General features: G+C 61.5%; 104 protein-coding genes, 7 tRNA genes and 2 pseudogenes (2 of these 113 running past the window's edge). 45 read left to right on the forward strand and 68 right to left on the reverse strand.

All coding sequences use genetic code 11. The annotated features are described in order from the left end of the window. From rplK to ACS4RS_RS21715, 9 genes are all read right to left on the reverse strand, one after another. Window positions 1–267, reverse strand: the 5' portion of a protein-coding gene (gene rplK, locus ACS4RS_RS21675; RefSeq protein WP_003547518.1) for a 50S ribosomal protein L11. It extends 165 nt beyond the left edge of the window; 267 of the gene's 432 nt are visible here — the first part of the coding sequence; it begins with the start codon at window positions 265–267; the stop codon falls past the left edge of the window. A 176-nt stretch (window positions 268–443) separates the two neighbouring features. Continuing rightward, window positions 444–974 (reverse strand): transcription termination/antitermination protein NusG, encoded by a 531-nt coding sequence (gene nusG / locus ACS4RS_RS21680; protein ID WP_003573823.1) that lies wholly within the window; start codon window positions 972–974, stop codon window positions 444–446. Window positions 975–991: 17 nt separating this feature from the next. Further along, window positions 992–1,192 carry a preprotein translocase subunit SecE gene (gene secE / locus ACS4RS_RS21685; RefSeq protein ID WP_003547514.1) on the reverse strand — a complete coding sequence of 67 codons (201 nt, stop codon included), beginning with the start codon at window positions 1,190–1,192 and terminating at the stop codon, window positions 992–994. 195 nt (window positions 1,193–1,387) lie between these two features. After that, a tRNA-Trp gene (locus ACS4RS_RS21690) sits at window positions 1,388–1,463 on the reverse strand. A gap of 168 nt (window positions 1,464–1,631) precedes the next feature. Beyond that, window positions 1,632–2,525 (reverse strand): NAD-dependent epimerase/dehydratase family protein, encoded by an 894-nt coding sequence (locus tag ACS4RS_RS21695; protein ID WP_439009327.1) that lies wholly within the window; start codon window positions 2,523–2,525, stop codon window positions 1,632–1,634. A gap of 170 nt (window positions 2,526–2,695) precedes the next feature. Continuing rightward, window positions 2,696–2,830, reverse strand: coding sequence for a hypothetical protein (locus ACS4RS_RS21700; RefSeq protein WP_439009326.1), 135 nt, complete (start codon window positions 2,828–2,830; stop codon window positions 2,696–2,698). Window positions 2,831–3,034: 204 nt separating this feature from the next. Continuing rightward, window positions 3,035–4,210: an elongation factor Tu gene (gene tuf, locus ACS4RS_RS21705; RefSeq protein ID WP_003573803.1), complete on the reverse strand. Its 1,176-nt coding sequence runs from the start codon at window positions 4,208–4,210 to the stop codon at window positions 3,035–3,037. 347 nt (window positions 4,211–4,557) lie between these two features. Continuing rightward, window positions 4,558–4,631 (reverse strand) — tRNA-Gly (locus ACS4RS_RS21710). A gap of 24 nt (window positions 4,632–4,655) precedes the next feature. Then, window positions 4,656–4,740 (reverse strand) — tRNA-Tyr (locus tag ACS4RS_RS21715). Between the two features lie 30 nt (window positions 4,741–4,770). Here ACS4RS_RS21715 and ACS4RS_RS21720 point away from each other — a divergent pair. Genes ACS4RS_RS21720 through ACS4RS_RS21730 form a run of 3 tightly spaced genes read left to right on the forward strand, consistent with a single transcriptional unit; the run spans window position 4,771 to window position 6,564 of the window. Further along, a complete protein-coding gene (locus ACS4RS_RS21720; protein WP_010069471.1) occupies window positions 4,771–4,947 on the forward strand; it encodes a hypothetical protein in 177 nt (58 codons plus the stop codon). Continuing rightward, window positions 4,944–5,834: a 23S rRNA (guanosine(2251)-2'-O)-methyltransferase RlmB gene (rlmB, locus tag ACS4RS_RS21725; RefSeq protein WP_449313815.1), complete on the forward strand. Its 891-nt coding sequence runs from the start codon at window positions 4,944–4,946 to the stop codon at window positions 5,832–5,834. The genes ACS4RS_RS21720 and rlmB overlap by 4 nt, the downstream gene beginning before the upstream one ends. A 37-nt stretch (window positions 5,835–5,871) precedes the next feature. Then, the gene (locus tag ACS4RS_RS21730) at window positions 5,872–6,564 is read left to right on the forward strand and encodes an AprI/Inh family metalloprotease inhibitor (RefSeq protein WP_439009324.1); all 693 of its coding nucleotides are present in this window, start codon (window positions 5,872–5,874) and stop codon (window positions 6,562–6,564) included. 7 nt (window positions 6,565–6,571) lie between these two features. Here ACS4RS_RS21730 and ACS4RS_RS21735 read toward each other — a convergent pair whose 3' ends face one another. After that, window positions 6,572–7,312, reverse strand: a complete 741-nt coding sequence (locus ACS4RS_RS21735; RefSeq protein ID WP_439009323.1) for a hypothetical protein — start codon at window positions 7,310–7,312, stop codon at window positions 6,572–6,574. Between the two features lie 203 nt (window positions 7,313–7,515). Here ACS4RS_RS21735 and ACS4RS_RS21740 point away from each other — a divergent pair, with 203 nt between their 5' ends. Together ACS4RS_RS21740 and ACS4RS_RS21745 are read left to right on the forward strand one after the other, a co-directional pair. Further along, on the forward strand, window positions 7,516–7,674 hold the full coding sequence (locus ACS4RS_RS21740; RefSeq protein ID WP_003578649.1) for a hypothetical protein: 159 nt from the start codon (window positions 7,516–7,518) through the stop codon (window positions 7,672–7,674). Between the two features lie 59 nt (window positions 7,675–7,733). Further along, window positions 7,734–7,871, forward strand: coding sequence for a hypothetical protein (locus ACS4RS_RS21745; RefSeq protein WP_439009322.1), 138 nt, complete (start codon window positions 7,734–7,736; stop codon window positions 7,869–7,871). A gap of 28 nt (window positions 7,872–7,899) precedes the next feature. Here the strand turns inward: ACS4RS_RS21745 and ACS4RS_RS21750 are convergent, their stop codons facing one another. Together ACS4RS_RS21750 and ACS4RS_RS21755 are read right to left on the reverse strand one after the other, a co-directional pair. After that, window positions 7,900–8,295, reverse strand: a complete 396-nt coding sequence (locus tag ACS4RS_RS21750) for a hypothetical protein (RefSeq protein ID WP_439011788.1) — start codon at window positions 8,293–8,295, stop codon at window positions 7,900–7,902. A gap of 109 nt (window positions 8,296–8,404) precedes the next feature. After that, window positions 8,405–8,480, reverse strand: a tRNA-Thr gene (locus ACS4RS_RS21755). 156 nt (window positions 8,481–8,636) lie between these two features. Here ACS4RS_RS21755 and ACS4RS_RS21760 point away from each other — a divergent pair. From ACS4RS_RS21760 to ACS4RS_RS21770, 3 genes are read left to right on the forward strand one after another with little or no spacing between them, the layout of a single operon-like run. Next, window positions 8,637–9,410: an NAD kinase gene (locus tag ACS4RS_RS21760; protein WP_439009321.1), complete on the forward strand. Its 774-nt coding sequence runs from the start codon at window positions 8,637–8,639 to the stop codon at window positions 9,408–9,410. 4 nt (window positions 9,411–9,414) lie between these two features. Then, a complete protein-coding gene (locus tag ACS4RS_RS21765) occupies window positions 9,415–9,924 on the forward strand; it encodes a hypothetical protein (protein ID WP_439009320.1) in 510 nt (169 codons plus the stop codon). A 34-nt stretch (window positions 9,925–9,958) separates the two neighbouring features. Further along, the gene (locus ACS4RS_RS21770; RefSeq protein WP_439009319.1) at window positions 9,959–10,978 is read left to right on the forward strand and encodes an alpha/beta hydrolase family protein; all 1,020 of its coding nucleotides are present in this window, start codon (window positions 9,959–9,961) and stop codon (window positions 10,976–10,978) included. A 111-nt stretch (window positions 10,979–11,089) separates the two neighbouring features. On the opposite strand, the gene prfB is transcribed toward ACS4RS_RS21770, so the two are convergent. The 3 genes from prfB to ACS4RS_RS21785 form a co-directional block, all read right to left on the reverse strand. Next, window positions 11,090–12,221 (reverse strand): peptide chain release factor 2 gene (gene prfB, locus ACS4RS_RS21775; protein WP_439009318.1). Its coding sequence is split into 2 segments (ribosomal slippage): window positions 11,090–12,151 and window positions 12,153–12,221, totalling 1,131 coding nucleotides; the frame shifts between segments, so codons are not numbered across the junction. 100 nt (window positions 12,222–12,321) lie between these two features. Further along, the gene (locus tag ACS4RS_RS21780) at window positions 12,322–14,781 is read right to left on the reverse strand and encodes a PBP1A family penicillin-binding protein (RefSeq protein WP_439009317.1); all 2,460 of its coding nucleotides are present in this window, start codon (window positions 14,779–14,781) and stop codon (window positions 12,322–12,324) included. Between the two features lie 364 nt (window positions 14,782–15,145). Further along, window positions 15,146–16,414, reverse strand: coding sequence for an N-acetylmuramoyl-L-alanine amidase (locus ACS4RS_RS21785; RefSeq protein ID WP_439009316.1), 1,269 nt, complete (start codon window positions 16,412–16,414; stop codon window positions 15,146–15,148). 624 nt (window positions 16,415–17,038) lie between these two features. Here ACS4RS_RS21785 and ACS4RS_RS21790 point away from each other — a divergent pair. The 3 genes and pseudogenes from ACS4RS_RS21790 to vapC all read left to right on the forward strand — a co-directional run bounded on the left by ACS4RS_RS21790 (window position 17,039) and on the right by vapC (window position 20,669). Then, window positions 17,039–19,929: pseudogene (locus tag ACS4RS_RS21790) on the forward strand (Rne/Rng family ribonuclease). 144 nt (window positions 19,930–20,073) lie between these two features. Beyond that, window positions 20,074–20,283, forward strand: a complete 210-nt coding sequence (locus tag ACS4RS_RS21795; protein ID WP_439009314.1) for a type II toxin-antitoxin system VapB family antitoxin — start codon at window positions 20,074–20,076, stop codon at window positions 20,281–20,283. After that, the gene (vapC, locus tag ACS4RS_RS21800) at window positions 20,280–20,669 is read left to right on the forward strand and encodes a type II toxin-antitoxin system VapC family toxin (protein ID WP_439009313.1); all 390 of its coding nucleotides are present in this window, start codon (window positions 20,280–20,282) and stop codon (window positions 20,667–20,669) included. Before ACS4RS_RS21795 ends, vapC begins: the two co-directional genes overlap by 4 nt. Before the next feature lie 30 nt (window positions 20,670–20,699). On the opposite strand, the gene ACS4RS_RS21805 is transcribed toward vapC, so the two are convergent. Beyond that, complete coding sequence (locus tag ACS4RS_RS21805) at window positions 20,700–22,358, reverse strand: acyl-CoA dehydrogenase family protein (RefSeq protein WP_439009312.1); 1,659 nt, start codon at window positions 22,356–22,358, stop codon at window positions 20,700–20,702. A 179-nt stretch (window positions 22,359–22,537) separates the two neighbouring features. On the opposite strand from ACS4RS_RS21805, the gene ACS4RS_RS21810 reads away from it, so the two are divergent. The 9 genes from ACS4RS_RS21810 to rpmG all read left to right on the forward strand — a co-directional run bounded on the left by ACS4RS_RS21810 (window position 22,538) and on the right by rpmG (window position 34,027). Beyond that, window positions 22,538–23,494, forward strand: a complete 957-nt coding sequence (locus ACS4RS_RS21810; RefSeq protein WP_439009311.1) for an aspartate carbamoyltransferase catalytic subunit — start codon at window positions 22,538–22,540, stop codon at window positions 23,492–23,494. Then, window positions 23,491–24,780, forward strand: coding sequence for a dihydroorotase (locus tag ACS4RS_RS21815; RefSeq protein ID WP_439009310.1), 1,290 nt, complete (start codon window positions 23,491–23,493; stop codon window positions 24,778–24,780). Before ACS4RS_RS21810 ends, ACS4RS_RS21815 begins: the two co-directional genes overlap by 4 nt. Before the next feature lie 61 nt (window positions 24,781–24,841). Then, a complete protein-coding gene (gene plsY / locus ACS4RS_RS21820; protein WP_003587233.1) occupies window positions 24,842–25,462 on the forward strand; it encodes a glycerol-3-phosphate 1-O-acyltransferase PlsY in 621 nt (206 codons plus the stop codon). Further along, the gene (dprA, locus tag ACS4RS_RS21825) at window positions 25,462–26,604 is read left to right on the forward strand and encodes a DNA-processing protein DprA (RefSeq protein ID WP_439009309.1); all 1,143 of its coding nucleotides are present in this window, start codon (window positions 25,462–25,464) and stop codon (window positions 26,602–26,604) included. Before plsY ends, dprA begins: the two co-directional genes overlap by 1 nt. 171 nt (window positions 26,605–26,775) lie before the next feature. Continuing rightward, a complete protein-coding gene (topA, locus tag ACS4RS_RS21830; RefSeq protein WP_449313816.1) occupies window positions 26,776–29,430 on the forward strand; it encodes a type I DNA topoisomerase in 2,655 nt (884 codons plus the stop codon). Between the two features lies 1 nt (window position 29,431). Further along, window positions 29,432–31,804: a ribonuclease R gene (gene rnr / locus ACS4RS_RS21835; protein ID WP_439009308.1), complete on the forward strand. Its 2,373-nt coding sequence runs from the start codon at window positions 29,432–29,434 to the stop codon at window positions 31,802–31,804. Between the two features lie 71 nt (window positions 31,805–31,875). Beyond that, the gene (locus ACS4RS_RS21840; RefSeq protein WP_439009307.1) at window positions 31,876–32,328 is read left to right on the forward strand and encodes a DUF983 domain-containing protein; all 453 of its coding nucleotides are present in this window, start codon (window positions 31,876–31,878) and stop codon (window positions 32,326–32,328) included. Between the two features lie 254 nt (window positions 32,329–32,582). Next, window positions 32,583–33,767, forward strand: a complete 1,185-nt coding sequence (locus ACS4RS_RS21845; RefSeq protein ID WP_054181885.1) for an MFS transporter — start codon at window positions 32,583–32,585, stop codon at window positions 33,765–33,767. Between the two features lie 92 nt (window positions 33,768–33,859). Continuing rightward, a complete protein-coding gene (gene rpmG / locus ACS4RS_RS21850; RefSeq protein WP_015915679.1) occupies window positions 33,860–34,027 on the forward strand; it encodes a 50S ribosomal protein L33 in 168 nt (55 codons plus the stop codon). On the opposite strand, the gene ACS4RS_RS21855 is transcribed toward rpmG, so the two are convergent. From ACS4RS_RS21855 to ACS4RS_RS21865, 3 genes are all read right to left on the reverse strand, one after another. Beyond that, window positions 34,020–34,187 carry a hypothetical protein gene (locus tag ACS4RS_RS21855; RefSeq protein ID WP_449313817.1) on the reverse strand — a complete coding sequence of 56 codons (168 nt, stop codon included), beginning with the start codon at window positions 34,185–34,187 and terminating at the stop codon, window positions 34,020–34,022. The genes rpmG and ACS4RS_RS21855 overlap by 8 nt on opposite strands. A gap of 586 nt (window positions 34,188–34,773) precedes the next feature. Beyond that, entirely contained in the window at window positions 34,774–36,147 is a 1,374-nt protein-coding gene (locus ACS4RS_RS21860) for a PleD family two-component system response regulator (RefSeq protein ID WP_439009306.1), read from the reverse strand. Window positions 36,148–36,165: 18 nt separating this feature from the next. Then, window positions 36,166–36,537 (reverse strand): response regulator, encoded by a 372-nt coding sequence (locus tag ACS4RS_RS21865; protein ID WP_003547430.1) that lies wholly within the window; start codon window positions 36,535–36,537, stop codon window positions 36,166–36,168. A gap of 132 nt (window positions 36,538–36,669) precedes the next feature. Between ACS4RS_RS21865 and ACS4RS_RS21870 the strand changes: the two genes are divergently transcribed. Together ACS4RS_RS21870 and ACS4RS_RS21875 are read left to right on the forward strand one after the other, a co-directional pair. Further along, window positions 36,670–36,978: a DUF3572 domain-containing protein gene (locus tag ACS4RS_RS21870; protein ID WP_012557344.1), complete on the forward strand. Its 309-nt coding sequence runs from the start codon at window positions 36,670–36,672 to the stop codon at window positions 36,976–36,978. Window positions 36,979–36,980: 2 nt separating this feature from the next. Beyond that, a complete protein-coding gene (locus tag ACS4RS_RS21875; RefSeq protein ID WP_439009305.1) occupies window positions 36,981–37,658 on the forward strand; it encodes a hypothetical protein in 678 nt (225 codons plus the stop codon). Here ACS4RS_RS21875 and ACS4RS_RS21880 read toward each other — a convergent pair. After that, window positions 37,633–38,220 carry a GNAT family N-acetyltransferase gene (locus ACS4RS_RS21880; RefSeq protein WP_439009304.1) on the reverse strand — a complete coding sequence of 196 codons (588 nt, stop codon included), beginning with the start codon at window positions 38,218–38,220 and terminating at the stop codon, window positions 37,633–37,635. The genes ACS4RS_RS21875 and ACS4RS_RS21880 overlap by 26 nt on opposite strands. Window positions 38,221–38,295: 75 nt before the next feature. On the opposite strand from ACS4RS_RS21880, the gene ACS4RS_RS21885 reads away from it, so the two are divergent. Then, a complete protein-coding gene (locus ACS4RS_RS21885) occupies window positions 38,296–39,588 on the forward strand; it encodes a DNA polymerase IV (RefSeq protein ID WP_439011787.1) in 1,293 nt (430 codons plus the stop codon). Between the two features lie 195 nt (window positions 39,589–39,783). Next, complete coding sequence (locus tag ACS4RS_RS21890) at window positions 39,784–41,040, forward strand: L,D-transpeptidase family protein (RefSeq protein WP_439009303.1); 1,257 nt, start codon at window positions 39,784–39,786, stop codon at window positions 41,038–41,040. 47 nt (window positions 41,041–41,087) lie between these two features. On the opposite strand, the gene dnaE is transcribed toward ACS4RS_RS21890, so the two are convergent. Then, window positions 41,088–44,585, reverse strand: coding sequence for a DNA polymerase III subunit alpha (gene dnaE / locus ACS4RS_RS21895; RefSeq protein WP_439009302.1), 3,498 nt, complete (start codon window positions 44,583–44,585; stop codon window positions 41,088–41,090). A gap of 504 nt (window positions 44,586–45,089) precedes the next feature. Here dnaE and ACS4RS_RS21900 point away from each other — a divergent pair. Next, entirely contained in the window at window positions 45,090–45,593 is a 504-nt protein-coding gene (locus ACS4RS_RS21900; RefSeq protein WP_449313818.1) for a DUF5680 domain-containing protein, read from the forward strand. 8 nt (window positions 45,594–45,601) lie between these two features. Here the strand turns inward: ACS4RS_RS21900 and ACS4RS_RS21905 are convergent, their stop codons facing one another. The 25 genes from ACS4RS_RS21905 to ACS4RS_RS22025 form a co-directional block, all read right to left on the reverse strand. Beyond that, window positions 45,602–46,285 carry an ABC transporter ATP-binding protein gene (locus ACS4RS_RS21905; protein ID WP_003587257.1) on the reverse strand — a complete coding sequence of 228 codons (684 nt, stop codon included), beginning with the start codon at window positions 46,283–46,285 and terminating at the stop codon, window positions 45,602–45,604. 14 nt (window positions 46,286–46,299) lie between these two features. Continuing rightward, on the reverse strand, window positions 46,300–47,604 hold the full coding sequence (locus ACS4RS_RS21910) for a lipoprotein-releasing ABC transporter permease subunit (protein WP_439009300.1): 1,305 nt from the start codon (window positions 47,602–47,604) through the stop codon (window positions 46,300–46,302). 15 nt (window positions 47,605–47,619) lie between these two features. After that, a complete protein-coding gene (gene proS, locus ACS4RS_RS21915; RefSeq protein ID WP_439009299.1) occupies window positions 47,620–48,942 on the reverse strand; it encodes a proline--tRNA ligase in 1,323 nt (440 codons plus the stop codon). A 592-nt stretch (window positions 48,943–49,534) separates the two neighbouring features. Next, window positions 49,535–49,810 carry a DUF1467 family protein gene (locus ACS4RS_RS21920; protein WP_439009298.1) on the reverse strand — a complete coding sequence of 92 codons (276 nt, stop codon included), beginning with the start codon at window positions 49,808–49,810 and terminating at the stop codon, window positions 49,535–49,537. Between the two features lie 123 nt (window positions 49,811–49,933). Further along, entirely contained in the window at window positions 49,934–50,338 is a 405-nt protein-coding gene (mce, locus tag ACS4RS_RS21925) for a methylmalonyl-CoA epimerase (RefSeq protein ID WP_439009297.1), read from the reverse strand. A gap of 2 nt (window positions 50,339–50,340) precedes the next feature. Further along, a complete protein-coding gene (locus ACS4RS_RS21930; protein WP_439009296.1) occupies window positions 50,341–52,011 on the reverse strand; it encodes an MBL fold metallo-hydrolase in 1,671 nt (556 codons plus the stop codon). A gap of 17 nt (window positions 52,012–52,028) precedes the next feature. After that, window positions 52,029–52,793 carry a biotin--[acetyl-CoA-carboxylase] ligase gene (locus tag ACS4RS_RS21935; protein WP_439009295.1) on the reverse strand — a complete coding sequence of 255 codons (765 nt, stop codon included), beginning with the start codon at window positions 52,791–52,793 and terminating at the stop codon, window positions 52,029–52,031. Further along, window positions 52,793–54,238, reverse strand: a complete 1,446-nt coding sequence (gene nuoN / locus ACS4RS_RS21940) for an NADH-quinone oxidoreductase subunit NuoN (RefSeq protein ID WP_439009294.1) — start codon at window positions 54,236–54,238, stop codon at window positions 52,793–52,795. The genes ACS4RS_RS21935 and nuoN overlap by 1 nt, the downstream gene beginning before the upstream one ends. Window positions 54,239–54,256: 18 nt before the next feature. Beyond that, window positions 54,257–55,768, reverse strand: coding sequence for an NADH-quinone oxidoreductase subunit M (locus ACS4RS_RS21945; protein ID WP_439009293.1), 1,512 nt, complete (start codon window positions 55,766–55,768; stop codon window positions 54,257–54,259). Beyond that, window positions 55,768–57,768: an NADH-quinone oxidoreductase subunit L gene (nuoL, locus tag ACS4RS_RS21950; RefSeq protein ID WP_439009292.1), complete on the reverse strand. Its 2,001-nt coding sequence runs from the start codon at window positions 57,766–57,768 to the stop codon at window positions 55,768–55,770. The genes ACS4RS_RS21945 and nuoL overlap by 1 nt, the downstream gene beginning before the upstream one ends. A gap of 7 nt (window positions 57,769–57,775) precedes the next feature. Further along, on the reverse strand, window positions 57,776–58,084 hold the full coding sequence (gene nuoK / locus ACS4RS_RS21955; RefSeq protein WP_010066755.1) for an NADH-quinone oxidoreductase subunit NuoK: 309 nt from the start codon (window positions 58,082–58,084) through the stop codon (window positions 57,776–57,778). A gap of 23 nt (window positions 58,085–58,107) precedes the next feature. Further along, window positions 58,108–58,722 (reverse strand): NADH-quinone oxidoreductase subunit J, encoded by a 615-nt coding sequence (locus tag ACS4RS_RS21960; RefSeq protein ID WP_439009291.1) that lies wholly within the window; start codon window positions 58,720–58,722, stop codon window positions 58,108–58,110. Between the two features lie 140 nt (window positions 58,723–58,862). Next, entirely contained in the window at window positions 58,863–59,354 is a 492-nt protein-coding gene (nuoI, locus tag ACS4RS_RS21965) for an NADH-quinone oxidoreductase subunit NuoI (protein ID WP_003587270.1), read from the reverse strand. Window positions 59,355–59,394: 40 nt separating this feature from the next. Continuing rightward, window positions 59,395–60,438 (reverse strand): NADH-quinone oxidoreductase subunit NuoH, encoded by a 1,044-nt coding sequence (gene nuoH, locus ACS4RS_RS21970; protein WP_003587271.1) that lies wholly within the window; start codon window positions 60,436–60,438, stop codon window positions 59,395–59,397. Window positions 60,439–60,450: 12 nt separating this feature from the next. Further along, on the reverse strand, window positions 60,451–62,532 hold the full coding sequence (nuoG, locus tag ACS4RS_RS21975) for an NADH-quinone oxidoreductase subunit NuoG (RefSeq protein ID WP_449313819.1): 2,082 nt from the start codon (window positions 62,530–62,532) through the stop codon (window positions 60,451–60,453). Between the two features lie 218 nt (window positions 62,533–62,750). Continuing rightward, window positions 62,751–63,419 (reverse strand): 5' DNA nuclease, encoded by a 669-nt coding sequence (locus ACS4RS_RS21980; protein ID WP_439009290.1) that lies wholly within the window; start codon window positions 63,417–63,419, stop codon window positions 62,751–62,753. 2 nt (window positions 63,420–63,421) lie between these two features. Next, window positions 63,422–64,726, reverse strand: coding sequence for an NADH-quinone oxidoreductase subunit NuoF (gene nuoF, locus ACS4RS_RS21985; RefSeq protein ID WP_439009289.1), 1,305 nt, complete (start codon window positions 64,724–64,726; stop codon window positions 63,422–63,424). Between the two features lie 10 nt (window positions 64,727–64,736). Further along, a complete protein-coding gene (locus tag ACS4RS_RS21990; protein ID WP_439009288.1) occupies window positions 64,737–65,903 on the reverse strand; it encodes an NADH-quinone oxidoreductase subunit E in 1,167 nt (388 codons plus the stop codon). Between the two features lie 16 nt (window positions 65,904–65,919). Continuing rightward, window positions 65,920–66,192: a hypothetical protein gene (locus ACS4RS_RS21995; protein ID WP_449313979.1), complete on the reverse strand. Its 273-nt coding sequence runs from the start codon at window positions 66,190–66,192 to the stop codon at window positions 65,920–65,922. Beyond that, complete coding sequence (locus ACS4RS_RS22000) at window positions 66,192–67,382, reverse strand: NADH-quinone oxidoreductase subunit D (protein ID WP_012557331.1); 1,191 nt, start codon at window positions 67,380–67,382, stop codon at window positions 66,192–66,194. Before ACS4RS_RS22000 ends, ACS4RS_RS21995 begins: the two co-directional genes overlap by 1 nt. Window positions 67,383–67,448: 66 nt before the next feature. Continuing rightward, window positions 67,449–68,051, reverse strand: a complete 603-nt coding sequence (locus ACS4RS_RS22005) for an NADH-quinone oxidoreductase subunit C (RefSeq protein WP_183856349.1) — start codon at window positions 68,049–68,051, stop codon at window positions 67,449–67,451. Window positions 68,052–68,069: 18 nt separating this feature from the next. Next, entirely contained in the window at window positions 68,070–68,654 is a 585-nt protein-coding gene (locus tag ACS4RS_RS22010) for a NuoB/complex I 20 kDa subunit family protein (protein ID WP_003587285.1), read from the reverse strand. Continuing rightward, window positions 68,645–69,010 carry an NADH-quinone oxidoreductase subunit A gene (locus ACS4RS_RS22015; protein WP_007626195.1) on the reverse strand — a complete coding sequence of 122 codons (366 nt, stop codon included), beginning with the start codon at window positions 69,008–69,010 and terminating at the stop codon, window positions 68,645–68,647. Before ACS4RS_RS22015 ends, ACS4RS_RS22010 begins: the two co-directional genes overlap by 10 nt. Before the next feature lie 247 nt (window positions 69,011–69,257). Beyond that, a tRNA-Asp gene (locus tag ACS4RS_RS22020) sits at window positions 69,258–69,334 on the reverse strand. 81 nt (window positions 69,335–69,415) lie between these two features. Then, window positions 69,416–69,492 (reverse strand) — tRNA-Asp (locus ACS4RS_RS22025). Between the two features lie 383 nt (window positions 69,493–69,875). Here ACS4RS_RS22025 and ACS4RS_RS22030 point away from each other — a divergent pair. Beyond that, window positions 69,876–69,951: transfer RNA gene (locus tag ACS4RS_RS22030), tRNA-Val, on the forward strand. 259 nt (window positions 69,952–70,210) lie between these two features. After that, a complete protein-coding gene (locus tag ACS4RS_RS22035; protein WP_003587329.1) occupies window positions 70,211–70,423 on the forward strand; it encodes a hypothetical protein in 213 nt (70 codons plus the stop codon). Between the two features lie 283 nt (window positions 70,424–70,706). On the opposite strand, the gene ACS4RS_RS22040 is transcribed toward ACS4RS_RS22035, so the two are convergent. Continuing rightward, window positions 70,707–71,255, reverse strand: coding sequence for a glutathione peroxidase (locus ACS4RS_RS22040; protein ID WP_439009286.1), 549 nt, complete (start codon window positions 71,253–71,255; stop codon window positions 70,707–70,709). 131 nt (window positions 71,256–71,386) lie between these two features. After that, window positions 71,387–71,746, reverse strand: a complete 360-nt coding sequence (locus tag ACS4RS_RS22045) for a hypothetical protein (protein WP_012557328.1) — start codon at window positions 71,744–71,746, stop codon at window positions 71,387–71,389. A 163-nt stretch (window positions 71,747–71,909) separates the two neighbouring features. Here ACS4RS_RS22045 and ACS4RS_RS22050 point away from each other — a divergent pair, with 163 nt between their 5' ends. Continuing rightward, the gene (locus ACS4RS_RS22050; RefSeq protein WP_439009285.1) at window positions 71,910–72,515 is read left to right on the forward strand and encodes a class I SAM-dependent methyltransferase; all 606 of its coding nucleotides are present in this window, start codon (window positions 71,910–71,912) and stop codon (window positions 72,513–72,515) included. A 112-nt stretch (window positions 72,516–72,627) separates the two neighbouring features. Here ACS4RS_RS22050 and ACS4RS_RS22055 read toward each other — a convergent pair whose 3' ends face one another. Next, window positions 72,628–73,029: a (R)-mandelonitrile lyase gene (locus ACS4RS_RS22055; RefSeq protein ID WP_439009284.1), complete on the reverse strand. Its 402-nt coding sequence runs from the start codon at window positions 73,027–73,029 to the stop codon at window positions 72,628–72,630. A gap of 248 nt (window positions 73,030–73,277) precedes the next feature. On the opposite strand from ACS4RS_RS22055, the gene ACS4RS_RS22060 reads away from it, so the two are divergent. Further along, window positions 73,278–74,264: an aldo/keto reductase gene (locus ACS4RS_RS22060; RefSeq protein WP_439009283.1), complete on the forward strand. Its 987-nt coding sequence runs from the start codon at window positions 73,278–73,280 to the stop codon at window positions 74,262–74,264. Between the two features lie 399 nt (window positions 74,265–74,663). Here the strand turns inward: ACS4RS_RS22060 and ACS4RS_RS22065 are convergent, their stop codons facing one another. The 6 genes and pseudogenes from ACS4RS_RS22065 to clpP all read right to left on the reverse strand — a co-directional run bounded on the left by ACS4RS_RS22065 (window position 74,664) and on the right by clpP (window position 83,170). Further along, window positions 74,664–76,862, reverse strand: coding sequence for an esterase-like activity of phytase family protein (locus ACS4RS_RS22065; RefSeq protein ID WP_449313820.1), 2,199 nt, complete (start codon window positions 76,860–76,862; stop codon window positions 74,664–74,666). Window positions 76,863–76,966: 104 nt separating this feature from the next. Continuing rightward, window positions 76,967–77,533, reverse strand: a pseudogene (ribN, locus tag ACS4RS_RS22070) (riboflavin transporter RibN); the annotation flags it as partial. Window positions 77,534–77,639: 106 nt separating this feature from the next. Continuing rightward, window positions 77,640–77,915, reverse strand: coding sequence for a DNA-binding protein HupB (gene hupB, locus ACS4RS_RS22075; RefSeq protein WP_003573937.1), 276 nt, complete (start codon window positions 77,913–77,915; stop codon window positions 77,640–77,642). A gap of 206 nt (window positions 77,916–78,121) precedes the next feature. Then, complete coding sequence (gene lon, locus ACS4RS_RS22080) at window positions 78,122–80,539, reverse strand: endopeptidase La (protein WP_012557323.1); 2,418 nt, start codon at window positions 80,537–80,539, stop codon at window positions 78,122–78,124. Window positions 80,540–80,959: 420 nt separating this feature from the next. After that, a complete protein-coding gene (clpX, locus tag ACS4RS_RS22085) occupies window positions 80,960–82,237 on the reverse strand; it encodes an ATP-dependent Clp protease ATP-binding subunit ClpX (RefSeq protein ID WP_003573940.1) in 1,278 nt (425 codons plus the stop codon). A 303-nt stretch (window positions 82,238–82,540) separates the two neighbouring features. Next, window positions 82,541–83,170 carry an ATP-dependent Clp endopeptidase proteolytic subunit ClpP gene (gene clpP / locus ACS4RS_RS22090; RefSeq protein ID WP_003573944.1) on the reverse strand — a complete coding sequence of 210 codons (630 nt, stop codon included), beginning with the start codon at window positions 83,168–83,170 and terminating at the stop codon, window positions 82,541–82,543. 416 nt (window positions 83,171–83,586) lie between these two features. Between clpP and ACS4RS_RS22095 the strand changes: the two genes are divergently transcribed. Together ACS4RS_RS22095 and ACS4RS_RS22100 are read left to right on the forward strand one after the other, a co-directional pair. Beyond that, window positions 83,587–84,840 carry a GGDEF domain-containing protein gene (locus ACS4RS_RS22095; RefSeq protein WP_449313821.1) on the forward strand — a complete coding sequence of 418 codons (1,254 nt, stop codon included), beginning with the start codon at window positions 83,587–83,589 and terminating at the stop codon, window positions 84,838–84,840. Between the two features lie 207 nt (window positions 84,841–85,047). Beyond that, entirely contained in the window at window positions 85,048–86,292 is a 1,245-nt protein-coding gene (locus ACS4RS_RS22100) for a cytochrome P450 (protein WP_439009282.1), read from the forward strand. Window positions 86,293–86,307: 15 nt separating this feature from the next. Here the strand turns inward: ACS4RS_RS22100 and pstB are convergent, their stop codons facing one another. The 8 genes from pstB to ACS4RS_RS22140 form a co-directional block, all read right to left on the reverse strand. Beyond that, window positions 86,308–87,114, reverse strand: coding sequence for a phosphate ABC transporter ATP-binding protein PstB (gene pstB, locus ACS4RS_RS22105; RefSeq protein ID WP_439009281.1), 807 nt, complete (start codon window positions 87,112–87,114; stop codon window positions 86,308–86,310). Further along, entirely contained in the window at window positions 87,114–87,971 is an 858-nt protein-coding gene (pstA, locus tag ACS4RS_RS22110; RefSeq protein ID WP_439009280.1) for a phosphate ABC transporter permease PstA, read from the reverse strand. The genes pstB and pstA overlap by 1 nt, the downstream gene beginning before the upstream one ends. A 1-nt stretch (window position 87,972) precedes the next feature. Continuing rightward, a complete protein-coding gene (gene pstC, locus ACS4RS_RS22115) occupies window positions 87,973–88,950 on the reverse strand; it encodes a phosphate ABC transporter permease subunit PstC (protein WP_439009279.1) in 978 nt (325 codons plus the stop codon). Window positions 88,951–89,032: 82 nt separating this feature from the next. Beyond that, the gene (gene pstS / locus ACS4RS_RS22120; protein ID WP_439009278.1) at window positions 89,033–90,055 is read right to left on the reverse strand and encodes a phosphate ABC transporter substrate-binding protein PstS; all 1,023 of its coding nucleotides are present in this window, start codon (window positions 90,053–90,055) and stop codon (window positions 89,033–89,035) included. Between the two features lie 334 nt (window positions 90,056–90,389). Further along, a complete protein-coding gene (locus ACS4RS_RS22125; protein WP_449313980.1) occupies window positions 90,390–92,522 on the reverse strand; it encodes a bifunctional diguanylate cyclase/phosphodiesterase in 2,133 nt (710 codons plus the stop codon). 228 nt (window positions 92,523–92,750) lie between these two features. Beyond that, window positions 92,751–93,095 (reverse strand): cupin domain-containing protein, encoded by a 345-nt coding sequence (locus tag ACS4RS_RS22130; RefSeq protein WP_439011785.1) that lies wholly within the window; start codon window positions 93,093–93,095, stop codon window positions 92,751–92,753. A 23-nt stretch (window positions 93,096–93,118) separates the two neighbouring features. Beyond that, window positions 93,119–94,402, reverse strand: coding sequence for an O-acetylhomoserine aminocarboxypropyltransferase (locus ACS4RS_RS22135; RefSeq protein ID WP_439009276.1), 1,284 nt, complete (start codon window positions 94,400–94,402; stop codon window positions 93,119–93,121). A 154-nt stretch (window positions 94,403–94,556) separates the two neighbouring features. Beyond that, a complete protein-coding gene (locus ACS4RS_RS22140) occupies window positions 94,557–94,985 on the reverse strand; it encodes a CoA-binding protein (protein ID WP_439009275.1) in 429 nt (142 codons plus the stop codon). Between the two features lie 118 nt (window positions 94,986–95,103). Here ACS4RS_RS22140 and ACS4RS_RS22145 point away from each other — a divergent pair, with 118 nt between their 5' ends. Then, window positions 95,104–95,427: a hypothetical protein gene (locus ACS4RS_RS22145; RefSeq protein WP_439009274.1), complete on the forward strand. Its 324-nt coding sequence runs from the start codon at window positions 95,104–95,106 to the stop codon at window positions 95,425–95,427. Window positions 95,428–95,904: 477 nt separating this feature from the next. Next, window positions 95,905–96,741, forward strand: a complete 837-nt coding sequence (locus tag ACS4RS_RS22150; RefSeq protein ID WP_449313822.1) for an EamA family transporter — start codon at window positions 95,905–95,907, stop codon at window positions 96,739–96,741. On the opposite strand, the gene ACS4RS_RS22155 is transcribed toward ACS4RS_RS22150, so the two are convergent. Both ACS4RS_RS22155 and ACS4RS_RS22160 read right to left on the reverse strand, forming a co-directional pair. Further along, a complete protein-coding gene (locus ACS4RS_RS22155) occupies window positions 96,742–97,566 on the reverse strand; it encodes an enoyl-CoA hydratase (protein WP_439009272.1) in 825 nt (274 codons plus the stop codon). 97 nt (window positions 97,567–97,663) lie between these two features. Further along, on the reverse strand, window positions 97,664–97,894 hold the full coding sequence (locus ACS4RS_RS22160) for a DUF1127 domain-containing protein (RefSeq protein ID WP_439009271.1): 231 nt from the start codon (window positions 97,892–97,894) through the stop codon (window positions 97,664–97,666). A 22-nt stretch (window positions 97,895–97,916) separates the two neighbouring features. Between ACS4RS_RS22160 and ACS4RS_RS22165 the strand changes: the two genes are divergently transcribed. From ACS4RS_RS22165 to rpsI, 3 genes are all read left to right on the forward strand, one after another. Further along, window positions 97,917–98,867, forward strand: coding sequence for a LysR substrate-binding domain-containing protein (locus ACS4RS_RS22165; RefSeq protein WP_439009270.1), 951 nt, complete (start codon window positions 97,917–97,919; stop codon window positions 98,865–98,867). 329 nt (window positions 98,868–99,196) lie between these two features. Further along, window positions 99,197–99,661, forward strand: coding sequence for a 50S ribosomal protein L13 (gene rplM / locus ACS4RS_RS22170; protein ID WP_003573970.1), 465 nt, complete (start codon window positions 99,197–99,199; stop codon window positions 99,659–99,661). Window position 99,662: 1 nt separating this feature from the next. Further along, complete coding sequence (gene rpsI, locus ACS4RS_RS22175; protein WP_439009269.1) at window positions 99,663–100,130, forward strand: 30S ribosomal protein S9; 468 nt, start codon at window positions 99,663–99,665, stop codon at window positions 100,128–100,130. 301 nt (window positions 100,131–100,431) lie between these two features. Here rpsI and ACS4RS_RS22180 read toward each other — a convergent pair whose 3' ends face one another. Continuing rightward, window positions 100,432–102,402, reverse strand: coding sequence for an SGNH hydrolase domain-containing protein (locus ACS4RS_RS22180; RefSeq protein WP_439009268.1), 1,971 nt, complete (start codon window positions 102,400–102,402; stop codon window positions 100,432–100,434). Between the two features lie 376 nt (window positions 102,403–102,778). On the opposite strand from ACS4RS_RS22180, the gene cml reads away from it, so the two are divergent. From cml to ACS4RS_RS22200, 4 genes are all read left to right on the forward strand, one after another. Further along, window positions 102,779–103,969 (forward strand): CmlA/FloR family chloramphenicol efflux MFS transporter, encoded by a 1,191-nt coding sequence (gene cml / locus ACS4RS_RS22185; protein WP_439009267.1) that lies wholly within the window; start codon window positions 102,779–102,781, stop codon window positions 103,967–103,969. 261 nt (window positions 103,970–104,230) lie between these two features. After that, window positions 104,231–105,193, forward strand: coding sequence for an agmatinase (gene speB, locus ACS4RS_RS22190; protein ID WP_439009266.1), 963 nt, complete (start codon window positions 104,231–104,233; stop codon window positions 105,191–105,193). A 58-nt stretch (window positions 105,194–105,251) separates the two neighbouring features. After that, window positions 105,252–106,184, forward strand: a complete 933-nt coding sequence (gene argC, locus ACS4RS_RS22195) for an N-acetyl-gamma-glutamyl-phosphate reductase (RefSeq protein WP_439009265.1) — start codon at window positions 105,252–105,254, stop codon at window positions 106,182–106,184. 4 nt (window positions 106,185–106,188) lie between these two features. Continuing rightward, the gene (locus ACS4RS_RS22200) at window positions 106,189–106,980 is read left to right on the forward strand and encodes a TSUP family transporter (RefSeq protein WP_439009264.1); all 792 of its coding nucleotides are present in this window, start codon (window positions 106,189–106,191) and stop codon (window positions 106,978–106,980) included. 19 nt (window positions 106,981–106,999) lie between these two features. Here ACS4RS_RS22200 and ACS4RS_RS22205 read toward each other — a convergent pair whose 3' ends face one another. Beyond that, window positions 107,000–108,103 (reverse strand): COX15/CtaA family protein, encoded by a 1,104-nt coding sequence (locus ACS4RS_RS22205; RefSeq protein ID WP_439009263.1) that lies wholly within the window; start codon window positions 108,101–108,103, stop codon window positions 107,000–107,002. A 115-nt stretch (window positions 108,104–108,218) separates the two neighbouring features. On the opposite strand from ACS4RS_RS22205, the gene ACS4RS_RS22210 reads away from it, so the two are divergent. Continuing rightward, a complete protein-coding gene (locus ACS4RS_RS22210; protein ID WP_003573983.1) occupies window positions 108,219–108,428 on the forward strand; it encodes a DUF2842 domain-containing protein in 210 nt (69 codons plus the stop codon). Between the two features lie 118 nt (window positions 108,429–108,546). After that, a complete protein-coding gene (locus ACS4RS_RS22215) occupies window positions 108,547–109,788 on the forward strand; it encodes a GNAT family N-acetyltransferase (RefSeq protein ID WP_439009262.1) in 1,242 nt (413 codons plus the stop codon). Between the two features lie 62 nt (window positions 109,789–109,850). On the opposite strand, the gene ACS4RS_RS22220 is transcribed toward ACS4RS_RS22215, so the two are convergent. Continuing rightward, window positions 109,851–112,025, reverse strand: a complete 2,175-nt coding sequence (locus ACS4RS_RS22220) for a Wzz/FepE/Etk N-terminal domain-containing protein (RefSeq protein WP_439009261.1) — start codon at window positions 112,023–112,025, stop codon at window positions 109,851–109,853. A gap of 191 nt (window positions 112,026–112,216) precedes the next feature. Between ACS4RS_RS22220 and ACS4RS_RS22225 the strand changes: the two genes are divergently transcribed. The 3 genes in view from ACS4RS_RS22225 to ACS4RS_RS22235 are tightly spaced (at most 54 nt apart) and all read left to right on the forward strand, a layout consistent with a single transcriptional unit that may run on beyond the window. Continuing rightward, window positions 112,217–112,792, forward strand: a complete 576-nt coding sequence (locus ACS4RS_RS22225) for a polysaccharide biosynthesis/export family protein (protein WP_003573986.1) — start codon at window positions 112,217–112,219, stop codon at window positions 112,790–112,792. Window positions 112,793–112,795: 3 nt separating this feature from the next. Continuing rightward, entirely contained in the window at window positions 112,796–113,965 is a 1,170-nt protein-coding gene (locus tag ACS4RS_RS22230; RefSeq protein ID WP_439009260.1) for a glycosyltransferase, read from the forward strand. Between the two features lie 54 nt (window positions 113,966–114,019). Beyond that, a protein-coding gene (locus ACS4RS_RS22235) for an undecaprenyl-phosphate glucose phosphotransferase (RefSeq protein WP_439009259.1) crosses the window boundary here: on the forward strand, window positions 114,020–114,515 show its start. Its footprint extends 1,070 nt past the window's final position; 496 of the gene's 1,566 nt are visible here — the first part of the coding sequence; its start codon is at window positions 114,020–114,022; its stop codon lies off the right edge, out of view.

Consider the following 114,515-nt stretch of genomic DNA (forward strand, 5'->3'; position numbering starts at 1 on the left):
ACCGGACGTGATCTTCGCTTCCTTCTTCAGCCAGTAGCTGACCGGAGGCTGCTTCATCGCGAAGGTGAAGGACTTGTCCTGGTAATAGGTGATGACGACCGGGATCGGCATACCCTTTTCCATTTCCTGCGTGGCGGCATTGAACGCCTTGCAGAATTCCATGATGTTAATGCCACGCTGACCAAGCGCCGGACCAATCGGCGGGGACGGGTTTGCCGATCCTGCCTTGACCTGAAGCTTGAGCTGGCCTGCAACTTTCTTAGCCATATCTCTCTGCCTTTCATGAACGGCCGGTCGCCCGGCCCGTGATGCCGGATCTCTCCGGCGGCTGCGGTTGCGTGGTGCGGATCATTAGGGTCCGGCTAAGACCCCTCACCTTCCACGCGGGTACGGACAAGGTCCGCAGGAAACCGGCCCCAAGGGCCTGCTTCCAATCTCTACAATCAGACCTTCTCGACCTGAGCGTATTCCAACTCGACCGGCGTTGCGCGGCCGAAGATCGACACTTCAACCTTCAAGCGCGAACGCTCTTCGTCCACATCCTGAACCGTGCCGTTGAACGACGCGAACGGGCCGTCGGAAACGCGAACCTGCTCGCCGATCTCGAAGGTAATGGAGGCCTTCGGCCGCTCGACACCTTCCTGCACCTGACCGAGAATGCGCTCGGCTTCATGATCCGGAATCGGAACGGGCTTATTGTCGGAGCCGAGGAAGCCTGTGACCTTCGGCGTGTTCTTGATCAGATGGTAGGCTTCATCCGTCAGATTGGCGCGAACCATGACATAGCCCGGGAAGAACTTGCGCTCACTGTCGACCTTGCGGCCGCGACGCACTTCCACCACCTTTTCGGTCGGCACGAGGATCTTCTCGAACAGGTGCTCAAGCCCTTTCTGGCGAGCCTTGTTCTCGATGTCCTCAGCAACCTTCTTTTCAAAATTTGAATATGCGTGGACGATGTACCAACGTGCCGCCATTTTCATCTCCACCCGTATCAGTTGCCGGTATTGAGCACGAAGCTCAGAGCCCAGCCGATCAGCTGGTCAGCGGCAAAGAAAAACAGCGCGGCGAAAACCACCATCACAAGCACCATGACCGTCGAGATCATTGTCTCGCGGCGCGACGGCCATGTAACTTTGGACGTCTCGGAGCGAACCTGCTGCAGAAACGCAAACGGATTGGATTTTGATGCCATCGACTGCCCACGCAATTACGGCGCGTAAAGCTGAAACTATCAGCCCCACGCACCGCGTGTCTGTTGAACCCTAAATAAACACCGATTCCCGAATACACAAGAGGGAAACCGAAGTTTAACGAAATTAGTCACCACCCATCGATCCCCGGCCGGAAATGCCGCGAGCACGTCCGCGCTGTCCCGCATCAAGGAAAATGGCAGGGGCAGTAGGGCTCGAACCTACGACCTGCGGTTTTGGAGACCGCCGCTCTACCAACTGAGCTATACCCCTTCATGCCGCTCATTCAGCGCCTGGGCCAAGGCCCGCAAATCGCTGCTGAAAAGCATGGCGCTCCCTTTAAGACGGCGACGGCGGATTGGCAAGCACGATTTTCGTTTTTCATAGCCATTCTGCGGATATGCGAGCGATCGGCTTGCTCATCGCGCCATCGAAGTGGGTTCAGACCTTCACGTATTTCCGCCAATCGTGCTCTTCCTTAAAACCAAGCACCTCGCGAATCTTGCGATTGGAGAGCAGGCCTTCATATTCGCCGATCTCGCGGGTGAAGGGCACGTTGGGGAAGAATCGCTTGGCAAGCTCCCTCGACGGCGTATTGGCCGAGACGGTGTCGTTGGCCGCGTTGAAGACCTGATAGCCGAGACCGTCCTTTTCGACGCAGAGATGGCAGATCTGCCCGAGATCGCGGGCGTCGATATAGCTCCAGGCGATGCGTTTGCGCATCTCGGGATTGGCGAAATAAGTGGGGAACCTCTCATATTCGTGCGGCTCGATGACGTTGCCGATGCGCAAAGCATAGATGTCGAAGCCCGAACGCTCGGCAAAGGCGCGCGCCGTCTTTTCGTTGACCACCTTGGAAAGCCCGTAGGAATCCATCGGATTGACGTCGTAGTCTTCCTCCAGCGGGAACTGGTGGAAATCGCGATGGCCTTCGGCGAAGCAGACGCCGTAGGTCGTCTCGCTGGATGCGACGATAATCTTCCTGATGCCGAGCTTCACCGCCGCCTCGATGACATTATAAGTGCCCATCGTGTTAATGCGGAAAGTCTCATTGTCGGGCTTGATCAGAATGCGCGGGATGGCGGCGAAATGCACGACGGCATCGAAGGGCTGCACGCCCCTGCCCGCATCGAGATCGGGAAAATCGCGGTGCATCGACAGCGCGTTGAAGACCTGACCGCTATCGGTGATGTCGGCAATGAGATTGGTGACGCCGGGACTGTCCAGCGGCACCAGATCGACGTTGTGAACCTCGTAACCGGCATTGACGAGCCATGGCACGGCATGGCGACCTGCCTTGCCCGAACCGCCTGTAAACAGAATTCGCTTCTTCATGGAATGTCCTCCGCATCATCAAATCGGAGGCATAGTTAGACGCTTCCGCGCGAAGAGCAAGCGAGCATCCTGCAAGGGTTCACCCCCGCGTCACCAGGAGCACCCTCTCCGGGGCGCCTGGCCGATCATTTCCGTTCACCGCGCAAACCCGCTGTGAACTGCTGAAATCGTCACTTAACGATGGCTACGTCACCGATCTGCACTCCGGCTGCCTGAACAACCTCCTGCGGAATTGCAGCGATGAAAAACATCGTGAAAACATACATCGCGAATATCGTCGCAACGAACGTGGCCTTTGGAATCATCCGGGCTCTCCTCTTTGCATGAAGGAGTCTGGACTAAAATGAACCAATCACAACTGGTTTCTGAATGTGAGATGAACAAAATACTGTGACGGGCATATTTAACGATATTTTTACAACACCTGTTAATCCCTCGAACAGGCATCAAAACGAAAAAACCCCGCCGTTTCCAGCGGGGTTTTTCCTGAATTTCGGGTAATCCCAGGATTACTCGACGATCGAAGCGACGATACCGGCGCCGACGGTGCGGCCGCCTTCGCGGATTGCGAAGCGCAGCTTTTCTTCCATCGCGATCGGAACGATCAGCTCGACGGCAACCGTGACGTTGTCGCCCGGCATGACCATCTCGGTGCCCTCAGGCAGCGTCACGATGCCGGTAACGTCGGTCGTGCGGAAGTAGAACTGCGGACGGTAGTTGGTGAAGAACGGCGTATGACGGCCACCCTCTTCCTTCGTCAGGATGTAGGCTTCCGCCATGAACTTCTTGTGCGGCTTGACAGAGCCCGGCTTGCACAGGATCTGGCCACGCTCGACGCCGTCACGGTTCACACCGCGAACCAGTGCGCCGATGTTGTCGCCAGCCTGGCCCTGATCGAGCAGCTTGCGGAACATTTCAACGCCGGTCACCGTCGTCTTCGAGGTTGCGCGAATGCCGACGATCTCGACTTCTTCGCCAACCTTGACAATGCCACGCTCGACGCGGCCGGTCACAACCGTGCCGCGGCCGGAGATCGAGAACACGTCTTCGATCGGCATCAGGAACGGCTGGTCGATCGGACGCTCAGGCGTCGGGATGTAGGCGTCAACCGCAGCCATCAGCTCGCGGATCGCATCTTCGCCGATCTTCTTGTCAGAATCTTCAAGAGCAGCCAGCGCCGAACCCTTGACGACCGGGATATCGTCGCCCGGGAAGTCGTAGGACGACAGAAGTTCGCGAACTTCGAGCTCGACCAGTTCGAGAAGCTCGGCGTCGTCAACCTGGTCGACCTTGTTCAGGAACACAACGATCGCCGGAACGCCGACCTGGCGGGCGAGCAGGATGTGTTCGCGCGTCTGCGGCATCGGGCCGTCAGCGGCCGAGCACACCAGGATCGCGCCGTCCATCTGGGCAGCACCGGTGATCATGTTCTTGACGTAGTCGGCGTGGCCGGGGCAGTCGACGTGGGCGTAGTGGCGGGCCGGCGTCTCATATTCGACGTGCGCCGTCGAAATGGTGATGCCGCGGGCCTTCTCTTCCGGAGCAGCGTCGATCTGATCGTACGCCTTGAACTCACCGAAGTACTTCGTGATCGCTGCCGTCAGAGACGTCTTGCCGTGGTCAACGTGGCCGATCGTGCCAATGTTGACGTGCGGCTTGTTGCGCTCAAACTTACTCTTTGCCATTTGAATGCTTCCTGTGAACGAAATGGTGGGCCCCGGCGAACCGGTTTAGTGCCGCCGTTTAAGGCTTTCGGCGAAATTGCGCAAGACTTAATTGCAGACGCCATTCTTGGTGTGACAGCGCATATGGGGGATAATTCGCCGGCTGCAAGGCGATCCGCCGGCATGCCGGGGAAAATCACTGAAATCCTTGCAGAAAATCGCGTGGACGGCGAGAGATGAAGCACGGGCGCCCAGGGTCGAGCGCCCTCGCCTGTCAGTCGAGAGCCGCTATCGCCAGCCTCTTCCGAAACATCAACATGCGGAAATTATCGCGGCAGTATCGGACGAATAAACGGGCTTTGGAAAACTGGAGCGGGTAGCGGGAATCGAACCCGCGTATTCAGCTTGGAAGGCTGCTGCTCTACCATTGAGCTATACCCGCGGGGTGGTCCGATCCGATGACGAATGGTGGAGAGAGTTGGATTTGAACCAACGTAGGCTGAGCCAACGGATTTACAGTCCGTCCCCTTTAACCACTCGGGCATCTCTCCAGTTTTTCGTCCGGATCTAGAAGACCAAGTTTGTCAGACTTCGAAGCGTTGCCGCCCGTCGTCTGCGCCGCGTATATGACCGGAGCATTTCAGTCTGTCAACACGATGACAACGGAAAAAACACGAAAAATTTCATTCGCCGCCGAAAGCCGGCATATGAAAGAAAGCCTATGCGGCGGCGAGCGCCATGGCTATAAAGCCGCATGAGCAAAGACAACAAACCCGGCGGCAAGGCCGCGACAGACCCATCGGCCAAGGATACGCATTACGCCACGCTGCGGCGCGCGCACCGCGACGCCAAGCGCGAACGCGGCGAGATTCCGACCCCTCAACCGCAGAAACGCAGGCGCGGGGCTGAGGACTGGAAGCCGCCGGCGCTGGCGCCCGACCAGGTGCATCTCTATGGCCTGCATACGGTGCGCGCCGCCCTCGACAATCCCGAGCGCAAGAAGATCAAACTCTTCGTGACGCAGAACGCGCTGGCACGGCTCGAAGTCGACGCCGAAACGCTCGGCATTCCCTTCGAGATCGTCTCGCCTCAGGAGATCGACAAGGTGCTCGGCCCCGAGGCGATCCATCAGGGCGTCATGCTGGAAACACGGCCGCTGCCGGTCCGCCGGCTCGAAGCGCTGAAGGACAGCCCTCTCCTGCTCGTCCTCGACCAGGTCACCGATCCGCATAATGTCGGTGCGATCATGCGCTCGGCCGTCGCCTTCAATGCCGGCGCCGTCATCACCACCCAGAGACACAGCCCGACCGAGTCAGGCGTGCTCGCCAAATCAGCCTCCGGCGCGCTGGAGCTGATACCTTATATACAGGTGACCAATCTCGCCGATGCGCTCGGTGAACTGCACAAGCTCGGCTTCTCCACCATCGGCCTCGATTCGGAAGGGCCGGCGGCGCTTGAGGGCACGTTTTCGGGCGAGAAAGTGGCGCTGGTGCTCGGCTCCGAGGGCAAGGGGCTTCGCCAGAAGACGCGGGAAACCGTTAATGCACTTGCCCGCCTCGACATGCCCGGCGCGATCAAATCGCTGAACGTCTCGAATGCGGCGGCGATCGCGCTTTATGCGGCGCGGCTTTACCTGAAGGCATAGGCTGGTCCGCAGGCGGGCCGCGACAAGGGGGACTGTCATGATCCGTTTGGTCTTTCGGCTCGCGGCTTGCGCAGCCGCCCTCCTCGTCTGCGGTCAGACGTATGGGCAGGATATCGATCCCGACATCCTCAAAGCGCAGGCAGGGACCTATCTGGTCGCGCCGGAAGACGGGCGCGCGGGATGTCGAATGACGCTCGAAACCGACATGGCGATCGGCGGCTATTCGGTTTCCGGGCAGGAGGCCTGCACCAAACCGTTACCATCACTCGCGGATGCCTCTTCGTGGAATTTCGATGGCGATGGCGGCCTCATCCTGATCAATCCGACGCGCAAGGTGCTCGCCCGTTTCGTTGAAAACGAGGGCTCTCCGATGAAGACGGAAGACGGTAAGCTGTTCCTGCTGACCGCGGCCCCCGACGGCGTCGATCACCTGCCGACCTTCGACAGCCTTGCCGGGACGTGGACAATGCAGCGGCCGGACGGAGAAAGGCTATGCGGGATTACGCTCGACAGCAATGTCGGGACGGACGGCAATGCGCCATTGTCACCTTCCGGTGACTGCGCTGCCAATGTCGCCAAGCTCAAGCTTGCGGTCTGGCATATCGAGGGTTTCGCCCTCACGCTGATGGGCGGTGATGGCTCATCGCTCGGGTTCGACATGCGCAGTGACGGCAATTTCGACAAATCGAAGCAGGAAGGCGGCAAGCCGCTTTCGCTCGTACGTCGCTGATCCCCGGTCAGTCGGGCGTCCTGCAAGTGGTCGGGCCGTCCATCGGCCGGCGCGTCGTATCGCCGGCCGCATAGGCAAGCTCGATGGGATAGACGACCACGCTCGGCAGTTTCTCGATTTCGCTGGCATGGTCGGGGCTGCGTTTGATTTCCGCCTTGTAGGCCGTGGCGCAATCCGGCAATTGCTTCGGCGCCAGGCCGGTCTCGGCGGCAATCGCTTTCGCGCAGCCGGCACCTTCGTGATAGAGCGAGCAGGAAGCCGTATAGACCCGGCGGAAATCGAGTATCAGCTCCCCCTTCCCTCTCCTGATCGCGGCAAAATCATCGCCATCGAGGGAATCGTCGAGCAGCCGCTCGCCCGTCGCCGCATCGTAGACGACGAAGGGCAGCCCGCCGTTCCACCCGTCCGCCGCCCGGAAGAAGACGAAACCACCGCTGACACCCATGAGATAGCCGGCGGTATCGTCCGCGATCACCCGCTCGCGCTCGCTTATGCGCTCACAAGGCGCATCAGCGGCAAGCAGCGCCAGCTTTTCAGCACCGACCTCGCCGAGATCGACCTCCTTGACCATGAAGGCGGGATAGCGGCTGCAGGTGATCTCCGGCTTTGCGTCGGGATTGAGCTCATCCTTCGGCAGCGCGACGACATCGACTTTTATCGACTTGTCGAAAGCTCCAGCCTTTGCAGAGGCTCCGGCGAAGGAGACGAATGCCGCGACAATGACCGATGCTGTAGCCGTCCGTTTCATGACCATCCCCAACTGTTTCAGGCATCCCTGACACAGTTCAATCCGGTGCGACAGATGGAAAACGCATGCCGACGATAAGCGCGCAAGGCTCGATCGATGCCGGAGAAATTCGATCTTGCCTTGGAAAGACCTCCTGGACCACTATGATCGGGCGATGACCGATCGCAACGACCGGTCGGAAGCAAGAAGGAACGATCCCCATCATGGCAATTCGACCGCTGATTTTCGGTATCCTCTTCATCGCGGTCTTCGTCGGGATCATTCTCAGCATCATCTGGGTGGACACCTCGCATCCGATCCACCAGCCCGATCCCCTGTCGCCGACGGCGCCCGGCCCCGCGACGCCGGGAACGGTGCAATAGGCTGATAGGAACGCGGACGGCAATCGCGCGTTAATCCCCCTGAATGAGGATTAACGCTTATGCGCATAATGATCGCCGTCGTCGCCGTCATGGTCGTCTCCGTGCTCAGCATCGCGATAATGTCGCCTACCGGCGCCGGCCAGACCGGCAATGGCGGCAGGATCGAGGCGAGCGTCAACGAACCCGTCACGCATTGAAAAACGGCCCGGTTCCGGGCCATTATCTTCAGCTGCGGTAGAGCCAAAAAGGCATTCCGCGATCGCGATGGCGCCACTCGTGGCGCTCCTGCCAGCGCTCGGCACGCCACCGGCGCCAGCGGCGGTCATCATCGCGCCAATCCGAGCGCCGCCAATCGCGCTCATCGCGCCAACGGCGCTCGCCCCGGTCGTCACGGTCGCGATCATGTCGCCAGCCATCACGGACTTGAACGATGTCGCCCTGCGCCGACACCGCAGGCCGGTCGACCGGCATGGCGGTTGCCGGCGCGACCCACGAAAAAGCCGCACCGACGGACATGGTTGCGGCTAAAAAGAGATGTGCGAGCTTCATGGCTGTTTCCTCATTGTTGATGAGGCGAAGGTAAGCCGGCACGGCTGAATTGGCCGTGAAGCAGCCCTTCAGACAAGGTTCATCAAGCGCTACGTGATGGCTGGAAAGATCCGACGGTACGATCGAGCAAAGCGAAGTCGAATCGACGCTATCGTCTGGACAGGCTATCGCGCGGAAAAAATGGTGCCCCCGGCAGGGTTCGAACCCGCGACCCCCTGATTACAAATCAGGTGCTCTACCAACTGAGCTACAAGGGCAATAGGTGCCCAACTAGCAGATTCTATGATTCTGTAAAGAAAAATTCGTGCCTATGCGGAAAGGTCGGCCGCTGCTCAAACGCTTGGCGATAGAAAACGTCCTTGTCGCACCAGCCCTTTATCCGTTAGCTAGAGCAGCTTCACAAAGGGCATTGCATGGGCCGTTCATTTCAGACTCTTTCCTTTATCGCCTCGCCGACGACGGAGGCGCTCGCCGCGCGCGAGGAGTTGATCCGCATCTATGGCGATGTGCCGGCCGAAGATGCCGATGTCATCGTCGCGCTCGGCGGCGATGGTTTCATGCTGCAGACGCTGCACAACACCATGAACTCCGGCAAGCTGGTCTACGGCATGAACCGCGGCTCGGTCGGCTTTTTGATGAACGACTACCGCAGCGAACAACTTCAGGAGCGCATCTGCGTCGCCGTCGAAAACGTCTTCCGGCCATTGCAGATGACGACGGCCAACGCCGACGGCACCAACTCGACAGCGCTCGCCATCAATGAGGTCTATCTTTTCCGCCAATCCTATCAGGCGGCGAATCTGAGGGTGACGGTGGACGGGCGCGTGCGCCTGGAGGAACTGATCTGCGACGGGCTGATGGTGGCGACCCCTGCCGGGTCGACGGCCTATAATCTTTCCGCCCATGGCCCGATCCTGCCGCTCGAGGCGCCGCTGCTCGCCATGACGCCGGTCAGCGCTTTCCGGCCGCGGCGCTGGCGGGGCGCACTGCTTCCGAACAAGGTGACGGTCGATATCGATGTCCTCGAGCCGGTGAAGCGGCCGGTGAACGCGGTGGCCGACAATACCGAGGTCAAATCGGTGCTGCATGTCCGCATTGCCCAGTCGGAACATATGACCGCACGCATCCTTTCCGATCCTGACCGCTCCTGGTCCGACCGTATTCTCGCCGAGCAGTTCAAGGATTGAGACGATGGCTGTGCGACGGATTTTGATGACCACGGTTTTCCTCATCGGATGGTCGGCTACAGCCTTGCCGGCGCAGGATGCCATCCTGCCGGCATCGGTGATTTTCGCGACCAGCACCGGTTACTGGGAGGATGACGGCAACGCACCGGATGTCGAGCGGGCGCCGACAGGCGCCGAAAGCGTTGCCAATCCCGAAGGAAAGGCCACGCCGCGCCACGGCTATTACAAGCTCTTTGCCGTCCGCCAGGCAGACAGGACCTCGAAGGTCTACCTCCAGCAGATTGCCCAGACCGAGACCGGCCCGACGATCGCTTCTACCGTCGAGCTGCAGGAGTTCAGTGACCTGAAGCCTTATGTCACCGATATACGCCCGGAAAATTCGAACGGCATCATCAAGGAACCGGGGCTGTTCGCGACGATCTATCTCAAGACCGATCCCAGTGCGGAGCCGGATGGTTGGACCGTGCTGATTGACGAATTCGGCGACATCACCGTCGAAAAAGCGACGAACTGAACCACTGGGAATCGTTCGGGAAGGAGTAGAAGAGATGAAACTCGGCTACCGCGACGGCGTCCTTTACGACAAGAACAGGCCGAACTGGGACGCAAACGGCCCCAGACCGATCAGCTGGTCGCTGTGGTACCCCGCTGCCGACCAGGCGCCGGAAAGCGATGCAACGGAAAGAAGCTGGTTCAAGAAGGCGGCCGTCGCCCGCGACGCACCCATCCGGCCTGATGTCCGGTCCTATCCCCTCGTCCTGTTGTCGCATGGCACCGGCGGATCCGCGGCCGGACTGGAGTGGCTGGCGCGACGGCTCGCCGATCGCGGATTTGCAGCGCTCGGCGTCAACCATCACGGCAATACCGGCAACGAGCCCTATCGCGCCGAAGGCTTCGCCTGCCTTTGGGAGCGGGCGCCGGATCTGAGCTTCATGCTCGACCACAGCGATGACTGGCTCGGCGATCTCTCCTGTCATCTCGACACGACCCGCGTGTTCGCCGCCGGATTTTCGGCCGGAGCCTATTGCGTCACGCTGCTTCTTGGCGCTGTCGCCCAGTTTTCGCAGTTCGAACCGTCCAGGATGAAGCCGGGTGGCGCGCGTGGACCAAGGGAATTTCCCGATCTTGCCGATCATATCCCGGCCTTGCTTCGCACCAGCGATGTATTTCGCGATTCATGGTCGCGGATGTCGAAGTGCTACCGGGACGACAGAATCAAGGCCGCCCTCCTCTGCGCACCGGGCCGGTCCGTTCTCGGTTTCGGCGAGGAAAGCCTGAAAGCCGTCGACGCGCCCGCCCTCATTCTCGTCGGCGACGCAGACAGGGCGGCACCGGCCGAGGAATGTTCGGCATGGCTGCATGCGCGGCTGAGACACAGCACTCTTAAAATCTTAAGCGGCGGGCTTGGGCATTACGTCTTCGTGCCGGAGGGCACCGCACTCGGTCTGGCCTTTGCGGCCGAGCTCTTTACCGATCCCCCTGATATCGAGCGCGCAGCCATTCATGACGAGATTGCCGATCTGTCGGCAAGGCTGTTCCAGGACAGCGCCGTCAAAGCGATCGCCTGAGCATCAAAAAAGCCCCGTCTCCGGGGCTTTCTCGTCTCGATCGTGCCGTCTCTTTGATCTTACGCAATTCCGGACGCAAAACCGCTGCACACTTTTCCTGGAATTGCTCTATCAGTCCACGTCGTCGACGACTGCGTCGGCGGCGCCGCTGATGCGGTGAGCAAGGGCCGCTTCCATGAACTCGTTGAGTTCGCCGTCGAGCACGTCGTCCGGCGCGGTGCTGGCGACGCCGGTGCGCAGGTCCTTGACCAGCTGGTAGGGCTGCAGCACGTAGGAGCGGATCTGGTGGCCCCAGCCGATATCCGTCTTGGAGGCGGCTTCGGCGTTGGCGGCGTCCTCACGCTTCTTCAGCTCGGCTTCGTACATGCGGGCGCGCAGCATGTCCCAGGCCTTGGCGCGGTTCTTGTGCTGCGAACGCTCCTGCTGGCACTGCACGACGATGCCGGTCGGAATATGGGTGATGCGCACAGCCGAGTCAGTGGTGTTGACGTGCTGGCCGCCGGCGCCCGACGAACGATAGGTGTCGATGCGGCAGTCACTTTCGTTGATCTCGATCTGGATCGAGTCGTCGACCACGGGATAAACCCAGATCGACGAGAAGGAGGTGTGGCGACGCGCATTGCTGTCGTAAGGCGAGATGCGCACCAGCCGGTGCACGCCCGATTCCGTCTTCAGCCAGCCATAGGCATTGTGTCCCTTGACAAGCAGGGTCGCGGACTTAATGCCCGCCTCTTCGCCGTCATGGACTTCGAGAAGCTCGACCTTGAAACGCTGGCGTTCGGCCCAACGGGTGTACATGCGCAGCAACATGTTCGCCCAGTCCTGGCTTTCGGTGCCGCCGGCGCCGGAATGAACTTCGAGATAGGTGTCGTTGCCGTCGGCCTCGCCGGAGAGCATGGCTTCCACCTGGCGGCGCGAAGCCTCGGCCTTCAGGGCCTTCAGCGCATCCTCGGCTTCCTTGACGACCCCTTCGTCGCCCTCTTCCTCGCCGAGCTCGATCAGCTCGATATTGTCGTTAAGTTGCTGTTCCAGCTGCTTGACGCCGCTGATGCCGTCATCGAGCTGCTGGCGCTCGCGCATCAGCTTCTGCGCCTCGGTGGCGTCGTTCCAGAGGTTCGGATCCTCTGCCTTGTTGTTCAACCAGTCCAGCCGTCTTATCGCCTGGTCCCAGTCAAAGATGCCTCCTCAGCAGGGTGATAGCCTGCTTGGTTTCATCGACCACGTTTTCGATTTCGGCTCGCATTTTCCTGCTTTTCTGTAACGGTCTTCTTCAAATGCTGCTGAATAGAGACGCCCGCCGCGGATGTAAAGAGCCGTGGCGGGCGTTCAAAATTCGGCGATGGTCAGAACAGGCCGGGCGTGCCGGTCTGGACGGCCTGGTTTGCCTGCGGCGAGGTCTTCAGGATCTCTTCCGGTGCCATGGTGCTGTCCATGCCGATGACGGAGAAGCTGTCGGCCGGGCCGGTGCCGGGCTTGAAGGCCTCGATGATGGTGTTCGGATCGCCGTCGACGGCGGCCATGCCGGTCTTGCGGTCGATCGAAATCAGATTCATGCCCGGCGGAATGACGAATTTCGATTCCGGCGTATCCTTGACGGCGGCCTGCATGAATTCGTTGAAGATCGGGGCTGAGAGACCGCCGCCGGTGCCGCCGCGGCCGAGCGGGGCCGGCGTATCGAAGCCCATATAAAGGCCGGCGACCAGATCCGGGGTGAAGCCGACGAACCAGGCGTCCTTCTCGTCGTTGGTGGTTCCGGTCTTGCCGGCCACGTCCCGGCCGCCGAGATCGATCTTGCCGGCGGCGGTGCCGCGCTGGATGACGCCCTGCATCATCGAGGTAATCTGATAGGCGGTCATCGGATCGAGAACGGTTTCGCGGTTGTCGACGACATTGGGCTCTTCCTGGTTCTGCCAGTCGCCGGCATTGCAGCCCTCACAGAGACGCTCCTCGTGCTTGAAGATCGTCTTGCCGTAGCGGTCCTGGATGCGATCGATCAACGTCGGCTTGATCTGCTTGCCGCCGTTGGCGATGACCGAATAGGCCGAAACCATGCGCAGCACAGTGGTGTCGCCGGCGCCGAGCGACATGGAGAGAACCGGCAGCATGTGATCGTAGATGCCGAAGCGCTCGGCATATTCGGCGACGATGTTCATGCCGAGATCGTTGGCCAGGCGCACCGTCATCAGATTGCGCGAATGCTCGATGCCCGAGCGCAGCGTCGATGGGCCGCTGACTTCGCCGCCATAGTTTTCCGGCTTCCAGACCTGGCCGCCGGAGACGATCTCGATCGGCGCATCCATGATGACGGAAGCCGGCGTATAGCCATTGTCCATCGCGGCGGCGTAGACGAAGGGCTTGAACGAGGAGCCCGGCTGGCGCATCGCCTGGGTGGCCCGGTTGAATTCGGACTGCGAATAAGAGAAGCCGCCGACCATGGCGAGCACGCGGCCGGTCTTCGGATCCATGGCGACAAGGCCACCCTGCACCTTCGGCGGCTGCTGCAGGCGATAGGAGGTCGAGGCGCCGTCGCCGAGCTTTGCGACATAGACGACGTCACCAGGGGCTACGGCGCCGACCGGCGATTTCGTGGTCTTGCGGGCGCCGTCGGACGAACGAAAGGCCCATTGCATGTTCTTGGCGTCGATCGTGCCGCGTTGACGGTCGGGCGAAACCTTGCCGCTTCCATCCTTGCCAGGCTGCAGGCCGATATCGACGGTGCTGTCGGAGACGGCGAGCACGACGGCAAGCCGCCATTCCGGCACGTCGGAGAGCGCAGGAATATCGGCAAGCGCCTTGCCCCAGTCACCGCTTGCATCGATCTGCTTGATCGGGCCGTGAAAACCACGACGCTCGTCATAAGTCACCAGACCGTCCTGCAGCGCCTTCCGGGCAGCGAGCTGCATCTGCGGATCGAGTGAGGTGCGCACCGAAAGACCGCCCTCATAGAGGACCTTCTCACCATATTGGTCGATCAGCTGGCGGCGCACGGCTTCGGCGAAATAGTCCGAAGCAAAAAGCGAGGGGCCGGTCGTGCGAGCGGTGACGCCGAGCGGCTGCTTCTTGGCTTCCTCGCCGTCGCTCTGGCTGACATAGCCGTTTTCGACCATTCGGTCGATCACCCAGTTGCGGCGCTCGAGCGCTGCCTCGGGATGGCGGAAAGGATGGTAATTGGCCGGGCCTTTCGGCAAGGATGCCAGATAGGCGGCTTCGGCAACGGTCAGTTCGGTGACGGATTTGTTGAAATAGGTGAGCGCGGCGCCGGCGATGCCGTAGGAATTCAGTCCGAAGAAAATCTCGTTCAGGTAGAGCTCAAGGATCTTGTCCTTGCTGTAGGCCTGCTCGATGCGGAAGGACAGGATCGCTTCCTTGATCTTGCGGTCGATCGTCTGGTCGGAGCTCAAAAGAAAGTTCTTGGCCACCTGCTGGGTGATCGTGGAAGCGCCGACGGGCCGGCGCCCGGAACCGAAATTCTGCAGGTTGACGAGGATGGCGCGGCCGAGACCGGTGAGATCGACGCCCGGATGATTGTAGAAATTCTTGTCTTCGGCTGACAGGAAAGCCGCCTTGACGCGGTCGGGAATGGCCTGGATCGGTAGGAAAAGACGCTTTTCTTTGGCATATTCGGCCATCAGAGCGCCATTGCCGGCATGGACACGGGTGGTCACCGGCGGCGCATAGCTGTTCAGAACGGCATAGTCCGGGAGATCCTTCGCGACGTTGGCGAGATAGATGGCAACACCCGCCGCCGCGACCAGAAACAGGACGCAGGCCATTCCGAAGAAATATCCAAAAAGTCTAACCATATTTTCAGCTACCGGTCTCTTCGATCTTTAATCGGCGCAGAACGCAACGATTGCACGGATCCAGGCAATTTGCACGTTGCGCGGCTTACTCCATGAGCGCTACCGCCACAAGCCGATTCCGCGCCACAGGCTCACGAAACATAAGCCGGAGTAACGGCGCGATTGTGAGGAAAATAGGGCTCTGCCCGCCGCATTCACCGCTGCGGGCGCGTTTCGTCAGGAGTGTCACATCCAAGCAACGCCCACGCCCGCCGCCAATCCGAACCGTCCTGCTCAGAATTTGAGTCGTGCGACGCGCATTAAGTCTTTGTTTTTATGGATTCCGCCGACCCCCAACCCCTATGGATTTATGGGGCAGCAGACATCAGCCGCCATTGGCAATGACGGCGGCGCGGTAGCGCTTCACTGCATCGGTCAAAAGACCGACGATCTTACCGCGCCAAGTCTCGTCGAGCAGCAGTTTTTCGTCCTCGGCATTCGAGAGGAACCCGAGTTCGAGAAGGATCGACGGCACGTCGGGGGCCTGTAGCACCCGGAAACCGGCGTGACGGTGCGGATTGTTGATGGTGCCGACCTGATCCTTGAAAGAATTCAGCACACTCTCGGCCAGCGAACTCGAGAAGGCCTGGGTCTCGCGCCGGGTCAGATCGAGCAAGATATCGGCGACCTCGGGCGGCTCGGCGACCGTCTCCTTGCCGGCAATCTGGTCGGAGAGGTTTTCGCGCTCGGCAAGATCGGCGGCGAGCTTGTCGGATGCCTTATCGGAAATGGTGTAGACGGTGGCGCCGCGGATATCCTTCTGCTTTAGCGTGTCGGCATGCAGCGAAATGAACAGCCCTGCATGGTTCTGGCGGGCGATCAGCACACGCTGCGACAGCGAAAGGAACTCGTCATCTTCGCGCGTCAGGAAAGCCTTGATGCCCAGCTCCTTGTTCAGCCGCTCGGTCAGGGCCTTGGCGAAGGCAAGCGTCACCTGCTTTTCCTCGGTCTTGCTGTCGACCCCGATCGCGCCGGTATCGATGCCGCCATGGCCGGCGTCGACGGCGATGACGAAATCGCCGGGGGCGGTTTTCTCAGGTGCCGGAATGGCGCTCGTCGTCTGGGCCGCCTCGGTCTGATCGTTCGAGGCTCGATCGCCCCAGGATTGCGTTTTCAGCAGTTCGGCAAAGGCCTGCTTGTTGATCATCTCGGCATCGAGCACGAGACGATGCCCGTTGCCGGCCTCGTCGGCCTGCACCTTGGCGAGCGCCAGCTTCACCGGCCCTGTTGTCGTCAGGACGATGCGGGCGCTTTCCTCGTCCATCCTGCCGTAACGGACATCCTTGAACAGGCCGCGGGCGGCGAGATCCTTGGCCGGAAAGCCGAAGGCGGTCGCCGGCAGGTCGATGACGATCCGTTCCGGATTGGCAATATAGTGCACCGAGAAGCGCGGTTCGCGATCGAAATCGATGACGATGCGGGTCCTTGCATCGTCGCCGACGATGCGCGCGCCATAGGCAAGCAGCGGATCACCAGCGGCGACAGAACCGGCAACGGCCGGCAGACTGACGGCCAGAAACGCCGCCAGAACCCGCGTTGCGAATATCGATCGCCGTCCTGCGGATTTCGCCGCGATCAGAGCCCTCTCAAACAATAAACTGCCACACCCTATCTGTATTGCGATGGAGCCGACGCGGTCACGTCGAACGTCGCTTGGCTGAATCTCCCTTTGCGGCCTGCCGAATCGCGATCACTTTATCCCCAGCTTCTATGCGTTAGGAAATCCATCAATATTATGGCACATTTGGCTTTTCCCTTGCTATTGTGACACGGAAAACATACAACGAATTTTAGGGTAAAGTGTTGACGGGATAGAGTCGCCGCAAAGGCTGCCAGCCAGATCAGGACCTGGCGCCACACCGGTCATCGTCCGCCGTCTCATGCGCTTCATCCCTAGAACTGGATCCTGATTTTCCGGCTTATTGTCGGAATTCATTGGTGGATCAGCCACCACGCTCTCAGGGAGCAAACTCATCGGACCCGAACGGGTCTTCGTATTTGTCGATCACGCTTGGTTGTTGATGGTTTCGCAGCAGGTTTTTTCTGAAGTGTACAGGCCCCGGACCGAAATGGTTCCGGCTGCGGTCTGGCTGCTGCCCTTCCCCTCGCATCAGGCGCGACTTTCATTATCCGGCGCGGCCACTGCGGACCGCATTCTTTCTGTTTCAACAACAGTCGGGAATGCGCTCTCGCGGCCACGCCGAGGAGCACAGCTTACATGGCAGACAAAATGCTTATCGATGCGTCTCACGAGGAAGAGACGCGCGTCGTTGTCGTTCGCGGGAACCGCATAGAAGAATTTGACTTCGAGTCCCAGCACAAGAAGCAGATCCGCGGCAACATCTATCTGGCAAAGGTAACGCGGGTCGAGCCCTCGCTGCAGGCCGCCTTCGTCGATTACGGCGGCAACCGGCATGGCTTCCTCGCCTTCGCCGAAATCCATCCCGACTATTATCAGATACCGCTTGCCGACCGTCAGGCGCTGCTTCGGGCAGAAGCCGAAGAGCATCGGCGCGACGAAGATGTCGAGCATGTCGAAACGGCGCCGATGGTCGATCTTTCCAAGCAGGATCAGCCGGATGTCGGCATCATGACCGCAGAGGCCCCGGAAACGGCTGCCGTGACCGAAGAGCCGGCAGAGGCAGTTGCATCGCCCGCAACCGCCGAGGAAGCGCCGGCCAAGAAGGCAAGACCGCGCCGCAGCCGCAAGAAGGCCGCCGAGCCGGTTGCCGAGACGACCTCGACCGAGGACGCCGTTCCCACAGACGTCGAAGCCGAAGGCGCTTCGAACGTGGATAACGAGGATGACGGCTCGACCGGCGGCGCGATGGCCGCCATGGTGGAAACCGACTCGATCTCCGAAGACGTCGATACCAGCAAGCGTCGCCACGATGACGATGACGACGATGACGATCACGGCGAAGAGGAAGTCATCGAATCCGTCGGCGCAGAAGACGCGATGGAAGAAGTGCCGGACCGCGTGCAGCGCAAGCCGCGCAAGCAGTACCGCATCCAGGAAGTCATCAAGCGGCGCCAGATCCTGCTGGTGCAGGTCGCCAAGGAAGAGCGCGGCAACAAGGGTGCAGCCCTTACCACCTATCTGTCGCTTGCCGGCCGCTATTCCGTGCTGATGCCGAATACGGCGCGCGGCGGCGGCATTTCCCGCAAGATCACCAACCCTGCCGACCGCAAGCGCCTGAAGGAAATCGCGCGCATGCTCGAGGTGCCGCAGGGCATGGGCGTGATCCTGCGCACCGCCGGCGCCAACCGCACCAAGGTCGAGGTCAAGCGCGACTTCGAATATCTGATGCGCCTCTGGGAGAACGTGCGCACGCTGACGCTGGCGTCCACCGCGCCCTGCCTGGTCTATGAGGAAGGCTCGCTGATCAAGCGCTCGATCCGCGACCTCTACAACAAGGATATCGGCGAGATCATCGTCTCCGGCGAAGATGGCTATCGTGAAGCAAAAGACTTCATGAAGATGCTGATGCCGAGCCATGCCAAGGTGGTTCAGCCCTACCGCGACATCCATCCGATCTTCTCGCGTTCCGGCATCGAAGCGCAGCTCGACCGCATGCTGCAACCGCAGGTGACACTTAAGTCCGGCGGCTACCTGATCATGAACCAGACCGAAGCGCTGGTCTCGATCGACGTCAACTCAGGCCGGTCGACCCGCGAACACTCGATCGAAGACACTGCGCTGCAGACCAACCTCGAGGCTGCCGACGAAGTCGCCCGCCAGCTTCGCCTGCGCGACCTCGCCGGCCTTATCGTCATCGACTTCATCGACATGGAAGAAAAGCGCAACAACCGCGCTGTCGAAAAGAAGCTGAAGGAATGCCTGAAGAACGACCGCGCCCGTATCCAGGTCGGCCGGATCTCGCATTTCGGCCTACTGGAAATGTCGCGCCAGCGCATCCGTGCCTCGGTTCTCGAATCGACCACGCAGGTCTGCTCGCATTGCGGCGGCAGCGGCCATGTGCGTTCGCAGTCCTCCGTGGCCCTGCATGTCCTGCGCGGTATCGAGGAATATCTGCTCAAGAATACCACGCACAACATCAGCGTACGCACCACGCCTGACATTGCGCTCTACCTGCTCAACCACAAGCGCCAGACGATCATCGATTACGAAAACCGTTTCGGCGTCGCTATCGTCATCGATGCGGACGGTTCGGTCGGCGCGCAGCATTTCGCCATCGACCGCGGCGAGGCCGTAGAGAACCCGGTCAAGATCGAGACGCTCTTCAACTTCGCAGCCATTCCTGAGGATGACGACGACGACATCGTCATCGAAATGGATGAGGACGAAGACGAGGAACTTGAGGAAAAGCCGGCAGCCACCGAGCGACCCGTCGCGGCACGCTCGGAAGGCGAAGGTGACGGCAACCGCAAGCGCAAGCGCCGCCGGCGTCGCCGCGGCCGCAACGGCAATGCCGAGCAGCCGGCATCGGCAGCAGGCGAAGCCGGCGACGAGGATGAGGACGGCGACGACGAGGGCAGCGAAGGTGATGAAACCACCGAAGGCGCACCCGAGACGCTGGCTGAAAGCGAGGATCGCAGCGCCGCAAGCGCCGCCGCCGCGGCAAGCGTGGCGGCCGTCGCAATCGCGCCGAGGATGGTTCCGAACTGACGGCCGGCGAAGCCGGTGAAGACAATGGCGGTGACGGGGGCGGCGAAGAGGGCGAAGGCGACGACGTTTCGAACGACGGCGCTCCTGGAGAAGCCGAAGCTGTCGAAGCGGTTGCCGAGCAGGCTGGCGAAAGCCAGGCCGCAGCCGCCGCTGTCGAGGGTGCGGCTGTTGTCGCCGAGGATGTAAAGCCCGCCCGGGGCCGCGGCCGCCGCAAAGCCGCCGCAGCGCCTGTGGAGGAGCCAGTGGCAGAAGCAGCTCCTGTCACCGAAGCCGAGCCGGAGTTGGTCGAGGCCTCCGCCGATCTCGAAACGCCCGCTCAGGAAGAGGCCCCGGAAGAGGCAAAGCCGGTTCGCGCCAACCGCGAATCCAACATCACCTCCTCCGAGCCGACGGTGAAATCCACCCGCAGCGAAAATGGCGAAAGCGATGACGGCAAGCCGAAAAAGGCCGGCTGGTGGCAGCGCCGTGGCTTCTTCTGAACGCTGATTTTCGGACGTAAATGATCAATCCGGCCGCGGCGACGCGGCCGGATTTTTGTTTGTGGCGACGGGGGTCAGCATTGATCTTGAACCGCATGACGGCGATGTGTATCTTTTAAGAGAATTATACACATGAGGTGAAAAATGCGGACGAATATAGATATCGATGATGCCTTACTCGACGCAGCAATGACCGCCACCGGATTGACGACGAAAAAAGCCACCATCGAACAGGCCCTGCGAAGTCTCGTCGACAGGCACCGCCGGAAAACCGCGATCGCAAATCTCTCGGGGATCGGCTGGGAAGGCGACCTGGACGAAATGCGTCGCGATCGGCCGGACGATAACCAGTGATCGTCGTCGACAGTTCGGTCTGGATTTCGCATCTGCGCGGGATAGAAAGCGCCGCCAGACGGCGTCTGCAGAATATCGAGGATCCGCTGGAGATTCTTGTTGGTGACCTTATCCTTTTGGAAGTGCTCCAGGGCGCGCGCGACGAGCGCCATGCAGCGACCATCGAAGCGAGTTTGCGCCAATTCACTATCCGACCGATGCTTGGAGACAGGCTCGCCGTTAAGACAGCTCGCAATTACCGCTTGATACGGGAACGCGGCATCACGGTGCGCAAGACCATCGACATGATCATCGGCACATTCTGCATTCAGGAAGGCCATTCGCTCTTACACGATGATCGGGATTTCGATCCGATGGCCGAGCATCTCGGTCTCAGAATCGCTTGAACCCCAAGATGGGCAGCTCTCCGCCTGCGGTCAGGCCGCCGGCGGATAGAGCAGGTCGACGATGTAGCTGGCGTCGAAGCGGGAATCGAGCATGCCGTAGGTGGAGCGCCAGCCACCGGCAAGGCGCGTCTCGATGAAGGCATCGGCAATGCGCCCTGCCCCCAGCCGATAGAGTTCGGCGGCACCGGCAGCAAGCGCCAGCTGCTCGACGAGCAGGCGCGCGGCGCCCTCATCCTGTTCACAAAGCGCGATTGCGGCGCGCAGCACGTCGATCGTCTTCTTGCCGGCCGGACCAAGATCGCGGGCAAGACCAGCGAAGACCGTCTCGAACAGATCCTTGCCGCGGTTGAGCACACGCAGCACGTCGAGCGCCATGACGTTACCGGAGCCTTCCCAGATGGCGTTGACGGGAGCTTCGCGGTAATGGCGGGCGATCGGGCGTTCCTCGATATAGCCGTTGCCGCCGATGCATTCCATCGCCTCGTAGATCAGCGCCGGGGCGATCTTGCAGCACCAGTATTTGGCGACCGGCGTCATGACGCGGGCATAGGCCGCTTGCTCGGCATTGCCGCGCGCCTTGTCGAAGGCGTCGGCGAGACGGAAGGACAGTGCGGTGGCGGCGGCGACGTCAAGCGCCATGTCGGCCAGCACGCGCGTCATGATCGGCTGGTTGACGAGCATCTTGCCGAAGACGCTGCGGCCGCGGGTATGGTGCACGGCCTCGGCCAGCGAAGCGCGCATCATGCCTGACGAGGCCAGCGCGCAGTCGAGCCGCGTCAGCGTCACCATGTCGAGAATGGTGCGGATGCCGGCATCCGGGCCGCCGAGCAGGAAACCGAAAGTGTCGGTGAACTCGACCTCGGCAGAAGCGTTGGAGCGGTTGCCGACCTTATCCTTCAGCCGCTGGAACTGCAGGCCGTTGGCCGAACCATCCTCCAGCAGGCGCGGCACGAGGAAGCAGCCCATGCCCTCCTTCGTCTGCGCCAGCATGATGAAGGCATCGCTCATCGGAGCGGACATGAACCATTTGTGGCCGGACAGCCGGTAGATGCCTTCGCTGACCTTTTCGGCAGCGCTGCGGTTGGCGCGCACATCCGTGCCGCCCTGCTTTTCCGTCATGCCCATGCCGATGGTGACGGCGGATTTCTGCATGGCGGGTTTGTTCGACGAATCATATTTGCGCGAGAGGATTTTAGGGGCCCAGTCCTTCTGCACCGCGGGCGAGGCCGAGAGCGCGGCAACGGAGGCGCTGGTCATCGTCAGCGGGCAGAGATGGCCGGATTCCAGCTGCGCGGTCAGATAGAAGCGGGCGGCGCGAACCTTGTGGGCCTCATCCTTGGCATCGGCATCGGCCTGCGGATCCCAGACGGAGGAATGCAGGCCGACCGACATGGAGCGGCGCATCAGCGCGTGCCAGGCGGGGTGGAACTCGACGACGTCGAGGCGCTCGCCGCGCGGACCATGGGTGCGCAGCTGCGGCGCGCCCTGGTTCGCCATGCGCGCCAGCTCCTGCGCCTCCGGCGAGGTGACGTAACGACCCATGTTTTCCAGGTCTTCGCGGATGCCGCGCGGCAGGGCCGCCGTCAGATCGACGATCAGCGGATCGGACCGATAGGCGTTGATGCCGGACCACAGGCTCGGCTGGTTGAGTTCTGCGAGTTTTTCGTCAGTCCGGTTGGCGGAGGTCATAATTCGCTTCTAGTGTAAGAACCCGGCAAAGGGAAACCGGAAGTTATGATTCGGTTCATTCTGCTCTATCGGAATTTTGGCGAAAATGCATGGGGACATAAGCCTTTGCCCACAGCGCATGCTTGCCCCGGCGGGCAGCAATCTTTATAGACCCGCCAGAGACAGCAAGAGGCAGGGTCATGGTCTTTTTCCCCCACCGCCACCTCATCGGCATCAAGGGCCTCACCGAGCAGAATATCACCTATCTGCTCGACAAGGCCGACGAGGCCGTCAAAATCAGCCGCCAGCGAGAGAAGAAGACGTCGACGCTGCGCGGACTGACGCAGATCAACCTCTTCTTCGAGGCATCGACCCGAACGCAGGCCTCCTTCGAGCTTGCCGGCAAGCGACTCGGCGCCGACGTCATGAACATGTCGGTCGGCAATTCCTCGGTGAAGAAGGGCGAAACGCTGATCGATACGGCGATGACGCTGAATGCGATGCGCCCCGACGTGCTGGTCATCCGCCATTCGAGCGCGGGAGCGGCCGCCCTTCTTGCCCAGAAGGTCTCCTGCTCGGTCGTCAATGCCGGCGACGGGCAGCACGAACATCCGACCCAGGCGCTGCTCGACGCGCTGACGATCCGCCGCGCCAAGGGCAAGCTCTCGCGCATCATCGTGGCGATCTGCGGCGACGTGCTGCATTCACGCGTTGCGCGCTCCAATATCCTGCTGCTCAATGCGATGGGCGCCCGCCTGCGCGTCGTCGCGCCCGCCACTCTCCTGCCCGCCGGCATCGCCGATATGGGCGTCGAGGTCTTCCATTCGATGAAGGAAGGGCTGAAGGACGCCGATGTGGTGATGATGCTGCGGCTGCAGCGCGAGCGCATGTCCGGCGCCTTCGTGCCTTCGGTGCGCGAATACTACCACTTCTACGGGCTCGACGCCGAAACGCTGAAGGCGGCGAAGGAGGATGCGCTGGTCATGCATCCCGGCCCGATGAACCGCGGCGTCGAGATCGCCTCCGAGGTGGCGGACGGTCCGCAGAGCGTGATCGCTGAACAGGTGGAAATGGGGGTCGCGGTGCGCATGGCGGTGATGGAGACGCTGCTCGTCTCGCAGAACCAAGGCCCCCGAACCGATGGATTGAAGGCATGAGCAACCCGATCGTCCTCCAGAACGTCCGCATCGTCGATCCCTCGCGCAATCTCGACGAGGTGGGCACGATCATCGCCGAAAACGGCGTGATCCTGGCCGCCGGCAGCGCCGCGCAGAACCAGGGCGCGCCCGAAGGAGCTGATATCCGCGACTGCGCCGGCCTTGTCGCCACACCTGGCCTCGTCGATGCGCGCGTCCATATCGGCGAACCCGGCGGCGAGCATCGCGAGACGATCGCCTCGGCGAGCCGGGCGGCCGCAGCCGGCGGCGTCACCTCGATCATCATGATGCCGGACACCGATCCCGTCCTCGACGACATCGCCCTCGTCGAATTCGTCAAGAAGACGGCGCGCGATACCGCCGCCGTCAACGTCTATCCGGCCGCCGCCATCACCAAGGGGCTTGCCGGCGAGGAGATGACCGAGATCGGCCTGCTGTTGCAGGCAGGCGCCGTCGCCTTCACCGATGCCCATTCCAGCGTCCACGACACGCAGGTGCTGCGCCGGATCATGACCTATGCGCGTGAATTCGGCGCCGTCGTCTGCTGCGAAACCCGCGACAAATATCTTGGCGCCAACGGCGTCATGCATGAAGGGCTTTTTGCCAGCTGGCTCGGGCTCTCCGGCATTCCAAGGGAGGCCGAACTCATCCCGCTCGAACGCGATCTGAGGATCGCAGAACTGACGCGCGGGCGTTATCATGCCGCGATGATCTCGGTGCCGCAATCGGTCGAGGCGATCGAACGCGCCCGCAGCCGCGGCGCCAAGGTGACCTCGGGCATCTCGATCAACAATCTGGCGCTCAACGAAAACGACATCGGCGAATACCGCACCTTCTTCAAGCTCTATCCGCCGCTGCGCCCGGAAGACGACCGGGTCGCCATGGTCGAGGCGCTGGCAAGCGGCGCGATCGATATCATCGTCTCCTCGCACGATCCGCAGGACGTCGATACGAAGCGCCTGCCCTTCGGCGAAGCTGAAGACGGCGCGGTCGGCCTCGAAACCATGCTGGCGGCAGCTCTGAGGCTTCACCATGGCGGCCAGGTGAGCCTGATGCGGCTGATCGACGCCATGTCCACCCGCCCGGCCGAGATTTTCGGCCTTCCCGCCGGCACACTGAAGCCGGGGGCTGCGGCCGATATCGCGCTGATCGATCTTGATGAGCCTTGGCTTGTCGCCAAAGACATGCTTCTCTCGCGCTCGAAGAACACGCCGTTCGAAGATGCGCGCTTCAGCGGGCGGGCCGTCGCGACCTATGTCTCGGGAAAGCTTGTCCACGCACTGTAAGAAACGGCGTACTTAAGAAATGGCGTACTGGGGATAGGCCACGGAGGGGCTGAGGCGGCATATGTTATCCAATCTCATGTCATGGCAGATCACGCTGCCGGTCGCGCTTGCCGCCGCCGTCATCGGCTATCTCTTCGGCTCCATTCCTTTCGGCCTGATTCTCACGCGCGCCGCCGGGCTCGGCGACGTGCGCAGCATCGGCTCCGGCAATATCGGCGCGACCAATGTGCTCAGAACCGGAAACCGCAAGCTTGCCGCGGCGACGCTACTGCTCGATGCGCTGAAGGCATCGGCCGCGGCCTGGATCGTCGGTTATTTCCTCGGTGAGGAGGCTGCGATCATCGCCGGCTTCTTCGCCTTCATCGGTCATCTCTTCCCGGTCTGGATCGGCTTCAAGGGCGGCAAGGGTGTCGCCACCTATATCGGCACGCTGCTCGGCGTCGCGCCGATCATGGTCGTGCTCTTTGCCGCCGTCTGGCTGGCAATCGCCTTCACCACCCGCTACTCCTCGCTGTCGGCGCTGGTCGCCATGCTTGTCATTCCGGTTGCGCTGTGGATACTGGGCAACGAAAAGGTTGCGGCCGTCATGGCGATCATGACGCTGATCTCCTATTGGAAGCACAGGGCGAATATCTCCCGCCTGATGGGCGGGACGGAAAGCAAGATCGGGGCAAAGGGATAATGGATGCGCTGAGCGCGGGACCAAAAGGCACTGTGCTGAGCGAACGGCAGAGAATTGCCTGGCTGCGCCTTATCCGTTCCGACAATATCGGTCCTGCGACCTTTCGCGACCTCATCAATCATTTCGGTTCGGCCGAGGCAGCGCTTGCGGCACTGCCGGAGCTTTCGGTGCGCGGCGGCGCCACGCGGGCAATCCGCATCGCCAGCGAGGCCGAGGCACATCGGGAACTGGAGGCGGCGCATCGTTTCGGCGCCCGCTTCGTCGGCATTGGCGAGCCGGACTATCCGCAAGCGCTGAAGCAGATCGACGACGCGCCGCCGCTGCTGGCCGTCAAGGGCACGCTTGCCGCCGCCAAACGACCGGCCGTCGGCATCGTCGGGTCGCGCAACGCCTCTATCGCCGGCGCCAAACTCGCGGCGATGGTGGCGCGCGACTGCGGCCGGGCTGGATATACCGTGGTCTCGGGCCTCGCGCGCGGCATCGATACCGCGGCGCACCGGGCAAGTCTGGAGACGGGCACGATCGCGGCCCTTGCCGGCGGACTCGACCAGCCCTATCCGCCGGAGAATATCGGTCTGCTCGAGGAGATCACCGGCGGCAACGGCCTGGCGGTGAGCGAGATGCCTTTCGGCTGGGAGCCCCGCGCCCGCGATTTCCCGCGGCGGAACCGGCTGATCGCCGGCATCGCGCTTGGCCTCGTCGTGGTGGAAGCGGCAACGCGCTCGGGATCGCTGATCACCGCACGCCTTGCCGGCGAGTTCGGCCGGCTGGTATTTGCCGTACCGGGCTCACCGCTCGATCCGCGCTGCCATGGCACCAACGGCCTGCTCAAGGACGGCGCTTCGATCGTCACCGCACCCGCCGATGTCATCGAGGCCTTGGCGCCGCTTGTGCAATTCGAGCTGTTCCCGTCGTCGATGGCGGAGGAGCCGCCGCGTGACGGCGGGGCAATGACGATGCCGCCCGGCGATACGGATCGCAACCGCATCATCGATGCGCTCGGGCCGACGCCGGTCGAGATCGACGATATTTTCCGCCACACTGGCCTGTCGGCATCCTCAGTCTATCTGATCCTGCTGGAACTCGACATAGCAGGCAGGCTGCACCGGCATCAGGGCGGTCTCATCTCGCTTTCCGACTGAGCTTTGCGCGATACGGGCCGGCCGCTTTGCAGCAGCCGCAAGACGTAAAATTGTAGCTAACCCCTTGACCGCAGCGATTTCCCTGTCCATGTCGGAGGGCCGGCATCCATGTTGCGGTGTGTGTTGCGCTGGTTTCAACGCTGGCGTCGTTTCCTTTTTTAGAGAATCATCATGAATGTTGTAGTGGTGGAATCGCCTGCCAAGGCCAAGACGATCAACAAGTATCTGGGTTCGGGATACAAAGTGCTCGCCTCCTTCGGCCATGTGCGCGATCTGCCTGCCAAGGACGGCTCGGTCCTCCCCGATCAGGATTTCGAAATGCTTTGGGAGGTCGACGGGGCCTCAGCCAAGCGGATGAAGGAAATCGCCGACGCGGTGAAATCTTCCGACGGCCTGTTTCTCGCGACCGACCCGGATCGCGAAGGCGAAGCGATTTCCTGGCACGTCCTCGATATGCTGAACAAGAAGCGGGTGCTGAACGGCAAGCCGGTCAAGCGCGTCGTCTTCAACGCGATCACCAAGAAGGCGGTGCTCGACGCGATGGCCGATCCGCGCGACATCGACGTGCCGCTGGTCGACGCCTATCTGGCGCGCCGCGCCCTCGACTATCTCGTCGGCTTCAATCTTTCGCCGGTCCTCTGGCGCAAGCTACCCGGCGCACGCTCGGCCGGCCGCGTCCAGTCGGTGGCGCTTCGCCTCGTCTGCGACCGCGAATCCGAAATCGAGCGCTTCATTTCGGAAGAATACTGGAACATCTCAGCACTTCTGAAGACGCCGCGCGGCGACGAGTTCGAGGCAAGGCTGGTTTCCGCCAACGGCAAGCGGCTGCCGCCGCGCGCGATTGGCAACGGCGAGGATGCGGGCCGCCTGAAGGCGTTGCTGGACGGCGCGAGCTATGTCGTCGACACAGTCGAGGCCAAGCCGGTCAAGCGCAATCCGGGACCGCCATTTACGACCTCGACCTTGCAGCAGGCCGCCTCCTCCAATCTCGGCTTCTCCGCCTCGCGCACCATGCAAATCGCCCAGAAGCTCTATGAAGGGGTCGATATCGGCGGCGAGACCGTCGGTCTCATCACCTATATGCGAACCGACGGCGTGCAGATGGCGCCCGAGGCGATCGATGCCGCGCGCCGCGCCATCGTCGACCAGTTCGGCGAGCGTTACATGCCCGAAAAGGCCCGCTTCTATTCCACCAAGGCCAAGAACGCCCAGGAGGCGCACGAAGCGATCCGCCCGACCGATTTCTACCGCTCGCCCGACCGCGTGCGCCAATTCCTCGATGCCGACCAAATCCGGCTCTACGACCTGATCTGGAAGCGCGGCATCGCCAGCCAGATGGCCTCGGCCGAAATCGAGCGCACCACGGCTGAAATCACCGCCGACAACAAGGGCGAGAAGGCCGGGCTGCGCGCCGTCGGCTCGGTCATCCGCTTCGATGGCTTTATCGCCGCCTATACCGATCAGAAGGAAGACGGCGAGCAGAGCGACGACGGCGACGAGGATGGCCGCCTGCCGGAGATCAATGCGCGCGAGACGCTCGCCAAGCAGAAGATCAATTCGACCCAGCATTTCACCGAGCCGCCGCCGCGCTACTCGGAAGCCTCGCTGATCAAGAAGATGGAAGAGCTCGGCATCGGCCGCCCCTCCACCTATGCAGCGACGCTGGCGACGCTGCGCGACCGCGACTATGTGACGATCGACAAGCGCAAGCTGATCCCGCAGGCCAAGGGCCGGCTGGTGACGGCCTTCCTTGAAAGCTTCTTCACCAAATATGTCGAATACGACTTCACTGCCGATCTCGAGGAAAAGCTCGACCGGATTTCCGCCGGCGAGTTGAACTGGAAGCAGGTGCTGCGCGATTTCTGGAAAGATTTCTTCGCCCAGATCGAAGACACCAAGGAACTGCGCGTCACCAATGTGCTCGATTCGCTGAACGAGGCGCTGGCGCCGCTGGTCTTCCCGAAGCGCGAGGACGGCAGCGATCCCCGGATCTGCCAGGTTTGCGGCACCGGTAACCTGTCGCTGAAGCTCGGCAAGTACGGCGCCTTCGTCGGCTGCTCGAACTATCCGGAATGCAATTACACGCGCCAGCTCTCCTCCGAAAACGGCGGAGAAGCGGATGGTGCCGCCCTCAACGAACCGAAGAACCTCGGCACCGATCCGACGACCGGCGAGGAACTGACGCTGCGTTCCGGCCGCTTCGGACCCTATATCCAGCGCGGCGACGGCAAGGAGGCCAAACGCGCTTCGCTGCCGAAGGGCTGGAAGCCTGAGGACATCGACTACGAAAAGGCCATGGCGCTGATTTCACTGCCGCGCGATATCGGCAAACATCCCGAAACCGGCAAGATGATCTCATCGGGCATCGGCCGCTATGGGCCGTTCCTGCTGCATGACGGTTCCTATGCCAATCTGGAAACGATCGAGGACGTGTTCTCGGTCGGCCTCAACCGCGCCGTGACCGTCATTGCCGAAAAGGCAAACCAGGCACCGGGCCGTGGTTCGCGCGGCACGCCGGCGGCGCTGAAGACACTCGGCGATCATCCGGACGGCGGCGCAATCACCGTTCGCGACGGCAAATACGGGCCTTACGTCAACTGGGGCAAGGTCAATGCCACCCTGCCGAAGGGCAAGGATCCGCAGGCGATCACCGTCGAGGAGGCGCTTGCGCTGATCACGGAGAAGGCCGGCAAGGCGCCCGCCGGCAAGACGAGCAAGGCGAAAGCAAAGCCGAAGGCGGCGGCCGCCGAAGCCAAGACCACCAAGACGGCGGCCAAGCCGAAGGCAACGAAGGCGAAAGCGCCCGCGAAATCGAAAAAGAGCTGACGTGAGCAGAATACCGCGCGACAGAACGAACCCTGCGGGCAAGCGCCCCGGCAAGATCGGCCGTGCCGGCAAGGATGCTCCCGCCGTCGAGCCGCTGAATATCGTCCACGGCGCGCTGCCGTCGCGCGAGGTGATCCTACGCTTCATCGCCGATCATCCGCAGAAAGCTTCCAAGCGGGAACTCGCCAAGGCTTTCGGCCTGAAGGGCGACAGCCGCGTCGAGCTCAAGCACCTGCTGCAGGAACTCGAGCAGGAAGGCATGCTGCGGAAGAACCGCAAGTCGCTGATCCGCCCCGGCGCACTGCCGCCGGTCACCGTTCTCGATATCACCACGCGCGACAAGGACGGCGATCTGATCGGGCGGCCAGCGGAATGGCCCGAGGATCAGGGTGTCGCGCCCGCCGTCTCCATCCGCCAGCAATCGCCCGCAGGCCGCCAGGGCAAGGGCAAGGCACCGGTCGCAGGCCTCGGCGACCGCATCCTGGCGAAGATCTTCCCGGCCGTAGATCGCGGAGGGCCGGCCTATACGGCCCGGATCATCAAGGTGATCGATAGGCGCCGCGGCGCCTCGATGGGTGTTTTCCGCACGGCGCCCGGCGGCGGCGGCCGGCTGCTGCCGATCGAGCGACGCGGTGAGGAGATGGTGATCGATCCAGACTTCACCGGCGGCGCAAAAGACGGCGACCTGGTCGAGATCGAAGTCGCCCGCCTCGGCCGCTTCGGTCTGCCGCGCGCCAAGGTTCTATCCGTCGTCGGCTCCGTCGGCTCGGAAAAGGCGATCTCGATGATCGCCATCCATGCGCATGGCATTCCGCATGTCTTCCCGCCCGCCGTTATCGCCGAGGCGGAGGACGCAAAACCCGCGACGATGTCGCATCGCGAGGACTGGCGCGACGTGCCGCTGATCACCATCGATCCGGCCGATGCCAAGGACCATGACGACGCCGTCTATGCCGAACTCGACCCCTCGCCCGACAACCCCGGCGGCGTCATCGTCACCGTGGCGATTGCCGACGTCTCCTGGTATGTCCGCCCAAAGTCGCCGCTCGACCGCGAGGCGCTGAAGCGCGGCAACTCGGTCTATTTCCCGGATCGCGTCGTGCCGATGCTGCCGGAGCGCATTTCAAACGATCTCTGCTCGCTGAAGGAGGGCGTCGACCGCCCGGCGCTCGCCGTGCGCATGAGCTTTTCCGGGGAAGGCCGCAAGATCGGCCACACATTTCATCGCGTCATGATGAAGAGCGCGGCCAAACTCTCCTACCAGCAGGCCCAGTCGGCGATCGACGGCACGCCCGACGATAAGACCGGGCCGATGCTCGAGCCGATCCTGAAGCCGCTCTGGCACGCCTATGCGGTGATGAAGCGCGGACGCGACCGGCGCCAGCCGCTGGAACTCGACATGCCGGAGCGCAAGATCCTGCTGAAATCCGACGGCACCGTCGACCGGGTCCATGTGCCGCCGCGGCTCGATGCGCACAAGCTGATTGAAGAGATGATGATCCAGGCGAATGTCTCAGCCGCCGAGACGCTGGAAAAGAAACGCCAGCCGCTGATCTACCGCATCCATGACGGCCCGACGCTTGCCAAGCAGGAAATCCTGCGCGAGTTCCTGGCGACGCTCGGCATCCCACTTGCCAAGGGCGGCAATATGCGCGCCAACAACTTCAACGGCATTCTGGCGAAGGCGGACGGCACGCCGCACCAGACCATGGTCAACGAGATGGTGCTGCGCTCGCAGAGCCAGGCGATCTACGGCCCGGAGAATATCGGCCATTTCGGCCTCAACCTGATGAAATACGCGCATTTCACCTCGCCGATCCGCCGTTACGCCGATCTCATCGTGCATCGCGCCCTCGTCGGCTCGCTCGGCTTCGGCGAAGGCGGCATCACGACAGAGGAAGAGGCAGGCCTCGACGATGTCGCCGCGGAAATTTCGACCTTCGAGCGCCGGGCCATGGCGGCCGAGCGTGAGACGGTCGACCGGCTGATCGCGCATCATCTCAGCGGCCGAGTCGGCGAGGAATTTGCCGGGCGAGTCTCGGGTGTTACGAAATCCGGGCTTTTTGTCGCTCTGCCGGAGTATGGTGCGGACGGTTTCGTCCCCATATCGACGCTCGGCAGTGACTATTTCATCTATGACGAGGCGCATCAGGCGCTCTCGGGTGAACGGACGGGGCTCGGCTATCGCCTTGGCGACAACGTCACGGTGAAGCTTGCCGAAGCAATCCCGCTTGCCGGGGCGCTGCGTTTCGAGATGGTCAGCGAAGGGCGCGAGATGCCGACGGCGGTGCGCTCCTTCCACAAAGCCGGCCGCCGCGACCGGGGCCAGGTTCGCAAGAAGCCGGGAACGAGGCCACCACGCGGGCGGCATTGAAATGTTCCAGGTGTCCGAAAGCGGCATTGGGCCATATTCACGAGCCCATGCGGCCTGAAGAGGAATATACGATGAGCACACCGACCGAACCGGTCGTCCGCTACGGCGGCAGGCCCGAGGCCGAGCGTCCGCTGGGACGCTCCATCCTGCGCGGGCTGATGAACCGCTGCCCGGCCTGCGGCAGCGGCAAACTTTTCCGCTCCTTCCTGAAGCCGGTCGATCATTGCGCGGCCTGCGGTGAGGCGATGCATCACCAACGCGCCGACGACCTGCCGCCTTATATCGTCATCCTCGTTCTCGGCCACGTCGTGGTCGGCGGCTATATGCTGACCGACCTGACCTTCATGCTGCCGGTATGGGCGCATATTGCCATCTGGGCGCCGATCACCGTCATCACCGCGCTTGCCTCGATCCAGCCGATCAAGGGCGGCGTCATCGGCCTGCAATGGGCGCTGCGCATGCACGGTTTCGGCGGCGAGAGCGACGGTCCGGACGATTATGACATCCCCGAACGCCCGGACTGATCGCTTTCACCTTCCAGACATATTTACCGTGTAGTGCCAGCGCTCCACCGACCACCACCCGAATGCGGCAGCCGACGATCCTCAACCCGACATGGTAAGCATTTCTTGGCCGAACGGGCTTTACATTCCGCAGATGGTCACTCACATCGGAAATACTGCGAAGCGGCATCCGACACCCGGATTTGGCACGTCTGTGTCTATCTGTTCGACGGGCACCGGCCGCTTCGCTCGCGCAGCTTTCTAAGGATGGATAAATGTCTCAGCCGAGAAACGGCACACCGGGCGATGTCGAGGAAATCCATTGGCCTTCTCTGGTGGCAGCCATCTCGTCCATCTCAGCCGTTGGCATAGCAATCGGCCTCGGGCTCCCGCTTCTCAGCATCATCTTGGAAAAACGCGGCATTTCGTCCACCTTGATCGGGCTCAACACGGCGATGGCAGGCGTCGCGGCGATGGCCGCCGCGCCCATCACCACCAGGCTCGCCCATAAATACGGCGTTGCGCCGACCATGCTCTGGGCAGTGCTGATTTCGGCGCTGAGTGCACTCGGTTTTTATTATGCCCAGGATTTCTGGATGTGGTTTCCGTTGCGTTTCGCTTTTCACGGCGCGACGACGACGCTGTTCATTCTCTCCGAATTCTGGATCAATGCCGCCTCGCCGCCGTCCAAGCGCGGCTTCGTGCTCGGCATTTATGCGACGGTGCTTTCCCTCGGCTTTGCGGCCGGGCCGCTCTTGTTTTCGATCCTTGGCAGCGACGGCATCTTTCCCTTCCTGATCGGCGCCGGCGCTATCCTGCTTGCCGCCATTCCGATCTTCATCGCCCGTGACGAGAGCCCGGTGCTCGAGGAAAAACCGGAGCTGCATTTCATGCGCTACGTTTTCCTGGTGCCGACGGCAACGGCGGCCGTCTTCATCTTCGGCGCGGTCGAAGCGGGCGGCCTGTCACTTTTCCCGATCTTTGCCGTGCGCGCCCATTTCACCGAATCGCAGGCGGCACTTCTGCTCACCATGATGGGCGTCGGCAATGTCATCTTCCAGATTCCGCTCGGCCTGCTCTCCGACCGCATCCCCGACAAGCGGCCGCTTCTGGCCGGCATGGCGCTGATGGGCTTCGTCGGATCGATGATGCTGCCGCTGTTGGTCGACAACTGGCTGCTGATGGCCGGGCTCCTGCTTTTCTGGGGCGGCTGCGTCTCCGGCCTTTATACGGTCGGTCTCAGCCATCTCGGCTCGCGGCTGACGGGCTCCGACCTTGCGGCCGCCAATGCCGCCTTCGTCTTTTGTTATGCGATGGGAACCGTGGCCGGGCCGCAGGCAATCGGTGCGGCGATCGATGTCGCCGGAAATAACGGTTTTGCCTGGGCGATTGCCGCCTTCTTCGGCCTCTATGCCCTACTTTCCGGCATCAGACTGATGTTCATTCGAAAACGGACTTGACTTTTCGGGCGGGATTCGTAGTTTCGCGCCAGAATTTGCCGTGGAGCCCATCCGGCTTCCACGGCTTTCATTTTCTTAAAGGCAGGACGACCATGGCCAAGGCTACAACAATCAAGATCAAGCTGCTGTCGACAGCCGACACCGGTTTCTTCTACGTCACGACGAAGAACAGCCGTACGATGACGGACAAGATGACGAAGACGAAGTACGACCCGATTGCTAGGAAGCACGTCGAGTTCAAGGAAACCAAGATCAAGTAATCGCCTGATCTCCGGATTTTGCAAAAAGCGCGCGCCCTCGGGTTGCGCGTTTTTTATTGCCCGAATTGGCGCTCTTGACGATGACAGCGCAAACAGAAAAACGCCGCCCTTCCATCTTCGGGAAGTGGCGGCGTTTTTTGGAAAAGGGGTCGGCCAGCATGCAAAACGGCACGAGGAACCGCTATAACTTGCCTACTAGCCGACCGACCCCACGACCCAGGAGATGCGGCGGACCTGAGCATCATGGGGTATCGACAACTCCTCAGCGGGAGCGCTTCTCTTATGAGCCGATAATTTGCGCAAAAATGAAAGAAAATCAACAAATTCTTAATGATGATTTTTCTAGACTTGATTCTATGGTTAAAAGTCCAGTTTTGGGACATACAAAGATTTATCCGATCTGCTTGTGGCCGAAGCCTAGACGCTGAGCCTTCGAAGAAATTCGACAATATAACGTAATAATTTACCCCTGCCCTTCCCCTAGGTGAGGTGGTGCGGCGGCGCTCTATTTCCCCCCATCGGCAGAAGGCGTTTTTTATAGTCACCATTATATTTTTAGCTATGGCCCGATGCTTTCAGGACTATCGGGCAGCGGCACATCCGCAGCAAAGCCGGAAATCCATTTTTGGGCTATTTGATTGCAAATTTTTCACGCCGCTCTGTGCGGGGGAGCATTAAAAATCGGTAATAATCCGCTTACCACAGTGGATAACCCCTAAACGGCACATATGGCGGCAGCTGATTCGTCAGGCGGCCGCAGCGACGACGCGATTGCGGCCCGTATTTTTGGCTTCGTAAAGCGCAAGATCGGCCTGCTTCATCAGCTGATCCGGGGTCAGCACCGAGCCGATGCGCGAAGCGATGCCGAAGGAAGCGGTGACATTCAGCTCCTCTCCCGCGTGTTTCAGCCTGAAGGGCGCGTTTTCGACGGCCGCGCGTAGTCGCTCGGCGACAGCGGCGGCAATTTCCGGCGAAGTATCCGGCATGACGACGACGAACTCCTCACCGCCGTAGCGGCAAGCGAGATCGGCGCCGCGAATGGTCGAGCGGACACGATTGGCAAACTCCCGCAGCACTTCGTCGCCGCCGTCATGGCCATAGGTGTCGTTCACCTGCTTGAAGCGGTCGATATCGGTGATCAGCACCGAAAGCGGCCGGCCCCGCGCCATCGAACGGTTGAAGAGCACGTTCAGGTGATTGTCGAGATAACGCCGGTTATAGAGGCCGGTCAGCGGATCGGTCACGGCAAGCTCGATCGTCTGCTTGACGCTGGCGCGCAGGCGGTCGTTGCAGCGCTTGCGACGGATCTGCGTCAGACTGCGGGCAACCAGCTCGTTGGGATCGACCGGGCGGATGATGTAGTCGTTGACGCCGAGATCGAGCGCACGCACGACCATCTCGTCCGCGCCCTGCTCGGTGATGATCAGGATCGGCAGAAAGCGGGTCCGCTCCAGCGAGCGCAGCTGCGAGCAGAGGCGCAGCGGATCGTAATCGTCGAAATTGGCGTTGACGATGACGAGATCGAACGCGCTTTCGGCCGCCTCGAAGAGCGCTGCCTGCGGATCGGACAGGGCAAGCACGTCGGCGACGGGCTTCAGCGCCTTGATGATGCGCTCCTGCGAATTGGCGCGGCCGTCGACGAGCAGGATCTGACCGGTCTCGTCGGCGCGGCCCTCGCCTGCCCGCATGAGGTCGTCGATGCCCATCGTGTGGGCGGTGTCGGCGCGGATGCGCAGCTCATCGCTCAACGTCTTCAACCGCAGCAGGCTCTTCACCCGTGAGATCAGCTGAAGATCGTTGACCGGCTTGGTGAGAAAATCGTCGGCGCCGGCCTTCAGACCGCGGACGCGGTCGGCCGGCTGATCCAATGCCGTGACCATGACGACAGGAATATGGGCGGTCTTGCGGTTGGCCTTCAGCCGCTCGCAGACCTCGAAACCGTCGATGCCGGGCATCATGATGTCGAGCAGGATCAGATCGACCTGGTTGCGCTCGCAGATCGCCAGCGCCGTGTAGCCGTCAGCTGCGGTCATCACGTCGAAATACTCCGCAAGCAGCCGCGCTTCGAGCAGCTTCACATTGGCCGGAATATCGTCAACCACCAGTATTCGCGCAGTCATAGCTGTCTTTCCGATGCGTCAGGCATCGCCCAGATAGGTCTTTATCGTCTCGATGAATTTCGGAACCGAGATCGGCTTGGAAACATAGGCTTCGCAGCCGCCCTGGCGGATCCGCTCCTCGTCGCCCTTCATCGCGAAAGCCGTGACGGCGATGACGGGAATCACGTGCAGCTCATCGTCTTCCTTCAGCCATTTCGTGACTTCGAGGCCCGAGACCTCGGGAAGCTGAATATCCATCAGGATGAGGTCGGGGCGATGCTTGCGCGCCAGATCGAGCGCCTCCATGCCGTTTCTGGTCTGGATCGTCGTATAACCGGACGCCTCGATGAGGTCGCGAAAGAGCTTCATGTTGAGCTCGTTATCTTCTACAATCATCACCTGTTTGGGCATGACAAGCTGTCCCTACGTCCGTTCGCGCAGCGGTTTGTCCCATGAGAAAGCCACATGCGGACAAGAGCTCCGTGAAACCGATAGCGCACGCTAGCGGTATTTGGTTGAAGAAAAGGTAACTTACCCCTCGAAATGCAAAGCAACTTCAAGACTTCGAAACAACCGGCCGCCGACCCGCACGCGACCGCGATCGCCGTGCTCGGCTGGCTCGCCGACGATCCCGACATGTTCGGCCGCTTCCTCGCGCTCACCGGTGTTGCGCCCGGCCAGGTGCGCAGCGCCGTCAACGATCCCGGCTTTCTCGCCGGCATGATGGATTTCCTGATGAACCACGAACCGACAGCGATGGCTTTCTGCGCGGCGAGCGGCATCAGCCCGGAAACGGTCACCGCCGCCTGGCAGCATTTCTCCTCGCCCGGGCTCGATTCCGGGGAATACTGACGGTGACCGGCATAACGGAACTCGATATCTCGCATATCCGACTCGGCGAACGGCCGCTGATCGTCTGCGACGTCGACGATGTCGTGCTGCAGTTCATCGGCCCGTTCCAGCTTTTCCTTGAAAGCCAGGGTCATGCCTTCCTGCCGCGCTCGTTCCGGCTCCACGGCAACATCGTCTCGCAGGCGGATGGCGCCGAGATCGAGGATCAGCGGGTGAGCCGGCTGATTGAAGAGTTCTTCGAGGCGCAGGAGCTGTGGCAGACGCCGCTCGATCGAGTCGTCGAAACGCTCGGCCGGCTTTCTGAGGCCGCCGACGTGCTTTTCTTGACGGCCATGCAGCCGCGGTTCCACGACCAGCGCCGCCGCCTGCTCGACAGGATGGGCCTGCTTTTTCCGCTGCTTGCCAGCGAAGAGCCCAAGGGGCCGATCGTTCACGCATTGCATGCCAGCCGCTCCCTTCCCGTCGTCTTCATCGATGATATGGCGCGCAATCTTCATTCCGTTAGGGAACATGTTGCCGATTGCCTGCTGATTCACCTGATGCCCGACTCTCCTGTCCATCGTTTCGCGCCGGCAGCAGCCGACGACATCACCCGCGTCAGCGACTGGAATCATGCCGCCGCGCTGATCGAGGCGCATTTCCTTGCCGGCGCTTTCAGCCCTGCAGTTCCAGCCGCATGAGCGGACGGCCGTCCTTGCGCCGCGCCACCGTCTCGAAACCGGCCGCATCGAAGATCGCCGTCGAGCCGATGCACAGCGTCACCGATTTCGACTGCTTCACATGGTCGATCGGACAGGCTTCGAGCAACCGTGCGCCCTGGCGCCGTGCATGATCGATCGCCAGGGAAAGCAGGCGATGGCTCATGCCCTTGCCGCGCAAGCGCGGCAGCAGGAAGAAGCAGCTGACGGCCCAGATCGACGGATCGTCCGCATCGCCGTCATCCAGCGGCCGCGAGACCGTGCGCGGCGAATTGAACTGCGGCACGTCATGGCGCGGCCCGACCTGCACCCAGGCGACCGGCGCCCCGTCGGCATAACAGAGAATGCCCGGCGGCGGCCCGGCCTTGATCCGGTCGTGCATATGCACCTTGCGCTCGTCGGCCGCCATCTTCGTTCTGATCGCATGCGGCAGGCGCAACGCGACGCACCAGCAATTGTAGAAGGCACCCTGCGGCCCGAACAGAGTTTCGAAATCGTCCCAGCGTTCTGCCGTTACCGGCTCGAAACGAAGATCGTTATCCAAAGGCAAAGCTCCCGCCTCTCTTGAGACTCGGAAGCTTAAGGCGTAGTGTCGCGGCGTTCAACCTTTGTTCTCATGATGACGCCCGCGCCCGACAAGACACCCGGCTTCTGTCGCGACTGCCTTGCCGAGCAGAAGGGCGAGGCGCGCCGTTGCCTGTCCTGCGGCAGCCCGCGTCTGGTGCGCCATCGCGAGCTCTATGCCTTGACGCTTGCGCATATCGATTGCGACGCCTTCTACGCGGCCGTCGAAAAACGCGACAATCCGGACCTTACCGACAAGCCTGTGATCATCGGCGGCGGCAAGCGCGGCGTCGTCTCCACCGCCTGCTATATCGCCCGCATCCACGGCGTGCGGTCGGCGATGCCGATGTTCAAGGCGCTGGAAGCCTGCCCCGAGGCGACCGTCATCCGCCCGGACATGGAAAAATACGTCCGGGTCGGGCGCCAGGTGCGCGCCATGATGCAGGATCTGACGCCGCTGGTGCAGCCGCTGTCGATCGACGAGGCCTTCCTGGAGCTTGGCGGCACCGAAAGGCTGCATCACGATCCGCCGGCCCGCACACTCGCCAAATTCGCCCGCCGGGTCGAAAAGGAGATCGGCATCAGCGTGTCGGTCGGGCTTTCCTATTGCAAATTCCTCGCCAAGGTCGCCTCGGACCTGCAGAAGCCACGCGGCTTTTCCGTCATCGGCCGTGAGGAAGCGGTCGAGTTTCTGGCGCCGCGTCCGGTGACCACGATCTGGGGCGTCGGCAAGGCCTTTGCGGCGACGCTGGAGGCGGACGGCATCCGCACCATCAGCCAGTTGCAGCAGATGGAGGAAAACGACCTGATGCGTCGCTACGGCAGCATCGGCCAGCGGCTCGCCCGGCTGTCGCGCGGGATCGACGACCGTGAAGTGCATCTCAACGATGCGGCCAAGAGCGTTTCATCGGAGACCACCTTCTTCGACGACATCTGGCGTTATGACGATCTGGTGCCGATCCTGCGCAATCTTTCGGAAAAGGTCTCCTGGCGGCTGAAGAAAAACGACATCGCCGGCCAGACCGTGGTCCTGAAGATGAAGACCGCCGACTTCAAGTTACGCACGCGCAATCGCAAGCTCGAAGACCCGACCCAGCTTGCCGACCGGATCTTTCGCATCGGGCTCGAGCTTCTCGAAAAAGAAACCGACGGCACGAAGTTCCGGCTGCTCGGCATCGGCGTCACCGATCTCGGCGATGCCGCCCGTGCCGATCCGCCCGATCTCATCGACCGGCAATCGGGCCGGCGGGCGGCCGCCGAAGCGGCGATGGACAAGCTGCGCGACAAGTTCGGCAAGAACACTGTCGAGACCGGCTACACCTTCGGCAGCGGCAAGCGCGATCACTAAAGCGCGTCGCGATCTTTCAGATCGCTCCTTGCGCTTTAGCTCTTTGTTTTTACGCATGTCGTTGCCGCAAAACCGCGGCACACTTTTGCGCGACATGCTTTAACGCGTGAGCCTGGGCCGTCGTGCGGCCCATAAAATCTTCCTTAAACTTCGTCCCATAATGTGCCGGGCAAGTATTGCGTATGGTTGGCTATCATGTTCTCGCGTCTCGTCTTCGGCCTCGGCTTGCTGTCGGCCACCGCACTCGTGCACCCCGCTCTTGCCGCGGATGCGCGCACGCTGCAGATCATCGTCTCGAAGGACAAGCAGTCGCTTGCGGTCTATGACGGCACCGAGGTCGTCGCGACCTCGAAGGTCTCGACCGGCAAGGACGGGCACACGACGCCGAGCGGCATCTTCTCGGTGCTCGAAAAGCAGAAATACCATGAATCCAATCTCTATTCGAACGCGCCGATGCCCTTCATGCAAAGGCTGACATGGTCGGGCATTGCGCTGCACGAATCCAATTCCGTGCCGCGTTATCCGGCCTCGCATGGCTGCGTGCGCATGCCCGGCGCTTTTGCAAAAAAGCTTTACGGGATGACCGAGCCCGGCATTCCCGTCATCATCAGCGACGGCGAAGTGGTGCCGCAGCCGATCGACCATCCGACCCTTTTCCATCCAGAGGCGCCGGCGCCGATGCTGCTGCTTTCGGATGTCGAACTGCGGCCTTCGATGCCGGACAGCCCGGGCACACCGGTGCAGGTGGCGATGAACGACACGGCTGCGATGCCGATGCCGGCAGCGCCGCCGGTTGCAGCGCCCGAAGCCGAGCGGCCATCCGAACCGATCAGTATGCTGATCACCCGCCGCACGTTGCGCGAGACGGTGATCGACATCCAGACCCTGCTCAACCAGCTCGGCTTTTCCGCCGGCGATCCGGACGGGTTGCTCGGGCCGGCGACCGTGCAAGCGATCAAGGCATTCAAGACGCTGCGGCCGGCGGAATTTGCCGGCGACAGGAGCCTCATCTCCGACACGCTGCTCAAATCCGTCTATGCCGCCACAGGCAAGGGCGAGCCGCCGAACGGCGTCATCATGGTGCGCCGGGCGTTTAAGCCGATCTTCGAAGCGCCGGTGACGATCGCCGATCCGGGCTTGGCGCTCGGCACGCATTTCTTCACGCTGCATGCCCTCGATGAAAAGGCCGGCACGGCGGATTGGCTCGGCATCACGCTCGAAAACAATCTCTCGCGCGAGACGATGAAGCGGCTCGGCGTCACCAATCAGGAAAGCTCGATCGTCAGCGGCAGGCCGATTGCCCGGTCGCTCAGCCGCGTCGCGATCCCGGAGGAGACCCGCCGCAGAATCGAGGCGCTGATCGCGCCCGGCTCGACACTGACGATCTCCGATACCGGCCTTGGCCGGGATACCGGCGAAGGCACGGATTTCATCACCATCACCCGGGGTTGATCATTTCCCGGGGTGATAACCATCACCCAACGTGATGCGCATCGTCATTAGACAAGCTCGACATCGACGACGCCGGGGGCGGCGCGGAGAGCGGCGGCGATCTCCGGCGTGATGCGGTATTTCTCAGCCAGTGCCACTTCCACCTCACGTTTGCCCTCCTCCTTGATGACGATGAAGGAAACGAGGCCATCGCCCCTGGCATTGAGATGGCTGGCGACCATCTTCAGCGGCCCGGAATCTCTGACATAAACGCGCAGCGCCTTCTGCATCTGCAGCGACTTTTCCTCCAGCGACTGGATCGTCTGGATGCGAAGGCCGATGCCCTCCGGCCGCTCCTCGCCGGTGGCGGTCAGCACGAAGGATTTTCCCGACTCCAGCACGTCGCGATACTGGTTCAGCATTTCCGAAAACAGCACGGCCTCGAACTGGCCCGAGGAATCGGAAAAGACGATGATGCCCATCTTGTTGCCGGTGCGGGTCTTGCGCTCCTGCTTCGAAATGACGGTGCCGGCGAGGCGCGCATTGAAGGCGCCCTGTTTGATCGCTTGGGAAAACTCGGCAAAGGTCTGCACCCGCATCTTCTGCAGGAGGTTGTTGTAGGAATCGAGCGGGTGGGCGGTGAGATAGAAGCCCAGCACCTGGAATTCCTTGAGCAGCCGCTCGGAGGCAAGCCAGGGCGAAAACGGCGGCAGGGAGATCTTCTCGGGCCCCGAGGTCAGCGTGCTGCCGAAAATATCGGACTGGCCGCTCAGCTTGTTCTCCTGGGCGCGCTGGGCATAACCGAGGATACGGTCGAGCCCGGCCGAAAGCTGGGCGCGATCGGTGCCGAAACAATCGAAGGCGCCGGCAAAGATCAGGCTTTCGAGCACGCGGCGGTTGACCTGGCGCGGATCGATGCGCAGGCAGAAATCCTCGATGCCGGCAAAGGGCTTGTCTCCACGCACCTCGACGATGTGGTCGACGGCGGATTCGCCGACCCCCTTGAGGGCGGCCAGCGCGTAATAGATGCGGTTGTCGCCGGTCTGGAAATGGCGGAAGGAGGTCTGCACCGAAGGGGCGATCACCTCGATGCCGAGGCGCTTGGCATCCTGGCGGAAATCATTGACCTTTTCGGTGTTGGACATGTCGAGCGTCATCGAGGCGGCGAGGAATTCGACCGGATAATGCGCCTTCATATACGCCGTCTGGTAGGAGACGATGGCGTAGGCGGCGGCATGCGACTTGTTGAAGCCGTAATTGGCGAACTTCGCCAGCAGTTCGAAAATATTGTCGGCCTGCGGCTTCGAGACGCCGTTCTTGACGGCGCCGACGACGAAGCGTTCGCGCTGCTGGTCCATCTCGGCCTTGATCTTCTTGCCCATGGCGCGGCGCAGAAGGTCGGCCTCTCCGAGCGAGTAACCGGACAGGACCTGGGCGATCTGCATCACCTGTTCCTGGTAGACGATGACCCCCTGGGTTTCCTTGAGCAGGTGGTCGATCATCGGATGGATCGATTCCAGCTCTTCTTCACCGTGCTTGCGGGCATTGTAGGTCGGGATGTTCTCCATCGGACCCGGACGGTAGAGCGCCACCAGGGCGATGATGTCCTCGATGCAGTCCGGCTTCATGCCGATCAGCGCCTTGCGCATGCCGGCACTTTCCACCTGGAACACGCCGACCGTCTCGCCGCGCGACAGCATCTCGTAGGTCAGTTTGTCATCGAGAGGAATGGCCGCGAGATCGACATATATGCCGCGCTTGGCGACGAAATCGACGGCGACCTTCAGGACGGTCAGCGTCTTCAGGCCGAGGAAGTCGAATTTGACGAGGCCGGCCTGCTCCACCCATTTCATGTTAAACTGGGTGACCGGCATGTCCGAGCGCGGATCGCGATACATCGGCACCAGCTTGGAAAGCGGGCGATCGCCGATGACGATGCCGGCGGCATGCGTCGAGGCATGGCGGTAAAGCCCCTCGATCTTCTGGGCAATGTCGAGCAGGCGCGCGACGACAGGCTCTTTCGCCGCCTCCTCCTGCAGCTTCGGCTCCTCCTCGATCGCTTTGGAGAGCGGCGTCGGATTGGCCGGATTGTTCGGCACCAGCTTGCAGATCTTGTCGACCTGGCCATAGGGCATCTCAAGCACGCGGCCGACGTCGCGAAGGGCGGCGCGCGCCTGCAGCGAACCGAAGGTGATGATCTGCGCCACCTGCTCGCGGCCATACTTGGCCTGAACGTAGCGGATCACCTCTTCGCGGCGGTCCTGGCAGAAGTCGATGTCGAAGTCCGGCATCGAGACGCGTTCGGGATTGAGGAAGCGTTCGAAGAGCAGCGAAAACCGCAGCGGATCGACGTCGGTGATCGTCAAAGCGTAGGCGACCAGCGAACCGGCGCCCGAACCGCGGCCGGGACCGACCGGAATGTCGTGCTGCTTGGCCCATTTGATGAAGTCGGCAACGATCAGGAAGTAACCGGGAAAACGCATGCGCTCGATGACGCTGAGTTCGAAATCCAGCCGCTCGCGATAATCCTTTTCCTCGTGGCCCGGCGACATGCCGAGCGTCGAAAGCCGCATGTCCAGCCCTTCCACAGCCTGGCGACGCAATTCGCTCGCCTCGGCGCGTTCGGCCTCCTCGGCATCGTCGGTCGCGCCGGTGAAGCGCGGCAGGATCGGCTTTCGCGTCTTCAACACGAAGGAGCAGCGCTTGGCGATCTCGATCGTGTTTTCCAGCGCTTCCGGCAGGTCGGCAAAAAGCTTGGCCATCTCGGCCCGGCTCTTCAGATAATGGTCCGGGGTGAGGCGAAAGCGGCTGTCGTCGGAGACGATGGCATTGTGGGCAACTGCCATCAGCGCATCATGGGCGTCATAATCGTCGCGTGTCGGAAAAAAGGCCTCGTTGGTCGCAACCAGCGGCAGGTCATTGATATAAGCGAGCCCGATCATCTTCTGCTCGTGGCGTTTGTCGTAAGTGCCGTGCCGCTGCAATTCGACATAGAGCCTGTCGCCGAAGAGACGTTTCAGCGCAAGCAGACGCGCCTCCCCTTGTGCGGGATGGCCCTCCTTGATCGCCGCGTCGACAGGCCCGGTCAGGGCACCGGTCAGGGCGATCAGCCCTTCCGTACCGGCCTCCTCCAACCAGGAGGCGCGGATATGGACAGCCTGGTTGCTTTCACCGCCGAGATAGGCGCGGCTGACGAGATCGACCAGCCGTTCGTAACCGGCATCCGTGGCGGCGAGAAGAACGATCGACGGCAGCTTGACCAGCGCCTGCTGGCCGCCGCGCTTTTCCGTTTCCAACCCGTCTTCCATGTCGATCGAGACCTGACAACCGATGATCGGCTGCAGGCCCTCGTCCATCGCCTTCTGGGAGAATTCCAGCGCGATGAACAGATTATTGGTATCGGTGATGGCGATCGCCGGCTGGCTGTCGCCGGTCGCCTTGTAAAGGATCTTCTTCAGCGGCAAGGCGCCTTCGAGAAGCGAATAGGCGGAGTGGACCCTCAGGTGGATGAAGCCCGGCGTACCGCCGATCGCCTCACCCGTTGAACCCATTGCCATATCCGCCATGTCATGCCTTCCCAATCACCCGAATGAATCGGACGCATTGTCGGCATAGAGGGCGATGATGTCCAGAAGAAGTCCCGCGTCCGGACCGCATGTTTGCCATGCGGTCCCCTGAAAACTTTAGATCGCCATGACGATGAGCGAGAAGCTGGCAACGAACATTGCGATGGAGGTGAATGCTGCGATATCACGGATCATGTCAGTCATTTGGCTCTCCTTTACTCGTTATGTTTTTAATTTGTTCGATGTATGTTCCATTGTCAACAGGAATCTTTTCCTTCTTTCTTGCGTTTGAAAAACCTGGGACGCGCTTCGCGAATCGATGAGAGTGTCAAGCGATGCGATGGGCCGTTCCTGTCCTTTCGCGATCGGTGACGGATCGGACAGGCTACTCGAACGGCAGACCACCTCTCACAGCGACCCGGCTGCTTCCCCATTTTTGTTCTGCTTCTGTTCTTTACATGCCGCAGCATATTTGCGAGCATCCGGTCGAGAGGAGAACGGGATATGCTCGACATTGCAATGCTCAATGAATTCGTCGTGGAAGCGAAGGCTGCGACCTATGTCGGCGGCGGTGTGCCGCGTACGCCCTGCCGGCCGGGCGCCCACGATATCGGCTATGAGCGCGGCGACTGGCGTTATCTCGACAGCTATTTCGGCGGCACCGATTTCGCCGGACAGGAGGTTGTCTGGTTTGCCGGCGAGCCCGTCTGGGTGATGAATTATTTCGGTTGGATCGTCGCACCGGATCTCATCGACGGTGCTGCCGCCGGTGCGGTGATCAAGGCGGCACTTTCAGCGATGTATCGGCAGGGGCGCTTTCTCGGCGGAATGGAATTCGATCATCCGTTCGGCCACTATATCGATCACAGCGAAGGGAACTGCGAGCGGTTCAGCGGCAATGAATGCATCATGGTCGGCTACCGGAAAGCCTATATGCTCGATTATCGCGGCGGGCTGGTCATCCCTAAAGCGCGTCGCATCAAACTTGATTCATGCGACGCGCTTTAAGCTCAGTGTCAGAAATCGACGATCTTGCCATCCGAGATCGTCACACGCCGATCCATGCGGCGAGCGAGCTCGTGATTGTGGGTGGCGATGAGGGCCGCGAGGCCGGACTGGCGCACCAGCGCCTCCAGCGCATCGAAGACGTAGCTTGCCGTTTCCGGATCGAGATTGCCGGTCGGCTCATCGGCAAGAAGCAGGGTCGGCGCGTTGGCGACGGCCCGGGCGATGGCCACGCGCTGCTGCTCGCCGCCGGAAAGTTCGCCCGGGCGATGGGCGCCGCGGTGGCCGATGCGCATGTAATCGAGAAGCTGGCCGGCCCGCTCTCCGGCTTCCTTCCAGGACAGCCCGGCGATCAGCTGCGGCATCATGATGTTCTCAAGTGCGGAAAATTCCGGCAGCAGGTGGTGGAACTGGTAGACGAAGCCGATTTCGCTGCGGCGGATCGCGGTGCGTTTCTCATCGCTCAGGCCGTCACAGGCATGGCCGCTGATGTTGACTTCGCCGCCGTCCGGGTGCTCCAGCAGACCGGCGATATGCAGCAGGGTCGATTTGCCGGTGCCGGAGGGGGCGACGAGGGCGACAATCTCGCCCTTCGACATCGAAAAATCCGCGCCCTTCAGGATCGGCAGCAGCGTATCGCCCTGCCCGTAATGGCGCTCGACGCCGGTAAGATTGAGAACGACGTTGCGTTTCATAAAGGCGGCATTCCTTATTCGTAGCGCAGGGCCTGCACCGGATCGAGCCTGGAGGCGCGCCAGGCCGGAAAGATGGTCGCGATGAAGGAGAGCGTCAGCGCCATGACGACGATCGAGATCGTTTCGCTGAGCTGCATCTCGGCCGGCAGCTGGCTGAGGAAATAGACCTGCGGATTGAAGATCACCGTGCCTGAAATCCAGGAGAAGAACTGGCGGATGGATTCGATGTTGACGCAGACGAGGACGCCGAGTAGCACGCCGGCAACAGTGCCGACGATCCCGATCGCCGCCCCGGTCATGAAGAAGATGCGCATGATCGCGCCGGCGCTGGCGCCCATGGTGCGCAGAATGGCGATATCGCTGCTCTTGTCCTTCACCAGCATGATCAGGCCGGAAATGATGTTCAAAGCCGCGACAAGCACGATCAGCGTCAGGATCATGAACATGACGTTGCGCTCGACCTGCAGCGCCGAAAAGAAGGTCTGGTTGCGCTGGCGCCAGTCGGTGAGGTTGATCTGGCGGCCAGCCGCTTCCTCCACCTTGGGCCGCAAAGTGTCGATATCGTCGGGGTGATCGACGAAAAGCTCTATCGATTGCACCAGTCCCTCGGCGTTGAAATAAAGCTGCGCTTCCTCGAGCGGCATGAAGATGATCGAGGAATCATATTCCGACATGCCGATCTCGAAGAGGCCGGAGATCTTATAGGACTTGACGCGCGGGCTGACTCCCATCGGCGTAATGTCACCATCCGGCGAGGTCAGAGTGATGAGGTCGCCGACGCTTAGGCCGAGCTGGTTGGCCATGCCGGTGCCGATCAGCACGCCCTGGCCGGAGGCATAACCCACCATGTCGCCTGATTTGATGTTGCCGGAGATCGTCTTGAGCTTGGTCAGGTCCTCGGCGCGGGCGCCGCGCACCAGCGCACCGGTGCTGCCGCCAGCCTGGGCGGAGGCGAGCACCTGGCCTTCCACCAAGGGCAGCGCCATCTTGACGCCGGGCACGGCAGCCAGCCTGCTGGAGAGGTCGGCATAATCGGTGAAGGGGCCATCGGACGGCTGGACGATCATATGGCCGTTGATGCCGAGGATGCGTGAGACGAGCTCGGTGCGGAAGCCGTTCATGACGGCCATGACGATGATCAGCGTCGCAACGCCAAGCATGATGCCGACGAAGGAAAAGCCTGCGATGACCGAGATGAAGGCCTCCTTGCGGCGGGCGCGCAAATAGCGCCACGCCACGAGGCGTTCGAAGGTGGAAAATGGCTTGCCAGCCGGACCCAAGCCGGATTTCGAACTCCGGTCCACTGCTGCCTCTGCCATTTCGCCTCCGTTTCCTTAAGCCACGAACCTGTTGATCGCCGCTTCGATGGTCATCGTTTCGCGGGCGCCGGTCTTGCGGTCCTTCACCTCGACTTCGCCGCTGGCGACCGCGCGCGGGCCGGCGATGATCTGGAAGGGCACGCCGATCAGGTCGGCGGTCGCGAATTTCGTGCCGGCCCGGTCGTCGGTATCGTCGTAGAGCACGTCCTTGCCGGCCTTGGTCAGCGCGGCATAGATCAGCTCGCAAGTATCGTCGCAGGCCTGATCGCCCGCCTTCATGTTGATCACCACGATATCGAAGGGCGCGACCGATGCCGGCCAGATGATTCCGTTGTCGTCATGCGATGCTTCGATGATGGCGGGAACAAGGCGTGTCGGGCCGATACCGTAGGAACCCATGTGAACGAAGTGTTCCTTGCCGTCGGGTCCCTGCACTTTCGCGCCCATCGGCTCGGAATATTTCGTGCCGAAATAGAAGATATGGCCGACCTCGATGCCACGCGCCGACAGGCGGTCGCCTTCGGGAACGGCGTTGAAAGCCGCCTCGTCATGCATTTCCGAGGTCGCCGCATAGAGCGAGGTCCACTTGTCGAAAATCGACTGCAGGCCCTCGACGCTGTCGAAATCGGTGTTTTCGCCAGGAATATCGAAGCCGACGAAATCCTTGTGGCAGAAGACTTCGGATTCGCCGGTGTCGGCAAGGATAATGAATTCATGGCTGAGATTGCCGCCGATCGGGCCGGTGTCGGCGCGCATCGGAATGGCGCGCAGGCCGAGCCGATCGAAGGTCCTGAGGTAGGCGGCGAACATCTTGTTGTAGGAATGCTCCGCCCCTTCGCGCGTCAGATCGAAGGAATAGGCGTCCTTCATCATGAATTCGCGCGAGCGCATGGTGCCGAAGCGCGGGCGGATCTCGTCGCGGAACTTCAACTGGATATGATAGAGATTGAGCGGCAGGTCCTTGTAGGACTTGACGGAGGAGCGGAAAATATCCGTCACCATCTCCTCGTTGGTGGGACCATAGAGCATCGGCCGATCCTGGCGGTCCTTGATGCGCAGCATCTCCTTGCCATAGGCGTCGTAGCGGCCGCTTTCCTGCCAGAGTTCGGCCGATTGCAGGGTCGGCATCGACAGCTCGATTGCGCCTGCCCGGTTCTGCTCGTCGCGGATAATGGCGTTGACCTTGTCGATCACGCGTTTGCCGAGCGGCAGCCAGGAATAGATGCCCTGCGACTGCTGGCGGATCATGCCGGCGCGCAGCATCAGTCGGTGGGAGACGATTTCCGCCTCCTTGGGGTTTTCCTTGAGGATGGGCATGAAATAGCGGGACAGACGCATGGCGGATTCCGAAGCAGTTGAGATCCCGCTGCAAGCGGAATCGAAAGACAATGGTTAATGTCGGGAGCGTTCATAGCCGCTTCGCGGCAGGAAGGAAACCCGCAACTGATGTCGGCAACCTCCCGCACGCGCATGTTCGCACCCCGAAAATGACAGGGCATGAAAAAGCGCGTGTTTATAAGGACTTGAACGAAAATCTTGTCAACAGAAAAATTTTGCTAGAGTGTAGCAAAAATGCAAAAAAAGCTAATGACAAAGCCCAATGTTTGAGCTAGCTTTAGCCCACAAAACAGGCAGGAAGGATAAATTCTTGCCGAATTCGCGGTCAAGTCTTGGGAGGATCAGATCTTAGGCGCGCTCGTCGCTGCCCCGGCAACGGTTACAGATCACGCGATACTTAAAACAAGGCTTTTAGCCTTGTTTTTTTTTGGCTTTTCGACTTCACCCGACCCTAAAGATCCTGCCAGCTGCCGTAAGGGAATGCCCCTCATTCCCTTACGGCAGCTCTTCGCCGCAACAGCATGACGCTGGTATGACAAAGGTCGCCTTATAGTGATATACATATGCCCAAAGTTTGGGCAAAAGCTTGACCTTAATAGAAGCTCGGCCCGAGTTGTGGAAGAGCATCGAAGCCCCAGCCGAAATAGGTGTCGCAGACATACCAGAGACCGTAGACCAGAGCGGAGATCAGCGTCGTCAGCGAAAAGACGAAGGTGGCGCGAAAGCGGCTCGGCGCGCTCGGAACAGTGCCGAGCACAACGTCATTGTCCTCGGCCTGCGTGCGCAGACCGATCGGCAGGACAGCGAAAAGCGTCATCCACCAAATGATGAAGTAGACGGCAAATCCCTGAAGAAAAATCTGAAGCATTGGGGTTCCCGATAGTGTCAGACGTTCTGTCACTTTGAGCTAGGCGCCCTTATACGGCGGAATGGCAGCCAACTCAAAGCCGATGAAGCGCGTGGCCGCCTTCAGGGCATTCTGCCGCAGGCTTCACGCCTGTTCGAGTTCGATCAGCGTGCCGAAGAAATCCTTGGGGTGCAGAAAAAGCACCGGCTTGCCATGCGCGCCGGTCTTCGGCTGGCCGTCGCCGAGCACCCTCGCCCCGGCCGCGACCAGCCGGTCACGGGCAAACAGGATATCGTCCACCTCATAACAGATGTGGTGCATGCCGCCGGAGGGGTTCTTTTCGAGGAAGGTTGCAATCGGCGAGGTTTCCCCAAGCGGCTGCAGCAATTCGACCTTGGTATTCGGCAATTCGACGAAGACGACGGTGACGCCGTGCTCCGGCAGAGCCTGCGGCTGCGATACGGCAGCACCGAGCGTGTCACGATAGGCGGCTGTCGCCGCTGCCAGATCGGGAACGGCAATGGCGATGTGGTTTACCCGGCCAAGCATGGTCAGACCTTGGTGACGAAGGCGGTGACAACCGGCTTCTTGCCCCAGGCATGGTTCGCAGCGGCGCGGATGGCGCGGCGCACGGCCTCCTGGACCATATCGATATCCTTGCGACGGGCGCGCGGAATGCTTTCGATAGCACTGATCGCCGCATCGAAGAGCGTATCTTCCATCTCCTCGCCCTCGTCGTCATAAACAGGCAGGCCGATCGAAACGAGATCGGGATCGCCGACGATGTCATAGCGGGCGTCGAGCACGACGCTGACCGCGACATGACCGACATAGGAGAGCTTCTTGCGCTCGCCGATCCCCATCTCGTCGAAATCGCCGATCAGCGAGCCGTCCTTGTAGATGCGGCCATGCGGCGCCTGGCCGATCACCTCGGCGGGGCCGGGCGCCAGCCGCAGAATATCGCCGTTGCGCACGCGCGGCACTAGGGCGATGCCGGATTGTTCCGCAAGTTCCTTATGCGCCGTCAGATGCGTCGCCTCACCATGCACCGGCACGACGATCTTCGGCCGCGTCCACTCGTACATCCGCTGCAGCTCGTTGCGGCGGGGGTGGCCGGAAACATGAACCAGCGCCTCGGTATCGGTGATGATGTGCACACCCTGCTCGACGAGGCCGTTCTTGATGTCCTGGATCGCCTTCTCGTTGCCGGGAATGGCGCGGGAGGAAAAGACGACGATATCGCCTGCCGCAAAGGCAACATTGCGCATCTCGTCGCGGGAGAGCTTGGCAAGCGCTGCCCGCGCCTCGCCCTGGCTGCCGGTCAGGATGACGACGACCTTGTCGCGCGGGATGTAGCCGTATTCCTCCTCGGAGATGAAGGGCTTTACGCCTTCCATCAGGCCGATATCCTGGGCGACGTCGACGACCCGCTTCAGCGAACTGCCGAGCAAGAGCACTTCGCGGCCCGCCGCCTCGGCGGCTTCGGCAACGGTGCGGATGCGCCCGACATTCGACGAGAAGGTGGTGATCGCCACCCGGCCCTCGGCATCCTCGATGATCTTGCGCAGGCTTTCCGAGACATCCTTTTCGGAGGGCGAGACACCGTCGCGCAGCGCATTGGTGGAATCGCACATCAGCGCCAGAACGCCCTCGTCGCCGAGCTGGCGGAACCGCGTCTCATCGGTCAGGGGCCCGAGCGAAGGCTCGTGGTCGATCTTCCAGTCGCCGGTATGGATGACATTGCCGGCTGGCGTGCGGATCATCAGCGACATCGGCTCGGGGATCGAATGGTTGACGGCCACACCTTCGATGCTGAAGGGGCCGACATTGATCGTGTCGCCTGCCTTGAACGGCGTCACCGGCACTTCGCCGATCCTGGCCTTTTCGAAATTGCGCTTGGCTTCGAGCAGACCAGCGGTAAAGCCGGAGGCATAGACCGGCACGTTCAGGCCCGGCCATAGATCGGCGAGCGCCCCATAATGGTCTTCATGGGCATGGGTGATGATGATCGCCTTGAGGTTCTTGCGCTCACTGGCGAGGAAGCGGATATCGGGCAGCACGAGGTCGACGCCCGGCAGATCAGGGCCGGGAAAGGTGACGCCGCAATCGACCATGATCCATTGGCGATGCTCGGGCGGGCCGTAGCCATAAAGAGCGAGATTCATGCCGATCTCGCCAACGCCGCCCAGAGGCAGGAATACCAACTCGTCCTGTTTCGCCATAATTTTCGTTTTTTCCGCTATCCAAAAAACACATCACCGGCAGCAATGGGCATTATCCTGCCAGTGCCGGTATCGAGCATCAACAAGCCATTATCATCAATTCCGGCGAATTGTCCGGAAATCGATCGGTCCGGCAAATTCACCGTGATCTTTTCGCCGATGCCGCAGGCGATGGTGCGCCAGCCTGCGGTGATCTCGGCAATACCGCGGCCCCCGTCCCATTGATCAAGCACATCCGCCATCGCCGCGAAGAGATGGGCGAAGAGTTCCTCCGGCGACGCCGCACTTGCATGCTGACGCAGGCAGGTGACGGGGTAGAGCGGATTATCCGGCATGACCGAGACATTGATGCCGATGCCGACGATCAGCGCATAGCGGCCGTCCGGCAGCCTCTCGCCTTCGACAAGAATGCCGCAGGTCTTCTTGCGGCCGATAAGGATATCGTTCGGCCATTTGACCTCGAGCGGCTCGGCACCCGGCGGCAGCACCTGGCGGATCGCCTGGTGCACGGCAACGGCGACGGCAAGCGGCAGGGAACTCAGGCGCTCCATCGGCGCCGGATCGATCAGCAATAGAGAGGCGTAGAGATTGCCGCGTTCGGACACCCAGAGCCGGCCGCGGCGGCCGCGGCCGCCGGTCTGGCGTTCGGCGGTCACCCAGAGATTGCCGCCGTCGCCCGCCCGAGCCCGGGCGAGGCATTCACTGTTGGTGGACGATGTTTCCGACAGAGCCTCGTGCCTGAAATCGCCGAGCGATATCCGGCGCCGTCCGTCGGAAGCCATCAAAAGAGCGTCGCGGCGGCAAGCTCGGCCGCGCCGCCGATCGGGCCGCCGATCAGGACATAGGCGGTGACGAAGAGACCGGAGAGACCGAAGACCAGACGCAACGCACCGGAGACACGGGCGAATTCGCCGGTCGCCTCATCGAACCACATCAGCTTGATGACGCGCAGATAATAATAGGCGCCGACGACCGAGGCGAGAACGCCGATGATGGCGAGCGCATAGAGCTTGGCTTCGATGGCCGCGACGAAGACGAAGTACTTGGCGAAGAAGCCGGCGAGCGGCGGGATGCCGGCGAGCGAGAACATCAGCGCCGTCAGCACCACCGCCATGAACGGGTTGGTGGTGGAGAGGCCGGCGAGATCGTTGACCTCCTCGACGACGGTGCCGTCCTTGCGGCGCATCGACATGATGATCGCGAAGGTGCCAAGGGTCATGACCATATAGATGACCATGTAAAGCATGACGCCGGAGACACCGGTCTGGTTGCCGGCGGCAAGGCCGACCAGCGCGTAACCCATGTGGCCGATCGACGAATAGGCCATCAGCCGCTTGATGTTCTTCTGGCCGATCGCGGCGAAGGAGCCGAGCAGCATCGAGGCGATCGAGATGAAGACCACGACCTGCTGCCAGTCGGCCAGAACCGGCTGGAAGGCGGTGATGACGATGCGGGTCATCATTGCCATGGCGGCAACCTTGGGGGCTGCGGCCAGGAAGGCGGTGACCGGCGTCGGCGCGCCTTCATAGACGTCAGGCGTCCACATATGGAAAGGAACAGCCGAGATCTTGAAAGCGATGCCGGCGAGGATGAAGACCAGGCCGAAGATCAGACCGAGCGAACGCGCACCCTCGACGGAAAGCGCCTGGGCGATCTCAGAGAAGTGGGTGTGGCCGGTAAAGCCATAGACCAGCGACATGCCATAGAGCAGCATGCCGGAGGAAAGCGCGCCGAGAACGAAATATTTGAGGCCGGCTTCGGTCGACTTCAGGCTGTCGCGATTGATCGCGGCGACGACATAGAGCGCCAGCGACTGCAGTTCCAGCGCCAGATAGAGCGAGATCAGGTCGTTGGCCGAGATCATCAGCAGGATGCCGAGGGTCGCCAGCACCAGCAGAACCGGGAACTCGAACTTGTCGAGCTGGTTTTCGCGGGCGTGACCCATCGTCATGAACAGGGCGACCAGCGAACCGATAAGCGCCACCAGCTTCATGAAGCGCGAGAAGCCGTCGGCCATGTAGACGCCGCCATAGGCAAGGCCTTCCGCCGGCACGAAGAGCAGCCACAGGCCGGCAGCGAGCAGCAGAACGATCGCGAGGCCGGTGACGACGAGGCCAGAGCGCTCGCCTGAGAAGACGCCGACCATCAACAGGACAAGGGCGCCGACCGCGAGGATGAGCTCCGGCGCGGAAAGATGCAGACTGAGGAGAATTGTTTCAGCGGTCATGTCCGATAAGTCCCGTCATCAATTCATAGACAGCGCAATATTCTGCGCTGCGTGCACGGCGGCCGTGTAGTTGTTGACCAGCAGATCCACCGAGGCGGCCGTCGCATCGAAGACCGGAGCCGGGTAAACGCCGAAGAAGATGGTCAGTGCGACCAGCGGGTAGAGGATCAGCTGTTCGCGTCTGGAAAGATCGAGCAGCGCCTTCAGCTTTTCCTTCTCGAGCGCGCCGAAGATCACCCGGCGATAAAGCCAGAGCGCATAGGCGGCCGAGAGGATGACGCCGGTGGCGGCAAAGAGCGCGACCCAGGTATTGACCCGGAAGACACCTAGCAGCGTCAGGAATTCACCGATGAAGCCCGAGGTGCCGGGAAGCCCGACATTGGCCATGGTGAAGACCATCATGGCGACGGCATATTTCGGCATGTTGTTGACGAGGCCGCCATAGGCGTTGATCTCGCGGGTGTGGGTACGGTCGTAGACGACGCCGACGCAAAGGAAGAGCGCGCCGGAGACGATGCCGTGCGAGAGCATCTGGAAGATCGAGCCCTGAACACCCTGCATGTTGGCGGCGAAAATGCCCATGGTGACATAGCCCATGTGCGCCACCGAGGAATAGGCGATCAGCTTCTTGATGTCGTCCTGCATCATCGCCACCAGCGAGGTGTAGATGATGGCGATGACCGACAGCGCGAAGACGAACGGTGCGAAATAATCTGATGCGACCGGGAACATGCCGAGCGAGAAGCGGATCAGACCGTAGCCGCCGAGCTTCAGGAGCACGCCGGCCAGGATCACCGAGCCTGCCGTCGGCGCCTGAACATGGGCATCGGGCAGCCAGGTATGAACCGGCCACATCGGCATCTTCACCGCAAAGGAGGCGAAGAAGGCAAGCCATAACCAGGTCTGCAACGCCGGCGGGAACTTGTAGGCGAGCAGCGCGGTGATATCCGTCGTGCCGGCCTGCCAGTACATCGCCATGATGGCGAGCAGCATCAGAACCGAGCCGAGCAGCGTATAGAGGAAGAACTTGTAGCTCGCGTAGACGCGGTCCTTGCCGCCCCAAACGCCGATGATCAGGAACATCGGAATGAGGCCCGCCTCGAAGAAGACGTAGAAGAGCACGATATCGAGCGAGACGAAGACGCCGACCATCATCGTTTCGAGGATGAGGAAGGCGATCATATATTCCTTCAGGCGCTTCTCGATCGACAGCCAGCTCGCCAGCACGCAGAAGGGCATGAGGAAGGTCGACAGGATGACGAACAGCATCGAGATGCCGTCAACGCCGAGATGGTAGCCGATACCGGTGCCCAGCCAGTCATGCTTTTCGAGCATCTGGAAACCCGGATTGGCATTGTCGAAGCCGATCCAGATGAAGAGCGAAACGATGAAGGTGAAGACGGTCGTGATCAGCGAGATCCACAGCACGTTCTTCCGGCCGGTTTCGCTCTCGCCGTTCATCAATAGCAGGAGCACCACGCCGACGAGCGGCAGGAAGGTGACCGTTGAAAGAATAGGCCAATCGGTCATCAGAAGGAACTCCCGAGCATCATCCAGGTAACAAGCGCCGCAATGCCGATCAGCATGGCGAAGGCGTAGTGATAGAGGTAACCGGTCTGCAGGCGGACGACGCGGTCGGTGACGGCGACGACGCGGGCGGCCACACCGTTCGGGCCGTAGGTGTCGATGACCCCGACGTCACCCTTCTTCCACAGGAAGCGGCCGAGCGCCTTGGCGGTGCGGACGAAGAGGAAATCGTAGAGTTCGTCGAAGTACCACTTGTTCAGCAGGAACTGGTAGAGCACACGGTGCTGCCTGGCGAGGATGCGCGGCGTCTGCGGCGAACGGATATACATGTACCAGGCGGTGACGAAACCGAGCAGCATGGCGATGAAGGGGCTCAGGCCCACCAGCGCCGGCACGTGGTGAAACTGTTCGACGAGTTCGTTCTCGGCGCCGGTAAACAGCGCGCCCTTCCAGAACTCGGCATATTCCTCGCCGTAGAACCGGCCTTCGAAGAAGTAGCCGGCACACACTGCGCCGATCGCGAGGAGATAGAGCGGCACCAGCATGACCTGCGGCGATTCATGGATATGGTGCATGACCTCGTGCGAAGCGCGCGGCTTGCCGAAGAAGGTCATGAAGATCAGGCGCCAGGAATAGAAGCTGGTGAACAGAGCGGCAATGACCAGTAGCGTAAAGGCAAAGCCCGAGACCGGCGAATGCGAAGCATAGGCCGCCTCCATGATAACGTCCTTGGAGTAAAAGCCGGCGAGGCCGATCGGCGTGAAGGGAATGCCGAAACCGGTGATCGCCAACGTGCCGATGATCATCAGGATGCCGGTAACTTTGATATGTGGATACAGGCCACCCATGTAGCGCATGTCCTGCTCGCCGTCGACGGCATGGATGACCGAGCCGGCGCAGAGGAAAAGCAGCGCCTTGAAGAAAGCATGCGTGAACAGATGGAAGATCGCCGCGCCATAGGCCCCTGAGCCGAGCGCCACGAACATATAGCCAAGCTGCGAGCAGGTGGAATAGGCGATGACGCGCTTGATGTCATTCTGCACGAGAGCGACGGTTGCCGCGAAGAAGGCGGTGATCGCGCCGATCACGGTGACGACGACGAGCGCATCCGGCGACAGTTCGAAGAGCGGCGACATGCGGGCGACGAGAAAGACGCCGGCGGTGACCATGGTGGCGGCGTGGATCAGGGCCGAGACCGGGGTCGGGCCTTCCATGGCGTCAGGCAGCCAGGTGTGCAGCAGGAACTGCGCCGACTTGCCCATGGCGCCCATGAACAGGAGCAGGCAGACGCCGGTCAGCGCATGCGCCTTGTCGAGCTGCATGCCGAAGAGGTTGAGGATCACTTCGCTCGCCTCGCCGCCGCCTTCATGCGGGGCGAAGTTCGAGGCATTGGCGAAGATCGTGTCGAAGTTGATCGAACCGAACAGCACGAAGACGCCGGCAATGCCAAGCACGAAGCCGAAGTCGCCGACGCGGTTGACGATGAAGGCCTTCATCGCCGCAGCCGTTGCCGACGGCTTCTTGAACCAGAAGCCGATCAGCAGATAGGAGGCGAGACCGACACCTTCCCAGCCGAAGAACATCTGCGCCAGATTGTCGGCCGTCACCAGCATCAGCATGGCGAAGGTGAAGAGCGAGAGATAGGCAAAGAAGCGCGGGCGATGCGGATCGGTATGCATGTAACCGATCGAATAGACGTGAACCAGCGTCGAGACCGTGTTGACGACGATCAGCATGACGGAGGTCAGCGTATCCACGCGCAGCGACCAGGAGACGTCGATGCCGCCGGACTGGATCCAGCGCAGCACCTCGACCTTGATCGGGCCGCCTTCGGCATGGCCCATGCCGACCGTGAAGAACACGATCCAGGACAGGATGGCGGCGATGATCATCAGGCCGCTGGTGACATATTCCGAAGCCTTGGCGCCGATGGCGCGGCCGAACAGGCCGGCGACGATCGCACCGATCAAGGGAAGAAAGACGATAGCCTTATAGAGGAACATGAGCCACTCAGCCCTTCATCATATTGACGTCTTCGACCGCGATCGAGCCGCGGTTGCGGTAGAAGACAACGAGAATTGCAAGACCGATCGCCGCTTCGGCAGCCGCGACCGTCAGAATGAACAGCGCGAAGACCTGGCCGACGATGTCGTTCAGGAAGTGGGAGAAGGCGACCATGTTGATGTTGACGGCAAGCAGGATCAGTTCGACCGACATCAGGATGACGATGACGTTCTTCCGGTTCAGGAAAATGCCGAAGACGCCGAGCGTGAAGAGGATGGCGCTGACCGTCAGGTAGTGGGAAAGTCCGATGACCATGTTCTTTGTTCCTTGACCTGCCTTTAGACGCCCTGCCCGGGCTTGACCGACACCACCTCGACGGCGGTGGCGGGCGTGCGGGCAACCTGCCTCGGGATATTCTGCCGCTTGATATTGGTGCGGTGCCGCAGCGTCAGCACGATCGCGCCGATCATCGCGACCAGCAGCACCAGACCGGCGATCTCGAAGAAATAGACGTAGTTGGTGTAGAGCACGTCGCCGAGAGCGGCCGTATTGGTGCGCTCGCTGAGCGCCGGGATCGGCATGGCGACGGATTTGGCGATCTCGGGCGAGATGACGCTGCCGCCGATGACGACGATCAGCTCGGCGGCGAGAATGATCCCGATCAAGCCGCCGATCGGCGCATATTCGAGAACCCCTGCTCTGAGCTCGGTGAAGTCGATATCAAGCATCATCACCACGAAGAGGAAGAGTACGGCGACGGCGCCGACATAGACGACGAGCAGGATCATCGCCAGGAATTCGGCACCGGCCAGCAGGAAGAGACCGGCCGCGTTGAAGAACACCAGGATCAGGAACAGAACCGAGTGAACCGGGTTCTTCGCCCAGATGACCATGAACGCCGACGCCACCGCGACAAAGGCGAAAAGATAGAAAAATAGAGCCTGCAGACCCATGTTGGTGCCTTTTTCATCTTCCCCGGGCAGCCGGGAGTTTTTCTGCCCGATAGAGCTTTGCGCGGCTGACCGGCAAAGCTCCTGTGCATATTGACCGCGACCGGAGCAGCGAAGCCCCCTTGCGGCATGTCTAAACTCGATCAGCGGTACGGCGAGTCGATCGCAATGTTGCGGGCGATTTCGCGCTCCCAACGGTCTCCGTTGTCGAGAAGGCGCGCCTTGTCGAAATAGAGTTCTTCGCGGGTTTCCGTCGCAAATTCGAAATTCGGGCCTTCGACGATCGCATCGACCGGGCAAGCCTCCTGGCAGAAGCCGCAATAGATGCACTTCACCATGTCGATGTCGTAGCGCACCGTGCGGCGGGTGCCGTCGTTGCGGCGGGGGCCGGCCTCGATGGTGATGGCCTGGGCAGGACAGATCGCCTCGCAGAGTTTGCAGGCGATGCAGCGTTCCTCGCCGTTCGGATACCGGCGCAGCGCATGCTCACCACGGAAGCGCGGGGAAACCGGGCCCTTTTCGAAGGGATAGTTGATCGTCGCCTTCTGGCGGAAGAAATAGCGCATCGACAGAAAGAACGCGCCGAAGAATTCCTTGAGGAACAGCGAGCTGATGGAGCTGGACAAGCTTCCCATCTTCAACCTCCAATTTTGCCGGAAACGAGAGAGGGCGTCATCATGCCCATCCCATCAGCTTCAGCACGAATGCAACGATGATGACCATGGCGAGCGACAGCGGCAGGAAAACCTTCCAGCCGAGGCGCATGAGCTGGTCGTAGCGGTAGCGCGGGACGAAAGCCTTGACCATCGCGAACATGAAGAACACGAAGCAGGCCTTCAGCATGAACCAGATGATGCCTGGGACCCAGTTGAGGATCCAGATGTCGACCGGAGGCAGCCAGCCGCCGAGGAAGAGGATCGTCGTCAGCGAACACATCAGGCAGACGGCCGCATATTCGCCGAGCATGAACATCATGTATGGCGAGGAGCCGTATTCGACCATGAAGCCGGCAACGAGTTCCGATTCAGCTTCCGGAAGGTCGAAGGGCGGACGGTTCGTTTCGGCGAGCGCCGAAATGAAGAAGATGATGAACATCGGGAAAAGCGACAGCCAGTGCCAGTCGAGGAACGACGCCGGCAGGCCGAGCATGGTGCCGAGGCCGGTATGCTGCGCATTGACGATATCGGTCAGGTTCAGCGAGCCGACGCAGAGAAGCACGGTGACGATGACGAAGCCGATCGAGACTTCATAGGACACCATCTGCGCGGCCGAGCGCAGCGCGCCGAGGAACGGATACTTCGAGTTCGAAGCCCAGCCGCCCATGATGATGCCGTAAACCTCGAGCGAGGAAATCGCGAAGATGTAGAGGATGCCGACATTGATGTTGGCGATCACCCAGCCATCGGCGAGCGGTACGACGGCCCAGGTCGACAGTGCCAGAAGCACCGTCACCAGCGGGGCAAGCAGGAACACCGCCTTGTTGGCGCCGGCCGGAATGATCGGCTCCTTGAAGACGAATTTCAGCAGGTCGGCGAAAGACTGGAACAGGCCGAAGGGACCGACGACGTTCGGGCCGCGGCGCAGCTGCACGGCCGCCCAGATCTTGCGGTCGGCGAGCAGAACATAGGCGATGAAGACGAGCAGGCAGACCAGAAGCAGCAGCGACTGACCGATCATGATGATCGCCGGCAAGACATAGGTCGAAAAGAAAGAATCCATAGTCCCCTGCCCTTACTCTGCCGCGACTTTGAAGTTGTTGCGGGCCAATGCCGAGCACTCCGCCATCACTGCCGAGGCACGCGCTATCGGGTTCGTCAAATAGAAGTCTTTCACCGGCGACGCAAACCCTGACTTGTTCATCTTGCCGGCTTTTTTCGCAACTGCGGCAATTTGGGCGCTATCGGTTTCGGCGATCTCGTCGATGGCGGCGAAATGCGGGAAAGCGGCATAGAGCCGGACGCGCAATTCGCTGAGCGAATCGAAGGGAAGCTTCTTGCCGAGCACGTCGGAAAGGGCACGGATGATCGCCCAGTCCTCGCGGGCATCGCCCGGGGCAAAGCCTGCGCGGTTGCCCATCTGGACGCGGCCTTCGGTGTTGACCCAGGTGCCGGACTTTTCGGTATAGGCTGCGGCCGGCAGGATGACGTCGGCATGATGGGCGCCGTTATCGCCATGCGAACCGATATAGACGGTGAGCCTGGCCCTCTTGGCGGTGAAGTCGAGCTCGTCGGCGCCGAGCAGGAAGAGCACATCCATCGCCGTCAGCATTTCGGCGGCATTGACGCCCTTGGCACCCGGCACGAAGCCGAGGTCGAGGCCGCCGACGCGCGATGCGGCGGTGTGGAGGACGGCAAAGCCGTTCCAGCCTTCGACGACCGCGCCGACCGAACCGGCAAGCTTGGCGGCACTGGCGAGAACGCCGGCGCCGTCGGTGCGCGACAGCGCGCCCTGGCCGATGATGATCATCGGCTTGGCGGCGTTCTTCAGCACCTCGGCGAAGGCGTGGCCGCCGTCGACCAGATCCTTCAGCGTGTCGGGACCGCCGCCGAGGAAGTCATAGCTGTAGCGCAGTTCGCCCGGCTCGCCGATGACGCCGATCGGGAACTTGCCGCGGCGCCAGCGCTTGCGGATGCGGGCGTTGAGAATGGCCGCCTCGAAGCGCGGATTGGCGCCGATGATCAGCAGCGCGTCGGCCTGGTCGATGCCTGAAATAGTCGGGTTGAAGAGGTAGCTTGCACGGCCGAGCGACGGATCGAGTGCCGCCCCATCCTGGCGACAGTCGAGATCTCCAGATCCGAGCGATTTCACCAGTTCGGAAAGCGCATACATTTCCTCGACCGAGGCAAGGTCACCCGCGATCGCGCCGATCTTGTCGCCCGACGTGGCGCCGACGGCGGCCTTGATGGCGCCGAAGGCTTCGGCCCAGGTGGCGGGCTGCAGGCGGCCGTCGCGGCGGACATAGGGCCGATCGAGGCGCTGGGTCTTCAGGCCGTCCCAGATGAAGCGGCTCTTGTCGGAGATCCACTCTTCGTTGATCGCCTCGTTGACGCGCGGCAGGACACGCATGACCTCGCGGCCGCGGGTGTCAACGCGGATCGCCGAACCGACGGCATCCATGACGTCGATCGATTCGGTCTTGTTCAATTCCCAGGGGCGCGCAGTGAAGGCGAAGGGCTTGGAGGTCAGCGCACCCACAGGGCAGAGGTCGACGACGTTGCCCTGAAGCTCAGAGGTCATCGCCTGTTCGAGATAGGTGGTGATTTCGGCATCTTCGCCGCGGCCGATCAGGCCAAGCTCGGAAATGCCGGCGACCTCGGTGGTGAAGCGGACGCAGCGCGTGCAGTGGATGCAGCGGTTCATCACCGTCTTGACGAGCGGGCCGATATACTTGTCTTCGACGGCGCGCTTGTCTTCCTGGTAACGCGAGGTGTCGATGCCGAAGGCCATCGCCTGATCCTGCAGGTCGCATTCGCCGCCCTGGTCGCAGATCGGGCAATCGAGCGGATGGTTGATCAGCAGGAATTCCATCACACCTTCGCGGGCCTTCTTGACCATCGGCGTGTTGGTGAAGACCTCGGGCAGTTCGCCGTTCGGGCCGCCGCGGATGTCGCGAACGCTCATGGCGCAGGAAGCCTGCGGCTTCGGCGGGCCGCCCTTCACCTCGACAAGGCACATGCGGCAATTGCCGGCAACCGACAGGCGCTCATGGAAGCAGAAGCGCGGAACCTCGGCGCCGGCATCCTCGCACGCCTGCAACAGCGTGTAATGATCCGGAACTTCGATCTCGTTGCCATCAATCTTCAGTTTTGCCATCGTCGCTCAGTCCTGTTTCCCGTTTGCCTGATGACGGCAAACAAACCTATTTTTGCAACAGTCTCATTGCCAAGCCGGATCTTTCGTCCTGCCGACATCTAATGCCGCCCAAATTCTCTGTCGCGTGTCCCAGGTCCGGAACCCGCACCGGCAGCGTGAGGCCCCCGCCCGTCCGCCGATCTGCCCATCTTTCCGGCCGATTGACACGGCCGGACAGTTCATTTCTTCCGACGATCCCGCCCGGCCAGAACTTTCGCCTGGCCGCTCCAGTCGTCACGCCCGATGCGGCCGTTGAAGCCGAGTTCGGCGTCGAGACGGGCGATGTCCTCATCGCTCCAGGCGGCGATTTCGGCGAAACTGCGAACGCCCTTGGCGTTCAGCACCTGCTCCAGCTTCGGGCCGATGCCGGCGATCAGCTTCAGATCGTCGGCCTTTTTCGCCCGCGCGACCGGTTTTGCCTTCACAGCCGGCTTCGGCTCGCTTGCCGGCACCGGTTCGCTGACCGGCCTGACAACCGTCAATTTCGGCCCTGCCCTCTTCGCGGTGGCCGGCCTGGCGACAACCTTGACGGCAGGGCGAATATTCTCCGGCCGGATCTCGACGTCGGGCGCGAGCTCGTCCGGCGGCGTATCATCGAGGGCGGCAGCGACCTTGCCGGTCGTTTCCAGCGCGCTCTGGAAGGCGCCGAAGAAGGCGCCCGCCATCTGCGTCGAGAGGCCGAAGCCGATCGCCGTTGCAGCGGCAAAGGCGGCGGCCGGATGCGCCATCAGCGGATGCACCGGCATCGCCCGCGCATTCTCCAGCATCTCGGCGGCAAGACGGCCGAAGCCGGCCGCGAAATCGGCGGCGTCTTCCTTCTTTCCACTCTTCGATGCGTTGTCCGCCATGATTATTCAGCCGCCTCCAGAACCGCGCCGTGATCGAGCGCGCTTGCCGTATACTGGTCGATGCGCTTTTCGATCTCGGGACGGAAATTACGGATCAGACCCTGCACCGGCCATGCGGCGGCATCGCCGAGCGCGCAGATGGTGTGGCCTTCGATCTGCTTGGTCACCTGGAACAGCATGTCGATTTCGCGCTTCTGGGCATTGCCCTTGGCCATGCGCTCCATCACGCGCCACATCCAGCCCGTGCCTTCGCGGCAGGGCGTGCACTGGCCGCAGCTCTCATGCTTGAAGAAGGCGGAGATGCGGGCGATCGCCTTGATGACGTCGGTGGACTTGTCCATGACGACCGCAGCCGCGGTGCCGAAGGAGGAGCCGACGCCGCGCAGGCCGTCGAAGTCCATCGGGCAGTCGATGATGTCCTTGGCCGGAACGATCGGGCAGGATGCGCCGCCCGGAATGACGGCGAGCAGGTTGTCCCAGCCGCCGCGGATGCCGCCGGCATGGCGGTCGACCAGCTCGCGGAAGGTGATGCCCATTTCCTCTTCGACCGTGCACGGCTTGTTGACGTGGCCGGAGAGCATGAACAGCTTGGTGCCGACATTGTTGGGACGGCCGATGGCCGAGAACCAGCCGGCGCCGCGGCGCAGGATGGTCGGGGCAACGGCGATCGATTCGACGTTGTTGACCGTCGTCGGGCAGCCATAGAGGCCCATATTGGCCGGGAAAGGCGGCTTCAGGCGCGGCTGGCCCTTCTTGCCCTCGAGGCTTTCGAGCAGTGCCGTTTCCTCGCCGCAGATATAGGCGCCGGCGCCGTGATGGACGTAGATGTCCATGTCCCAGCCGAGCTTGTTGTTCTTGCCGAGCAGGCCGTAATCATAACATTCGTCGATCGCCGCCTGCAGCGCTTCGCGCTCGCGGATATATTCGCCGCGCACATAGATATAGGCGGCATTGGCGCCCATGGCGAAGCTGGCGACGACGCAGCCTTCGATCAGCGTATGCGGATCGTGGCGCATGATGTCGCGATCCTTGCAAGTCCCGGGCTCCGATTCGTCAGCATTGACGACGAGGTAATGCGGGCGGCCGTCGCTTTCCTTCGGCATGAAGGACCATTTGAGGCCGGTGGGGAAGCCGGCGCCGCCGCGGCCGCGAAGGCCCGAGGCCTTCATCTCGTTGATGATCCAGTCGCGGCCCTTTTCGAGGATCTGCTTGGTGCCGTCCCAGTGGCCGCGGCTCATCGCGCCCTTCAGGGACTTGTCCTTGAGGCCGTAGATGTTGGTAAAGATGCGGTCTTTATCTTGTAACATGCTTCACCTCTTACCGCGGCTTCTTGCCGAAGACCTTGATATATTCCGCTTCGCCGCCCTTGGCGAGCGCCTTGGCCTGCTTGACCCAGTCGTCGCGCTCGATGCGGCCGCGGAAGTTCAGGTAGCCGTCGACCCATTCGCGTTCGGCCTTCTTCCAGCCCGCGACCTGCGAGAAGGTGAAGATGCCGATTTCGTTCAGCGTCGTCTCAATCTTCGGGCCGACGCCGGAGATCATCTTCAGGTCATCCGGCGCAGCGGGCTTTTCGATGCCGGCCGGACGGTTCTTGTCGGTGAGCGCAGGCTTTGCCGCCGGGGCGGCTTCGGCCTTGGCGGCCGCCACCGGTGCCGGTTCGGCGGGTGCCGTGCCGGAAACCGACTGCTTCTCGGCAGCCTTGGCATTCCTGGCAGCCGCCTTCGGCGCCGTTGCCGGCGTCTTCAGGGCAGCGTTGGTCTCGGCATCGGTGCTCTTCGGGCGGGCAGCCTCGGAGGGCGGAACCGGAGCGGCGTCGACCGGAGCCGAAATGCTTTCGGCATCGGCCTTCTTGGCGCGCGTCCTTGCCTTAGGCTCTTCCGTCGTCAGCGAGGTCGGGCCGCCTTCAGGGGCCGAGAAAATCCGGTCGATCTGGGTGCCGGGCTTGATGGTCGCGCCATTGCCGGCGGCAAAGGCATCGATGATTTCTTCGAGACGCGCCGGTGTCAGGTCCTCATAGGTGTCCTTGCCGATCATCACCATCGGGGCGTTGACGCAGGCGCCAAGACATTCGACCTCTTCCCAGGACAGCGTGCCCTCCGCATTGCGCTCGAAGGCGTGGGCGTGGATCTTGCTCTTGCAGACCGACATCAGCGCTTCCGAGCCGCGCAGCATGCAGGGCGTCGTGCCGCAGACCTGGACATGGGCGCGGGTGCCGACAGGATGCAGCTGGAACTGCGTGTAGAAGGTCGCGACCTCGAGCACCCGGATATAGGCCATATCCAGCATGTCGGCGATCTTTTCGATCGCCGCGCGCGTGACCCAGCCGTCCTGCTCCTGCGCCCGCATCAACAGCGGGATGACCGCCGACTGCTGGCGGCCGGCGGGGTATTTCTGGATCGTCTTGTCCGCCCAGACCGCATTTTCATCGCTGAAAGCGAATGCGGCAGGCTGAAATTGATCTTCGGCTAATCGACGAACGGACATTCTTCCTCACGCCTTGTCAGTTTAGGGTTCCACACCGCGAAGCGGTCAAAGACTGCATTTCGCAGGCATAGGCCGACTGGTCTTTCTGCATAAATACGACGAATTTTCTGCCATTCGGAATGGCAGCCTTGATCTGATAGCCCTTGGACAAAAGATCGCCCATGGACGTTTGCGCCGCCGGCGGCATCACTTCCTTACGGCCCAGCGGCGTGCCGAGCGTATCGGTCTCCTGGGCGAAAGCCCCGGATGCCGCAAGAAGAAGTGCGACGGCAAACGGCAGACGCTGCATCAACGGTCCACCTCGCCGAAGACGATGTCGAGCGAGCCGAGCACGGCTGCGACGTCGGCAAGCTGGTGGCCGCGGCACATGAAATCCATCGCCTGCAGATGCGCATAACCCGGCGCACGGATCTTGCAGCGATAGGGCTTGTTGGAGCCGTCGGAGACGAGATAGACGCCGAACTCGCCCTTCGGCGCTTCGACTGCGGCGTAAACTTCGCCGGCCGGCACATGGTAGCCCTCGGTATAGAGCTTGAAGTGGTGGATCAACGCTTCCATCGAGCGCTTCATCTCACCGCGCTTCGGCGGCACCACCTTGCCGTCGATCGACGAGAAGGGACCGGTCTTAGCATCCGACAGCAGGCGGTTGACGCACTGCTTCATGATGCGGACCGATTGGCGCATCTCGATCATGCGGATCAGGTAGCGGTCATAATTGTCGCCGTTCTTGCCGATTGGAATGTCGAATTCGAGATCGGAATAGCATTCGTAGGGCTGGGAGCGGCGCAGATCCCAGGCAGCGCCCGAACCGCGCACCATGACGCCGGAGAAGCCCCAGGCCCAGCAATCCTCCAGCGACACGACGCCGATATCGACGTTGCGCTGTTTGAAGATGCGGTTGCCGGTCAACAGATTGTCGATATCGTCGAGCGCCTTGAGGAAGGGATCGCACCAGTCGCCGATATCCTGGACGAGCTGTTCCGGCAGATCCTGATGGACGCCGCCCGGACGGACATAAGCGGCATGCATGCGCGAACCGCTGGCGCGCTCATAGAACACCATCAGCTTTTCGCGCTCTTCGAAGCCCCAGAGCGGCGGCGTCAGCGCGCCGACGTCCATGGCCTGCGTGGTGACGTTCAAGAGATGCGAGAGGATGCGGCCGATTTCAGAGTAGAGAACGCGGATCAGCTGTCCGCGAATCGGGATCTCGATGCCGAGCAGCTTTTCCACCGCTAGCGCATAGGCATGCTCCTGGTTCATCGGCGCGACGTAGTCGAGACGATCGAAATAGGGCACGGCCTGAAGATAGGTCTTGGTCTCGATCAGCTTCTCGGTGCCGCGGTGCAGCAGGCCGATATGCGGATCAACCCGCTCCACAATTTCGCCGTCAAGCTCCAGGACAAGACGAAGAACGCCGTGCGCCGCCGGATGCTGCGGTCCGAAATTGATGTTGAAGTTGCGGACGTTATGTTCTGTCATGGCGATGCGCTCGCGTTCTCAGATAACCAGTGAATGGCGGGCACAAACCCACCAGCCGCCTTGAATTTATTGCTTCGCTTTTTCGTCACCGGGCAGCACGTATTCGGTACCTTCCCAGGGAGACATGAAGTCGAAATTGCGGAATTCCTGCTTCAATTCCACCGGCTCATAGACGACGCGCTTGGCGGCGTCGTCGTAGCGGACCTCGACGAAACCTGTCGTCGGGAAGTCCTTGCGCAGCGGATGGCCTTCGAAGCCGTAGTCGGTCAGGATGCGCCGCAGATCCGGATGGCCGGTGAAGAGGACGCCGTACATGTCCCAGGTTTCGCGCTCGAACCAGTCGGCGCCGGGATGGACGGCGCAGGCCGATGGAACGGGCGTATCTTCGTCGGTCGCGACCTTGACGCGGATGCGCAGATTCTGCTTCGGCGACAGCAGGTGATAGACGACATCGAAACGCAGCTCGCGCTGCGGCCAGTCGACGCCGCAAATATCGATCAGGTTGACGAAACCGCATTTGGCGTCGTCACGCAGGAAGGTCAGAAGCGCGATCAGGTTTTCACCCGTCGTCGTCAGCGTCAGCTCGCCATACTTCATCTGCGATGCGGCGATCAGATTGCCGCGCGCTTCGCCAAGGTAGGACGCAAGCTCAGTCAGGGCTTCACTCATATGCCTTGTCCTTAACCCTTAGCGTTCGATCGTGCCGGTGCGCCGGATCTTCTTCTGCAGCAGAAGCACGCCGTAGAGCAGCGCCTCTGCCGTGGGGGGACAGCCCGGCACGTATATATCGATCGGTACGATGCGGTCGCAGCCGCGCACCACAGAATAGGAATAGTGGTAGTAACCGCCGCCATTGGCGCAGGAGCCCATCGAGATGACGTAGCGCGGCTCGGGCATCTGGTCGTAGACCTTGCGGAGCGCGGGCGCCATCTTATTGGTCAGCGTGCCGGCGACGATCATCACGTCGGACTGGCGCGGCGAGGCGCGCGGCGCAAAGCCGAAGCGCTCGACGTCGTAACGCGGCATCGACAGCTGCATCATTTCGACGGCGCAGCAGGCGAGACCGAAGGTCATCCACATCAGCGAACCGGTACGGGCCCAGTTGATCAGCTCGTCGGTCGAGGTGACGAGGAAACCCTTGTCGGCGAGCTCATTGTTGATCTCGCCGAAAAACGCGTCATTGCTGCCGATCGGCTTGCCTGTGGAGGGATCGATGATCCCCTTCGGCTGCTGGGCGACGAGCGGCTGATTGCTCACAGGGCTCACTCCCATTCCAGGGCTCCCTTTTTCCATTCATAGATAAAGCCGATGGTCAGCACGAAGAGGAAGACCATCATGGACCAGAAGCCGAACCAGCCGATGGCGCCGAAGGAAACGGCCCACGGGAAGAGGAAGGCGACTTCAAGGTCGAAGATGATGAAGAGGATCGACACGAGGTAGAAGCGGATGTCGAACTTCATGCGGGCGTCGTCGAACGCGTTGAAGCCGCATTCGTAAGCCGAGAGCTTTTCCGAATCGGGCGCTTTGAAAGCGACGGCGAACGGCGCAATGAGCAGCGCCAGGCCGATAACGAGCGCGATAGCAATGAAGATAGCGATCGGAATATAGGAACTGAGCAGTTCAGTCATCATGTTCATCCCTGCTTGCCGGAAGCGCCAGGCGGCGCATTTGGGCAAATGCCCGGCAAGCGAACGTGCGTTGCAACAAGCCGTGGTTAGCGCAGCCGAAGCCCCGGCGCAAGAGATTTACCGAGGCAATTCGACGCGCCGCGCGCGGACATTATCAAGCAGATGCAACGATGTCGCGACAAATCCACACAAACCGATTCAAGCTGCATGCCTGACCCTTGGTAACTGCATGGCTTTCGGAAGAGAATGGCGCGAGTGACGGGGCTCGAACCCGCGACCTCCGGCGTGACAGGCCGGCACTCTAACCGACTGAGCTACACCCGCGCATTGATTGCCATTTGCGGCCGCTGGGATGAAGAAACCGGACAAACGACAAATCACATTTGCGTTCTACAAGACTTGAAATGGCGCGAGTGACGGGGCTCGAACCCGCGACCTCCGGCGTGACAGGCCGGCACTCTAACCAACTGAGCTACACCCGCAATTCATTTCAAGCAGTCCGGATGCCTTCGCACCCTCACCAAAACGGCTGCCCGTTTCGATGAGCGGCTAACTACGGGGTTCGTCTTTTAGTGTCAAGCAGGTTTGGAGACAAAACCATGACAGTCGTTTGAATTGTTTCGGCAAGGGCGGCAATTCCGTTACCCGCCATGGCACTGATGCCTGTTCGAAGCCGGCGGCACAGTCGAAGTCGACATGCCCCCTCCCCTTTATCCACAGCCCGGCAGCGCTCCAGCCGCACCACAAGGAGCGGGACCGCCACCAAAAAAATCAAAAAATCTTCACAAACACTCTTGCGGTTTTGCCGCGATCCGCATAGATCACGGCCACCAACGCGGCAGGCCGATCCGGCTTCGTCAGCGATGGGCGATTAGCTCAGTTGGTAGAGCGCCTCGTTTACACCGAGGATGTCGGGAGTTCGAGTCTCTCATCGCCCACCATTTTTCCTTTAAGCGCCAAATAGTAGCTTTCGCAGGCTGACGCCTCAGTTGCGCCGTCACTTATCTGGAATTCCAATTGGATCCAGTGGGACGCCTGGCAGGTCGCGATGCGGCGTTGCGCCTGAAATCAGCACTCCACCAGAACGGACTACTCCGGCCGCCGCGCCACCTCCTATTGGGCGAATGGATGGGCGCAGGCAAAAGTGGGAGAATTCGCCGCCCGGAAAATCTCCGCGCTTGCTACACCTGGAGGTGTTCCATGAGGACTCTCTGCTCCGCATTGACGCTGTGCATCGCGGTCGCCCTTTATGCACCAAGCGCCAGATATGTCAGCCTGCCCGGATACGCCTTCAAGACGAATCCGCAATGCCAGCGCCACGAACCCAAGACGCGGTTTGACAGGAGGTGCGACTGGCCGAGACTGGGCTTCAAGGACTTTACGCCCCCGCTTGTGACCGTGCTTGGGATCTGAAGCGCAGCCTCTTCACGAATCATCGCAGTCCTGGCGCGTTTTGTAGCCAAGGGTCATGGCTCTATGACTGCGACTGGGTTCGGCCTTCGCTCAGGCTTCCCACCAGACTCTATATAGCCCTTCGGAATCCCGAAATTGGTTGCGTAATTGAAATCATTGCATGATTTTTTCTGTCGACACCGCGCGAAGCTCGACGAATTTCGGAATCCCGAAGCGGGGAATTTCGGGATTCCGAAGTGGCGTTCTGGAATCGGGAAACGGCCGGGGCCGATCGCCCGCCATTTCACCCCTTCGCCAGTTCTTTATCCACCGCCGAAACCAGCCGCGAATCATCGGCCGTCACATCGGGCGCAGATCGGGCAGCGACTTTGCCGTCGCGGCCGATCAGGAATTTTTCGAAGTTCCAGAGAATGTCGTCCTCTTCGCCGCCCGATATGCCGTGGGATTTCAGGCGTTCGCGCATCGGGCCGTCACCTGTGGTCTTCACGCCGGATTTGGTCAGTTGCCGGTAGAGCGGGTGCTGGGCCTCGCCCTTGACCGAAATCTTCGAGAAAATCGGGAAGGTGACGTCGTAGGTGCTGGTACAGAAGTCGAGGATCTCGGCGTCGGTGCCGGGCTCCTGGCCCTTGAAATCGTTGGCAGGGAAAGCGGTGATGACGAAGCCGCGCTCGCGCTTTTCCTTATAGAGCTTTTCGAGCCCCTCATACTGGGCGGTAAGCCCGCATTTCGAGGCAACGTTGACGACCAGGAGCACCCTGCCCTTGTATTCGCTGAGTGTGGTTTCACGACCATCCACTGATTTGACAGGGATATCCAGCACATTGCCCGCCACGGGAACCTCCAATTTGATAAGATATGTCTCGCCAACTTAGCGATATCGCCGCCGTTGTCATCAACGTCGGAATCAACTCGGCGTTAGCAGGACGCCGGTGCGGGCTACGGCCTGCACCGGCGGTCAGCACATCAGGCGGGGGATGTCTCCTTCACGTCGTCGAGCAGGAAGTGCACGACGATATAATCCGTCTTGTAATGGCGACCGCTGTCGGACACGGATTCGACGCTGCCACCGTCCTTCGGGTGCCAGGCGTGGTAATGGGGGTTGGTGGTGATCAGTGTGATGGCCTTGCCTTCCAGGGCTTCCTCGCCAAGCCGAAAGCGCATCTCGGCCAGCGGCCAGATCCGCTCGTAATCGGCCATGCTGATGCGCGCCTTCAGCGCCTTGCGATGCAGCGGTGCTTCGCCGGCCTCTGCGGGTGCTTCCAACATCACCTCCTCGGCTCCGTTGATGATGGCGTTGAACTCTTCAGGCCACATGCGTCTCATGAAATCGCTCCTCCCGGGGCTCTCGTCAGTCCACAGGTGAAACTTAGCGATTTGTTCGAAAGAAGCAAATTCCCGTCATGTGGTTGTCATCGAGGTCCGCTGCTCCTACGTTCGCCGCAGACCGCATCAGGGCCGTCAGTCGCCCGCAATCCCGAGACCAGAGATGAAGACACGTGAAGACAGGCAGGCGCTCCGGGCGAGCATGCCGCGCACTCCGCTCAGCGCCCATCATATGGAAAATGCCCGCCTGCTGCCCGATCGCGGCGAGCTGCTCTACCGGATCCCCAACGGCGGCATCGGCGTCGAGGTGGGTGCGGCCTTCGGCGAATATACGGCGGAGATCCTGGAAAAGAATCGCCCGGCGCAGCTCTACCTCATCGATCCCTGGTCGATGGACCGCTACAGCTCGGGGCTCGATGCGATCCAGACCAAGTTCGCGAGCGAGATCGACGCTGGCCGGCTGCATCTGATGCAGGGCACTTCGCTGGAAAAACTCGCCGAATTCGAGGACGATTTCCTCGACTGGGCCTATATCGATACCGACCATTCCTTCGAGCTCACCTGGCAGGAACTGCTGCTCTGCGACAAGAAGGTGAAGCGGACGGGGCGCATTGCCGGGCATGATTTCTGCACCGGCAATACGGTCAAGCCGATCGTCTATGGCGTCGTCGAGGCGGTCACCAAGTTCTGCAAGGATTACGGCTGGCAATTCGAGTTCCTGACGGTCGAATCACATGCGCATTTTTCCTATTGTCTGAAGCGGCTCTGAGAAGAGCTAAAGCGCGGCGCGATCTTTCAGATTCGCTTGGCCCGCGCTTTCGTTCTTTGTTTTTGCGCATGTCTTCATCGCAAAACCGCTCCACACTTTTGCGAGACATGCTTTACGCCTCGCCGGAATACTGCGCGTCGGTGACCTTTTCCATCCAGTTGACATGCTTACCGTCCAGCGCCTCGTGAATGGCGATGTGCGTCATCGCCGTGTCGGGGCCGGCGCCATGCCAATGTTTTTCGCCCGGCGAGAACCAAACGGTGTCGCCGGCGCGGATCTCGCGGATTTCCCCGCCCCAGCTCTGGGCGAGGCCCTTGCCAAAAGTGACGATCAGCGTCTGGCCGAGCGGATGCGTGTGCCAGGCGGTGCGGGCACCGGGCTCGAAGGTGACGGAAGTTGCCTTCACCCGGGCTGGTGCCGGCGGCTCCATCAATGGGTCTTGGCGAACGGCGCCGGTGAAATAGTCGGCCGGTGGCGTCATCGAGGGGCGAGAGCCGGCGGGTTTGATCTCCATGATCTTTCCTTTTCTATTCCATTGCGGTTGAAGCCTTGTAACCCGACGATATTTCATCGAGGCGACCAATCAAGGCCGGATCGACAATTGCCGCATCCTCGCCCGGCTGATAGGCCAATCTCTTTCATACCTGAAGCGCGTCGTATTAACTTGGTTGATGCGACGCGCTTTAGTTCTTTGTTTTTACGCATGTCGTTATTCCGGAATCGCTGCACACTTCCGGGCAACATGCATTGGGAGAATTTCTAATGAAACACCATGCTTTCGGCCGCATGCCCTTCACGGTCACCAATGTCGGCTTCGGCGCCTGGCAGATCGGCGGCTCCTGGGGCGATATCAGCGAAGCGGATGGACGCGCGGCGCTGAATGCCGCACTCGATGCCGGCATGACCTTCATCGACACGGCTGACGTCTATGGCGACGGCCGCTCGGAAAAGATCATCGCCGACGTGCTGAAGACGCGCGGCGGCGAGCGGCCGATGGTCGCCACCAAGGCGGGCCGCCGGCTCAACCCGCATGTCGCCGAAGGTTATACCAGGGCCAATCTCGACGGCTTCATCGACCGCAGCCTCAAAAATCTTGCCGTCGACAGCCTCGACCTCGTGCAGCTTCACTGCCCGCCGCGCGAGGTGTTTTACCAGCCCGAAGTCTTCGAAGGTCTGGGCGCCTTGCAGAAGGCCGGCAAGATCAAGGGTTACGGCGTCAGCGTCGAAAAGGTCGAGGACGGGCTGAAGGCGATCGAATATCCCGGCGTCGTCAGCATCCAGATCATCTACAACATCTTCCGCCAGCGCCCCGACCATCTGTTCTTCCAGGAGGCGCGCCGCCGGAACGTGGCGATCATCGCCCGCGTGCCGCTCGCCAGCGGTCTGCTCTCCGGCAAGATCACCCGGGAGACACACTTTGCCGACGACGACCACCGCAATTTCAACCGCCTCGGCGAAGCCTTCGATGTCGGCGAGACCTTTGCCGGCGTGCCCTTCGAGGTCGGCCTGCAGGCGGTGGAAGAGGTGCGCAAGCTGGTGCCCGCAGGCGTCACCATGGCCGCCTTCGCGCTGCGCTGGATCCTGATGACTGACGCCGTCACCGTCGTCATCCCCGGCGCCCGCAATGGCGAACAGGCAAGAGCCAACGCGGCCGCCGCCGACCTGGCACCGCTTGCGGCCGATGTCATGGCGGCAACGCGCGAGATCTACGAGCGGCTGATCGCGCCGCATGTGCATCAGCGCTGGTAGGGTTGGAGGTGCTTGTTTCTGAGGGCTGTGGGGAGCGTCGATGACCCACCCTTGCTGAAGGTCTCACACCTCTCGTTCGTCATCGCAGGCCTTGCGCCGAGCATCCACTCGCACGCGTGAGAGGCCGCGGCATGGATCCTCGGCTCAAGGCCGAGGATGACGGAGTGTGAGGGAATGTCCGTGCCAAACTCCAACCTCACCGCACTGCGCGCTGTTGGAATTGTTCCAGCATCTCGCCTCCTGCCAGTCGCGTCCTCCCAATCTCCGTCATGCTCGGACTTGATCCGAGCATCCATGCCAAAGCACTCTGCTTGCAAATGCGGACGCCTCATGGATTCTCTGCATCAAAAAAGAGGCCGGGCTTTCGCCCGGCCTCTTCCTTTAACTCTCTATCACCACTCAGTTCGTCGCGTTCAGCTCAACCGGGAAGAACAGCGTCTCGCCTGAGGAATCGCTGACGCCGTCGTTGTCGGTTACGGCGTAGGGCTTGCCTGAGGCGTCGAAGGTGAAGCCTTCGAGCTTGTCGAGCACATAGCCGTTGGTCGCGGTCTTCAGTTCGCCGAGGAAGTCGTGGGCTTCGGTCTTCTTGACGACGGGCAGTTCGCCGCCGAGCTTGGCGGGCTTCAGCTCCGAGATCGCCACCTTGTAGAGCTTCTTCAGCTTGGCGGCATCGCCGACGAGGTTGTCGCGTTCGATGATGTAGACGCTGTCGCCCTGCGCCGAGATTTCAGACAGGCCGACCCAGCCGCTGTCCGTCTTGTCGAGCGGATAGCGCACGGCACCCCATTCCTTCTTCTTCGGGTTGTAAGAGACGAGCTTGACGAAGCCCTTCTCGTCGTCACCCCATTCGCGCTGGACGGCCATCCAGAGCGTGGCATCGTCGCCGGTGCCGACAATGGTGACGCCTTCGAAGCCGTAGCGGATTTCGTTGGCGGCGAGTTCCTTCGGCAGGGCGATCTCGGCCTTGATATCGCCCTTTGCGTTGACGTTGTAGAGGGCGTGCGGAACGAGACGCTCGCTGTAACCTTCCGAGGCGAGCCAGAAGGAGCCGTCGGCGGCGACCGCGATGCCTTCGATGTCGAGCTTCTGGGCCGGGGCGCCGTCACGCTTGACGACGAGAGCATCGGTGATCACCGCCGGCTTCTTGCTGGCATCGATCGTGTAGATCGTCGGCTGCGAGCCGAGAACGCTGTCGCTGACGGCATAGAGCATGCCCGGCTTGCCGGGAACGGCGGCGAGACCCGAAAGGGCTGCAAAGCCGATCGGATTGCCGTCCTTTTCGGCGGAGACGATCTGCGGATAGGCTTTCTCGCCTTCCGAACGCTCATAGATCATCACATGCGAGCGCGTGCCGCCGTCCTTGCCAAGGTCGAGCTCGTTGGCGGTGGCGAAGAGATTGCGCGCGGGGATGGCAATCCCACCTTCCGGGGAAATGCCCGATGGCAGCAGCTGTACGAGTTCGGGGTCGGCGCCGGTATCCTTATAGACGCCGACGACCGAGGCACGCTCGGCGAGCAGGAAGAAATATTGATCATCGCCGAACTTGGCGGCTTCGAGGCCTTCCGGCTCGACGCCCTTCGATCCCGAACGGCTTTCCGGATAGTGGCCGATATGGGCGACGGCGCGTTCGAAGGATGCGCGCGATTCGTAGAGAAGCTTGCCCGTCTTGTCGAAGATGGTGAAACCGCGCGAGCCGCCCTGGTAATCGCCCTCATTGGCGATGACGAGGCGGTTATCATCAAGCCACTTCACGGCGTCCGGCTCACGCGGCACGCCCTTCAATTCGCCGGTAAATTTCAGGGCGCCGTCACGCTTGGTGTCGATGCCAGTGAGATCGACGCTGCCGGCGGAGAAATGCGTTTTCACCTGAGCCGTCGTGGCATCGATGATGACGATCTCGTTGTTTTCCTGCAGCGTCAGCGCGATCTCGTTGAGGCCGTTGAAGGCGACGAATTCCGGCTCCGGATCCTCAGGGGCGACGCCGGCAAGACCGGTCAGCGCCACGTGCTTGATGGTGCCGCAATCAACAGTGCCGTTCTTGACCTGGAAGACGACCAGATCGCCGGCCGGCATCTGCGGGATCTTGCCGTCATTGACCTCTTCGTCGCGCTCGTTTTCGATCGCGATGGCGCCGAGCGTCTTGTCCTTATTGAGCGCGATCAGATCCGGCTGACCGCCGAGATCGCAGGTGTTTTCGATCTTCTTCGTCGCCACGTCGACGATCGCCAGACGGCCCGAGGGCTTTGCCTTGCTTTCGGAGGTATTGACGGCGACCAGCGCCTTGCCTGCGCTCGAGGTGACCGATGTCGGCTCGCCGTCCATCATCAGCGCGCCGCCTGGTTTCGGGGCCTTGGCATCGGTGATGTCGATGAAGCCGATCGCGCCGAGCGGGCTGTCGCTATAGATCAGCGTGTTGCCGTCGTCGGTCGCGGTGATGATTTCGGCTGAGGTCGCCGAAAGCTTGTCCTTGTCGGCAGGCAGGTTCTGGGCGACCGGGAAGGAGGCGATGCGGTTGAAAACCGGCTCGGCGGCGGCCGGGAAGGCAACGGAAGCGAGAAGCACGGCAGCAAACGCTGCCTTGCGCGATGAAATTGTCATGAAATCCCCCATGTGTCGAACATTCGAAACATAGGTTTTCTGCGGGAGTGGCATGACAGAGGCATGACAGATGCGACATTTTGCGCCGGATCACGTCAGGTGGGCTACCGCTCCCTGCGCATCTCGCTTCGCATGATGAAGAGCGAGGCGGCAAGGATGAGAGCTGCCCCGAGCCAGAGGTAGCCCGCCGGCGCATAACCGAAGAACAGCCAGCCGGCCAGCACATTCAGCGGCAGCTTCAGATCGTCGAAGGGCTGGACGTAGGCGGCATCGGCTGCGGCATAGGCAAGCGTCAGGAAATACTGTGCTGCGGCGGTCAGCAGCCCCGCCAGCAGGAACAAGGCAAATGTTGCACCCGTCGGCACGGCAAAGCCTGCCGCAAGCGCCAGCCCGCCGTTTATCGGCGTCAGCAGCACGAGCAGCCAGACGGTAATCGTCTCCGGGCGCTCGATGCCCGTCAGGCTCTTGGTGATCAGCGACGAGGCGCCCCACAGCAGCGCGGAAAGCACCGGCAGGAGTGCCGCCCAGCCAAAGCCGTCCGACCATGGCTGCAGGATGATCATTGCGCCGGTGAAACCCGCAGCGGTCGCCGCCCAGCGGGCCGGGCCGACGCGCTCGCCGAGGAAAAGCCGGGCGCCGAGAATGATGAAGAAGGGCGAGGTCATCACCAGGCCTGGCGAAGCAAAGGTCTGGCAAAGCAAAAGGGGTCCGGCAAAGCCGAACCCCTCCCAAATCCTGCGCAGCCGGTCTCGTTTACGGCTGGCGGATAATCTCAGATCAGCCGTTGACGGCGTCCTTCAGGCCCTTGCCGGGCGTGAACTTCGGCACGTTGCGAGCCGGAATGTCGACTTCAGCGCCCGTCGACGGGTTGCGGCCCTTCGATGCTGCACGATGAGAAACGGTGAAGCTGCCGAACCCTGCGAGGCGGATGTCGCCCTTGTTCTTGAGTTCACCTTGGACAACGTCAAAAACCGCGTCAACAGCGGAAGCCGCGTCAGACTTCGTCAGTCCTGCCTTTTCGGCGACTGCGGACACGAGTTCATTCTTGTTCATGTTTCCACCCCTTTCTAAATGGTACGAAACGACTCAAAAGTAAGCTAGGCGCAGAATAGGTTTCATCAGGCCCGCCGGGAACCCAAAAGCCCTGCAAATCAAGGAAAAGCAAGCGTCTCCATGACGTTTTCACAAAAAAGGCTGGCGTTTTCGCCAGCCTTTTTCCGTCTTTTCAGTCAATGGGGCATAAATGTGGCCGAGGCCACTCAATGCGCTATGGTTGCGCCCGTCTCGTCGAGGCCTTCGACCGAGGTGATGACAGGCGTCTCCACCGTGCCGTCCCATTCGATCGGCTCCGGCCGCCGGATCAGCGCATGCTTGATCACCTCGCCCATGCGGGACACAGGGATGATCTCCATGCTGTTCTTCACGTTGTCTGGAATCTCCGCCAGGTCCTTGGCGTTTTCCTCCGGAATCAGCACCTTCTTGATGCCGCCGCGAAGCGCTGCGAGCAGCTTTTCCTTGAGACCGCCGATCGGCAGCACACGGCCGCGAAGGGTGATTTCACCGGTCATGGCCACGTGCCTGTTCACCGGGATACCGGTCATGATCGAGACGATGGCGGTCGCCATGGCAACACCGGCCGAGGGGCCATCCTTCGGCGTCGCGCCTTCCGGCACGTGCACGTGGATGTCGCTCTTGTCGAAGCGCGGCGGCTCGATGCCGAAATCGACAGCGCGCGAGCGGACATAAGAGGCCGCCGCCGAGATCGATTCCTTCATGACTTCCTTCAGATTGCCGGTGACCGTCATACGGCCCTTGCCCGGCATCATCACGCCTTCGATGGTCAGCAGCTCGCCGCCGACTTCCGTCCAGGCAAGACCGGTGACAACGCCGACCTGATCCTCGCCCTCGGCTTCGCCATGGCGGAAGCGCGGGACGCCCAGATAGTCGGAGATGTTGGCGGCCGTCACATGCACGGACTTCGTCTTGCCCTTGATGATCTCGGTGACCGCCTTGCGGGCGAGCTTCATCAGTTCGCGCTCGAAGCTGCGCACACCGGCTTCACGGGTATACTGCTGGCTGATCGCCATCAGGGCGTCGTCGCTGACCGAGAATTCTTCCGGCTGCAACGCATGTTCCTTGATGGCCTTCGGCAGCAGATGCCGCTTGGCGATCTCGCGCTTTTCATCTTCGGTGTAGCCGGCGATACGGATGATCTCCATACGGTCCATGAGCGGCGCCGGGATGTTCAGCGTATTCGCCGTCGTGATGAACATCACGTCCGACAGGTCGTATTCGACTTCCAGGTAATGGTCCATGAAGGTCGAGTTCTGCGCCGGATCGAGCACTTCGAGCAGAGCCGAAGACGGATCGCCGCGATAGTCCTGGCCGAGCTTGTCGATTTCGTCGAGCAGGAACAGCGGGTTCGACTTCTTGGCCTTCTTCATCGACTGGATGACCTTGCCGGGCATCGAGCCGATATAGGTGCGGCGGTGACCACGGATTTCGGCTTCGTCGCGAACGCCGCCGAGCGCCATGCGGACATACTCACGGCCGGTCGCCTTGGCGATCGATTGGGCGAGCGAGGTCTTGCCGACGCCCGGAGGGCCGACGAGGCACAGAATCGGGCCCTTGATCTTGGTGGCGCGAGCCTGCACGGCCAGATATTCGACGATGCGCTCCTTGACCTTGTCGAGACCGAAGTGATCGGCTTCGAGGATCTTCTCGGCATTGTTGAGATCGGCCTTGATCTTCGACTTCTTGCCCCAGGGAATGCCGAGCAGCCAGTCCAGATAATTGCGCACGACGGTGGCTTCAGCCGACATCGGGCTCATCTGGCGCAGCTTCTTCAGCTCCGCATCGGCCTTTTCACGGGCTTCCTTGGAGAGCTTTGTCTTGGCGATGCGCTCTTCCAGTTCGCTCATCTCGTCGCGGCCTTCCTCGCCGTCACCGAGTTCCTTCTGGATCGCCTTCATCTGTTCGTTCAGGTAGTATTCGCGCTGGGTCTTTTCCATCTGGCGCTTGACGCGCGAGCGGATGCGCTTTTCGACCTGCAGGACCGAGATCTCGCCTTCCATGAAGCCGAGGGCCTTTTCGAGGCGGGCCTTGACGCTGGTGGTTTCCAGCATCTCCTGCTTCTCGGTGATCTTGATCGACAGATGCGAAGCAACCGTATCGGCGAGCTTGGAATAGTCGTCGATCTGGCTGGCGGCACCCACCACCTCAGGCGAAATCTTCTTGTTGAGCTTCACATAGCTTTCGAATTCGGAGACGACCGAACGCGACAAGGCTTCCAGCTCGACCGGATCGTCATGCGGCTCCTCAAGCACGTGGCCGAGCGCCTCATAGAAATCCTCGCGGCTGGTATAGGTGTCGATCTCGGCGCGGGCGCGGCCTTCGACCAGAACCTTGACGGTGCCATCGGGCAGCTTCAAGAGCTGCAATACGTTCGCCACGGTGCCGACCTTGTGGATCGCGGAGGGATCCGGATCGTCGTCACTGGCATTGATCTGCGTCACCAGCATGATCTGCTTGTCGGAACCCATGACCTCTTCGAGCGCACGGATCGACTTTTCCCGTCCGACGAACAGCGGCACGATCATATGCGGGAAAACCACGATGTCGCGCAAAGGCAGAACAGGGTAGGCAGTACTGCTCGCTACAGACGTTTTCTTCGTCATTTTAAGTCCTTTCCATCGTCCCGTTACCGGGCTCTCTGCACGGCCGCTTGGGACCGGCCGGCACTCTCACTTGTTGCTACAAGTGGAGGTTCTGACTACGCTTTTCAAGCCACGCTAACGCCCGCGTTCCCCGGATGTGACAGCCTTATTACAACGGAACGCCAACACTATGAAGCGCGTGGCTGGACCGGCGCTTACCACTTCCAACCGGCTAAAATACAAGCACCAACAATAGGCTTACGGGATCACGGCATCATTGCCAAGCAGTCTTCCTTGCACAACATCGGCCCCTTCCCAACATCGGCAAAGTCAATTCCGGTTCCCATCGGCAAAATACTAACAGTGCCTCGGATGGTTTTTCAAATAGAAAGGGGCCTGCCGATGGCAAGCCCCCAAAATAATCGTGCGAAAGCGCAAAGGTTACGCCGAAGCGTTGGCCTTTTCTTCCTGACGATCGGCATAGATGTAAAGCGGGCGGGCCGAACCGCGCACCACTTCCTCGGAGATGACGACTTCGCGCACGCCTTCCAGCGTCGGCAGTTCGAACATCGTGTCGAGCAGGATCTTCTCCATGATCGAGCGAAGGCCGCGGGCGCCGGTCTTGCGGACGATCGCCTTGCGGGCGATTTCGCGCAGGGCATCCTCGTGGAAGGTCAGTTCCACGTCTTCCATCTCGAACAGGCGCTGATACTGCTTGATCAGCGCATTCTTCGGCTCCGACAGGATCTGGATCAGCGCATCCTCGTCGAGGTCCTCGAGCGTCGCCAAAACCGGCAGACGGCCGATGAACTCGGGAATGAGGCCGAACTTGACCAGGTCTTCCGGCTCCAGTTCGCGCAGGACTTCGCCGACGCGGCGGTCGTCCTGGGCCTTGACGGTCGCGCCGAAGCCGATCGAGGTCTTCTCGCCACGGGCGGAGATGATCTTGTCGAGGCCGGCAAAGGCGCCGCCGCAGATGAACAGGATGTTGGTCGTGTCGACCTGCAGGAATTCCTGCTGCGGGTGCTTGCGGCCGCCCTGTGGCGGAACGGAAGCGACCGTGCCTTCCATGATCTTCAACAGTGCCTGCTGCACGCCCTCGCCCGAGACGTCGCGGGTGATCGACGGGTTGTCGGACTTGCGCGAAATCTTGTCGACTTCGTCGATATAGACGATGCCGCGCTGGGCGCGCTCGACATTGTAGTCGGCCGACTGCAGAAGCTTGAGGATGATGTTTTCGACGTCCTCGCCGACATAACCTGCTTCGGTCAGCGTCGTCGCATCGGCCATGGTGAAGGGAACGTCGATGATGCGGGCGAGCGTCTGGGCGAGATAGGTCTTGCCGCAGCCGGTCGGGCCGACCAGCATGATGTTCGACTTCGCCAGCTCGACTTCGCCGTTCTTGGAGGCGTGCGCCAGGCGCTTGTAATGGTTGTGAACGGCGACCGACAGAATCTTCTTCGCCTGCCGCTGGCCGATGACGTATTCGTCGAGGACCTTGATGATGTCCTGGGGCGTCGGAACGCCATCGCGGGACTTGACCATCGAGGATTTGTTCTCCTCGCGGATGATGTCCATGCACAATTCGACGCATTCATCGCAGATGAAGACGGTCGGTCCGGCAATCAGTTTCCGGACTTCGTGCTGGCTCTTTCCGCAGAACGAACAATAGAGTGTGTTCTTGGAGTCGCCGCCGTTGCTGCCGCTGACCTTGCTCATATCACTTTCCTTCCAGCACGCCGCATTTCAAGGCGAAATCGCGGTCCACTCAATCAGCTCCTGGCGGCACTCCGTCACCGGAGCCTTTGCCGAGAAGGGCTTCAGGGGCTACGAACCGGGCCCAATCGATCATGTCCGGGTTCCGGTGGCAACGAATTCCCCTTCGAATGCCGAATGCTATGTCATAAAATTTCAACATAGCATTAATAGCTACTATTAGCGTCTTCGTCGCCAGTTGAAAGCCCTTGTTCGATCACAAATGAGATAGAACTGTGGCGACGAAAACACCATCCCAATTAATTACTAGGCCTGTTCGCCTTCCATTTCGAGGCGAGACGTCAGAACCTTGTCGATCACGCCCCAGCCCTGGGCTTCGTCCGCATCCATGAAATGGTCACGATCGAGCGTCTTTTCAACTTCCTCGTAGGTGCGGCCGGTGTGCTTGACATAGACCTCGTTCAGGCGGCGCTTCATCTTGAGGATGTCGCGGGCATGGCGCTCGATGTCCGAGGCCTGGCCCTGGAAGCCGCCCGAGGGCTGATGCACCATGATGCGGGAATTCGGCGTGGCGAAGCGCATGTCCTTGTGGCCGGCGGCCAGCAGCAGCGAGCCCATGGAGGCGGCCTGGCCGATGCAGAGCGTCGAAACCGCCGGCTTGATGAACTGCATCGTGTCGTAGATCGCCATGCCGGCGGTGACGACGCCGCCCGGCGAATTGATGTAGAGAGCGATTTCCTTCTTCGGGTTTTCGGCCTCGAGGAAAAGAAGCTGGGCGCAGACGAGCGTCGCCATATGGTCTTCGACGGCACCGGTCAGGAAGATGATGCGTTCCTTCAACAGGCGGGAATAGATGTCGTAGGAGCGTTCACCGCGGTTGGTCTGTTCCACGACCATCGGCACGAGGGCCATTGCGGTATCGACTGGGTTTCTCATGTGCGTCCTTTGTCAACGTCTCGCCGGCCGGCGCCGGGAATCAAAGAAAATGTCTTATCCCTACATAGAGTGTCCGTGCCCTTCTCTTCAAGACACGCATGCGGATAACGTTAAGAAGGCGGGCAAGGCGGCCCTGGCTGTAGCCTCTTTCCAACAAGCGCGTGTTAACGGCGAGCCCATGGCACCGCCTTCCCCGGCTTTTCTCCATGACAGTATGAAGGAAAGCTTACTCCATTCGAGAGTGCTCACACACATTTACCCGGCAGAAAGCCTACCGGCAGATATCCGCCCAAAACCATGCCGCGGCGCAGCAGCATTAAGGAAGTGGCGAGCTTCCTCGGCAAGGATGCAGGCCAACAAATCGGGGCCGGCAGACAAGGCCACCCGATAAGACAGACGGGCAAGGGGTTGCTGCCGTGTTCAATATCGCTACAGGTCTCGCCATCTGGTGTTCGGAGGCCATGACGCTCGCTTTGGTGCTGTTCGTCGCCTGGCGCCACAATGTCCGGAACGAGGCCTATCTCTATTGGGGCCTCGGCTTTCTGCTGACCGGCATCGGTTTTGCGATGATCGCGCTGCGCGACCAGGTCCCCAGCCTGCTGTCGATAGAGATCGGCAATGCCATCGCGCTGCTCGGCCAGAGCGCCTGGGTGGCGGGTTTTCTGGCGCTCGACCGCAAGAAGATCGAATGGTGGGCGCTGCTGCCGCCGGCGATCTGGCTCGCCGGGGTCTTCCTGCCCTGGGTCAACAGCGACTATTCAAACCGGGTGGTGCTCTACAACCTCGCTTCGGCGACAGGGGCAACGGCGCTTGCCCTGGCGGTCTCGGCCGGCGACATGCGCCGCGAGCGTACTCGCGTCAAGCTGATGGGCGTCTTCGTCATCCAGGGCTGCCTGTGCTTCGGCTCGGCGCTGACAATGGCGTTGACGCTGCCAAGCGATATCGAGGCAACCAATCTCGGCGGCGCCTCCGCCATGGCAAGCGCCTTCCTGCTGACCATCGCCTTCGCCTTCACCTGCCGGCTGATCATGGAGCGCTCGGAGCGGCACCTGCGCGCCCTCACCCTGACCGATTCGCTGACCGGTGTGCTCAACCGCCGCGGCCTGCTCGGCTATTTCGACGCCATCCAGGAAAAAGCCCATGACGAGCAGCTCCAGGTCGCGGTGATGCTCTTCGATCTCGACCATTTCAAGCGCGTCAACGACCGTTTCGGCCATCAGTCCGGCGATGCCGTGCTGACCGCTTTCGCCCGGATGGCCCGCCAGTATATTCCAAACAGCATCTTCGGCCGCATGGGCGGCGAAGAATTCGCAGCCTTCGCCGCGGTCACCGACCAGACCGAAGCCGAGGCGATCGCCGAAGCGATCCGCACCGAATTCTGCCGCCTGCCCGTCAGCACCGGCGAAGCCATCGTCCCTGTCACCGTCAGCATCGGCATCGCGCTCGCCTCCTCGCTCGAAGCCAATATCGACAAGCTGATCTCGGCCGCCGACCGGGCGCTCTATGCCGCGAAGGCTGCCGGCCGCAACTGCACGGTCACCTTCGGCGAAGCCGAGGCGGCTGCGCCAGCACCGGCGACGCCCAGCACCACGGCCGGCGAACTCGTGCCGACGGTCGACGACCAGGTCGAGGCGCTGCGGCGCATGGGTACGCTGTCGCGGGCCGGTTAGAGCTCGGCTTTACGCGAGTCGTTACCCCCCGGAACCGCTGCACACCTTCGGGCGACAGGCGTTGGCATAACCCTGAAATCAGAATCGAATCTTTGGGTTGGACGCAAACCTTAATGTGATGGTGCGTCCGGCCTAAAATCAACTGATCCAGGATCGCCCCTGCCCCGCATCTATCCGAGGCCCGGCAAATCCGCTAAGCCTCGGGGCATGATGATACCGCCCTTTCTCTCGATCGACCGCTCAAGCCGCCACGTCTCGCTGGACGCCCGCAATCCGGCCTTCTACGGCGATCCGAATGCCGTCTATGCCGCACTTCACGCCCATTGCCCGACCTTCTACTGGAGCGAACAGAAGCAGTGGTTCTTCACCGGTTACGACCATGTGAACGGACTGCTGCGCGACCGCCGATTCGGCCGGCAGATCCTGCACATCGCCAGCCGCGAGGAGCTCGGCCTTGCCGAGCCGATGCCGCATCTTGCCAGTTTCGATCTCTCGGAACGTTATTCCCTGCTCGAGCTCGAACCGCCGGAGCACACGCGGCTGCGCACGCTAGTCAACCGCGCCTTCGTCTCCCGCCACGTTGAGAAGATGAAGCCGGAGCTTGCCGAGCTCGCCAACCGGCTGATCGACGGCTTTGCCGACAGGCGCGAGGTCGAGCTGCTCTCGGCCTTTGCCGACATCATCCCGGTGACGATGATCGCCCGGATGATCGGCATTCCCGAGGAGATGGGGCCGCAGCTGCTTGCCTGGTCGCACGCCTATGTCCGCATGTACATGTTCGGCCGAACGCGCGAGCAGGAGGATGAGGCCGAACGGGCGGCGAAGGAGTTTTCCGACTACGTCAGGACCGTCATCGCCGAGCGCCGCGCCGAGCCGCGCGACGACCTGCTCACCCACATGATCCATACCGAGCACAAGGGTCAGTATCTCACCGAGGAGGAGCTGATCTCGACGACGATCGTGCTGCTCAACGCCGGGCACGAGGCGACCGTGCACCAGATCGGCAATTCCGTCCACACCATCCTCGAGAGCGGCTCAGATCCGGCGGACCTCTTCCGCGACGAGGCGACGATCGAGCGCACCGTCGAGGAAACCCTGCGCATATGCGCGCCGGTCCACATCTTCCAGCGCTGGGCGCTGGAGCCCGCCGAAATCGACGGCGTCTCCTTCCAGCGCGGCGACAAGGTCAGCCTCATCCTCGCCGCCGCCAATCTCGACCCGGCGAAATTCACCGATCCGCTGGCCTTCCGGCCCGACCGCAACGAGGCGGCGAACCTTTCCTTCGGTGCCGGCATCCATTTCTGCATCGGCGCGCCGCTGGCGCGGCTGGAACTCAATGTCGTGCTGCCGATCCTGTTCGCAAGGCTTTCCGGTCTGAAGCTGGCGAAGACGCCCGTGGTCAAGGACGTCTACCATTTCCACGGGCTTGACCGGCTGGATCTGCAGTGGTGATCCAGCCCTGACAGATCAGCCGTAGCGGCCGGTGATATAGTCTTCCGTGCGCTTGACCTTCGGCGACTGGAAAATTTCGGCCGTCGGGCCGTATTCAATCAGTTCGCCGAGATACATGAAGGCGGTGTTGTCGGAGATGCGGCTTGCCTGCTGCATGTTGTGGGTAACGATGACGATGGTGAAGTCGCCCTTCAACTGCGCGACGAGCTCCTCCACCTTGGCGGTCGAGATCGGGTCGAGGGCCGAGGTCGGCTCGTCGAGAAGCAAAACCTCCGGGCGCAGCGCGACCCCGCGGGCGATGCAGAGACGCTGCTGCTGGCCGCCGGAAAGACCGAGGCCGCTGCCCTTCAACTTGTCCTTGACCTCGTCCCAGAGGGCGGCCTGACGCAGCGCCTGCTCGACGCGGATGTCCATCTCGGCCTTGTTGAGGCGCTCATGGTGGCGAATGCCGTATGCGATGTTGTCATAAATCGACATCGGGAACGGCACCGGCTTCTGGAACACCATGCCGACGCGGGCGCGCAGCTCGTTCATCGAAAAGCCCGGGTCGAGGATGTTCTTGCCGTCGAGCTTGATCGAGCCGGTGGCGCGCATCTTCGGATAGAGCATGTAGATGCGGTTGAGGATACGCAGCAGTGTGGACTTGCCGCAACCGGACGGACCGATCAGGGCCGAGACCTGGCGCTCGGGGAAGCTCAGGCTCACATCCTTGATCGCGTGGGCGTCGCCATAATAGAAATTGACTTTCTCAAGCGCGATCTTGTCCCTGGCAAGCTGCTTTTGCGGCTTGCTAGCGTCGAAAGTGTCTGCGGACTGAAGCATCATTTCCCACCTTTTCGGTTGAGGACGGAGCGCGATACGACGCTCAGGATCAAAACGACGGCGGTCATCACGAAGGCACCGGCCCAGGCGAGATTCTGCCATTGCTCATAGGGGCTCATAGCGAACTGGAAGATGACGACGGGAATGTTCGCCATCGGCTGCGACATATCCAGGCTCCAATACTGGTTGTTCAAAGCCGTGAAGAGGAGCGGCGCGGTTTCGCCCGAAATGCGGGCGATCGCCAGAAGAATGCCGGTCAGTATGCCGGTGGAGGCGGCGCGATAAAGCACGTTGACCGTGACCTTCCAACGCGGGATGCCGAGCGACAATGCTGCCTCGCGCATGACATCGGGAACCAGCCGCAGCATCTCGTCGGTCGTGCGCACCACGACCGGCAGAAAGATGAAGGCGAGCGCGATGCCGCCGGCAAAGCCGGAAAAGCGCGCCGTCGGGCGCACGACCAGCTCGTATACGAACAGGCCGATGATGATCGACGGTGCCGAGAGCAGGATGTCGTTGACGAAGCGGATTGCCTCGCCAAGCTTTTTGCCGCGGGCGAATTCCGACAGATAGGTGCCGGCCAGCACGCCGATCGGCGTGCCGATGACGACGGCCAGCACGACCATCAGCAGGCTGCCCATGAAGGCGTTGGCGAGACCGCCGCCATCTTCGCCGGGCGGCGGCGTCATTTCGGTGACGAGGCTGGGGCTCAGTGCCGACAGGCCGTGGATCAACGTCGTCCAGAGGATCCAGACCAGAAAGACCAGGCCGAGCGCGGTCGCAAGGCCGCAAAGCGTCAGCGCAATTGCGCTGCCGATCTGGCGGCGGCGGTAAAGGGAACCCGAATACGTGGCCATATTATTCCCCTCTCTGCTTTGCCATGCGCACCAGCATGAGCTTGGCGGCCGCCAGAACGATGAAGGTAACGACAAAGAGGATGAGGCCGAGGGCTGCGAGCGACGACCGGTAGAGGTCGTCCGAAGCCTCGGCAAACTCGTTGGCGAGCGTCGCGGCGATCGAGGTGCCGGGCTCCATCAGCGACACGGCGATATTGTGGGTGTTGCCGAGCACGAAGGTCACCGCCATGGTCTCGCCGAGCGCGCGGCCGAGACCGAGGAAGATGCCGCCGACGACGGCGGTACGGGTGTGCGGGATGACGATGTCGCGCACCACTTCCCACTTGGTCGAACCAAGCGCATAGGCCGATTCCTTCAGCTGCGCGGGCACGACCAGGAAGACGTCGCGCATGACCGAGGAGATGAAGGGAATGATCATGATCGCTAGCACGATGCCAGAGGTCAGCATGCCGATGCCGAGCGGCGCGCCGGAAAACAGCACGCCGATCCCCGGGATCGGGCCCAGCCAGTCGATCAGCACCGGCTGGATGTAATCCGACATGAAGGGAGAGAAGGTGAAGAGACCCCACATGCCGTAGATGATCGACGGGATGCCGGCGAGAAGCTCGACGGCGCCGCCGATCGGGCCGCGAAGGGAGCGCGGTGCAACTTCGGTGATGAACACGGCGATGCCGAGGCTGACGGGAACGCCGATGATCATGGCGAGCGCCGAGGTGACCAGCGTGCCGTATATGGGCACCAGCCCTGCGAACTGCTCGGCGACCGGATCCCATTCCGTGCCGGTGAGGAAGCCGAAGCCGAAGGTCCGGAATGCCTGAAACCCGCTCAAGGCCATGGAAACTGCGGCAGCCAGCAGCGCCGCCAGAACGAACAGGCCGCAGCCCAGAACTATCCAGTAAAAAATACGATCGCCGGTCGCGCCGTCGTGACGCTTCACGCCCGTTCCGGAGGCGGGCAGCGATGCCAATGCTTCGCTCATATCAATATGCTCGACTGCTTTGAGGAAAGGCATTCGGGGCGGAAAGCCTCGCTTTCCGCCCCGACCGCAGGTCTTGCAGGGATCAGCCCTTGAAAGAAGCCGTCCAGTAGTCTTCGATCTGCTTCACCAGGGTTTCCGGAAGCGGAACGTAATCGAGGGAAGAGGCTTCCTTCTGACCGTTTTCGAGCGCCCACTTGAAGAAGGCGAAGGCAGCCTTGGAGCGCGCCGCATCCTTCGGATCCTTGTACATGATCGCCCAGGTCGTGGCGGTCACCGGCCAGGCCTTTTCACCCGGCGCGTTGGTCATGATCAGGTAGAAATCCTGAGCCTTGGTCCATTCGGCGCTGGCGGCAGCCGCCGAGAAGCTATCGGCATTCGGCTTCGGATATTGGCCGGCAGCGTTCTGGATCAGAGCGTAGGGCAGCTTGTTCTGCAGGGCGTAGGCATATTCGACGTAGCCGATCAGATCCTTCACGCGCGTGACATAGGCGGCGACGCCTTCATTGCCCTTGCCGCCGATGCCGACCGGCCAGTTGACGGCGGTGCCTTCACCGACCTTGCTCTTCCAGTCTTCGTTGACCTTGGAGAAGTAGTTCGTCCAGTTGAAGGAGGTGCCCGAACCGTCCGAGCGGTGGACGACGGCGATCTGGCTGTCGGGCAGCTTCAGGCCCGGGTTCAGATCGGCGATGGCCTTGTCGTTCCACTTGGTGACGTTGCCGAGATAGATATCGGCAAGAACCTTGCCGGTGAGCTTCAGCTCGCCCGACTTGATGCCCTTGACGTTGATGACCGGAACGATGCCGCCGACGATGAGCGGGAACTGGCCGAAACCGCCATCCGACAGTTCCTTGGGCTCGAGCGGCTTATCGGATGCGCCGAAATCGACCGTTGCAGCCTTGATCTGGGCGATACCGCCGCCCGAACCGATCGACTGGTAGTTCAGCTTGTCGCCGGTCTGCTTGTTGTAGTCGGCGGACCACTTGGACAGAACGGGATAGACGAAGGTGGAACCGGCGCCGGTGATATCGGCAGCAGATGCCGAAACCGCCAGAGCGGCAACAAGGCCCGCACCGAGGCAGGCCGAGAGGAGTTTCCTGGTGAGCATATGAAGCGCTTCCCTAATGGAATGGACAGGATGACGAGACCAGCGCCATGGAGGGGGTGCCATTGTCTGGAGCGCTGAAATCCCCGTCACATCAGGCGGGCTAGGCGCGTTTTATTACAGCTTAATGACGCTTTTCGACGGTCGAAGCCGCGTGCATCGAATACCGCACCTGCGTCCTTCCAGCTAAATCGCAGATTTAACAAAGCTTTAGCAAAAAACATCGGAACAGATTGACGCATGGCGCTGCGGTGGATTGCCGCAGCAAGAAGGGAAATGCCTCGTTCAGGCTTCCCAAACGAGAGCCCCTGCAGCTGCAACGCCCATCGATGGCGCGTCAGGCGGCTGCCTCTTCTTCCAGCTTGCTGGATATGTCGCGTGCCGACATGGGTCTGCCCATCAGATACCCCTGAAGCTGATCGCAGCCGGCCTCTCGCAAGATTGCCGCCTGGCGGCTGTTCTCGATGCCTTCGGCGGTCACGGGAATCTGCAGGGCGGTCGCAAGCGAAATGGTCGCCCGAAGGACGTCGGCGCCGTTGGCGCCTTCATCGAGAGCGGACACAAGCGAGCGGTCGATCTTCATGCGGTCGAAACCGAACTGCCGCAATGCGCCAATGCTGGCGTAGCCGCAGCCAAAATCATCGAGAGCGAACTTTATGCCGACGCGCTTGAGTTGACCTATCGACCGCCGGGCCTGATCCGGATTCGTCATCAGGACGCCTTCGGTAATTTCCAAGGTCAGGCGCTTTGGATCGAAATCAAGTTCCTGCAGGACCGAAATCACCTCGGCGGCAAATTCGGGATTGCAGAGCTGGATTGGCGAGACGTTCACAGACAATGCCAGATCGGGCCAGTTCCTGGCATGCTCGATCGATGTTCTCAGCATGTGAACGCCAAGCGCATCGATGAGGCCGCACCTCTCTGCGAGCGGGATGAAAATCTCCGGGCTGATGTTTCCCGTTGCGGTTCGCCAGCGCGCCAGCGCTTCAAGACCGGTGACAGCGCCTGTCGTGGCAGAGACGAGAGGCTGAAAAACGGCCTCGATCGCACCACTGCCGATGGCGCCTTTCAACAGGCCTTCCAGTTCGGCGACCCGTCGGCGCTCCTCGTCCAGCTCGGGATCGTATTCGATCGCCTGGCCTCGGCCATTTGCCTTGGCGCGATAGAGAGCCATGTCCGCTCTGCGCAGAAGCTCCAAGGACTTAACGTCTCCGTCGCCGGCGGCAGCTCCGATGCTTGCGCCGACTTCGATCGTCCGGCCGTCGATTTTGAAAGGCTCGGCAAACAGCGCCAGAATGGTTTTTTCCATATCTTCGCAGGTGGCGGACCCAATGTGCACCAGCGCAAATTCGTCGCCTCCCAGCCGGGCCGCGGCAACGACTTCGGGGTGGCAGGCCATCAGCGCGTTCGAGACCAGCCGGATCAAATCATCGCCGACAGCATGCCCCCAGGCATCGTTGACGGCCTTGAAACCATCGAGGTCGACCAGATAGAGCCGTGGCGGCGAAGAGCCCGAACTCTTAAACTCTTCCAACAGACTGAGAAGGCCATGTCTGTTCAACAGACCGCTAAGGCTGTCATGGCCCGCTTCAAAAAGCGCTGCTTGCGCCAATTGGCGCAGGCGCCGCGCCTCGGACGCGCCGACCATCAGCACGCCGATCAGGAAGAGCGCAAGGATGGCGACGGCGGCCGCGATATAGGGTGTTACCTGCTGAAACACGGTGCTTCCGGGCGCTTTGCTCGGCCAAACGAGGTAGCCGATGACGGCCCCCTGCATGTCCGTGATCGGCGTGTTCAGAAATTCCGGCCTGGGCTTCGTCTCAAGGTGCAAGCCTTCAAGTTCATGTTCGTTCGAGAGCGCATCGAGAACTCCGGGCGTAAACTCCTTGTAGAAGGTCAGCGTGCTGAGCTTCGGAAGCTCGGTGGCGGCCTCGTATGGCTGGATCGCCTGCGATGCGAGCAGGGCGATGCCGCTTTCGGTCTTGATGAAATTGACCACCGGGGCCCGCGCGGGATCGGCAGCGGCTCTGATCTGCCCATAAAAGCCTTCGCCGAAAAAGGCGCTCGGCTGGAAGGGCTTGCCTTTGGCATAGGCGGAGACGATCGAAGAGCGGTCGGGGCCGATAACGACCGCGCCGTCATAGAGCGCGTAATCTTCGCTGGTCTTCCCCCAATTTTCATAGGCCCAATCGGCGGCGGTCGGAGACGAGGCTGCACTATAGGCATCGTCCCAAATGGCATTATCAGTCGTCGTCCCGCTTAGGCGCGCCACAAAAGCTCCGATTGCCGCACGGGCGGCGCGCGTGGCCCGGGCATCATCGATCTCATTCGCCGACCGGGTCATCTTGACGACGACATGCGCCATCAGGCCGGTCAGGATAAGTGCGACGACAAGGAAACAGACGGTCGTCGCGATGATGGAAGAGGTTTGGGTGCGAACGTGCCTACCTGCAAGATCGACGACATGCAAATTCCGCAAAAATTAACTGCAAGGCCATGTCTGTGGGACGGCAGGAGACATCATGTCCGCTATGCGCTGCGGACGAGATATAGCATTTTGACAATGTAGGCCGGATTAATGGGATTGGTTAAAAGCGTCCTATCCGGCACGAAGGCGCAGCCATTTGCGGAAAAACGGGCCGTCCTCGCTGCAAATCGGGACAGGCCCTCGGCAGCGGCGGCGATTTGCCGGCGCGGCTTAAACCTTGATCACATAATCCTTGCGAGTCGTTTCAATGACTTCCCACGTCCCGTTGAAGCCGGGTCTCAAAATCATCCGGTCGCCGGTCTTCAGATGAACCGGCTCGCCGCCGTCCTCGGTCACGATCGAATGGCCGGACAGCAGGCTGAAATATTCCCATTCCTCATAAACGATCCGCCACTTGCCCGGCGTCGCCTCCCATATGCCGGAATAGAGCCCACCTTCGGCTTCCTCCAGGTTCCAGGTGCGGAAATGCGGATCGCCGGAAATGATCCTGCCGGGCTGCGGGGCGCCGAACTCCGGTTCGACGCCGTCGATGCTGAAGGGAATGAAATTTGCCATAGTCGTCACGGACCTCTCCGGCGTCAGATTTTCGAGAGCGCCTGTTCGAGATCGGCGATGATGTCCTTGACGTCCTCGATGCCGACGGAAAGGCGCACCACGTCGGGCCCGGCGCCGGCAGCGATCTTCTGTTCGTCGCTCAACTGCCGATGCGTCGTCGAGGCCGGATGGATGACCAGCGAGCGGGTGTCGCCGATATTGGCAAGATGGGAGAAGAGCTGCAACCCCTCGACCAGCGTCTTGCCTGCCTCATAGCCGCCCTCGACGCCGAAGGTGAAGACGGAACCGGCGCCTTTCGGCGAGTAACGCTGCTGCAGGGCGTGGTTGGGGTCGTCGTCGAGGCCGGCATAATTGACCCAGGCGATCTTGCTGTGCGCCTTCAGCCACTTTGCGACGGCGATCGCATTGTCGCTATGGCGCTGCATGCGCAGCGGCAGCGTCTCGATCCCAGTCAGGATCAGGAAGGCGTTGAAGGGCGAGATCGCCGGGCCAAGATCGCGCAGGCCGAGCACGCGGGCAGCGATCGCAAAGGCGAAATTGCCGAAGGTGGCGTGCAGGACCATGCCGTTATATTCCGGCCGCGGGCTCGACAGCATCGGATAATTGCCGGATTTCGACCAGTCGAAGGTGCCGCCATCGACGATGAGGCCGCCCATCGAATTGCCGTGACCGCCGAGGAATTTCGTCAGCGAATGCACGACGATATCGGCGCCGTGCTCGATCGGGCGGAGGAGATAGGGCGTCGCCATCGTATTGTCGACGATCAGCGGCAGGCCGTTGCGATGGGCGACATCGGCAATGGCGGCGATATCGACGAAGGTGCCGCCGGGATTGGCCAGGCTTTCGATGAAGATGCCGCGCGTCTTGTCGTCGATCTGGCTTTCGAAGCTTGCCGGCTCGGCGGGATCGGCCCAGCGCACCTGCCAGCCGAAATTCTCGAAGGCGTGGCCGAACTGGTTGATCGAGCCGCCATAGAGCCTGTTGGCGGCGATGAAATTCTCGCCGGGGCGCATGATGGTGTGGAAGACGATCATCTGCGCCGCATGGCCGGAAGCGACGGCAAGTGCCGCCGTGCCGCCTTCGAGCGCTGCGACGCGCTCTTCGAGCACGGCCTGAGTCGGGTTCATGATGCGGGTGTAGATGTTGCCGAAGGCCTGCAGGCCGAAGAGGGCGGCGGCATGATCGGAATCGTTGAAGACGTAAGCTGTCGTCTGATAGATCGGCGTGACCCGCGCGCCGGTCGCCGGGTCGGGCTGGGCGCCGGCATGGATCGCCAACGTGTTGAATCCCGGATCGTTCTTGGCCATGTCGTCCTCCAGTTGTTGCTGACGGGCAGGATCATAGCCTGTCGCTTACGAAAGTTAATCGCGATCCGTTTCAACCCATGTGCGTTCGGTGGAAAATCCGTCTCAGCGCACAGCAACTCAAGCAATGAGAATGCAATGAGAACAGGCAACGAGGTCAGGCGACAAGACGGGGATATTCGATCGCCGGGCAGCGGTTCATTACCACCTTGATGCCCGCGGCCTCCGCCTTTGCCGCTGCCGCGTCGTCACGCACGCCGAGCTGGGCCCAGATGATCTGCGGCAGCGGCCTCAGCGCCAGCGCCTCCTCGACCACCCCGTCCAGATATTCGGCGGCGCGGAAAACGTCGACCATGTCGATCGGCACGGGAATGTCGGCGAGCCGGGCATAGACGGTGCGGCCTTGGATCTGTTTGCCCGCCTGCCCCGGATTGACAGGAATGACCTCGTAGCCGCGCGACAACAGATAACCCATGACGCCGTTGCTCGGCCGGGCCGGATTGGGCGAAGCGCCGGTCAGCGCGATGGTCTTTACCGAATGCAGGATTCCGGCGAGATAGTCATCCGTGTAGCTGTCGTGGTTCATGTTCGCTTCTCCACTTGAAAAGCCGGTTGGCACGGCCCGCAGGTTTTTTTGCGTTTCAGTGAAACCGGCTGAGCACCTTTCCCGTATATATGAACAGGATACTCCTGAGGATGATTCGATGAAAAAAATCGCTCTTGCCCTCATTTTCGTGCTCGCCGCATCGCCGGCGCTAGCGATCTCGCGCTACAATCCGCTTGCGATGAGCTGCGCCAGCGTGCGCGCCGCCATCCACAATCAGGGCGCCGTCATTTTCCGCTATCAGTCTCCCCGCGGCCTGCCACTTTACGATCGTTACGTCCGCAACAGCAATTATTGCGATGCGACCGACTATGCGGAATGGACGCATATCCCCTCGAAAGACAATCCGCGCTGCCAGGTCCTGAACTGCCAGAACATAGACAACCTTGACGGGATGCTCTTCGTTCCGCATTATCAACTTTGATGGTTTCGCCGCCCTGACGGCCGCAGGAGCTGTGCGTCTTTCGCGCTTGCGAAAGGCACGCATTCAATCCCAGCGATGCGACCTCTCGAAGATTACTCAATCAGAAGCTTTAAAATCCCCTGTATGTCAAAGTTATAGAAGAACATCTATATATCAGCAGCATAGAATAAACGGTTGCCGCGCTCCGGCAGGTAGTTTCTCTTTTTGTTCCTTATATCACCACGTTCCGTTCCTGTATCCATTAGAAACATCTCATAGTTGAAAGGACCGCGTCGATTGAACGCATGTCGCGCGCACGTAGAAATTGCCTCGGCGCGCCACAATTGTGCCCATGCCGAAAGAATGCTATTCGACATATGAACGCGTCCGCGTCCGCCGCCGTGAATTTTCGTGCAAATCCCAGTTGTCTTTTCAGGAGTTTGAAACGCCGAAGGCGAGGCGTTTCCAGCGTCCCTCATCTTATCCGGATTTACTCCCTTGCCGCTCGACGTCATCCTGCTCGTTCTCTTCGGCGCATTGCTGCATGCGACATGGAACGCCATCGTCAAGGCGGGAAGCGATAAATCCCTCGATGCTGCATTGATCTCGGCCGGCGGCGCAGTTTCGGCGCTGCCTTTCCTGGCATTCCTGCCGCTGCCGCAAGCCTCTGCCTGGCCGTTCATCGGCGCTTCGGCCATTCTGCAATTCGTCTATTTCCAGCTGGTCGCCGCCGCCTACCGGGCCGGCGATATCGGCCTCGTCTATCCGTTGATGCGCGGCTGCGCACCGCTGCTGATCGCAGCGACAAGCGGTTTCATCCTGAAGGAAAATCTTTCCGCCGGCGCGCTTGCCGGCACAGTGACGATCTGCGCCGGCGTGCTGACACTCGCTCTGGAGGCGCGGCGCGGCAGCAGCCGCGCCGTCATGCTCTCGCTTGCCAATGCCTGCGTCATCGCCACCTACACCTATGTCGACGGCATCGGCGCACGCCTTTCCGGCAATGCGGTTTCCTACACATTGTGGATGTCGCTGCTGCCCCCGGTGCTGCTGTTTTCCTGGGCGGTTTCGCAACGAGGCACCATCGCCGTGGCGCGCCACGTCCGTCGCAACTGGTGGCGCGGGCTGATCGGCGGCGCCGGCTCGATCGCGTCTTACGGGCTGGCCCTCTGGGCGATGACAAAAGCCCCGGTCGCAACCGTTGCGGCCCTGCGCGAAACCGCGATCCTTTTTGCTCTGGTGATCTCGGTTACCGTCTTCAAGGAAAAAGCCAGCGTCTGGCGCTATGTCGCTGGTGTCGTCATCGCCATCGGCGGGCTGGTTCTGAAACTGGCGTGATTACTCGCCCTTCCATTCCGGCGTGCGCTTGTTGAGGAAGGCGCCGATCCCCTCCTCAGCATCCTGCGTCAGCATATTGTCGACCATCACTTTGGTAGCATAATCATAGGCTGCCTCGACCGGCAGTTCGAGCTGCCGGTAGAAAGCGTCCTTGCCGATCTTCAGGGTCAGAGGCGACTTGCTGGCGATCACTCCGGCATATTTGGCAACCACCTGCGCCAGATACTGCTTCGGCACGATGCGGTTGACGAGACCGAAATCCTTGGCGGTCGAAGCGTCGATCGTCTCGCCGGTCAAAAGCATCTCCATCGCCTGCTTGCGATGGGCGGCACGGGTAACCGCCACCATCGGCGTCGAACAGAACAGGCCGATATTGACGCCCGGGGTGCAGAATGTCGACGTATCCGTGCAGATCGCCAGATCGCAGGAGGCGACGAGCTGGCAGCCGGCTGCCGTCGCCAGCCCGTCGACCTCGGCGATGACCGGCTTCGGCAGATGCGCGATCTTCAACATCAGATCGGCGCAGAGCCGGAAGGCCCTCTCCAAGAAACCGGCCCCCTGATCTTCGTCGGCGCGATGGGCGGTGAGTTCCTTGAGATCATGGCCGGCGGAAAACACGTTGCCCGTCGAGGCGATGACGACGACGCGCACATCCGCATCCGATCCGGCCTTGTCGAGCTCGGCGATCAGCGCTTCGAGAAGCGCGATCGAGAGCGCATTGGCCGGCGGGTTGTTGAGCACGAGCCGCAACACTCCGCCCCGTAGAGAGCGGACCAGTAGCGCTTCCGCCCTGCCTGCGTCCGGGAAGGATACGATTTCGACCATGATGCTGCTCCCTACGCTCGATTTCCAGACGGACGTATTGCCACAAGGCGCCGGCAATTTCGAGCAGGATCAGCACTTTCCGCTGAGGCCGCAGCCGTTAAGACCAGAACCAGGACTTTGCTGCCTCTGTCCTCGCCTGGGCACGGGTCAGGCCAACATCGCGAAGCTCGTCCTCTGTGAGATCGCACAGTATCCGGCGGCTGCGGCGCTTTTCCAGGCGATGTTCGACCGCCGCGAGCAGCTGCCGGCCCAAGCGCGCCGTTGCGCGAAATTTCGATCGAACGATACCGCGCGGCGTCTCGAGTCTCTCGCTCAATTCCAGGGTCATCTCGTCTTCCTTTCTTCGACGGATGAAAGATGCGCTGGAGAATGCCGCGAAGGAAGCTTATGGATATTATGAGAAGGATAAGGATTTCTTTTGTATGGCGCTCAACCTCGATCAGCTCGCAACCCTCGTCAACGTCGCCGATCTCGGCAGTTTTACGGCGGCCGCCGACAAGGAAGGGCTGACGCAGCCGGCCGTCAGCCTGCAGGTCAAGGCGCTTGAACAGCGGCTCGGCGTCCGGCTGATCGAGCGCGTCGGACGGCGGGCGCAGCCGACCGCGGCAGGCCTCGATCTGCTGGCGCATGCAAGACGGCTGCTACAGGAGGCGGCCGCCGCTGAGGAAGCGATGATGCCGTATAGGGATGGCGCCAGCGGCCGCGTGCGCATCGGCAGTGGCGGCACCGCGTCGATCCACCTGCTTCCTCGGGCCATCGCCGCCGCCCGCAAATCCATGCCAGGCCTGGAAATCACCGTCCATATCGGCAATGCCGACGACATCTTGCGCGATCTGGAGGCCAACAGCCTCGATATCGCCGTCATCGCGCTGCCGGCCTCAGGACGGAACCTTGAGATCGAACCGTTCTACGAGGAGGAATTGCTGGCCGTCGCGCCCGCCGGCAGCCGCATGCCCGATGACGGACCGGACGCCGCTTTCATGCGCGAGAGGACGCTGTTGCTTTACGAGGGCGGCAATACGAGACGGGCAATCGACGCGTGGCTGGCCGCACCGGACACCCGGATCCGGCCGGCCATGGAGTTCGGCAGCATCGAGGCGATCAAGGAACTGGTGGCCGTCGGGCTCGGCTGGTCGATCCTGCCGGGGCTGGCGGTGAAGCGCGATCGCGCCGGCCTCGTGACGACATCATCGCTGCAGCCGAAGCTCACACGCCGGCTGGGCATGGTTCTGCGCCGGGACAAGCATCTGACCCGCGGTCTTCGCGAAATGATGAAATGCCTGCGCGCGTTCGAGGGTTAGCGGCTGCTTTCGACTGTGGCAGGCTCTTTCAAGTTCGGCAGGTCAAGTCCGCGACGGGCGACGCGAAAACGTCCGATACGCCAGCTTCCAGCCCGATAAATGTAAGGTATCACAATACCACATACATAACTTATTGTTTTTGCTTGTAATTTTTTCCATGCATTGGGGAGATCAATGTTGACCCCATGTCACATTGCCTTTATACACCGCCGCAGAACGCAGCCTATCCGGGCTGCTTTCTTTTTGGCATGCCGAAAGCCTGTCAATCCAAGCAACAAGAAACGCCCTTCAAGCCCTCGGGCCAAGGGTCTCAAAAGAGAGTATTCACTATGGCAACCTTCTCCCAGAAGCCTGCAGAGGTGGAGAAGAAGTGGGTGATCATCGACGCCGAAGGGCTGGTCGTTGGCCGTCTCGCTTCCATCATCGCTATGCGCCTGCGCGGCAAGCACAAGGCAACCTTCACGCCCCACGTTGACGACGGCGACAACGTCATCGTCATCAATGCCGACAAGGTCGTTTTCACCGGCAAGAAGTATTCCGACAAGGTCTACTACTGGCACACCGGATTTGCCGGCGGCATCAAGGAACGCACCGCACGCCAGATCATCGAAGGCCGCTTCCCGGAGCGCGTCCTCGAAAAGGCCGTCGAACGCATGGTTCCGCGTGGCCCGCTCGGCCGTCGCCAGATGAAGAACCTGCGCGTCTACGCCGGCTCCAACCATCCCCATGAAGCCCAGCAGCCGGTCGCCCTCGACGTTGCCGTGCTCAACAAAAAGAATGTAAGGAGCGCCTGATATGGCTGACCTCTCCTCCCTGAAGGATCTCGGCACGGCTACCGAAGCTGCTGCTCCGGCCCACGTCCGCAAGGTCGATTCGCTCGGCCGCTCCTACGCAACCGGCAAGCGCAAGAACGCCGTCGCCCGCGTCTGGGTCAAGCCGGGCTCCGGCAAGATCATCGTCAACGGCAAGGAATTCGCGGAATATTTCGCCCGTCCGGTGCTGCAGATGATCCTGCGCCAGCCGATCGTTGCGGCTGCCCGTGACGGCCAGTTCGACATCATCGCAACCGTCGCCGGCGGCGGCCTCTCCGGCCAGGCCGGTGCCGTTCGCCACGGCCTGTCCAAGGCGCTCACCTACTTCGAACCGGGCCTGCGCTCGGTGCTGAAGAAGGGCGGCTTCCTGACCCGCGACAGCCGCGTCGTCGAACGCAAGAAGTACGGCAAGGCAAAGGCCCGCCGCTCCTTCCAGTTCTCCAAGCGTTAATCGCTCGGACAGACGGAATTTACGAAGGCCGGGGCAACCCGGCCTTTTTTTGTTGTGCAATCGTCTTTTGACAAAAGGGCAGAGCCATCGTAGCGCTGCGCGCTCTTCAGCATCCCAAAAACATGTCGCCGCAAAACCGTGCAGCGGTTCCTGTGGTAACGGCAGGGCCCATACAAAAGCAGAAGCAGCGCGTCTGAAAGATTGCGACGCGCCTTGCCGGGAATTGCCTAAACACAAGGACGAGAGTGGTTCTGCGCTTCCGTGAAAAGTTGAACCGCTCCAGCTCTTCCGGCGACTTGCATCAGTCGGAAGAGAGCGCTGCCATGCCGTTCCCATCCGTCATGCCGTCTCGCCTGAGAGTGACCAGGATTTCGTCGGCGACGGCTTCGGCACCCGCCGTTGTGAAATGCACCTTGTCGGAAATGAACGGCTTGCCTTCACGCGCCAGATCGCATCGCCCCATCTCTCTCCCGCAGAAAATCCTCGCCGGATCGACACGCAGGACATGCCTGTCTTTGGGGTCGTCGAGATAGGTGTAGGAAGGCGCCGATTGCTGGAGAAATTCATCCTGGGCGATCGTGATCGTCGGCGACGGCGTGCCCTTGTGCATCAGCTTTGCGACCTTAGCGGCGATCGCCGTGTCGCCGCGCGGATGCGGATAGACGATGACGACACGGATACCGGCCGATGTCAGCGCACCGACGGTTCTGTCGAAAGCATCCCTCAACCTCTGCCCTCCGTCCAATGTCGCGACTTCGTCGCCCTTGAACATATAGCGCGACTGCTCGAAAAAGATCTTCCAGGAGGCGGCCAGAAAGACCGTGTTCACCTTGCTCTTGACCAGATAGTCGATGGCCGCAGCATTGAAGGCGCCGCAGTCGCGTGCCTGATGGGAAACCATGGAGACGTCGGCAACCGGCGCACAGAAGCTGTGTGTGATCTGCTGCAGGCCGATGTTCATGCTGTCCAGGCGCTTGGCCAGTGCCGGCGTCAGCGACGATGCCAGGGAATCTCCGAGAATTGCGTATGTCTGCGCGTGGCTGCCGTTGAATATACAGTCGTCAATCGGCATCGCATCCCAGCCCGACGAGCCCTCGAGTAGGCAGGTCTTGCTCCAATCGTTGTCCGCCATGAATTCCTTGATCGGCGCCGGCAGGCGCCATGGAATGCCGCGCGTCTCATGCCCGTAAATACCGAAGGCGATGAAGGCTGCCAGCATCAGCGAAACCGATGCAACCAGGCTGCGGGTGTACGGCAGCAATCGGCGTGCCCCCCTGCGGAACGGCTGCTCGACGAAACGCCACGAGACATGGGCAAGCACAAGAGAAAGACAGGCGAGAGCGCCCATCACGACAAGCGGGGGCGGATCGATGCTGCGGATCCGCGCAAAGGCAAAAAGCGGCTGGTGCCAGAGATAGGCACTGTAGCTGATCTGCCCGATCATGGTGAAGGCGCGAGTCGAAAGCAGTGCCGCCACTAAGGTTCCCTGTCTCGCATAGAGCAGCACGAGCATCGCGCCAACCACAGGAACTAAGGCGAGTGTGGAGGGAATGGGCGAGGTTTCGTCGAAATAGAAGACTGAGAAGACGATCATGCCAAACCCGAGGAGCGACAACGGATCGCTGCCGCGCTTCTGCCCCTTCAACTGCATCAAGCTGCAGATCGACCCGGCCAGAAACTCCCAGGCCCGCGAGGGCAGGAAATAAAAATTGGCCGAGGGAAAGACGCGCGACGCCCACTCGCTGTAGGCAAGGCTGGCACAGGCGATCGCAACCAGGACTGCAAAGAGCCAGCCCGGCCTGCGCTTCCACATGGCCATGACGAGCAGTGGAAAAAACATGTAATATTGCTCTTCGACGGCGAGGCTCCAGATGTGGAGCAGCGGAACCTCTCCGGCCTCCGGCGCGAAATAGCCACTCTTGAACCAGAACAGGAAATTGGCGCCGGAAAGACTGGTGGCGATCAAGCTGTCCGAGAAGGCGCGAAACTCCTCCGGCATGATCCACAGCCAGGCGAAGGGCAGACAGCACAGGACTACGAGAAACAGGGCCGGCAGGAGCCGGCGGGCGCGGCGCTCATAGAATGCCGCCAGCGAGAAGGTGCCGTTGCGCATTTCCTCAAGGAGGATCGAGGCGATCAAAAAGCCGCTGATCACGAAGAAAACGTCGACACCGATGAAGCCGCCGCTGAAGAAACTGAAGCCCGCATGAAACAGAATAACGGGCATCACCGCGGCCGCCCGCAGGCCGTCAATCTCTCTTCGGTAAATCACCTAAATATTCCCAAAAGTATAATGTTCGTGCCGGCTATAAGGAGCAGAATCTGCAACCCGGCCTTGCATAGGCAGTCGCGGAATTTTCTGCAAGTATTACTTTTAGAAAAAGCTTGACTAAACCACAGCTTTTACCCAGATGACCGGCGCAGGAGGAGCGCTCTGTTGCCGATCCCCGCTACGCTGCTAGACAAAGGCAAAGCGCTTCGGGAATGCGCGGAGCCGCAACCAAGGTCGCATCATGGGAACCACCAATTCCGCAGACACGTAAGCCGCAACAACTTTGCGCTGTTGTTGCGGCATCTGTCCGGCCAATCCCGATCCTGACGAAAAGACAGATCGCCGCCGAATGAAATCATTTGAGCGGATCTTACCCATGTCTTATCCGAAAATTCCGTCCTGGACTTATTCCGTGCCGGCGACGTTGTTGCTGATGGCTCCTTTCGACGTCCTGGCCTCGCTTGCCATGGACATCTATCTGCCGGTCGTCCCGACCATGCCGCAGGCGCTCGGCACGTCGCCTGCCGTCATTCAGTTGACCCTCAGTCTCTACATGCTTGTGCTCGGTGTCGGGCAGATCGTCTTTGGACCCATCTCCGATATCGTCGGGCGGCGGCCCGTTCTGCTCGGCGGGGCGGCACTCTTTGCCGCTGCATCCCTCCTGCTTGCCGGAACCTCATCGGCCTCTCTCTTCATGGCCCTGCGATTGCTGCAGGCCATCGGAGCCTCAGCAGCGCTGGTCGCCACCTTCGCAACGGTGCGCGACGTCTATGCCGAGCGCCCGGAAAGCAGTGTGGTCTATAGTCTGCTTGGTTCCATGCTGTCCTTTGTGCCCGCATTCGGGCCGATCGTCGGAGCGGTGATCGCGGATCGTTACGGGTGGCGAGCCATCTTCGTCGTCATCGGCGTGCTTTCGGTCGCCGCAATTCTCAACGCCGGCATGCGGTGGCATGAAACCCGCCCTGCCGGCGCCGCGGCGACCATCTCATTCCGGCCGATTCTGGCGAGCTTTCCGTTCTGGGTCTATACAGGCGGCTTCAGCGCGGCGATGGGAGCCTTCTTCGTCTTCTTTTCGACGGCACCTCGCATCTTGATCGATCAATCCGGCTTTTCCGGCATCACCTTCAGCTTCATCTTTGCCTCGGTGGCTTTGGTGATGGTCGTGACGGCGCGCTTTGCCAAAGGCTTCGTCACGCGCTGGGGTTTCGCAGGCAGCCTTGCCAGAGGCATGGCGATGTTGCTTCTCGGCGCCGTGATGCTTGCCGCGGGAGAGATGTTTCTGCAGGCACCCCTCATCGGCTTCGTCCTGCCGATGTGGATCATCGCGATCGGCATCGTCTTTGCGACGGCGGTCACCGCCAATGGTGCGCTCAAGGCGTTCGACGATACCGCCGGAACGGCGGTGGCGCTCTATTTCTGCATCGAAAGCCTGCTGGTCGGGGTCGCAGGCACCTTGTTCGTCGTATTGCTCGACGGCGACACCGCCTGGCCGCTGGCAGCTTATGCCGCCGTGACGGCGCTGATCACCCTTGCCGGATTGCGGCGGCTTTCGTGCAAGACAGCCTGACGAACTCGCTGCGGAAAGGCGGCCGCTCGAAAACCAGGAGCGGCCGTCAAGCGAAGCATCGCTTGAAATCTCGCCCCACCTCGCCTACCCCTTTCCTGCCCCGAAAGGAAACATCGGTTCCGTTCGGGAGATCAGGCAAACCTGACCGTCCGGAGCAGCCTATTTCGTCGCCCGGCGGTTTGGTCGTGACCGGTGACCGGCCGATATAAGGCCGACATCGAACGCGACTATGGTTTAGCGCCCATAGAGAAGGAGCCCCTCTTGGCGAACAAGTCCATTGATCATGCCTTCACGGCGACCAGCCTCACTTCCGCCGCCAGCGACCCGACCTTTGCCGGCGCGCTGTCGTTCATGCGCCGCCGCTTCACCAAGGAGCTCGCCGGCGTCGACGTGGCCGTCTGGGGCATTCCCTTCGATGCGGCGACATCGAACAGGCCGGGCACGCGCTTCGGGCCGCAGGCGATCCGCCGCGCTTCGGCAATCTTCGACAATGATGCGCAGTATCCCTTCAACCGCGATCTGTTCGCCGAGATGGCCGTGATCGACTACGGCGACTGCCTGCTCGACTACGGCAATCATCAGGACACGCCCGATGCCATCGAGCGCCAGGCGAATGTCATTCTCGACAGCGGCGCCTTCCTGCTGACGCTCGGCGGCGATCACTACGTCACCTGGCCGCTGCTGAAAGCCCATGCGGCAAAACACGGCCCCCTGGCCCTTGTGCAGTTCGACGCCCACCAAGACACCTGGTTCGACGAAGACCGGCGCATCGACCACGGCTCCTTCGTGGCGCGGGCCGCCCGCGAGGGTATCATCGATCCCGACCGCTCGATCCAGATCGGCATCCGCACCCATGCGCCGGAGGATTGCGGCGTCAATATTCTCTACGGCCACCAGGTCGAGGAGATGAGCGCCGGCGATATCGCCTCGGCGATCATCTCGCATACACGCGGCGCGCCTGCCTATCTTACCTTCGATATCGATTGCCTCGATCCGGCCTTTGCGCCGGGCACCGGCACGCCGGTAGCCGGCGGACCGTCGAGTGCCAAGATCCTCTCGGTGCTGCAGCGCCTACACCAGCTCGATATCCGCGGCGCCGATATCGTCGAGGTATCACCACCCTACGATCATGCCGATATCACCGCCATTGCGGGGGCAACGGTGGCGATGTATATGCTGGGGCTTCATGCCGAGCGACGCGCCATCGCCGTGTCACAAGGCTGACCTATCATCTCAAAGTGACTCCGGAAACCTCCTGAACCCATTGAAAGCGCAGGTTAACATGGCACCGAAAATCTTCATCGACGGCGAACACGGCACGACGGGTCTGCAGATCCGCACGCGCATGGCCGGCCGCCGCGATGTCGAGCTTCTGTCCATTCCCGAAGCCGAGCGGCGCAACGCCGCCATGCGCGAGGACATGCTGAACAGCGCCGACATCGCCATTCTCTGCCTGCCCGACGACGCGTCCAAGGAAGCAGTGCAGATGGTGTCGGCCAACAACAATGTCCGTGTCATCGACACTTCGACCGCCTTCCGCGTCAATCCCGGCTGGGCCTATGGCTTTGCCGAAATGGACAGCGCACAGGCCGAGAAGATCAAGGCCGCGCGTTTCGTCGCCAATCCCGGCTGCTATCCGACAGGCGCGATAGGCCTGATCCGGCCGCTGCGGGCCGCCGGCCTCCTGCCGGATGGTTATCCGGTGACGGTCAATGCCGTTTCCGGCTATACTGGCGGCGGCAAACAGATGATCGCGCAGATGGAAAACCCGGATCACCCGGATGCGATCACCGCACCGCATTTCCTCTACGGCCTGCCGCTCACCCATAAACATGTGCCAGAAATGACCGTGCACGGCCTGCTCGATCGCGCGCCGATCTTCTCGCCGTCGGTCGGCAAGTTCGCGCAGGGCATGATCGTGCAGGTGCCGCTGCATCTCGATGACCTCGCCGAGGGCACGACGATGGAGAGCGTCCACGCCGCCCTCGCCGCCCATTATACCGGACAGGACATCGTCACCGTCGTGCCGCTTGCCGAAAGCAAGGCGCTCGCCCGCGTCAACGCCGTCGAACTCGAAGGCAAGGACACGATGAAGCTCTTCGTCTTCGGCACGCCGGGCGCGTCGCAGGTCAATCTGGTGGCGCTGCTCGACAATCTCGGCAAGGGCGCCTCGGGTGCCGCCGTGCAGAACATGGACCTGATGCTCGCCTCCTGACGTCATGACGCTCGATGCGCTTATCGCCGGCGTGCACGCCTGGTTTGCCGCCGCCCTGCCCGACCATGGAATCTATGCGCTGATGGCGTTTGCCTTCATCGCCGGGCTCGCCCGCGGCTTTTCGGGCTTCGGCGCCGCATTGATCTTCATTCCGCTCGCCGGCGCAATCGTCGGTCCGAAGCTGGTCTCGCCGATCCTGCTCGTCATCGACGGCATTGCCACATTGGGCATGATCCCGCCCGCCTGGCGCCGGGCCAACCGGCCCGAGGTCTTCGTCATGGCGACCGGGGCCGCACTCGGCGTGCCGGCCGGCACGGCGATGCTGGCGCTGCTCGACCCGCTGCTCCTACGCTGGAGCATCACCATCATCGCGATCGCCCTGCTCGCGCTTCTCGCATCGGGATGGCGCTATCACGGCGCGCCTTCGGCTCCGCTCAGCAGCGGCGTCGGCCTGATCGCCGGGCTTTTCAGCGGCGCCGCGCAGCTTGGCGGCCCACCTGTCGTCGCTTACTGGCTTGGCGGCAAGACCGACTTCACGCGCGTCAGAGCGAATGTCGTGCTCTATTTCTCGATCTCGTCCGTCTTCAGCGCCATCAGCTATTATGTCGGCGGATTGTTCGTGCCTGCCGTCTTCGCGCTGACCGCCGTCATCCTGCCGAGTTACGCGTTCGGGCTCTGCGGCGGCTCGAAACTGTTCGGGTTCGCGGAGGAACGTACCTTCCGCATCGCCTGCTACATCCTAATCGCCGCCGCGGCGATCATCGGCATGCCGCTGCTCGATGGCGTGCTGCGTTAGACTGGTTTACGACACCGCTTCAGTCGCGCTCCGCAATTGCCGTTCCATGCGGGTATTCGCCGTAAAAACCGCGCCAGTTGGCAACGGCGAAACCGAAAACCACCAGGGCGCCAGCCTGATGCAACAGGCCCCAGTGAAGCGGTACCTGCATCAACAGTGTGGCGATGCCGATTGCCGCCTGCAGCGTCACCAGTGAGAAAAGCACGACGGCGCGGCGGGCATGGGTGGTCCAGGGGGCGGCGCGAAGCGCGATCACCATGTTGATCAACGCCAATGCGAAGAGCGTATAGGCGCCGACGCGGTGGATGAATTGCACCGTCTTCGGGTTCTCGAAGGCATTGATCCAGAAGGGCTGCTGGATCAAGAGATCCGACGGGATGACGGCACCGTCCATCAGCGGCCAGGTATTGTAGGAAAAACCGGCGTCGAGCCCCGCCACCAGCGCGCCGAGATAGATCTGGAACAGCGCGAAGATGGCGATCGCGGCGGCAAAACCGCGCGAGCTGCGGGCCGGCGCCGGATCATTGGAATGCGGTGAGAGCCCGCGCATGATCCACATGCAGCCGGCAAAGATCAGGCAGGCCATGACCAGATGCGTCGCCAGCCTGTACTGGCTGACGTCGGTCCGGACGGAGAGACCGGAGGACACCATCCACCAGCCGATAAAGCCCTGCAGGCCGCCGAGCGCCAGGATGCCGACGAGCGGCCACCGCAGGCGCTTTTCGATCCGCCCCGTCAGCCAGAAATAGAGGAGCGGCAGCGCGAAGATCACGCCGATGCCGCGGGCGATCAGCCGGTGCGCCCATTCCCACCAGAAGATGCCCTTGAACTCGTCGACGGTCATGGAACTGTTCAATTGCTGAAATTCGGGAATGCGCTGGTAGAGGCGGAATTCCTCCTCCCATTCGGCAGCCGACAACGGCGGGATGACGCCGTGGATCGGCTTCCACTCGGTGATCGACAGGCCGGAATTGGTCAGCCGCGTGGCGCCGCCGACGAGCACGAGACAGAAGAGCGCCAAGAGCACGAAACCAAGCCAGAAGCGCAAGGCGCGGCGGTCGCGGTTCTGCTTGCGCACTTCGCTCAGAATCGCCTGTTCCGTGGTCGGGTTTGCGACGGCCATGATGTCTCCTTCTATCCGGCAGTTGATTTGCCCCACCGGCTCATGCAAAACAAGCCCCGAACCTTTGCGGCATGCCGTCGCGCCGGTCCGCCCCGTCCCTGCCGAGAGAAAATTGATGCCCGTCCGCCTCCGCAAATTCATCGGCACGATCCTCATCATCGTGCTCGTGCTGGTCTATGCGCTGGTGGCGAATACAATCGCGGTGGCAACGCTCGGCAACGCGCCCTGGTGGGGGCACCTGCTCTATTTCCTGCTCACCGGTCTGCTGTGGGTCTTGCCGGCGATGGTGATCATCAAATGGATGGCCGGACCGCGGCAGCAATAGGCCATTAACGGCCGAATAACCGTGATCGGCGGAAAACCTCGCCCATCGCGTGCGAGTAAACCAAATATACGTCCTGCATTCCTACCTTCCCGTTCAGCATTCTTGACCGGAGAAAACCGTGCAGACGCAAAAGCTCGATGTTCATGAACAGCAGTCACAGGACGGGGTGCTGGCCCAAACGGCCATTTCACGCCTGCGCGAGCTGAGCATGAAACTCGCCATGGCCGAAATCGACATCAGCGTTTTCGACGCGATGCAGCCGCTGGAGGACGACTGGCGGGCGCTGGAGCGCGACAATCTCCAGTCCCTGCATCAGAGCTACGACTGGTGCGCCGCCTGGGTGAGCGCCTTTCAGCGACCGCTGGCGATCCTCAAAGGCACTCATGCCGGCCAGACGGCTTTCATCCTGCCGGTCGAAATCGTCAAGTCGCGGGGGCTCGGCGTGGCGAAGTTCATCGCCGCCGACCACAGCAATATCAATACCGGCCTGTTTTCCCGAAATTTTGCCGAAAGCGGCGGCAGCATCGACGCCGAGAAGTTCGCGGGGCAGCTTCGGCACGCCTTGAAGGGCCGAGCCGATCTGCTGCTGCTGCAGAATATTCCGCTGGAATGGCGGGGACGACAGACCCCGCTTACCGGCCTGCCAATGGTGCAGAACCAGAATCATGCCTATCAGCTGCCGTTCTTTCCCGCATTCGAGGAGACGCTGAAGCAGCTCAACGCCAAGAACCGGCGCAAAAAATTCCGCGTTCAGTCGAAACGCCTCGAGGCGGCAGGCGGCTTCGAATACCTTGTCCCCGAGACATCGGAAGAACAGCACCGCCTGCTCGACATCTTCTTCCAACTGAAGAGCGCCCGTTTCGCCAGCCTCGGCCTGCCCGACGTCTTCGCAGACAAGGAAACGCAGGCCTTTCTGCACGGTCTGATCGACACGCGGGATGACGGCAGGCAATATTTCGGGCTTCAGATGCATGTGCTGCGGCTCAAGGGCGAGAATGAGGGCCGGATCGCCGCGATTTCAGGGATTTCGCGCAAGGGCGACCATATCATCTGCCAATTCGGCGCGATCGATGAGGAACTCGTGCCGGATACCAGCCCCGGCGAATTCCTCTATTGGCAGACCATCTCGGGATTGCATGGCAAGGGGGTAGCGCTGTTCGATTTCGGCCTCGGCGACCAGACCTACAAGCGATCCTGGGCGCCTGTCGAGACCGCGCATTACGACGTGGTGCTGCCGGTCTCGCCATTCGGTGTTCTTGCCGGCGCCGCGCACCGGATCGTCACCCGCGGCAAGGCGTATATCAAGGCCCGCCCGAAGCTCTATAAATTCACGCAGAGCATCCGGGCACGCATCGGCTAAGCGGTCTGTATGTTACGCATGTCGTTGCCGTAAAACCGCTGCACACTTTTGCGCGACATGCTTTAGGCAGCCTGGCCGAGCGTCTGCTCAGCCCCTTCTCCGCCCGACATCAGCACGACGCGCTCGTAGCCGGCAGCCTGGAATTCCGTCATCAGGGTCACGAAAATGGTCTCCTCGATCTCCGGCAGGGAGAGGATGATCTCGACATCACGGCTGCGGGTCAGCCGCGAGACGCCGGCGACATCGGCTGAACCGCATTCGACCACCACGAGGTCATAGGCAGCGGCAAGCGCATCGAGCAGTAGCGACAGCCGGTCGACACCGCGCATGGCGCGGCGCACGTCGCTCTGGCCCTGGGGGATCAGATGGGCGTCGGAAAGACGATCGCTGTGGATCGTGTCGCCGAAGGCGGCCTCGCCGCAGAGCAGATCGGTAACACCAGGAGCGGCCTGGTCCTCAGCCATTAGTTCCGTGGGGTAGCCGGAACCGGTCATGTCGATCAGGATGACGCGGCGGCCGGCATCGGCAAGCATGCGGGTCAGCAAAACCGTTGCCGCCGAGCCATTGTCACCGGTCGGAGATATTGCGATTGCCAGCGGCGCGCGGCTGCCCGTGAGATAATCCGCAACGGAGGCGACGGAGAATTCATTGTCGTCTTCCGGCAACTCCTCGGCGGCCTCGGTGTCTTCGATCGCATCCGTTTCGTCTTCGTCGCCGACAATGGCGAGCATGCTCGGCTGAATGGGCTTTCTGACGGCAGCGACAACCGGAGCGGCCGGCGGCGCAATCCTCTCCTCGACGACGGTTTCCGCCTCGATCGTCTCAGAGGTCGCATCGACGGGACGGAGCGCCCGGCCGCTGAAAAGTTCAGCCAGCATGGTGACGATGGCGCTCAGGATCAGCGTGGCGACGGCAGCGACGACGACGATCGGCACCACCTTCGGGAAATAGGGATCGACCGGCTCGATGGCCTTGGAAACGATACGGGCATCCGCCGGGCTCGAATTGCTGTCGGCGCGGGAAGCGGCTTCGCGGTAGCGCACCAGATAGGTTTCGAGCAGCTGGCGCTGGGCGGTCGCCTCGCGCTCCAGCGCATTGAGGCCGACCTCGTCCTCGCCGGCGCGGGCGCTGTTGGCCTGCACTGTGTCCGACTGGCGCTCGAGCTCGCTCGCCCTTAGATCCGCTACCTTGGACTCGTTCTCGATGCTCGTCAGAATCTTCTGCGTCTCCTGACGGATCTGGGTGCGGATGTCGGCGAGCTGGGCGCGCAGGCTTTTCAGCCGCGGATGATTGTTGAGAAGGCTGGTCTGCAGATCCGATATCTGCGACTGGAGGCCGGATTCCGTCGCCTTCAGCCGCTGGATCGCCTGGGACGACATGATGTCAGGCAGCGTGTCGGAGGCCTCGCCCGAAGACAGCGCATTGCGCACCGCCTGCGCCCTCGCCTCGGCATTGGCCTTGTCGCCGCGCACGCGGGTCAGTTCGGCGGAGATATCGTTCAGCTGCTGGGCGGGAAAGGTGGTGGTGCCGTTGGTCTGCAGCAGCCCGTGCGAGGTGCGGTATTCGGCGACCTTCTTTTCGGCTTCGCTGACCTTGCGGCGCAGGCCTTCGATCTCCGGCTCCAGCCAGCGCGTCGCTTCCGAATTGGAATCGAGCTTGGCGCCGCTCTGGGTCGAAAGATAGACATTGGCCATGGCGTTCGGAATGGCGGCGGCAAGCTTCGGGTCCTTGGAGGTGAAACTGATGCCGATGACGCGTGAACCCGGCACCTGGTAGACCTGCAGACGTTCGACGAAAGCGTCGATCACCCGCTCTTCCGGCGGGTTCTCCATCGGGTTCTTCTTCAGATGCAGCTTCACCATGATACTGCTCATCGCCGAGCCGTTGGCGGCATCGTCGAATTCCGGCAGGTTATAAAGCTTCAGGTCGTTGATGACCTTCTTCAGAAGATCGGCCGATTGCAGCAGCTGCACTTGGCTGGCGATATTCAGCTCATCCATCAGCGGGCCGGCGCCGGCGTCGTTGACCTGCTGGGTGCTGGCGAAGGCCGGCGCGCGGGGTTCGATCAGGATGCGTGTTTCGCTGCGATATTGCGGCGACATGATCTTGGCGCCGGCAAAGGCGATGCCCGCCCCCGCAAGCGTAATCGCCAAAATCCTGAGCCGCCGCGCCCAGACGGCGCGGACCAACTGGCCGAGGTCGATGTCCACATCCTGATCACGCGCTACGCCGGACATGCTCTTACTCCACAACAAATGTGCCGCAAGCGTAAACGACCATGGTAACTCAACGGTTAATGGCAATCTTGCCGAGTAATAAGCGACGGCCTGTGAAGGAACTCAGGAATTTGCAAGCGGCCTTTACCGGGCATTAACCCTAACGGATTGATAACGGCTCTACCGAGTTCATTTTCTGTGAGCACCAACGGATGTCTGTCGTCCAGCCCAAGATCCTTTTGGCCCTGAGCCTTGCAGCCATGACGGCGGCATTGGGCGGTTGCACGACATACAAGCCGGCTCCGAAGGCCTTCAACGAGGCGACCATCCAGCCCTATACGCTGGACAGTGGCGACCGGCTGCGCGTTACCGTCTTCGACCAGCAGAGCCTGACGAACACCTATACCGTGGATCAGGCCGGCTATATCGCCTTCCCCCTCATCGGCCAGGTCCCTGCCCGCGGCCGAACCCTGCAGCAACTCTCGGGCCAGATCGCCCAGAAACTGCAGCAGGGCTATCTTCGCGATCCTGATGTCACCATCGATGTCGATCGCTATCGTTCGATCTTCCTCATGGGCGAAGTCGGCCAACCCGGCCAGTATGCCTATGTCCCCGGCATGACCGTGCAGAACGCCATTGCGGTCGCCGGCGGCTTCACCAGCCGTGCCAACCAGAGCATGGTCGACGTCACCCGCAAGATCAACGGACAGGTGCTGACCGGCCGCATCAACATATCGGGGCCGATCATCGCCGGCGACACGATCTACGTTCGCGAACGGCTTTTCTGAGCGATGACAACACAGAAGCCGCTCCGCATCCTCCATTGCTTCAGATCGCCGGTCGGCGGAATTTTCCGCCATGTCCGCGATCTGGTCGAGGAGCACAGCAAGGCCGGTCATCAAGTCGGCATCCTCTGCGACAGCTCGACCGGCGGCGAATATGAGGACAGCCTGTTCGACGATATCCGTCCCTATCTGTCGCTCGGCCTGACACGCGTGCCGATCCGGCGTTCGATCAGCCCGTCCGACCTTGCGACGATGTGGGATACATACAAGAAGATCAAAAGTTTGCGGCCGGATGTGCTGCACGGACACGGCGCCAAGGGCGGCGTGCTCGCGCGACTTGCCGGCTCAGCGTTGCGGGTGAACAGGTATCGCGTAGCCCGCCTCTATACCGCGCATGGCGGAAGCCTGCATTATTCGCGCTCCTCGCTCAGCGGACAATTCGTCCTGAGGATGGAGCGCCTGCAGGAATATTTCACCGATGCGCTGGTCTTCATCTGCGAATATGAGCGCGACACCTATGCGCGCAAGGTGGGTAAGCCGCGGACGAAGACCAGACTGATCTACAACGGCATCGCCGAGCGCGATTTCGAGCCGATCCCCACCCGCTCGGATGCCGTGCACTTCATCTATGTGGGTATGCTGCGGGACCTCAAGGGTCCCGATCTGTTTGTCGATGCCTTCGCCAAGACCGAGCGGCTGCTCGGCAGGCCGCTGTCGGCGCTGATGATCGGCGACGGACCGGATCGCGACCGCTACCGCGAGATGATGGTCGAGCGCGGCCTCGGCAAGCGCATCGGCATGCTGCCGGCGATGCGGGTCCACGAAGCCTTCTCCATGGCGCAGAACCTCGTCGTTCCCTCGCGCGCCGAAGCCATGCCCTATATCGTGCTCGAGGGACTCGGCGCCGGCAAGACGATCATCGCCAGCCGTGTCGGCGGCATTCCCGAGGTGCTCGGCGCCGACAGCGCAGCCCTTGTGGAGGCAGGAAATTCCGACGATCTTGCCCGCGTCATGGCGGAGACGCTGAGCACGCCCGACTGGCACGCCAAGACGATGCCGAAGCCCGAGGCGGTGAAGGCGGTGTTTTCCTCGGCCGTCATGGCGCGCGATGTCTTGAAATTGTACCATGAGCTCGTTGATCCGGCCGCCGGACGAGCAATGCCCGCCGCCCCGTAAATATTTCTTAGGGGCTTTCTGGTAATTCGCTTGGTGACAACGAGCGAAAGCCCCATGAACAAGCTGGAAAAAGGCGATCAATTCGACGTGGAAGCACTGCGCAAGCAGGTCTCCGACATCGAGGTGCGCAGTGATGCGGGTCAGGAAAAACCGTCCGACCCGACTGAAATCAATCCCTATGCCCGGCAGATCGCCGAACAGTTCCGTGACGGAACCAAGTCGCCGGTGATCATCATCGGGCAATTGCGGCTGCTGGAGTTCCTGGCGCTCTTCGCGATCGCCCTGATCGCCCACTATTTTTGGCCCGGCGACGGCAACGATTCATCGCTGGTGCGGACCGGCATGGCGGCGATCGCCTCGGCCCTGACAGTCATCGGCCTGCAGCTCGGCGACACCTACACCATTCCGGCACTTCGGGCCAAGCTCCGGCTGATCCCCCGCATCCTGGGGTCGTGGACGGTCGCGCTCCTCCTGACTGTCGGCCTATTCGCTCTCATTCGCGGCAGCACATGGGCGATGGTCGTCGACGCCTATCTGCCCTGGTTTGCGG

The organism is Rhizobium sp. F40D2 (assembly GCF_051810745.2).
Lineage (GTDB): Bacteria > Pseudomonadota > Alphaproteobacteria > Rhizobiales > Rhizobiaceae > Rhizobium.

Coding starts and splice junctions, on each gene's coding strand:
- nusG (WP_003573823.1), bottom strand. CDS start 974: ATGGCGGCACGTTGGTACATCGTCCACGCATATTCAAATTTTGAAAAG.
- secE (WP_003547514.1), bottom strand. CDS start 1,192: ATGGCATCAAAATCCAATCCGTTTGCGTTTCTGCAGCAGGTTCGCTCC.
- ACS4RS_RS21695 (WP_439009327.1), bottom strand. CDS start 2,525: ATGAAGAAGCGAATTCTGTTTACAGGCGGTTCGGGCAAGGCAGGTCGC.
- ACS4RS_RS21700 (WP_439009326.1), bottom strand. CDS start 2,830: ATGATTCCAAAGGCCACGTTCGTTGCGACGATATTCGCGATGTATGTT.
- tuf (WP_003573803.1), bottom strand. CDS start 4,210: ATGGCAAAGAGTAAGTTTGAGCGCAACAAGCCGCACGTCAACATTGGC.
- rlmB (WP_449313815.1), top strand. CDS start 4,944: ATGAGCAAAGACAACAAACCCGGCGGCAAGGCCGCGACAGACCCATCG.
- ACS4RS_RS21730 (WP_439009324.1), top strand. CDS start 5,872: ATGATCCGTTTGGTCTTTCGGCTCGCGGCTTGCGCAGCCGCCCTCCTC.
- ACS4RS_RS21735 (WP_439009323.1), bottom strand. CDS start 7,312: ATGAAACGGACGGCTACAGCATCGGTCATTGTCGCGGCATTCGTCTCC.
- ACS4RS_RS21740 (WP_003578649.1), top strand. CDS start 7,516: ATGGCAATTCGACCGCTGATTTTCGGTATCCTCTTCATCGCGGTCTTC.
- ACS4RS_RS21745 (WP_439009322.1), top strand. CDS start 7,734: ATGCGCATAATGATCGCCGTCGTCGCCGTCATGGTCGTCTCCGTGCTC.
- ACS4RS_RS21760 (WP_439009321.1), top strand. CDS start 8,637: ATGGGCCGTTCATTTCAGACTCTTTCCTTTATCGCCTCGCCGACGACG.
- ACS4RS_RS21765 (WP_439009320.1), top strand. CDS start 9,415: ATGGCTGTGCGACGGATTTTGATGACCACGGTTTTCCTCATCGGATGG.
- ACS4RS_RS21770 (WP_439009319.1), top strand. CDS start 9,959: ATGAAACTCGGCTACCGCGACGGCGTCCTTTACGACAAGAACAGGCCG.
- ACS4RS_RS21780 (WP_439009317.1), bottom strand. CDS start 14,781: ATGGTTAGACTTTTTGGATATTTCTTCGGAATGGCCTGCGTCCTGTTT.
- ACS4RS_RS21795 (WP_439009314.1), top strand. CDS start 20,074: ATGCGGACGAATATAGATATCGATGATGCCTTACTCGACGCAGCAATG.
- ACS4RS_RS21805 (WP_439009312.1), bottom strand. CDS start 22,358: ATGACCTCCGCCAACCGGACTGACGAAAAACTCGCAGAACTCAACCAG.
- ACS4RS_RS21810 (WP_439009311.1), top strand. CDS start 22,538: ATGGTCTTTTTCCCCCACCGCCACCTCATCGGCATCAAGGGCCTCACC.
- ACS4RS_RS21815 (WP_439009310.1), top strand. CDS start 23,491: ATGAGCAACCCGATCGTCCTCCAGAACGTCCGCATCGTCGATCCCTCG.
- plsY (WP_003587233.1), top strand. CDS start 24,842: ATGTTATCCAATCTCATGTCATGGCAGATCACGCTGCCGGTCGCGCTT.
- dprA (WP_439009309.1), top strand. CDS start 25,462: ATGGATGCGCTGAGCGCGGGACCAAAAGGCACTGTGCTGAGCGAACGG.
- topA (WP_449313816.1), top strand. CDS start 26,776: ATGAATGTTGTAGTGGTGGAATCGCCTGCCAAGGCCAAGACGATCAAC.
- ACS4RS_RS21840 (WP_439009307.1), top strand. CDS start 31,876: ATGAGCACACCGACCGAACCGGTCGTCCGCTACGGCGGCAGGCCCGAG.
- ACS4RS_RS21845 (WP_054181885.1), top strand. CDS start 32,583: ATGTCTCAGCCGAGAAACGGCACACCGGGCGATGTCGAGGAAATCCAT.
- rpmG (WP_015915679.1), top strand. CDS start 33,860: ATGGCCAAGGCTACAACAATCAAGATCAAGCTGCTGTCGACAGCCGAC.
- ACS4RS_RS21855 (WP_449313817.1), bottom strand. CDS start 34,187: ATGCTGGCCGACCCCTTTTCCAAAAAACGCCGCCACTTCCCGAAGATG.
- ACS4RS_RS21860 (WP_439009306.1), bottom strand. CDS start 36,147: ATGACTGCGCGAATACTGGTGGTTGACGATATTCCGGCCAATGTGAAG.
- ACS4RS_RS21865 (WP_003547430.1), bottom strand. CDS start 36,537: ATGCCCAAACAGGTGATGATTGTAGAAGATAACGAGCTCAACATGAAG.
- ACS4RS_RS21870 (WP_012557344.1), top strand. CDS start 36,670: ATGCAAAGCAACTTCAAGACTTCGAAACAACCGGCCGCCGACCCGCAC.
- ACS4RS_RS21885 (WP_439011787.1), top strand. CDS start 38,296: ATGACGCCCGCGCCCGACAAGACACCCGGCTTCTGTCGCGACTGCCTT.
- ACS4RS_RS21890 (WP_439009303.1), top strand. CDS start 39,784: ATGTTCTCGCGTCTCGTCTTCGGCCTCGGCTTGCTGTCGGCCACCGCA.
- dnaE (WP_439009302.1), bottom strand. CDS start 44,585: ATGGCGGATATGGCAATGGGTTCAACGGGTGAGGCGATCGGCGGTACG.
- ACS4RS_RS21900 (WP_449313818.1), top strand. CDS start 45,090: ATGCTCGACATTGCAATGCTCAATGAATTCGTCGTGGAAGCGAAGGCT.
- ACS4RS_RS21905 (WP_003587257.1), bottom strand. CDS start 46,285: ATGAAACGCAACGTCGTTCTCAATCTTACCGGCGTCGAGCGCCATTAC.
- ACS4RS_RS21910 (WP_439009300.1), bottom strand. CDS start 47,604: ATGGCAGAGGCAGCAGTGGACCGGAGTTCGAAATCCGGCTTGGGTCCG.
- proS (WP_439009299.1), bottom strand. CDS start 48,942: ATGCGTCTGTCCCGCTATTTCATGCCCATCCTCAAGGAAAACCCCAAG.
- ACS4RS_RS21920 (WP_439009298.1), bottom strand. CDS start 49,810: ATGCTTCAGATTTTTCTTCAGGGATTTGCCGTCTACTTCATCATTTGG.
- mce (WP_439009297.1), bottom strand. CDS start 50,338: ATGCTTGGCCGGGTAAACCACATCGCCATTGCCGTTCCCGATCTGGCA.
- ACS4RS_RS21930 (WP_439009296.1), bottom strand. CDS start 52,011: ATGGCGAAACAGGACGAGTTGGTATTCCTGCCTCTGGGCGGCGTTGGC.
- ACS4RS_RS21935 (WP_439009295.1), bottom strand. CDS start 52,793: ATGGCTTCCGACGGACGGCGCCGGATATCGCTCGGCGATTTCAGGCAC.
- nuoN (WP_439009294.1), bottom strand. CDS start 54,238: ATGACCGCTGAAACAATTCTCCTCAGTCTGCATCTTTCCGCGCCGGAG.
- ACS4RS_RS21945 (WP_439009293.1), bottom strand. CDS start 55,768: ATGACCGATTGGCCTATTCTTTCAACGGTCACCTTCCTGCCGCTCGTC.
- nuoL (WP_439009292.1), bottom strand. CDS start 57,768: ATGTTCCTCTATAAGGCTATCGTCTTTCTTCCCTTGATCGGTGCGATC.
- nuoK (WP_010066755.1), bottom strand. CDS start 58,084: ATGGTCATCGGACTTTCCCACTACCTGACGGTCAGCGCCATCCTCTTC.
- ACS4RS_RS21960 (WP_439009291.1), bottom strand. CDS start 58,722: ATGGGTCTGCAGGCTCTATTTTTCTATCTTTTCGCCTTTGTCGCGGTG.
- nuoI (WP_003587270.1), bottom strand. CDS start 59,354: ATGGGAAGCTTGTCCAGCTCCATCAGCTCGCTGTTCCTCAAGGAATTC.
- nuoH (WP_003587271.1), bottom strand. CDS start 60,438: ATGGATTCTTTCTTTTCGACCTATGTCTTGCCGGCGATCATCATGATC.
- nuoG (WP_449313819.1), bottom strand. CDS start 62,532: ATGGCAAAACTGAAGATTGATGGCAACGAGATCGAAGTTCCGGATCAT.
- ACS4RS_RS21980 (WP_439009290.1), bottom strand. CDS start 63,419: ATGGCGGACAACGCATCGAAGAGTGGAAAGAAGGAAGACGCCGCCGAT.
- nuoF (WP_439009289.1), bottom strand. CDS start 64,726: ATGTTACAAGATAAAGACCGCATCTTTACCAACATCTACGGCCTCAAG.
- ACS4RS_RS21990 (WP_439009288.1), bottom strand. CDS start 65,903: ATGTCCGTTCGTCGATTAGCCGAAGATCAATTTCAGCCTGCCGCATTC.
- ACS4RS_RS21995 (WP_449313979.1), bottom strand. CDS start 66,192: ATGCAGCGTCTGCCGTTTGCCGTCGCACTTCTTCTTGCGGCATCCGGG.
- ACS4RS_RS22000 (WP_012557331.1), bottom strand. CDS start 67,382: ATGACAGAACATAACGTCCGCAACTTCAACATCAATTTCGGACCGCAG.
- ACS4RS_RS22005 (WP_183856349.1), bottom strand. CDS start 68,051: ATGAGTGAAGCCCTGACTGAGCTTGCGTCCTACCTTGGCGAAGCGCGC.
- ACS4RS_RS22010 (WP_003587285.1), bottom strand. CDS start 68,654: ATGGGAGTGAGCCCTGTGAGCAATCAGCCGCTCGTCGCCCAGCAGCCG.
- ACS4RS_RS22015 (WP_007626195.1), bottom strand. CDS start 69,010: ATGACTGAACTGCTCAGTTCCTATATTCCGATCGCTATCTTCATTGCT.
- ACS4RS_RS22035 (WP_003587329.1), top strand. CDS start 70,211: ATGAGGACTCTCTGCTCCGCATTGACGCTGTGCATCGCGGTCGCCCTT.
- ACS4RS_RS22045 (WP_012557328.1), bottom strand. CDS start 71,746: ATGAGACGCATGTGGCCTGAAGAGTTCAACGCCATCATCAACGGAGCC.
- ACS4RS_RS22050 (WP_439009285.1), top strand. CDS start 71,910: ATGAAGACACGTGAAGACAGGCAGGCGCTCCGGGCGAGCATGCCGCGC.
- ACS4RS_RS22055 (WP_439009284.1), bottom strand. CDS start 73,029: ATGGAGATCAAACCCGCCGGCTCTCGCCCCTCGATGACGCCACCGGCC.
- ACS4RS_RS22060 (WP_439009283.1), top strand. CDS start 73,278: ATGAAACACCATGCTTTCGGCCGCATGCCCTTCACGGTCACCAATGTC.
- ACS4RS_RS22065 (WP_449313820.1), bottom strand. CDS start 76,862: ATGACAATTTCATCGCGCAAGGCAGCGTTTGCTGCCGTGCTTCTCGCT.
- hupB (WP_003573937.1), bottom strand. CDS start 77,915: ATGAACAAGAATGAACTCGTGTCCGCAGTCGCCGAAAAGGCAGGACTG.
- lon (WP_012557323.1), bottom strand. CDS start 80,539: ATGACGAAGAAAACGTCTGTAGCGAGCAGTACTGCCTACCCTGTTCTG.
- clpX (WP_003573940.1), bottom strand. CDS start 82,237: ATGAGCAAGGTCAGCGGCAGCAACGGCGGCGACTCCAAGAACACACTC.
- clpP (WP_003573944.1), bottom strand. CDS start 83,170: ATGAGAAACCCAGTCGATACCGCAATGGCCCTCGTGCCGATGGTCGTG.
- ACS4RS_RS22100 (WP_439009282.1), top strand. CDS start 85,048: ATGATGATACCGCCCTTTCTCTCGATCGACCGCTCAAGCCGCCACGTC.
- pstB (WP_439009281.1), bottom strand. CDS start 87,114: ATGCTTCAGTCCGCAGACACTTTCGACGCTAGCAAGCCGCAAAAGCAG.
- pstA (WP_439009280.1), bottom strand. CDS start 87,971: ATGGCCACGTATTCGGGTTCCCTTTACCGCCGCCGCCAGATCGGCAGC.
- pstC (WP_439009279.1), bottom strand. CDS start 88,950: ATGAGCGAAGCATTGGCATCGCTGCCCGCCTCCGGAACGGGCGTGAAG.
- pstS (WP_439009278.1), bottom strand. CDS start 90,055: ATGCTCACCAGGAAACTCCTCTCGGCCTGCCTCGGTGCGGGCCTTGTT.
- ACS4RS_RS22130 (WP_439011785.1), bottom strand. CDS start 93,095: ATGGCAAATTTCATTCCCTTCAGCATCGACGGCGTCGAACCGGAGTTC.
- ACS4RS_RS22135 (WP_439009276.1), bottom strand. CDS start 94,402: ATGGCCAAGAACGATCCGGGATTCAACACGTTGGCGATCCATGCCGGC.
- ACS4RS_RS22140 (WP_439009275.1), bottom strand. CDS start 94,985: ATGAACCACGACAGCTACACGGATGACTATCTCGCCGGAATCCTGCAT.
- ACS4RS_RS22145 (WP_439009274.1), top strand. CDS start 95,104: ATGAAAAAAATCGCTCTTGCCCTCATTTTCGTGCTCGCCGCATCGCCG.
- ACS4RS_RS22155 (WP_439009272.1), bottom strand. CDS start 97,566: ATGGTCGAAATCGTATCCTTCCCGGACGCAGGCAGGGCGGAAGCGCTA.
- ACS4RS_RS22160 (WP_439009271.1), bottom strand. CDS start 97,894: ATGACCCTGGAATTGAGCGAGAGACTCGAGACGCCGCGCGGTATCGTT.
- ACS4RS_RS22165 (WP_439009270.1), top strand. CDS start 97,917: ATGAAAGATGCGCTGGAGAATGCCGCGAAGGAAGCTTATGGATATTAT.
- rplM (WP_003573970.1), top strand. CDS start 99,197: ATGGCAACCTTCTCCCAGAAGCCTGCAGAGGTGGAGAAGAAGTGGGTG.
- rpsI (WP_439009269.1), top strand. CDS start 99,663: ATGGCTGACCTCTCCTCCCTGAAGGATCTCGGCACGGCTACCGAAGCT.
- cml (WP_439009267.1), top strand. CDS start 102,779: ATGTCTTATCCGAAAATTCCGTCCTGGACTTATTCCGTGCCGGCGACG.
- argC (WP_439009265.1), top strand. CDS start 105,252: ATGGCACCGAAAATCTTCATCGACGGCGAACACGGCACGACGGGTCTG.
- ACS4RS_RS22200 (WP_439009264.1), top strand. CDS start 106,189: ATGACGCTCGATGCGCTTATCGCCGGCGTGCACGCCTGGTTTGCCGCC.
- ACS4RS_RS22205 (WP_439009263.1), bottom strand. CDS start 108,103: ATGGCCGTCGCAAACCCGACCACGGAACAGGCGATTCTGAGCGAAGTG.
- ACS4RS_RS22210 (WP_003573983.1), top strand. CDS start 108,219: ATGCCCGTCCGCCTCCGCAAATTCATCGGCACGATCCTCATCATCGTG.
- ACS4RS_RS22220 (WP_439009261.1), bottom strand. CDS start 112,025: ATGTCCGGCGTAGCGCGTGATCAGGATGTGGACATCGACCTCGGCCAG.
- ACS4RS_RS22225 (WP_003573986.1), top strand. CDS start 112,217: ATGTCTGTCGTCCAGCCCAAGATCCTTTTGGCCCTGAGCCTTGCAGCC.
- ACS4RS_RS22230 (WP_439009260.1), top strand. CDS start 112,796: ATGACAACACAGAAGCCGCTCCGCATCCTCCATTGCTTCAGATCGCCG.